The sequence below is a fragment of the Streptomyces sp. NPDC087845 genome, assembly GCF_044742755.1.
Lineage (GTDB): Bacteria > Actinomycetota > Actinomycetes > Streptomycetales > Streptomycetaceae > Streptomyces.
Genome location: NZ_JBIUVC010000015.1, coordinates 57,672 through 168,155, shown reverse-complemented (window position 1 = coordinate 168,155; position 110,484 = coordinate 57,672). Strand labels below are relative to the sequence as shown.

At 70.2% G+C, this 110,484-nt stretch carries 102 protein-coding genes and 5 pseudogenes; 54 read left to right on the top strand and 53 right to left on the bottom strand.

Annotation, left to right across the window (positions count from 1 at the left end):
• Positions 1 to 81 precede the first annotated feature (81 nt).
• Positions 82 to 855: a CbtA family protein gene (locus ACIOMQ_RS31720; RefSeq protein ID WP_401757165.1), complete on the bottom strand. Its 774-nt coding sequence runs from the start codon at positions 853 to 855 to the stop codon at positions 82 to 84.
• A 27-nt stretch (positions 856 to 882) separates the two neighbouring features.
• On the bottom strand, positions 883 to 1,101 hold the full coding sequence (locus ACIOMQ_RS31715; protein ID WP_362202938.1) for a CbtB-domain containing protein: 219 nt from the start codon (positions 1,099 to 1,101) through the stop codon (positions 883 to 885).
• Positions 1,102 to 1,360: 259 nt separating this feature from the next.
• On the opposite strand from ACIOMQ_RS31715, the gene ACIOMQ_RS31710 reads away from it, so the two are divergent.
• The 4 genes and pseudogenes from ACIOMQ_RS31710 (at position 1,361) to ACIOMQ_RS31695 (ending at position 3,826) form a co-directional block, all read left to right on the top strand.
• The gene (locus tag ACIOMQ_RS31710; RefSeq protein ID WP_402128453.1) at positions 1,361 to 1,984 is read left to right on the top strand and encodes a histidine phosphatase family protein; all 624 of its coding nucleotides are present in this window, start codon (positions 1,361 to 1,363) and stop codon (positions 1,982 to 1,984) included.
• Positions 1,985 to 2,127: 143 nt separating this feature from the next.
• Positions 2,128 to 2,472, top strand: a pseudogene (locus tag ACIOMQ_RS31705) (hypothetical protein); the annotation flags it as partial.
• A 115-nt stretch (positions 2,473 to 2,587) separates the two neighbouring features.
• Positions 2,588 to 3,448, top strand: a pseudogene (locus ACIOMQ_RS31700) (family 16 glycosylhydrolase); the annotation flags it as partial.
• A gap of 48 nt (positions 3,449 to 3,496) precedes the next feature.
• A complete protein-coding gene (locus ACIOMQ_RS31695; protein ID WP_402128452.1) occupies positions 3,497 to 3,826 on the top strand; it encodes a hypothetical protein in 330 nt (109 codons plus the stop codon).
• On the opposite strand, the gene ACIOMQ_RS31690 is transcribed toward ACIOMQ_RS31695, so the two are convergent.
• Positions 3,769 to 5,211 (bottom strand): NAD(P)/FAD-dependent oxidoreductase, encoded by a 1,443-nt coding sequence (locus ACIOMQ_RS31690; protein WP_362202946.1) that lies wholly within the window; start codon positions 5,209 to 5,211, stop codon positions 3,769 to 3,771. The genes ACIOMQ_RS31695 and ACIOMQ_RS31690 overlap by 58 nt on opposite strands.
• A gap of 115 nt (positions 5,212 to 5,326) precedes the next feature.
• Here ACIOMQ_RS31690 and trxA point away from each other — a divergent pair, with 115 nt between their 5' ends.
• Positions 5,327 to 5,698: a thioredoxin gene (trxA, locus tag ACIOMQ_RS31685; protein WP_362202949.1), complete on the top strand. Its 372-nt coding sequence runs from the start codon at positions 5,327 to 5,329 to the stop codon at positions 5,696 to 5,698.
• A gap of 256 nt (positions 5,699 to 5,954) precedes the next feature.
• Here the strand turns inward: trxA and ACIOMQ_RS31680 are convergent, their stop codons facing one another.
• Positions 5,955 to 6,236, bottom strand: a complete 282-nt coding sequence (locus ACIOMQ_RS31680; RefSeq protein WP_362202952.1) for a hypothetical protein — start codon at positions 6,234 to 6,236, stop codon at positions 5,955 to 5,957.
• Between the two features lie 71 nt (positions 6,237 to 6,307).
• Positions 6,308 to 7,330: a LacI family DNA-binding transcriptional regulator gene (locus ACIOMQ_RS31675; protein WP_362202955.1), complete on the bottom strand. Its 1,023-nt coding sequence runs from the start codon at positions 7,328 to 7,330 to the stop codon at positions 6,308 to 6,310.
• Positions 7,331 to 7,379: 49 nt separating this feature from the next.
• On the opposite strand from ACIOMQ_RS31675, the gene ACIOMQ_RS31670 reads away from it, so the two are divergent.
• Positions 7,380 to 7,598, top strand: coding sequence for a hypothetical protein (locus ACIOMQ_RS31670; protein ID WP_362202958.1), 219 nt, complete (start codon positions 7,380 to 7,382; stop codon positions 7,596 to 7,598).
• Positions 7,599 to 7,736: 138 nt separating this feature from the next.
• Positions 7,737 to 9,251: a flotillin family protein gene (locus ACIOMQ_RS31665; RefSeq protein ID WP_401757159.1), complete on the top strand. Its 1,515-nt coding sequence runs from the start codon at positions 7,737 to 7,739 to the stop codon at positions 9,249 to 9,251.
• A 35-nt stretch (positions 9,252 to 9,286) separates the two neighbouring features.
• Here the strand turns inward: ACIOMQ_RS31665 and ACIOMQ_RS31660 are convergent, their stop codons facing one another.
• Positions 9,287 to 10,453: a glycosyl hydrolase family 18 protein gene (locus tag ACIOMQ_RS31660; RefSeq protein ID WP_401939852.1), complete on the bottom strand. Its 1,167-nt coding sequence runs from the start codon at positions 10,451 to 10,453 to the stop codon at positions 9,287 to 9,289.
• Positions 10,454 to 10,523: 70 nt separating this feature from the next.
• Here ACIOMQ_RS31660 and ACIOMQ_RS31655 point away from each other — a divergent pair, with 70 nt between their 5' ends.
• On the top strand, positions 10,524 to 10,991 hold the full coding sequence (locus ACIOMQ_RS31655; protein ID WP_362202967.1) for a type II toxin-antitoxin system PemK/MazF family toxin: 468 nt from the start codon (positions 10,524 to 10,526) through the stop codon (positions 10,989 to 10,991).
• On the opposite strand, the gene ACIOMQ_RS31650 is transcribed toward ACIOMQ_RS31655, so the two are convergent.
• Positions 10,976 to 11,812 carry a TIGR02452 family protein gene (locus tag ACIOMQ_RS31650; protein WP_401757157.1) on the bottom strand — a complete coding sequence of 279 codons (837 nt, stop codon included), beginning with the start codon at positions 11,810 to 11,812 and terminating at the stop codon, positions 10,976 to 10,978. The genes ACIOMQ_RS31655 and ACIOMQ_RS31650 overlap by 16 nt on opposite strands.
• A 149-nt stretch (positions 11,813 to 11,961) precedes the next feature.
• Between ACIOMQ_RS31650 and egtA the strand changes: the two genes are divergently transcribed.
• From egtA to egtD, 4 genes are read left to right on the top strand one after another with little or no spacing between them, the layout of a single operon-like run.
• A complete protein-coding gene (egtA, locus tag ACIOMQ_RS31645) occupies positions 11,962 to 13,281 on the top strand; it encodes an ergothioneine biosynthesis glutamate--cysteine ligase EgtA (protein ID WP_362202973.1) in 1,320 nt (439 codons plus the stop codon).
• Entirely contained in the window at positions 13,278 to 14,639 is a 1,362-nt protein-coding gene (egtB, locus tag ACIOMQ_RS31640) for an ergothioneine biosynthesis protein EgtB (RefSeq protein ID WP_401988177.1), read from the top strand. Before egtA ends, egtB begins: the two co-directional genes overlap by 4 nt.
• Positions 14,639 to 15,394, top strand: coding sequence for an ergothioneine biosynthesis protein EgtC (gene egtC, locus ACIOMQ_RS31635; RefSeq protein WP_402191333.1), 756 nt, complete (start codon positions 14,639 to 14,641; stop codon positions 15,392 to 15,394). Before egtB ends, egtC begins: the two co-directional genes overlap by 1 nt.
• Positions 15,391 to 16,353: an L-histidine N(alpha)-methyltransferase gene (gene egtD, locus ACIOMQ_RS31630; protein ID WP_401267911.1), complete on the top strand. Its 963-nt coding sequence runs from the start codon at positions 15,391 to 15,393 to the stop codon at positions 16,351 to 16,353. The genes egtC and egtD overlap by 4 nt, the downstream gene beginning before the upstream one ends.
• 64 nt (positions 16,354 to 16,417) lie before the next feature.
• On the opposite strand, the gene ACIOMQ_RS31625 is transcribed toward egtD, so the two are convergent.
• Positions 16,418 to 17,230: a GNAT family N-acetyltransferase gene (locus tag ACIOMQ_RS31625; RefSeq protein WP_402191331.1), complete on the bottom strand. Its 813-nt coding sequence runs from the start codon at positions 17,228 to 17,230 to the stop codon at positions 16,418 to 16,420.
• Positions 17,231 to 17,425: 195 nt separating this feature from the next.
• Entirely contained in the window at positions 17,426 to 18,682 is a 1,257-nt protein-coding gene (locus ACIOMQ_RS31620; RefSeq protein ID WP_362202988.1) for an extracellular solute-binding protein, read from the bottom strand.
• A 203-nt stretch (positions 18,683 to 18,885) separates the two neighbouring features.
• Here ACIOMQ_RS31620 and ACIOMQ_RS31615 point away from each other — a divergent pair, with 203 nt between their 5' ends.
• A complete protein-coding gene (locus ACIOMQ_RS31615; protein WP_362202991.1) occupies positions 18,886 to 19,101 on the top strand; it encodes a dodecin in 216 nt (71 codons plus the stop codon).
• A gap of 69 nt (positions 19,102 to 19,170) precedes the next feature.
• Here ACIOMQ_RS31615 and ACIOMQ_RS31610 read toward each other — a convergent pair.
• Both ACIOMQ_RS31610 and ACIOMQ_RS31605 read right to left on the bottom strand, forming a co-directional pair.
• Positions 19,171 to 19,686 (bottom strand): annotated as a pseudogene (locus tag ACIOMQ_RS31610) (hypothetical protein).
• Positions 19,687 to 19,698: 12 nt separating this feature from the next.
• A complete protein-coding gene (locus tag ACIOMQ_RS31605; protein WP_401757149.1) occupies positions 19,699 to 20,778 on the bottom strand; it encodes a hypothetical protein in 1,080 nt (359 codons plus the stop codon).
• A 281-nt stretch (positions 20,779 to 21,059) separates the two neighbouring features.
• Between ACIOMQ_RS31605 and ACIOMQ_RS31600 the strand changes: the two genes are divergently transcribed.
• The 3 genes from ACIOMQ_RS31600 (at position 21,060) to ACIOMQ_RS31590 (ending at position 27,023) form a co-directional block, all read left to right on the top strand.
• Positions 21,060 to 22,430, top strand: coding sequence for a polysaccharide pyruvyl transferase family protein (locus tag ACIOMQ_RS31600; RefSeq protein WP_362202997.1), 1,371 nt, complete (start codon positions 21,060 to 21,062; stop codon positions 22,428 to 22,430).
• A gap of 157 nt (positions 22,431 to 22,587) precedes the next feature.
• Complete coding sequence (locus tag ACIOMQ_RS31595; protein WP_362203000.1) at positions 22,588 to 25,011, top strand: excinuclease ABC subunit UvrA; 2,424 nt, start codon at positions 22,588 to 22,590, stop codon at positions 25,009 to 25,011.
• A 248-nt stretch (positions 25,012 to 25,259) separates the two neighbouring features.
• Positions 25,260 to 27,023 carry a glycosyl hydrolase family 18 protein gene (locus ACIOMQ_RS31590; RefSeq protein ID WP_402191329.1) on the top strand — a complete coding sequence of 588 codons (1,764 nt, stop codon included), beginning with the start codon at positions 25,260 to 25,262 and terminating at the stop codon, positions 27,021 to 27,023.
• A gap of 72 nt (positions 27,024 to 27,095) precedes the next feature.
• Here ACIOMQ_RS31590 and ACIOMQ_RS31585 read toward each other — a convergent pair whose 3' ends face one another.
• The 3 genes from ACIOMQ_RS31585 to ACIOMQ_RS31575 are packed head-to-tail and all read right to left on the bottom strand — an operon-like array spanning position 27,096 to position 30,497.
• Positions 27,096 to 27,842, bottom strand: a complete 747-nt coding sequence (locus tag ACIOMQ_RS31585) for a succinate dehydrogenase/fumarate reductase iron-sulfur subunit (RefSeq protein ID WP_362203006.1) — start codon at positions 27,840 to 27,842, stop codon at positions 27,096 to 27,098.
• Positions 27,839 to 29,788 carry a fumarate reductase/succinate dehydrogenase flavoprotein subunit gene (locus ACIOMQ_RS31580; RefSeq protein WP_401939833.1) on the bottom strand — a complete coding sequence of 650 codons (1,950 nt, stop codon included), beginning with the start codon at positions 29,786 to 29,788 and terminating at the stop codon, positions 27,839 to 27,841. Before ACIOMQ_RS31580 ends, ACIOMQ_RS31585 begins: the two co-directional genes overlap by 4 nt.
• A gap of 1 nt (position 29,789) precedes the next feature.
• Entirely contained in the window at positions 29,790 to 30,497 is a 708-nt protein-coding gene (locus tag ACIOMQ_RS31575; protein ID WP_362203012.1) for a succinate dehydrogenase, read from the bottom strand.
• 95 nt (positions 30,498 to 30,592) lie between these two features.
• Between ACIOMQ_RS31575 and ACIOMQ_RS31570 the strand changes: the two genes are divergently transcribed.
• Positions 30,593 to 31,483 (top strand): LysR substrate-binding domain-containing protein, encoded by an 891-nt coding sequence (locus ACIOMQ_RS31570; RefSeq protein ID WP_362203015.1) that lies wholly within the window; start codon positions 30,593 to 30,595, stop codon positions 31,481 to 31,483.
• Between the two features lie 97 nt (positions 31,484 to 31,580).
• Here ACIOMQ_RS31570 and ACIOMQ_RS31565 read toward each other — a convergent pair whose 3' ends face one another.
• A complete protein-coding gene (locus tag ACIOMQ_RS31565; protein WP_362203018.1) occupies positions 31,581 to 33,755 on the bottom strand; it encodes an EAL domain-containing protein in 2,175 nt (724 codons plus the stop codon).
• Positions 33,752 to 34,570: an SAM-dependent methyltransferase gene (locus tag ACIOMQ_RS31560; RefSeq protein ID WP_402191327.1), complete on the bottom strand. Its 819-nt coding sequence runs from the start codon at positions 34,568 to 34,570 to the stop codon at positions 33,752 to 33,754. Before ACIOMQ_RS31560 ends, ACIOMQ_RS31565 begins: the two co-directional genes overlap by 4 nt.
• A gap of 1,115 nt (positions 34,571 to 35,685) precedes the next feature.
• On the opposite strand from ACIOMQ_RS31560, the gene ACIOMQ_RS31555 reads away from it, so the two are divergent.
• From ACIOMQ_RS31555 to ACIOMQ_RS31545, 3 genes are all read left to right on the top strand, one after another.
• Entirely contained in the window at positions 35,686 to 35,817 is a 132-nt protein-coding gene (locus ACIOMQ_RS31555; protein WP_351827172.1) for a hypothetical protein, read from the top strand.
• Between the two features lie 15 nt (positions 35,818 to 35,832).
• A complete protein-coding gene (locus tag ACIOMQ_RS31550; RefSeq protein WP_362203025.1) occupies positions 35,833 to 36,600 on the top strand; it encodes a DUF4239 domain-containing protein in 768 nt (255 codons plus the stop codon).
• 175 nt (positions 36,601 to 36,775) lie between these two features.
• Positions 36,776 to 37,309, top strand: coding sequence for a hypothetical protein (locus tag ACIOMQ_RS31545; protein WP_401757145.1), 534 nt, complete (start codon positions 36,776 to 36,778; stop codon positions 37,307 to 37,309).
• A gap of 404 nt (positions 37,310 to 37,713) precedes the next feature.
• Here the strand turns inward: ACIOMQ_RS31545 and ACIOMQ_RS31540 are convergent, their stop codons facing one another.
• Positions 37,714 to 38,556, bottom strand: a complete 843-nt coding sequence (locus ACIOMQ_RS31540) for a polysaccharide deacetylase family protein (protein ID WP_362203031.1) — start codon at positions 38,554 to 38,556, stop codon at positions 37,714 to 37,716.
• 165 nt (positions 38,557 to 38,721) lie between these two features.
• On the opposite strand from ACIOMQ_RS31540, the gene ACIOMQ_RS31535 reads away from it, so the two are divergent.
• The 3 genes from ACIOMQ_RS31535 to ACIOMQ_RS31525 all read left to right on the top strand — a co-directional run bounded on the left by ACIOMQ_RS31535 (position 38,722) and on the right by ACIOMQ_RS31525 (position 41,522).
• Entirely contained in the window at positions 38,722 to 39,183 is a 462-nt protein-coding gene (locus ACIOMQ_RS31535; RefSeq protein ID WP_362203034.1) for a universal stress protein, read from the top strand.
• 109 nt (positions 39,184 to 39,292) lie between these two features.
• Positions 39,293 to 40,741, top strand: a complete 1,449-nt coding sequence (locus ACIOMQ_RS31530) for an amino acid permease (RefSeq protein WP_402191324.1) — start codon at positions 39,293 to 39,295, stop codon at positions 40,739 to 40,741.
• A gap of 214 nt (positions 40,742 to 40,955) precedes the next feature.
• Positions 40,956 to 41,522, top strand: a complete 567-nt coding sequence (locus tag ACIOMQ_RS31525; RefSeq protein WP_362203040.1) for a sigma-70 family RNA polymerase sigma factor — start codon at positions 40,956 to 40,958, stop codon at positions 41,520 to 41,522.
• Here ACIOMQ_RS31525 and ACIOMQ_RS31520 read toward each other — a convergent pair.
• Positions 41,456 to 41,653 (bottom strand): zf-HC2 domain-containing protein, encoded by a 198-nt coding sequence (locus ACIOMQ_RS31520; protein WP_362203043.1) that lies wholly within the window; start codon positions 41,651 to 41,653, stop codon positions 41,456 to 41,458. The genes ACIOMQ_RS31525 and ACIOMQ_RS31520 overlap by 67 nt on opposite strands.
• Positions 41,654 to 41,778: 125 nt before the next feature.
• Here ACIOMQ_RS31520 and ACIOMQ_RS31515 point away from each other — a divergent pair, with 125 nt between their 5' ends.
• Positions 41,779 to 42,297, top strand: coding sequence for a hypothetical protein (locus ACIOMQ_RS31515; RefSeq protein WP_401988165.1), 519 nt, complete (start codon positions 41,779 to 41,781; stop codon positions 42,295 to 42,297).
• An 18-nt stretch (positions 42,298 to 42,315) separates the two neighbouring features.
• Here the strand turns inward: ACIOMQ_RS31515 and ACIOMQ_RS31510 are convergent, their stop codons facing one another.
• The 10 genes from ACIOMQ_RS31510 to ACIOMQ_RS31465 all read right to left on the bottom strand — a co-directional run bounded on the left by ACIOMQ_RS31510 (position 42,316) and on the right by ACIOMQ_RS31465 (position 53,142).
• Positions 42,316 to 43,506: a sensor histidine kinase gene (locus ACIOMQ_RS31510; RefSeq protein ID WP_401939820.1), complete on the bottom strand. Its 1,191-nt coding sequence runs from the start codon at positions 43,504 to 43,506 to the stop codon at positions 42,316 to 42,318.
• Entirely contained in the window at positions 43,503 to 44,984 is a 1,482-nt protein-coding gene (locus ACIOMQ_RS31505) for a cation acetate symporter (protein WP_401939817.1), read from the bottom strand. The genes ACIOMQ_RS31510 and ACIOMQ_RS31505 overlap by 4 nt, the downstream gene beginning before the upstream one ends.
• Entirely contained in the window at positions 44,981 to 45,343 is a 363-nt protein-coding gene (locus tag ACIOMQ_RS31500) for a hypothetical protein (RefSeq protein WP_362203055.1), read from the bottom strand. Before ACIOMQ_RS31500 ends, ACIOMQ_RS31505 begins: the two co-directional genes overlap by 4 nt.
• A gap of 65 nt (positions 45,344 to 45,408) precedes the next feature.
• Positions 45,409 to 46,161 carry a LytTR family DNA-binding domain-containing protein gene (locus ACIOMQ_RS31495; protein ID WP_362203058.1) on the bottom strand — a complete coding sequence of 251 codons (753 nt, stop codon included), beginning with the start codon at positions 46,159 to 46,161 and terminating at the stop codon, positions 45,409 to 45,411.
• Positions 46,162 to 46,269: 108 nt separating this feature from the next.
• A complete protein-coding gene (locus ACIOMQ_RS31490; RefSeq protein WP_401757135.1) occupies positions 46,270 to 47,130 on the bottom strand; it encodes an Fpg/Nei family DNA glycosylase in 861 nt (286 codons plus the stop codon).
• Positions 47,131 to 47,166: 36 nt separating this feature from the next.
• On the bottom strand, positions 47,167 to 48,021 hold the full coding sequence (locus ACIOMQ_RS31485; protein ID WP_362203064.1) for an amidohydrolase family protein: 855 nt from the start codon (positions 48,019 to 48,021) through the stop codon (positions 47,167 to 47,169).
• A gap of 1 nt (position 48,022) precedes the next feature.
• Complete coding sequence (locus ACIOMQ_RS31480) at positions 48,023 to 48,334, bottom strand: L-rhamnose mutarotase (RefSeq protein WP_362203067.1); 312 nt, start codon at positions 48,332 to 48,334, stop codon at positions 48,023 to 48,025.
• A 1-nt stretch (position 48,335) separates the two neighbouring features.
• Complete coding sequence (locus ACIOMQ_RS31475) at positions 48,336 to 49,331, bottom strand: aldo/keto reductase (RefSeq protein ID WP_402191369.1); 996 nt, start codon at positions 49,329 to 49,331, stop codon at positions 48,336 to 48,338.
• 146 nt (positions 49,332 to 49,477) lie between these two features.
• Complete coding sequence (locus ACIOMQ_RS31470) at positions 49,478 to 50,869, bottom strand: wax ester/triacylglycerol synthase family O-acyltransferase (protein WP_362203070.1); 1,392 nt, start codon at positions 50,867 to 50,869, stop codon at positions 49,478 to 49,480.
• 206 nt (positions 50,870 to 51,075) lie between these two features.
• Positions 51,076 to 53,142, bottom strand: a complete 2,067-nt coding sequence (locus ACIOMQ_RS31465) for a SpoIIE family protein phosphatase (RefSeq protein WP_401757129.1) — start codon at positions 53,140 to 53,142, stop codon at positions 51,076 to 51,078.
• Between the two features lie 261 nt (positions 53,143 to 53,403).
• On the opposite strand from ACIOMQ_RS31465, the gene ACIOMQ_RS31460 reads away from it, so the two are divergent.
• On the top strand, positions 53,404 to 54,771 hold the full coding sequence (locus ACIOMQ_RS31460; protein ID WP_402191321.1) for an FAD-dependent oxidoreductase: 1,368 nt from the start codon (positions 53,404 to 53,406) through the stop codon (positions 54,769 to 54,771).
• Between the two features lie 81 nt (positions 54,772 to 54,852).
• Here ACIOMQ_RS31460 and ACIOMQ_RS31455 read toward each other — a convergent pair whose 3' ends face one another.
• Positions 54,853 to 55,905 (bottom strand): chitinase, encoded by a 1,053-nt coding sequence (locus ACIOMQ_RS31455; protein WP_402191319.1) that lies wholly within the window; start codon positions 55,903 to 55,905, stop codon positions 54,853 to 54,855.
• A 159-nt stretch (positions 55,906 to 56,064) separates the two neighbouring features.
• On the opposite strand from ACIOMQ_RS31455, the pseudogene ACIOMQ_RS31450 reads away from it, so the two are divergent.
• The 4 genes and pseudogenes from ACIOMQ_RS31450 to ACIOMQ_RS31435 all read left to right on the top strand — a co-directional run.
• Positions 56,065 to 56,796 (top strand): annotated as a pseudogene (locus ACIOMQ_RS31450) (FecCD family ABC transporter permease); the annotation flags it as partial.
• A gap of 600 nt (positions 56,797 to 57,396) precedes the next feature.
• Entirely contained in the window at positions 57,397 to 58,251 is an 855-nt protein-coding gene (locus ACIOMQ_RS31445) for a YndJ family protein (protein ID WP_402191316.1), read from the top strand.
• Complete coding sequence (locus tag ACIOMQ_RS31440) at positions 58,248 to 58,772, top strand: DUF1990 domain-containing protein (RefSeq protein ID WP_362203085.1); 525 nt, start codon at positions 58,248 to 58,250, stop codon at positions 58,770 to 58,772. Before ACIOMQ_RS31445 ends, ACIOMQ_RS31440 begins: the two co-directional genes overlap by 4 nt.
• A gap of 37 nt (positions 58,773 to 58,809) precedes the next feature.
• Complete coding sequence (locus ACIOMQ_RS31435; protein WP_401939799.1) at positions 58,810 to 60,246, top strand: lipase maturation factor family protein; 1,437 nt, start codon at positions 58,810 to 58,812, stop codon at positions 60,244 to 60,246.
• Here ACIOMQ_RS31435 and ACIOMQ_RS31430 read toward each other — a convergent pair.
• The 10 genes from ACIOMQ_RS31430 to ACIOMQ_RS31385 form a co-directional block, all read right to left on the bottom strand.
• A complete protein-coding gene (locus ACIOMQ_RS31430; RefSeq protein ID WP_402191312.1) occupies positions 60,224 to 62,590 on the bottom strand; it encodes an alpha-L-fucosidase in 2,367 nt (788 codons plus the stop codon). The two genes, ACIOMQ_RS31435 and ACIOMQ_RS31430, sit on opposite strands and share 23 nt — an antisense overlap.
• Before the next feature lie 142 nt (positions 62,591 to 62,732).
• Positions 62,733 to 64,082, bottom strand: a complete 1,350-nt coding sequence (locus ACIOMQ_RS31425; RefSeq protein ID WP_401267848.1) for an ammonium transporter — start codon at positions 64,080 to 64,082, stop codon at positions 62,733 to 62,735.
• A gap of 43 nt (positions 64,083 to 64,125) precedes the next feature.
• Positions 64,126 to 65,091, bottom strand: a complete 966-nt coding sequence (locus ACIOMQ_RS31420) for an urease accessory protein UreD (RefSeq protein WP_401267845.1) — start codon at positions 65,089 to 65,091, stop codon at positions 64,126 to 64,128.
• 1 nt (position 65,092) lies between these two features.
• Positions 65,093 to 65,713 carry an urease accessory protein UreG gene (ureG, locus tag ACIOMQ_RS31415; RefSeq protein ID WP_362203100.1) on the bottom strand — a complete coding sequence of 207 codons (621 nt, stop codon included), beginning with the start codon at positions 65,711 to 65,713 and terminating at the stop codon, positions 65,093 to 65,095.
• 32 nt (positions 65,714 to 65,745) lie between these two features.
• Positions 65,746 to 66,504, bottom strand: coding sequence for an urease accessory UreF family protein (locus ACIOMQ_RS31410; protein WP_362203103.1), 759 nt, complete (start codon positions 66,502 to 66,504; stop codon positions 65,746 to 65,748).
• 5 nt (positions 66,505 to 66,509) lie between these two features.
• Positions 66,510 to 68,234, bottom strand: a complete 1,725-nt coding sequence (gene ureC / locus ACIOMQ_RS31405) for an urease subunit alpha (RefSeq protein WP_362203106.1) — start codon at positions 68,232 to 68,234, stop codon at positions 66,510 to 66,512.
• Complete coding sequence (locus tag ACIOMQ_RS31400) at positions 68,234 to 68,731, bottom strand: urease subunit beta (protein WP_401757117.1); 498 nt, start codon at positions 68,729 to 68,731, stop codon at positions 68,234 to 68,236. The genes ureC and ACIOMQ_RS31400 overlap by 1 nt, the downstream gene beginning before the upstream one ends.
• A complete protein-coding gene (locus ACIOMQ_RS31395; RefSeq protein ID WP_402191307.1) occupies positions 68,728 to 69,555 on the bottom strand; it encodes a sirohydrochlorin chelatase in 828 nt (275 codons plus the stop codon). Before ACIOMQ_RS31395 ends, ACIOMQ_RS31400 begins: the two co-directional genes overlap by 4 nt.
• A 5-nt stretch (positions 69,556 to 69,560) precedes the next feature.
• On the bottom strand, positions 69,561 to 69,866 hold the full coding sequence (locus tag ACIOMQ_RS31390; RefSeq protein ID WP_014156865.1) for an urease subunit gamma: 306 nt from the start codon (positions 69,864 to 69,866) through the stop codon (positions 69,561 to 69,563).
• A 57-nt stretch (positions 69,867 to 69,923) separates the two neighbouring features.
• Positions 69,924 to 70,886 carry an urea transporter gene (locus ACIOMQ_RS31385; RefSeq protein WP_362203116.1) on the bottom strand — a complete coding sequence of 321 codons (963 nt, stop codon included), beginning with the start codon at positions 70,884 to 70,886 and terminating at the stop codon, positions 69,924 to 69,926.
• Between the two features lie 195 nt (positions 70,887 to 71,081).
• Here ACIOMQ_RS31385 and ACIOMQ_RS31380 point away from each other — a divergent pair, with 195 nt between their 5' ends.
• On the top strand, positions 71,082 to 71,549 hold the full coding sequence (locus ACIOMQ_RS31380; protein WP_402128441.1) for a fluoride efflux transporter FluC: 468 nt from the start codon (positions 71,082 to 71,084) through the stop codon (positions 71,547 to 71,549).
• On the top strand, positions 71,549 to 71,923 hold the full coding sequence (locus tag ACIOMQ_RS31375; RefSeq protein WP_401267826.1) for a fluoride efflux transporter FluC: 375 nt from the start codon (positions 71,549 to 71,551) through the stop codon (positions 71,921 to 71,923). Before ACIOMQ_RS31380 ends, ACIOMQ_RS31375 begins: the two co-directional genes overlap by 1 nt.
• A gap of 76 nt (positions 71,924 to 71,999) precedes the next feature.
• Here the strand turns inward: ACIOMQ_RS31375 and ACIOMQ_RS31370 are convergent, their stop codons facing one another.
• Both ACIOMQ_RS31370 and ACIOMQ_RS31365 read right to left on the bottom strand, forming a co-directional pair.
• A complete protein-coding gene (locus ACIOMQ_RS31370) occupies positions 72,000 to 72,176 on the bottom strand; it encodes a hypothetical protein (RefSeq protein ID WP_362203125.1) in 177 nt (58 codons plus the stop codon).
• Positions 72,177 to 72,520: 344 nt separating this feature from the next.
• Positions 72,521 to 74,005 (bottom strand): SDR family NAD(P)-dependent oxidoreductase, encoded by a 1,485-nt coding sequence (locus ACIOMQ_RS31365; protein WP_401988154.1) that lies wholly within the window; start codon positions 74,003 to 74,005, stop codon positions 72,521 to 72,523.
• A 348-nt stretch (positions 74,006 to 74,353) separates the two neighbouring features.
• Between ACIOMQ_RS31365 and ACIOMQ_RS31360 the strand changes: the two genes are divergently transcribed.
• The 3 genes from ACIOMQ_RS31360 to ACIOMQ_RS31350 all read left to right on the top strand — a co-directional run bounded on the left by ACIOMQ_RS31360 (position 74,354) and on the right by ACIOMQ_RS31350 (position 77,715).
• Complete coding sequence (locus tag ACIOMQ_RS31360) at positions 74,354 to 75,568, top strand: fused response regulator/phosphatase (protein ID WP_362203269.1); 1,215 nt, start codon at positions 74,354 to 74,356, stop codon at positions 75,566 to 75,568.
• The gene (locus ACIOMQ_RS31355) at positions 75,565 to 77,175 is read left to right on the top strand and encodes an ATP-binding protein (protein WP_362203131.1); all 1,611 of its coding nucleotides are present in this window, start codon (positions 75,565 to 75,567) and stop codon (positions 77,173 to 77,175) included. The genes ACIOMQ_RS31360 and ACIOMQ_RS31355 overlap by 4 nt, the downstream gene beginning before the upstream one ends.
• Positions 77,176 to 77,274: 99 nt before the next feature.
• Positions 77,275 to 77,715: an ATP-binding protein gene (locus ACIOMQ_RS31350; RefSeq protein WP_362203134.1), complete on the top strand. Its 441-nt coding sequence runs from the start codon at positions 77,275 to 77,277 to the stop codon at positions 77,713 to 77,715.
• A 117-nt stretch (positions 77,716 to 77,832) separates the two neighbouring features.
• Here the strand turns inward: ACIOMQ_RS31350 and ACIOMQ_RS31345 are convergent, their stop codons facing one another.
• Entirely contained in the window at positions 77,833 to 78,543 is a 711-nt protein-coding gene (locus ACIOMQ_RS31345; protein ID WP_402191304.1) for a (2Fe-2S)-binding protein, read from the bottom strand.
• A gap of 239 nt (positions 78,544 to 78,782) precedes the next feature.
• Between ACIOMQ_RS31345 and ACIOMQ_RS31340 the strand changes: the two genes are divergently transcribed.
• Positions 78,783 to 80,024 carry a DMT family transporter gene (locus ACIOMQ_RS31340; RefSeq protein WP_401757110.1) on the top strand — a complete coding sequence of 414 codons (1,242 nt, stop codon included), beginning with the start codon at positions 78,783 to 78,785 and terminating at the stop codon, positions 80,022 to 80,024.
• On the opposite strand, the gene ACIOMQ_RS31335 is transcribed toward ACIOMQ_RS31340, so the two are convergent.
• The 3 genes from ACIOMQ_RS31335 to ACIOMQ_RS31325 all read right to left on the bottom strand — a co-directional run bounded on the left by ACIOMQ_RS31335 (position 79,994) and on the right by ACIOMQ_RS31325 (position 82,971).
• Entirely contained in the window at positions 79,994 to 81,352 is a 1,359-nt protein-coding gene (locus ACIOMQ_RS31335; RefSeq protein ID WP_402191302.1) for a transglycosylase family protein, read from the bottom strand. The genes ACIOMQ_RS31340 and ACIOMQ_RS31335 overlap by 31 nt on opposite strands.
• A 139-nt stretch (positions 81,353 to 81,491) precedes the next feature.
• A complete protein-coding gene (locus ACIOMQ_RS31330; RefSeq protein WP_402191299.1) occupies positions 81,492 to 82,358 on the bottom strand; it encodes an alpha/beta fold hydrolase in 867 nt (288 codons plus the stop codon).
• A complete protein-coding gene (locus ACIOMQ_RS31325) occupies positions 82,351 to 82,971 on the bottom strand; it encodes a TetR/AcrR family transcriptional regulator (protein ID WP_402191296.1) in 621 nt (206 codons plus the stop codon). Before ACIOMQ_RS31325 ends, ACIOMQ_RS31330 begins: the two co-directional genes overlap by 8 nt.
• A 171-nt stretch (positions 82,972 to 83,142) precedes the next feature.
• Here ACIOMQ_RS31325 and gndA point away from each other — a divergent pair, with 171 nt between their 5' ends.
• The 3 genes from gndA to ACIOMQ_RS31310 all read left to right on the top strand — a co-directional run bounded on the left by gndA (position 83,143) and on the right by ACIOMQ_RS31310 (position 87,036).
• Positions 83,143 to 84,585, top strand: coding sequence for an NADP-dependent phosphogluconate dehydrogenase (gene gndA / locus ACIOMQ_RS31320; RefSeq protein ID WP_401267812.1), 1,443 nt, complete (start codon positions 83,143 to 83,145; stop codon positions 84,583 to 84,585).
• 580 nt (positions 84,586 to 85,165) lie between these two features.
• Positions 85,166 to 86,239: a Dyp-type peroxidase gene (locus ACIOMQ_RS31315; RefSeq protein ID WP_362203155.1), complete on the top strand. Its 1,074-nt coding sequence runs from the start codon at positions 85,166 to 85,168 to the stop codon at positions 86,237 to 86,239.
• Entirely contained in the window at positions 86,239 to 87,036 is a 798-nt protein-coding gene (locus tag ACIOMQ_RS31310) for a family 1 encapsulin nanocompartment shell protein (RefSeq protein WP_362203159.1), read from the top strand. Before ACIOMQ_RS31315 ends, ACIOMQ_RS31310 begins: the two co-directional genes overlap by 1 nt.
• Positions 87,037 to 87,043: 7 nt before the next feature.
• On the opposite strand, the gene ACIOMQ_RS31305 is transcribed toward ACIOMQ_RS31310, so the two are convergent.
• Positions 87,044 to 88,459 (bottom strand): M64 family metallopeptidase, encoded by a 1,416-nt coding sequence (locus ACIOMQ_RS31305; RefSeq protein ID WP_401757106.1) that lies wholly within the window; start codon positions 88,457 to 88,459, stop codon positions 87,044 to 87,046.
• A 204-nt stretch (positions 88,460 to 88,663) separates the two neighbouring features.
• On the opposite strand from ACIOMQ_RS31305, the gene ACIOMQ_RS31300 reads away from it, so the two are divergent.
• The gene (locus tag ACIOMQ_RS31300) at positions 88,664 to 90,079 is read left to right on the top strand and encodes a tetratricopeptide repeat protein (protein ID WP_402191293.1); all 1,416 of its coding nucleotides are present in this window, start codon (positions 88,664 to 88,666) and stop codon (positions 90,077 to 90,079) included.
• A 16-nt stretch (positions 90,080 to 90,095) separates the two neighbouring features.
• On the opposite strand, the gene ACIOMQ_RS31295 is transcribed toward ACIOMQ_RS31300, so the two are convergent.
• Positions 90,096 to 90,668: an alpha/beta fold hydrolase gene (locus ACIOMQ_RS31295; protein ID WP_402191290.1), complete on the bottom strand. Its 573-nt coding sequence runs from the start codon at positions 90,666 to 90,668 to the stop codon at positions 90,096 to 90,098.
• Positions 90,669 to 90,793: 125 nt separating this feature from the next.
• Here ACIOMQ_RS31295 and ACIOMQ_RS31290 point away from each other — a divergent pair, with 125 nt between their 5' ends.
• Positions 90,794 to 91,237 carry a hypothetical protein gene (locus ACIOMQ_RS31290; RefSeq protein ID WP_402191288.1) on the top strand — a complete coding sequence of 148 codons (444 nt, stop codon included), beginning with the start codon at positions 90,794 to 90,796 and terminating at the stop codon, positions 91,235 to 91,237.
• A 371-nt stretch (positions 91,238 to 91,608) separates the two neighbouring features.
• Here ACIOMQ_RS31290 and ACIOMQ_RS31285 read toward each other — a convergent pair whose 3' ends face one another.
• The 5 genes from ACIOMQ_RS31285 to ACIOMQ_RS31265 form a co-directional block, all read right to left on the bottom strand.
• Positions 91,609 to 92,235 carry an aspartate/glutamate racemase family protein gene (locus ACIOMQ_RS31285; protein ID WP_401267800.1) on the bottom strand — a complete coding sequence of 209 codons (627 nt, stop codon included), beginning with the start codon at positions 92,233 to 92,235 and terminating at the stop codon, positions 91,609 to 91,611.
• 35 nt (positions 92,236 to 92,270) lie between these two features.
• Positions 92,271 to 92,630 carry a GNAT family N-acetyltransferase gene (locus ACIOMQ_RS31280; RefSeq protein WP_362203173.1) on the bottom strand — a complete coding sequence of 120 codons (360 nt, stop codon included), beginning with the start codon at positions 92,628 to 92,630 and terminating at the stop codon, positions 92,271 to 92,273.
• Positions 92,631 to 92,660: 30 nt separating this feature from the next.
• Entirely contained in the window at positions 92,661 to 93,086 is a 426-nt protein-coding gene (gene panD, locus ACIOMQ_RS31275; RefSeq protein ID WP_362203176.1) for an aspartate 1-decarboxylase, read from the bottom strand.
• 255 nt (positions 93,087 to 93,341) lie between these two features.
• Positions 93,342 to 93,491, bottom strand: coding sequence for a hypothetical protein (locus tag ACIOMQ_RS31270; protein WP_401757100.1), 150 nt, complete (start codon positions 93,489 to 93,491; stop codon positions 93,342 to 93,344).
• Entirely contained in the window at positions 93,488 to 93,907 is a 420-nt protein-coding gene (locus ACIOMQ_RS31265; protein WP_402191286.1) for a hypothetical protein, read from the bottom strand. Before ACIOMQ_RS31265 ends, ACIOMQ_RS31270 begins: the two co-directional genes overlap by 4 nt.
• Positions 93,908 to 94,289: 382 nt before the next feature.
• Between ACIOMQ_RS31265 and ACIOMQ_RS31260 the strand changes: the two genes are divergently transcribed.
• Positions 94,290 to 94,832 carry a DUF1707 domain-containing protein gene (locus ACIOMQ_RS31260; RefSeq protein ID WP_401757097.1) on the top strand — a complete coding sequence of 181 codons (543 nt, stop codon included), beginning with the start codon at positions 94,290 to 94,292 and terminating at the stop codon, positions 94,830 to 94,832.
• 146 nt (positions 94,833 to 94,978) lie between these two features.
• Here the strand turns inward: ACIOMQ_RS31260 and ACIOMQ_RS31255 are convergent.
• Positions 94,979 to 95,233, bottom strand: a pseudogene (locus ACIOMQ_RS31255) (helix-turn-helix domain-containing protein); the annotation flags it as partial.
• Between the two features lie 500 nt (positions 95,234 to 95,733).
• Between ACIOMQ_RS31255 and ACIOMQ_RS31250 the strand changes: the two are divergent.
• From ACIOMQ_RS31250 to ACIOMQ_RS31190, 13 genes are all read left to right on the top strand, one after another.
• Positions 95,734 to 97,668, top strand: coding sequence for an ABC transporter ATP-binding protein (locus ACIOMQ_RS31250; protein WP_401757205.1), 1,935 nt, complete (start codon positions 95,734 to 95,736; stop codon positions 97,666 to 97,668).
• Positions 97,665 to 99,446, top strand: coding sequence for an ABC transporter ATP-binding protein (locus ACIOMQ_RS31245; RefSeq protein WP_401939761.1), 1,782 nt, complete (start codon positions 97,665 to 97,667; stop codon positions 99,444 to 99,446). Before ACIOMQ_RS31250 ends, ACIOMQ_RS31245 begins: the two co-directional genes overlap by 4 nt.
• Entirely contained in the window at positions 99,425 to 100,537 is a 1,113-nt protein-coding gene (locus ACIOMQ_RS31240; protein WP_401757093.1) for a glycosyltransferase, read from the top strand. The genes ACIOMQ_RS31245 and ACIOMQ_RS31240 overlap by 22 nt, the downstream gene beginning before the upstream one ends.
• A complete protein-coding gene (locus ACIOMQ_RS31235; RefSeq protein WP_401757091.1) occupies positions 100,534 to 101,805 on the top strand; it encodes a glycosyltransferase in 1,272 nt (423 codons plus the stop codon). The genes ACIOMQ_RS31240 and ACIOMQ_RS31235 overlap by 4 nt, the downstream gene beginning before the upstream one ends.
• Complete coding sequence (locus tag ACIOMQ_RS31230; protein WP_401757089.1) at positions 101,798 to 102,529, top strand: SDR family NAD(P)-dependent oxidoreductase; 732 nt, start codon at positions 101,798 to 101,800, stop codon at positions 102,527 to 102,529. The genes ACIOMQ_RS31235 and ACIOMQ_RS31230 overlap by 8 nt, the downstream gene beginning before the upstream one ends.
• Before the next feature lie 21 nt (positions 102,530 to 102,550).
• A complete protein-coding gene (locus tag ACIOMQ_RS31225; protein ID WP_401757087.1) occupies positions 102,551 to 103,759 on the top strand; it encodes a sedoheptulose 7-phosphate cyclase in 1,209 nt (402 codons plus the stop codon).
• Positions 103,759 to 104,478, top strand: coding sequence for a cupin domain-containing protein (locus ACIOMQ_RS31220; RefSeq protein ID WP_402191283.1), 720 nt, complete (start codon positions 103,759 to 103,761; stop codon positions 104,476 to 104,478). The genes ACIOMQ_RS31225 and ACIOMQ_RS31220 overlap by 1 nt, the downstream gene beginning before the upstream one ends.
• 409 nt (positions 104,479 to 104,887) lie before the next feature.
• Positions 104,888 to 105,487 carry a VOC family protein gene (locus ACIOMQ_RS31215; protein ID WP_401757084.1) on the top strand — a complete coding sequence of 200 codons (600 nt, stop codon included), beginning with the start codon at positions 104,888 to 104,890 and terminating at the stop codon, positions 105,485 to 105,487.
• Positions 105,484 to 106,392 (top strand): TIGR03619 family F420-dependent LLM class oxidoreductase, encoded by a 909-nt coding sequence (locus tag ACIOMQ_RS31210; protein ID WP_402191281.1) that lies wholly within the window; start codon positions 105,484 to 105,486, stop codon positions 106,390 to 106,392. The genes ACIOMQ_RS31215 and ACIOMQ_RS31210 overlap by 4 nt, the downstream gene beginning before the upstream one ends.
• The gene (locus ACIOMQ_RS31205; RefSeq protein WP_401757081.1) at positions 106,389 to 107,162 is read left to right on the top strand and encodes an SDR family NAD(P)-dependent oxidoreductase; all 774 of its coding nucleotides are present in this window, start codon (positions 106,389 to 106,391) and stop codon (positions 107,160 to 107,162) included. Before ACIOMQ_RS31210 ends, ACIOMQ_RS31205 begins: the two co-directional genes overlap by 4 nt.
• Positions 107,159 to 107,725 carry an NUDIX hydrolase gene (locus tag ACIOMQ_RS31200; protein ID WP_401757079.1) on the top strand — a complete coding sequence of 189 codons (567 nt, stop codon included), beginning with the start codon at positions 107,159 to 107,161 and terminating at the stop codon, positions 107,723 to 107,725. The genes ACIOMQ_RS31205 and ACIOMQ_RS31200 overlap by 4 nt, the downstream gene beginning before the upstream one ends.
• On the top strand, positions 107,718 to 108,701 hold the full coding sequence (locus ACIOMQ_RS31195) for an NAD-dependent epimerase/dehydratase family protein (RefSeq protein WP_401757077.1): 984 nt from the start codon (positions 107,718 to 107,720) through the stop codon (positions 108,699 to 108,701). Before ACIOMQ_RS31200 ends, ACIOMQ_RS31195 begins: the two co-directional genes overlap by 8 nt.
• A 1-nt stretch (position 108,702) precedes the next feature.
• Positions 108,703 to 110,316 carry an alpha-amylase family glycosyl hydrolase gene (locus ACIOMQ_RS31190; protein ID WP_401757076.1) on the top strand — a complete coding sequence of 538 codons (1,614 nt, stop codon included), beginning with the start codon at positions 108,703 to 108,705 and terminating at the stop codon, positions 110,314 to 110,316.
• Positions 110,317 to 110,484 lie beyond the last annotated feature (168 nt).

Here is a 110,484-nt window from a genome sequence, read left to right as displayed (position 1 = left end):
TGCCCGCTGATGGTGAGATGTCCGCTGGTGGTGAGAGCTCGGCTGATTGCGGATCTCGGCCGGTGGTGAGCCGTGGGTCGGTCAGCCGGCCGCGGTGGCCGCCCGGTTCGCCGTACCCTCGCCGGTGGTGACGGTACCGGTCCCCGATACGAGGAGCCGTTCCGTCAGGTGGCCGAAGACGAGGCCGAAGGTGACCCACAGGGTGGCCTGTACGGCGAGCGTGGCCAGGCGGAACTCCCACAGCAGCCCCGCCGGGAAGTCCTTTCCGACCTCGTTGAACGAGGGCAGGAACGCGTAGGCGAGTCCGATCACGACGACGTAGGCGACGGATGCGGTGATCGTCGCGTTCCAGTTGCCCAGGCGGGGGGCCAGCCGCCTGCCGAGGATCACGGCGGCGACGGCCAGCAGCACACTGAGGGCGACCATCAGGAAGAACAGTGCGGTGCGCCGGCCGATGGTGTCGGGGTTGCCGACGGCCGGCGGGTTGGCCGGGTACTTCAGGAACGGCACGACGTACACGGTCAGCAGGGCCGCACCCGCGATCAGTGCGGCCGTGGCCCGGGGTCCGAATCTACCGATCCGGCCGAGGGCATAGCAGAAGACGAGGGCGGCGATGCCGCCGATGGCCACTCCGAAGACGAGCACACCGGTGGCGAGGCCGGCGGTGGACTGCATGGTGCGGCTGACGAGTTCCTCGCCTCCGCCGTGGTCGTGGCTGTGTGCCTCTTCGAGGGCGATGGCCGCATCGACCCGGGACTCACCGAGGAAGTAGGCGACAAACAGGGCAAGCGCGCCCGCGGCCAGCCCGGCCAGCATGCCGCGGATGAGCAGGGCTCTGACAGATATGGAGTTCATGAGGTTTCCCCTGGATCGGACGGGACGTCAGTGGCAGGGGAAGCCGAGGAGGTGGCGGCCGTCGTGGACCCACTCGTGGACACCTTCGCCGGAGATGACCGCGGTGGCGCCCTGCTCGGCGCCGACGAAGTACAGCAGTACGAGCATGAGGATGCCGAAGAAGACCGCCCACGGGGCAATGGCCTTCCCGGAGAGGGGAGTGATCGCCGGTACGGCGGTGGTGGGGGCAGTGGCAGTCTGTGCCATGGCAGAACCTCCTGAGGGAACACGCGTCCCGATCGTGGTGCTGAGCCGAAGGTGCTGGGTCTGACTTCCCGTACGGGTACGGGTTCACAGTGGCGCGACCGTGCCGGACTCTCACCGGACTTCCGTCACACCTTCGTCATGTTCCTGGGACGATACCGCCTGGGACCAGGCACGGCCACGGTGCCGACGGCAGGGCCGGAGGGCCCGAATGCCATGGTGGGCACAGGTGAGGGCCAGAGTTCAGGGGGTTGACCCGGTCATGACGGTTCAGGTGATGTTGATCTCACCGGCGCTCAACGCCGCGCTGCGCGAGGCGCGTTTCGACGGTGATGCTCCGCTCGACCCGGCCGGGGCCCGGCGTGCCCGCGCCGCCGCGCCGGCGGTACCCGCGGCCGACCGGTATCTGCGCGGGCCCTCCGCGCGGTGCGCCGCAACCGCCGACGCCTTGGGACTGCGCACCGATCCCGACCTCGCGCTCCGCGACTGGGACATGGGCCGATGGAGCGGGCAGCGGCTGGCGGAAGTGGGCGCGAGCGAACCGGACGCCGTGTCGGCCTGGCTCAACGACCCCGCGGCGGCCCCGCACGGCGGCGAGTCGCTGCTGGAATTCTGCGCACGGGTCGGCGGCTGGTTGAACTCCGTGGCGGCCTCCGACGCGGCCAAGGAGTCCGTGAAGGTCCTGGCCGGCGACGGGGGCGGGCGTGTGCTGGGGGTCGTCGAGCCCGCAGTGGTGCGGGCGGTGACCGTACGGGCCCTCGATCTGCCGGCGGAGGCGTTCTGGCGGCTGGACGTCGCCCCGCTGACACTGACCGCGCTCAGCGGCCGGTCCGGACGGTGGAACCTGCGCTGCGGGCAGCCGCTGTCCCCCGACCCGGGGAACTGACACCGCCCGTGGCCCGCACCGCAGCATGGACAAACTGATGTGCCGGAACCGCCCGTGAGTGCCCGGGGGGTGCGGCCGGTTCGCCCTGCCCGTCGGAACAGACGCGCCGCAGGAGGTAACCTGTCCGGCTCGTCGAGGACGGCGTCCACGAGGTCCCGAACGGCGAGTTCTCGTACTGCGGCCACATGCTGGACACCGGCGTGATGCCGGCGCCGTACCGCCAAGAGGCTCGCCAAGACGTCGAACTCGACGCGCCGGAACCCCATTTCGCGAGGGCCCGCGGTACCCGCGACGTGGCGCCGCTCGACATGACCACCTGGCCCGGCACGGACTACCGCTGCCCGATGCCGGAGCATGGAGCTGAACTCCGCCGCGCGCCCACGCCGTTGGCCGAGCCTGCGGTCCGAACGGGGCCCGCACGGGAGCCCCGGCCCGGGCCGCGCCACCACACGTGCATGCAAGAAGTGTGGTCCGTACCAAAGCCTTGACACGGTCTTGGTTCACTTCTTAAATCTCAGACAGAACGGAAGCCTTTCCCCCACCCCATGGTGAGCACTTGTCGCATTCATGACAGCTGCTCGATTCCGCACGGGAAGGACCCCCATGACCTCCCCCCACCTCACACGACGTCTCCTGGTGTCCGCGCTCTCCGTACTCGCCCTCGTCTCGGCCTCCTCCGGCCTCGCCGCCGGTGTGCCGGTATCCACGCCGCGGCCCGCGGTGACAGCAGGGACGTTCACCGACGACTTCGACGGGCCCGCGGGCTCCGCCGTCGACGGCGGCAAGTGGCAGATCGAGACCGGCGACAACGTCAACAACCACGAACGGCAGTACTACACGGCCGGCAACAACAATGCGGCACTCGACGGCCAGGGACATCTGGTCATCACCGCGCGCCGCGAGAATCCGAACAACTACCAGTGCTGGTACGGCACGTGCGAGTACACCTCGGCACGCCTGAACACCTCCGGCAGGTTCACTCAGACGTACGGGCACGTCGAGGCCCGGATGAAGGTGCCGCGCGGTCAGGGCATGTGGCCCGCCTTCTGGATGCTGGGCGACGACATCGGTCAGGTCGGCTGGCCCGGTTCCGGCGAGATCGACGTCATGGAGAACGTCGGCTTCGAACCCTCCACGGTCCACGGCACGTTGCACGGTCCCGGCTACTCCGGTTCCGGCGGCATCGGCGCCGCCTACACGCTGCCGGGCGGCCAGGCGTTCGCCGACGACTTCCACACCTTCGCGGTCGACTGGGCCCCCGACTCGGTGACCTGGTCGGTGGACGGCAACGTCTACCAGCGCCGCACACCCGCCGACCTCGGCGGCAACACCTGGGTGTTCAACAAGCCCTTCTTCCTGATCCTCAACCTCGCCGTCGGCGGCTACTGGCCGGGCGACCCCGACGGCAGCACCTCCTTCCCGCAGCAACTCGTCGTCGACCACGTGCGGGTCTCCACCAGCGATCTGCGGCCGCCTGCCTGACCGCCCCGGCCTCCCGCGCCGTCGGCCGCCATGCCCACCGGCGTACGCGTCACGTCGCGGCCCGGCAGCCGGAAGATCGGCTGCCGCTCCCGCGCCGCTCCCGCAGCACGCCTCGACGGGCCGCAGGAACGGCCCCGCGTGGATGTGGTGCGGGACGGCCGGATCACCGGCACCGTCGAGCTCCGACACGGAGGCAGGTACGCCGAGTTCCTCTTCTCCGGGCTGCCGGGACGGATGGCCGCCGCCGAACCCCCGGCACCGGGGAGAACAGCCCGGCGGTGTTCCGAGGGGCCGACCGGGCCCTACGCGTCGCGGTACGCCTCCAGCAGGCGCAGCCAGATCTCGCTGATCGTCGGATAGGCGGGGACGGCGTGCCACAGTCGGCCGATGGGGACCTCGCCCGCGACCGCGATCGTCGCCGAGTGCAGCAGCTCTCCGATGCCCGGTCCGACGAAGGTGACGCCGCGCAGGATCTCCCGGTCGAGGTCCACGACCATGCGGGCACGGCCGCGGTAGCCGTCCGCGTACAGCCCGGAGCCCGACACCGCGGCGAAGTCCTGGTCGATGGCGCGTACCCGGTGGCCGGCCTGTTCGGCCTCCGCGAGGGTGAGGCCGACCGAGGCGGCCTCGGGGTCGGTGAAGACGACCTGCGGGACGGCCGCGTGGTCGGCGGTGGCCGCGTGGGCGCCCCAGGGGTCGTTCTCCAGCAGCGGCACTCCCGCGGCGCGAGCGGCGATCGCGGCGCCCGCGATACGCGCCTGGTACTTGCCCTGGTGCGTGAGAAGTGCCCGGTGGTTGACGTCTCCGACGGCGTAGAGCCAGGTGGTGCCTTCGACGCGGCAGCTGTCGTCGACGGTGAGCCAGGAGCCGGGCGTCAGACCCACCGTCTCCAGGCCGAGGTCGTCGGTGCGCGGTGCGCGGCCGGTGGCGAAGAGGACTTCGTCGGCCTCGACACGCTCGCCGTTGTCCAGTTCCACGACAACCGGCCCGTCCGGGACCGCACGCCGTACAGATGTCGCCGAGACACCGGTGCGGATGTCGGCGCCCGCCTCCGTCAGCGCCCGCGCGACCAGGTCGCCCGCGAAGGCTTCCATCCTCGGCAGGAGCCCCTTGCCGCGGATCAGCATCGTCACCTGGGCGCCGAGGGCCTGCCAGACGGTGGCCATCTCCGTTCCGACCACGCCGCCTCCGACGATCACGAGGCTGCCGGGCACCTTCTTCGCGCTCGTTGCCTCACGGCTGGTCCAGGGGCGAGCCCCGTCGATACCGGGCAGAGCGGGGACGACGGCGCGGCTGCCGGTGCAGACGGCGACGGCCTGCCGGGCGGTGAGCCGGTGCACCGTGCCGTCGGGGGCGGTGACGGAGGCGGACTTCTCACCGGTGAGCCGGCCCCGGCCCCGGTAGATGTCCGCTCCGACGCCCTCCAGCCAGGCAACCTGTCCGTCGTCCTTCCAGTGGGAGGCGTAGGTGTCGCGGCGGGCGAGGACGGCCGCCGTGTCGAGCGGGCCCTGCACGGCGTCGCTGAGGCCGGGGAGGTGGCGGGCGTCGGCGCGGGCGACGACCGGGCGCAGCAGGGCCTTGCTGGGCATACAGGCCCAGTAGGAGCACTCGCCGCCGATGAGCTCCATCTCGACGACCGCCGTACTCAACCCGGCGGCACGCGCCCGGTCGGCGACGTTCTCACCCACCGGACCTGCTCCGATCACCACGACGTCGTACTCGGCGTTCAAGGAAGCATCAGTCATGGGGACAGTCTGATCGCGGGTGTGCGCGGCGGCCACATGGGCAGGCGGAATAGCGCGAGTACCGGCACCGTTGTGCCGGACAGGTCCGAGCGGGCACAGGAAGAGGTAGCAGAGCATGAGCACCGTTGAGCTCACCAAGGAAAACTTCGATCAGGTCGTCAGCGAGAACGGCTTCGTCCTGATCGACTTCTGGGCTTCCTGGTGCGGCCCGTGCCGGCAGTTCGCGCCGGTCTACGACGCGGCGTCGGAGCGCCACGGCGACCTGGTCTTCGCCAAGGTCGACACCGAGGCGCAGCAGGAGCTGGCGGCGGCCTTCGAGATCCGTTCCATTCCCACGCTGATGATCGTCCGGGACAACGTGGCGGTGTTCGCGCAGCCGGGGGCACTGCCCGAGGCGGCGTTGGAGGATGTCATCGGGCAGGCCAGGAAGCTGGACATGGACGAGGTCCGCAAGTCCATCGAGGACCAGCAGAAGGAGCAGAAGTAGGCTCCCGGCGCACATGAGCGGTGAGCGGAGCGTGTAGACCGCCTCCGGATCGATCTGGAGGCTCCCCGCGCACATGAGCGGTGAGGGGCCCGGCCGGACTGGCCGGGCCCCTTCCCCCTGGCCTTCCTCGGGTTCCTCTCGGCCTTCCGTGGCATTCCTCAGCTCTAACTCGGGCTTTCCGTGGTCCTCCCGTGGCATTCCTCAGCTTTTCCTCGGGCTTTCCGTGGCCTTCCGGCCGGAGTCCGGTGGCGCGGACTCAGCCACCGGCGTTGCTGTCGGCGTTCCTCTCCTTGATCCGGACCGAGAGGCCGTAGTCCAGCTCGGCACCGTCGACCAGCAGGGCCTCGACCGTGTGTGTCGCCGGGTCGATGTCCGCCACGACGCCTTCACCCGAATAGCGGGGATAGCCCGATGCCCCCGTCTCGCCGGTCGCCGCCACGACCGCCGAGCGGATGGCGCCGCCGGGCTCGGCGGCTTCGGCGGTGTCCTCGGCGAATCCGGGGACCAGCAGGATCTCGTAACTCTGCGGATGGCTCATGGTCATGACGCTAGGCAGGCGGCGCGCGGTGCGCACGTTGCCGCGCTGCGGCGCCGTGCGGACCCGGCGGCTCAGCTGGACTCGCGGTGGACCGCACTGGCCCGCAGCAGGTCGTGGTGCTCGGGTGCGCCGCCGGGGTGCCGCACCAGCCGGTCGACGAGGTCCGCCGGCGGCTGTGCCGTGGCCATCTCCAGACGTACGCTGCTGAGCCGGGGCCGCAGCAGTCTGCCGAGCATCAGGTCGTCGGCGCCGATCACGGCCGTCTCGCGGGGCACCTCGATGCCCGCGTCCTGAAGGGCCCGCATGAGGAGCATCGCGTATTCGTCGTTGTACGCGAACACGGCGTCGAGGCCCAACGTGCGCCAGCGTGCGGCCAGCCGGTCGGCCGAGCCCTCCTCGTAGCGCAGCGGCAGGGGTTCGACGAGGGCCCCGTGGCTCTGTGCGGCCTGCCGGGCCCCGGCCAGCCGGGGTTCGGCGAACAGGCCGAGACCGCCCTCCTCGGGCATGATCACGCCGATGCGACGCCGGCCTCGCTCCAGCAGATGTCCGATCGCGCGGCTGCCGACCTTTCGCTGGTCCATGACCAGCGCGTGGGCGCCGGCCACCGGCCGCGGGCCGAGCGTGATGACGGCCTTTGCCCCGGCCCGCCTGAGCACGGATATGCCCTGCGGGGTGAGGGCGATCGTGCCGGGTGCGATGACGGCGACGGGACGGAGTTCGGCCCAGGCGCGGGGTGCGTCATCGGCGTCGAGGCCGGTGCTGCCGTACTGGACCACGGTGTAGTCGAGGCGGCGCAGCCCGGCTTCCAGTTCGTGGAAGAAGCGGTGGTGGAGCGGGCCGGGCGGGAAGTTCACCGCGGGCAGCACCACCATGCGGGTGTGCCCGGCACGCAGACTGCGGGCCGCCGCGTGCGGTACGTAGCCCAGTTCGGTGGCCGCTTCCCTGACCCGGCGGCGGGTGGGTTCGCTGATCCGCACGGTCGCGATGTCGTTCAGTACGTAGGACACGGTGGCCCGGGAGACCCCGGCGAGCCGTGCCACATCGGCACTGGTCGGGGCGGGGCCTTCGGCGGGCTGGTTCGGTAACTGGCTCATGGCGTCGGGCAGTCTTCCAGACCCGTGCGGCATGGGTACGCTCCGGGGCATGGATGACTCCTCGATGGTGGGACTGCTCGGTCGGGTGACGGGAACGGTGGGACCGGGGCTGGTCGGCGAGGTGATCGTACGGATCCGGGGCGGCGCCGAGCACTTCCTCGCGCATCCCGCGTCGGCGAAGGACCGCATCGAGGTGGGCACGGTGGTGACGGTGATCGAGCATCTGCCGCCGCGGACGGTGTATGTGGCTCGCGCATACGGCAGTTGAGGCTCCCGTGGGAGGGTCTTGACGCCCTTCGTGGTCAAGAATGCGGCAAGGATCCGCACGCGTCTTCTCCACCGTCCCGGGCAGGAGAAGACTCCCCCTGTTCAGCGGTGCCGACGGGGCACTGCGATAAGGGGGCGCATGCCGATGGTCATCGGCGTCACGGCGGGACTCGTACTCGCCGCCATCATGGTGTTGATCGGCCTGTTCAAGCTGATGTGGCGCGTGGCCGAGCCGAACGAAGCACTGGTCATCTCCGGTTCCAAGCACAAGACCGAGGGTCTGGGGCAGGGCATGGGGTTCCGGATCGTCACCGGTCACGGCACTCTCGTCCTGCCGGGGGTCCAGGCGGTGCGGAAGATGTCCCTGGACCTCAACGAGACGGAGCTGTCGGTCGATTGCGTCACGCACCAGGGGATTCCGTTGCGGGTGCGGGGCGTGGTCATCTTCAAGGTGGGCGACGACTTCGTGTCGATCGCCAATGCGGCCCGCCGCTTCCTCGACCAGCAGAAGATGATGTCGGAGCGGGTGCACAACGTATTCGCCGGTCATCTGCGGTCCATCGTCGGCGGGTTGACGGTCGAGGACATGATCCGCGACCGGGAGAAGCTCACCGGGCAGACCCGGGCCGCGTGCGGGACCGAGATGGAGAAGCTCGGGCTGATCGTCGATTCGCTCCAGATCCATGAGATCGAGGATCCGACGGGCTACATCAAGAACCTGGCGATGCCGCACGCCGCGGCGGTGCAGCGGGATGCGCGCATCGCGCAGGCGGAGGCCAACCGCCGGGCCACCGAGGCGGAGCAGCAGGCCGCCGCCCGGATGTCGGAGGCGACGCGGGACAGCGAGATCCTGCAGGCCGGGTACCAGGCCGAGCGCGACAAGGCCGCGGCCAGCTCGCGCCAGGCGGGACCGCTGGCCGACGCGGCGGCCCGGCAGGAGGTCGTGGTCCAGGAGACCAGGGTCGCCGAACTGGAGGCCCACCGGCGCGAACAGCAGTTGCAGGCCGATGTGCGAAAGCCCGCGGACGCCCAGGCGTACGAGAAGCGCACTCTGGCGGAGGGCGAGCGCGACGCCCGGATCTCGGCCGCCGAGGCGAAGGCGCGGGAGACGGAGCTCGCCGCGGTCGCGGAGGCCGACCGGGTCAAGACGGCGGCGCTCGCCGAGGCCGAGGCGACGAAGGCGCGCGGCGCCGCCGCCGCGACGGCGACCAGGGCGACGGGTGAGGCGGAGGCCGCCGCCGCCCAGGCCAAGGGACTGGCACTGGCCGAGGCGACCCGTGCCAAGGGTCTGGCGGAGGCGGAGGCGATCAAGGCCAGGGCGGCGGCACTGGCGGAGAATCAGGAGGCGGTCGTCGCACAGCAGTTGGCCGAGAAGTGGCCGGAGATCGTCGAGGCGGGCGCGGGCGCCTTCAGCAGTGTGGACCACATGGTGCTGCTGAACGGGGCCGACGGGTTGTCGGACATGTTCGCCAAGGCGCTGACGATGGGCGGCACGGGTCTGGGACTGGCGCGGCAGCTGCTGGCGACGATGGGGCAGGACACCCCGGCGTCACCGGCACCTCGGGTCGACGGGGTCGCACCGGCCGTCACTCCCCCACCGCTCAAGCAGCACATTCCGGTGACGGGTGATCAGGAGGACGGTGCGCCTGCCTGAGCGGGTCCGGCCGGTGGTGGCCGGTTGCGCGCCCCTCAGTCCCGGGCGAGCACCGGCCACAGCTCCGGGTCCTCGAAGCCGAGGGCCCACAGGGCGGTGCCGGCCACGCCGTGCCGGCGCAGGACGGGTAGCTGTGCGGCGATGCCCCGGGCGTCCTGGTACCAGACCTCGCGCCGGTGTCCGTCACCGTCCCGATAGGTGAAGTGCGGGGTGCCCGAGACCGGGTCGAGTGTGTACGGGGCGCCCTGGGCACGGCGCAGCGCGTCGGCCTCCTTCCAGGTGACGTGCCGGGTGGCGCTCGTGCCGTCGGTGTCCCAGTTCCAGCCGTAGGCGGGGATGCCCAGCTCCAGCTTGCCGGCGGGGACGAGGGCGGTGGCGCGGGTCAGGATGTCGTCGTACCACGTCAGGTCGGAGATCGGGCCCGGTGTGCCGGAGGACCAGTGGAGGTTGTATCCCATGATGCGCATCCGGTCGGCGACCCGGCCGATGGCGGCGTAGTCCCAGATGCGTCCGGTGGTGGCCGTCTGCGGGAACACGGTGACGACACACTTCTTGCCCAGGCGGTGGAGGCGGTCGCAGAGGTCGGTGGCGAGTGCGGTGAAGCCGTCGCGGACCGCGCGGTAGGTGGAGTCACCGGTCGCGGCGATGGACTCGTAGTCGAGGTCGAGCCCGTCGTAGTCGCGGCTGGTGGCGGTCCGCATGAGCGCGTCGGCGTGCGCGGCGCGTCCGGTGGGGCTGGTGAGGATGGCGGCGAGGGCCCCGTCCTTCATCGTCTCCATGACCGTGGGCACCACTTCGGCCCCCGCCCCGTGCAGACCGTCGATGATGCGGCGCTCGCCCGCGCCGGGGTGGCCGTCGATCCGGTCGGCCGAGACGGCCCGGTACCAGAAGGGGCTGACGGTGTTCAGCTGTGCGGCATGGCGCAGGGCGTCCTGGTAGGCGCCTTCCTGGTCCCAGTACGGCAGCCAGGCCGAGACGGTGCGCGCGGGCTGCGATGCCGCCGCGGAGTGTGAACCTGAACCTCCGGTCGAGCTTGAGGCCGGGGCGGGGAGCTGCGGCGTACGGGGCGGGGTGGCGGCTGACGCCCCGGCAGCGGTGGCCGGGAGCAGGGCGGTCACGAGCAGGACGGCGAGGGTGACGGCGCGTCCGGCGCGGGCGGGCACGACGGGGCGCGCGGCGCGAGTGGGGTGTCCGGTGATCATGGCCCGAGCCTGCGGCCCGTTCACCGGACCCGCTCCGTGGACTGGGCCGTACAGGTCCTACGGTGTGGGGATGACCATCCAGCACCGTGACGACAGCACCAACGGCCCGGCCGGATTCCCCGGCCGCACCGGACCCGCCGCGACCTGCGAGGCCGACCCGCGCGACGTGGGCCCGGTCCGCACCTCGTACGCCCCGGACCGGGACGGCGATCCCGACCCCGGCGAGATCGTCTGGACCTGGGTGCCGTTCGAGGAGAACGACGGGCGCGGCAAGGACCGTCCGGTTCTGGTGGTGGCCCGGGAGGCGGCGGGCACGCTGCTGGCCGTGCGGTTGTCCAGCAAGCAGCACGACCGGGACCACGAGTGGGTGGCGCTCGGGGCCGGACCGTGGGACAGCTCCGGCCGTCCGTCGTGGGTCGATCTGGACCGGGTGCTGCGGGTGCACGAGGACGGGATGCGGCGTGAGGCGTGCGCGCTGGACCGGGGCCGGTTCGACCTGGTCGTCGGCCGGCTGCGGGAGCGCTACGGCTGGAGCTGACCGCCGAACGTCCGGGTGAAGGCGGACCGGGTGGCCGAATCGGGGCTGCGGTCGAGGATGCCGAAGACGATCTGCTCGAAGTGCCCGGCGAACCTGCCGCCGTCCAGCAGCAGCGCCCGGAACGCACCGGCCACCTGTGCCGGGTCGTTGCGGAACACACCGCAGCCCCAGGCGCCCAGCACCAGCCTGCGGTAGCCGTGTGCCGCCGCGACCTCCAGCACCCGCTCGGCACGGGACGCGAGCGCGGCGGGGATGCGGTGGGCGTCCTCGGGGGTGCGGCTGCGGATGACTCCGGCGTTGGGCGCCGGGGAGGTGAGGAAGCCCGCGGTGTACGGGGTGTCGAGCAGCCGCCCCCGGTCGTCGCGGAACACCGGCACACCGGGTGAGTGAATCACCCGGTCGGTGTAGAAGGCGCTGCTTTCCGCACGGTGGTGGGCGTAGTAGTCGGGGGCGCGCAGCAGCGTGGCGTACAGGGCGGAGCCCCGGCACAGGGCTTCCTCCTGGGCCTGCGCGCCGTTGAGGTATCCGCCGCCGGGATTGCGGGCCGAGGCGTAGTTCAGGACGGCGACCTTGCCGGGTCCTTCGCCGGTCATCCGGCGCGCCGCCCGCAGGCTGCTCTCGTCGGTGACCTCGATCGCCGGTGTGCGGCCGGAGTCGGCCGCCGTGACGGGGACCGGCTCGGGGCCGTACAGCCCGGTTCCCGAGAGCGCGGTGGTCAGCGCACGTGCGATGCTCACCTCGCGCCCTTCCGGCGTGCGGTAGCGGCCGGCCTCGACAATGGCCTCGGTCTCTCGCGCGATGCCGCGCAGCCGCGCGCTCATCGGTACTCCCCCGTGTGGTGCATACGGGGCATGCTCGCCGCTTCGGCGGCATGGGTGCAACCGAATTTCCGACGCACAGGGGCACTCTTGTGCGATCTCCCCGTACGGGTTTGGGTGGTACGGACGAACCGAGCAGAAGGAGGCCCGGCATGTCATCGGACACACCCGGCGGCCACGGTCCGCCCGGCCAGCCCCTGCCCCTCGACGAGGGCGAGGCGGAGGATTTACTGCGCTGCATCTGCTTCAAGACCGGGCCGCCCCGCAAGGTGGGCGTGGAACTCGAATGGCTCATCCACCACCGGGACCGGCCCGGCGTCCCGGTCCCGCACCACCGCCTCGACGCGGCCGCCGCCATCCTCCGGGCCCTGCCCCTGAGCGCGGCGCTCACCTTCGAACCCGGCGGTCAGCTGGAGCTCAGCTCGCGCCCCGCCGACTCCCTGATGGCGTGCATCGACGCCACCGCCGCCGATCTCACCGCCGTACGCGACGCCCTGGACCGGGTGGGTCTCGTGCCCTCGGGTCTCGGCGTCGATCCGTGGCACCCTCCCCGCCGTCTGCTGCACGAGCCCCGCTACGACGCCATGGAGGTCTCGTTCGACCGGTCGGGACCGGCGGGCCGCGCCATGATGTGCACCACCGCGTCCGTCCAGGTCTGCCTGGACGCCGGAGAGGAGGAACCCGGACCGCTCGGCTACGGGCGGCGCTGGCAGCTGTCCCATCTGCTGGGCGCGGTGCTGGTGGCGGTCTTCGCGAACTCGCCCTTCCGGTGTGGCCGCCCGACGCCGTGGCGGTCCGCCCGGCAGTCGTTCTGGGCCGACCTCGATCCCTGGCGGTCCCTGGCACCGCCCGGTCGTCTGCCACCCCGTGACGCCTGGGCCGCGCATGTCCTGGACACCCCGGTGATGTGCATCCGGGCCGACGAGGGGCCCTGGGCCGTGCCGGACGGTCTGACCTTCCGCGACTGGATCCGTACCGGCGCGCCGAGACCACCGGTGCGCGCCGATCTCGACTACCACATCAGCACTCTCTTTCCGCCCGTGCGCCCGCGCGGGCACCTTGAGCTGCGCATGATCGACGCGCAGTACGGCGCGGACGGGTGGCTGGTCCCGCTCGCCGTCACCACCGCCCTGTTCGACGACCCGGAGGCCGCCGAGACCGTGTACCGCACCGTCAAACCACTGGCCGAGACGGCCGGGCCGGGGCCCGCGCCGCGCAATCCGCTCTGGGTGGGGGCCGCCCGCGACGGCCTGACCGATCCCGAACTGCGCTCGGCGGCCGCCACCTGTTTCGCACTCGCGCTGGAGGCGCTGCCCCGGATGGGAGCGACCACGGCCGTGCAGGAGGCGGTGGCGGACTTCCACGACCGCTTCGTCGCCCGGGGCCGATGTCCGGCCGACGACCTTCCCGGACTGCTCGCACTGGACACGGCGGGCGGTTCGGGCCACCACTTCGAGGGACCCCGCTCATGACCGACTCCCCCGTACACGCCTCATCCGGTCCGGGAGATCCGGCCGGGCCCGACGAGGCGGACACCGAGGCACTCCGGCAACGCGCCCTCGACGCGCTGCTCACCGCCCGGGAACGCACCGCACTTCTCACCGGAAGTGTGGACGACCATGAACTGACCGCCCAGCACTCGCCGTTGATGTCGCCGCTGGTCTGGGACCTGGCACACATCGGCAATCAGGAGGAGTTGTGGCTGCTGCGCGGGGTGGCCGGACGGGAGGCGATGCGTCCGGAGATCGACGGGCTGTACGACGCCTTCGAGCACCCCCGGGCGGCCCGCCCCTCGCTGCCGCTGCTGGCGCCGGCCGAGGCCCGCGCCTATGCGGCGGAGGTCCGCGGCCGGGCGCTGGACGTACTCGACGGCACGCCGCTGCGTGGTGACCGTCCGCTGGTGCGGGCCGGGTTCGCCTTCGGCATGATCGCCCAGCACGAACAGCAGCACGACGAAACCATGCTGATCACCCATCAGCTGCGGTCCGGTCCTGCGGTCCTGACCGCGCCCGTGCCGCCCGGCCCCACCGACGCAGCCGCTCTGCCCGCCGAAGTCCTGGTCCCGGGCGGCCCGTTCACCATGGGTACGTCCACCGAGCCGTGGGCCCTCGACAACGAGCGCCCCGCGCACCTGCGCGAGGTACCGGGCTTCCACCTCGACACGACTCCGGTCACCTGCGGCGCCTACCAGCGGTTCATCGAGGACGGCGGCTACACCGAGCGGCGCTGGTGGGCCCCCGAGGGATGGGCGATGGTCCGTGAGCACGAACTGACCGCTCCGCTCTTCTGGCACCGGGAGGCCGGTCAGTGGCTGCGCCGCCGCTTCGGAGTGACCGAGACGGTCCCCGAGAACGAACCGGTGCTCCATGTCAGCTGGTACGAGGCGGACGCGTACGCCCGCTGGGCGGGTCGCCGGCTGCCCTCGGAGGCGGAGTGGGAGAAGGCGGCGCGCCACGACCCGGCGTCGGGCCGCTCGCTGCGCTATCCGTGGGGAGACGAGGACCCGACCCCCGAGCGGGCCAACCTGGGCCAGCGCCATCTGCGGCCCGCGCCTGCGGGGGCGTACGCCGCAGGCCGGTCACCGCTCGGTGTGCGGCAGTTGATCGGTGACGTGTGGGAGTGGACGTCGAGTGATTTCGAGCCCTATCCGGGCTTCTCGGCGTTTCCGTACCGCGAGTACTCCGAGGTGTTCTTCGGTCCGGCCCACAAGGTCCTGCGCGGCGGCTCGTTCGCCGTGGCCCCCGTGGCGTGCCGAGGGACGTTCCGCAATTGGGACCTTCCGGTGCGGCGCCAGATCTTCTCCGGATTCCGCACCGCGAGGGATATCTGATGTGCCGTCATATCGCTTATCTGGGACCGCCTGTGGCCCTCGGTGAAGTGCTGACGCGGCCGCCGCACAGCCTTGTGCGCCAGTCCTGGGCCCCGAGGCACCAGCGGCACGGGACCGTCAACGCCGACGGCTTCGGCGTCGGCTGGTACGCGGACGGCGATCCGGTGCCGGGACGCTACCGGCGCGAGGGCCCCGTCTGGGGCGACCAGACCTTCGCCGATCTGGCCCGGGTGGTGCGCAGTGCGGCGCTGCTCGCCGCGGTGCGCGACGCCACGGAGGCGGGCGCGGACGGCGAGGCGGCGGCCGCGCCCTTCGCCGCCGGACGGCTGCTGTTCAGCCACAACGGTGCGGTGCGGGGCTGGCCGGATTCCCTGGCACCGCTGGCCGCCGCGCTGCCCCCGGCCGAACTGCTGGCCCTCACCGCCCGCTGCGACTCGGCCCTGATCTGGGCCCTCGTACGCCACCGTCTCGCCGACGGTGACGAACTGCCGCAGGCCGTCGCCGACACCGTGCTCGACGTGGCGGCCGCGGCCCCTCAGTCGCGGCTGAATCTGCTGCTCCTCGACGGCACCACCATCGTGGCGACGGCCTGGGGCGACACCCTGTGGTATCTCGCCGAACCGGGCCTGCGCACGATCGCGGCCTCGGAACCGTACGACGACGATCCGCGCTGGCGCACGGTCCCCGATCGGACGCTGCTGACGGCGACCCGCGCCGAAGTCCTGCTGACCCCGCTCAAGGAGCCCACTGAGTGAGTCCCTTTCTGCTGACCCGCACCCTGCCGGTGGACGCGACGGACGCGGCGCTGCGCGCCGACGTGCTGCACGGCCTGACCCGGCAACCGAAGACGCTGCCGCCGAAGTGGTTCTACGACGCGCACGGCAGTGAACTGTTCGAGGAGATCACCCGGCTCCCCGAGTACTACCCGACCCGCGCCGAGCGCGAGATCCTGATCGACCGCGCCGGGGAGATCGCCGCGGCCTCGGGGGCGCGGACCCTGATCGAGCTGGGATCGGGGTCGTCGGAGAAGACCCGGCACCTGCTGGACGCGCTGCCCGCGCTGCACAGCTACGTACCGGTCGATGTGAGCGAGAGCGCACTGCACGGCGCCGCCGACGCCCTGCTCGCACAGCGGCCCGCTCTCTGCGTGCACGCGCTGATCGCCGACTTCACGGGCGGTCTCGCGCTGCCGGGCACCCCGGGGCCCCGACTGGTCGCGTTCCTCGGCGGCACGATCGGCAATCTCCTCCCCGACGAGCGGTCGGGGTTCTTGAAGTCGGTGCGGTCGCTGCTCTCCCCCGGCGACGCGCTGCTGCTCGGCACGGACCTGGTGAAGGACGAGGAGGTGCTGGTCGCCGCGTACGACGATGCGGCCGGAGTGACGGCGGAGTTCAACAAGAACGTACTGAGGGTCGTGGACCGGGAGTTGGGCGCGGACTTCGACCCGGCCGACTTCGATCACGTCGCACTGTGGGACCCGGAGCGGGAGTGGATCGAGATGCGGCTGCGGGCCCGTGCGGCGCTCACGGTGAAGGTCCCGGATCTCGATCTGGTGGTGGCGTTCGAGGCCGGCGAGGAACTGCGTACGGAGGTGTCGGCCAAGTTCCGCGAGGAGGGTGTCCGGGCCGAACTCAACGCGGCCGGGCTCAGGATGGACCGGTGGTGGACCGATTCCGGGGACCGGTTCGCGCTGTCGCTGGCGACGGCGATCTGAACGGGGCGGCCGGCCGCCGGGATCGGCACGAGGACGTCGGTCCCGGCGGTCGGCCGCGGTCTCGTCACCGTTCGGCGAGTGCGAGGAAGTGGCGCAGATAGCGGGGGTCGGTACGGCGCAGTGACAGGAGTACGTACAGGTCGGCGACGTTGAAGTCGGGGTCGTGCGCGGGTGCTCCGCAGACCTGGGCGCCCAGTCGCAGATAGCCGCGGAGCAGGGGCGGGAGCGTGGAGAGGCCGGTGGGCACGTCCCCCCGCCCCGCGGATCCGGCGGTGGGCTGCCAGAGGCGGTGGGGAGTGACCCAGTGGTCCTCGGGCGCCAGGTGCTTCGTCCGTACGGTCTCCCATGCCCCGGCCGCGGCGACGCCGCCGTCGGCGAGGGGTATCGAGCAGCAGCCGGCCAGCCAGTTGTGTCCGGTGCGTTCCATGTAGCGGGCGAGTCCGGCCCAGATCAGCGCGATCACGGCGCCGTCCCGGTGGGCGGGGTGGACGCAGGACCTGCCGACCTCGACCAGGTCGTCGCGGATCGGTCCGAGCCGCCCGAGGTCGAACTCGCTCTCCGCGTAGAGGCACCCGGCGGCCCTCGCCCGGTCGGGCGGCAGCAGACGGTAGGTGGCCACGATGTCGCCGGTGGCTTCCTCCCGCACCAGCAGATGGTCGCAGTAGGCGTCGAACGCGTCGCTGTCCAGGCTGGGTTCGGATCCTTCCAGCCTGGCGCCGAGCTCACCCGCGAAGACCTGGTGGCGCAGGCGCTGGGCCGCACGCACCTCCTCCTGGTCGACGGCGAGGGACACCCGGTAGCGCGGCGGGGCGGGAGGGACGGGCTGCGCGGGGACAACGGCGGCGGCGGGGAGAGAGGTGACGGGCAGCGCGTTCATGACGGTCTCCGGGGACGGATCGGCAAGGGCGGCCGCCGGACCGTCGCACTGTGGCGAAGGCCCGGCCCCCTACTTCTTCCGCGACCGGCTGGATTCGACATGACCGCATGGGAGAGCCGGGATGTGCGAAGGCTGAATCCCGGGTGCGTCCGAGCCCGGGCCGAAGCTCCTCGCAGCGGCGTGGTGCCGCGCGGTTCAGCCGCTCGCGAGCAGGTCGGTGATCTTCTCCGAGGCGGCCTTCGCCTCTTTCCTCGGGTCGCCGCCCTCAAGGACCGCCGTCATGTACGGCTTGATCGGGTTGACGGCCTCGACATTCGCCCACTGCGGCGCGTTGGGCGTCGCACGCCCCTCCGCTGCGCCCCGGGCCATCGCGGCCGTACCCTCCTGCCCCACGACGACACGCGCGAGGTCGGGCTTGTTGGGCACGTAGCTCATGGTCCTGGCGAGTTCTTCCTGCCACTTCCGGCCCGCCAGTGCCTTGATCACATCGATACCCGCGGCGCGCTCACCCGCCTTCTCCGGAACGATCAGGTCGGACCCGCCGGTGAAGACGGCGCCGGGGGTCTTCGCGGTCTTTCCCGGGATCGGGAAGTACCCCAGTTTCCCCTTGAGTTCGGGGTTCAGCTGCTCGATCTGCGCGGCGGCGCCCGGCACCGAGATGATCTGCGCGACATCGCCCTTGGCGAAGACCTTGGCCTGCGGAGGCTTTTCCTCGTCCGCGTTCTTGGGACCGTCGCCGAGCGCCTGGAGTTCCTTGTAGAAGCTCATGCCGCGAAGCGCGTCGGGGCTGTCCAGGGCGCCTTCCCAGTCGCCGCCCTTCTCGTCGGCCAGTTCGCCGCCCTCGTCCCAGATGAATCCGGCCAGGACGTACCAGTTCTGGCCCGCGAGATAGATGCCCTGATTGCCGTTCCGGTTGAGCTGCCGGCTGTCCGCGATCCATTCGTCCCGGGTCTTCGGCGGGGACTCGATACCGGCCTGCTCGAAGAGGTCCTTGTTGTAGATCACCACTCGATTGGCCGCGTACCAGGGGATTCCGTACTGGACACCGTCGATGCTGCCCGGGTCGGCGAGACCGGGCAGCCAGTCCTCGCTGCCGAGGTCGCGCACGGACTCCAGGGTGAGATCGCGCAGTCCGCCGCTCCCCGCGTACTGGGAGACCTGGGTGTTGCCGACCTCGATGACGTCCGGGGTGTCCTTGCCCTTGAGCGCGCCGGTGACCTTCGGGCCGATGCCGGTCCAGCTCTGGACCTTGAAATCGAGCTCGATGGACGGGTGCTCGTCCTCGTACGCCTTGGTGAAGCGCTTGAGGAAATCGGCGGACACGCTGTCCTTCATCAGCCAGATGGTGACCTTCTTGCTGCTGGACGCCTCCGAGCCCGAGACGATTCCGCATCCGCCCAGCGCAAAGGTGGAAACGAGCGCGACGGCTCCGACGAGTTTGCGGTTCTTCACCAGGTTCACCTTCTGCGAAACGGCACGACGAATTTCCAGAACCCGGTGTGGGGGGACTGCGGGCGGCGCTCGCACGGGCGTGGCTGGATTTTGGTATGGACCATTGCTCCGGTCAAGTCCCGTTCACCACACATTCTGCACACGGACCTCTCGCGCACCCGGGCCAGGTGGGGCACCGTGGTAGGAACGAGAGGGGACATAAGATGTCGAATCACACCTATCGGGTCACCGAAATCGTGGGGAGCTCCCATGACGGCGTCGACGACGCCATCCGCAGAGGCGTCGCAAGAGCTTCGGAAACGTTGCACAATCTCGATTGGTTCGAGATCACGCAGGTGCGCGGAGAGATCAAGGATGGCCGAATCGAGCACTTTCAAGTGGGCCTGAAAGTGGGCTTCCGCCTCGACGAGCCGAGCTGATCCGGTGCCACCGGCCGCCCACCGGAGCGCGGTCGGCCCCGCCGGATCACATCCGACCGCACACCGCGTTCAGGTACGGCCCTCGCGCCCCTGCGCGTCCTTGAGCGCGGGCGGCACCTGCGCCCGGCGGGCCCGTACCACGGCGGAGCCGGCCGGCTCCGCCGCGTCGCAGACGAGTTCGTCGTCGTCGACCAGCATCCGCACCTCACGCTCCCGGCCCAGCCGATGCAGCATTTCCAGCTCGGCGTGCCGGGCCGGCCTGCGGTCGTCGTCGCTGCGCATGTACAACCGCCCCTCGGGCAGCCCCTGTTCCACCAGCCGTGCCAGGGTGTCCCGGCGGCACCGCTCGGGACGCCCGGTGAGACGCCCGACCTCGCACTCCGCCGCGCCGCTCAGCACCAGCCGCACGCCTTCGGGAAGCGGCGGGTCGTCGACGGCGGCGGAGAAGAAACCGTTCCAGTCACGCCGCCGCCCCTCCAGTCACGCCGCCGCCCCTCCAGGCAGTGCTGCCGCTGTCCGCTGTCCGCTGTCCGCGAGCGTGCCGTCCAGGTCGAATAGGGCCAGGGGCCGGTGGTCGCTTCTCACGCCCCCAGCACATCAGACGAGTGCCACCACCAGGAGAACGAGCACCACGACCACGGCCACCACCGCCGCGACCCGCAGCGAGCGGCGCCGCGACCAGACCGGGAGAACGTCCGGGCCCTCGCGCCCGGGGAAGACGTAGAAGACATGGTCGAGATCGTCGGGGATCGTGACCGCGGCCAGTCGCAGCCAGCCGATGTCGACGCGTCGGGCCACTTCGCCCCGGCGCGGCGCGAGGGCCGATTCGACAGCCTTGAGGTGCGCCGGGTCGAGCGCGTCGGGGAGCGGGGCGCCGGCCGCGGCCAGAGTGGCTCTCTCCCACGCGCCGGCGCGCCCGGTCTGCTGCCGGACGCGCAGCGGCGGTGCCGGTTCCGGCAGCTTCAACGAGGCCCGGACGGGCGCCTGCCCGACCGATCCCCCGGTCCACAGCGTGACCAGGCCCGTGCCCTCGCACGGGGCGTGCTCCGTCGTCCGCGCGCCCTCGCAGACCGGGCAGGCCCTGAAGCCCGTGTCGTCGCACCGCGGACACTTCTCGGCACCCCGTCCCTCACATTCCGGACAAGCGGTATGGGGCTTGCGGCACTTCACGCAGGTGGTCCGCCCGGCCGGCGGCTTCTCCCGCGCCGGCTCGGCCGCCGCGCGGTCCGTGCGGCGCCTGCCGGTGCCGTCGCACCAGGCGCACGGATCGACACCCTTGCAGGCCGGGCACACGGGGCCGATGTCGCAGCGCAGCTTCCCCTTGCCCCGGCACCGCGAACACGGCTGCCGTCCGTCGTCGCAGCCGCAGGGCACCGTTCGCACCGAGTCACGGAGCACCAGTTCGACGGTCCGCGCCACCGCCGGATCCTTCGGCGGCTCGACCGGGTGGTCGCGCAGATCACCTTCGTAGGTGGGCAGCCCCGACGTGTCGAACCTGCCGGGCCTGGACTCCCGCCGCGTGGTACGGGTCTCGACGCACCGGACGACGCGCAGGTCGAGCAGCGGGAGCCGGGTGATGTCGGCACCGGCCCGCCGCAGTTGCGCCCCCTGTCCGGGCCGGCCGACGTGCCGGGCGACCGCTTCGAGGATGTCGTCCTCGGACAGTGAGTCGGCCATGACGGCTCTGCCACCTCCCCGGCACGCGCACCCGTGCGCCGGACGCAGCGTACGGGCGCGGCGGTCCGGCGCTCAAGAGGGCGTCGCGGGACATGGCGAGAGCCGTACGGGGGCGACCTCGGAAGCGGGTCCCCATCACATCCGCGCGCGCCCGCCCACGCGCGGATGTGTGATCATGTACCCGCGTTCCGCGTGGATCGTAAAAAGTTGCACAGGATCCGCATGGAACCAAAAGGGTTTGTAAAGCTATATTCAGGTTTGTGGCATCAAACGTTAACCAAGTGAAGCGAATACTCCTGCGTTCGGGGAAGAGCCCCTACGACGTCGTCCCTGTCGAGCGCGCTCTCCATCAAGACGTGTTCGCCACCAACTCGGGCAACCTGATCTTCAGCGACGCCGCTCACAAGATCCTTGAGACGCCACGTTCGGAGGTGGTGTCGAACGGCATCACCACCAGGGTCGCCGACGCCGACCGCATCAACAGCGAGTACGACGTCTTCGTCATCCCGCTCGCCAACGCCTTCCGGCCGTCCTTCGAACGCCAGCTGGAGCGCCTGACCCAGCTCATCTCGAAGCTGACGATCCCGGTCGTCGTCCCGGGAGTGGGTGCCCAGACCGGCGTCGACTACACCGCGGACCGGCTGCGGCCCATGCAGCCCACGGTCTACGCGTTCGTCTCGGCCGTGCTCGACCACAGCGCCTCCATCGGTGTGCGCGGGGAGTTCACCGAGCGGTATCTGCGGGACATGGGTTTCCGCGACGTGGACGTCATCGGCTGCCCCTCGATGTTCCTCAACGGCAGCAAGCTCGGCATCCACAAGAGCGGCCGGGCCCTCGGGCCCGAGTCACGGATCGCCATCAACGGATCGCACGACGCCGTGCGCAAGCAAGGACTCGGGCGGATCATCAACCGCACCCACGCGCGCTACCCCCACCTCCGGTTCATCGGCCAGAACCTCTCCGACGCCCGTCAGCTGCACTGGCGGGACCTGTCCCACCAGAACGCCTCGCTCACCGACATCCCCACCCACCCCGATCACCCCATGTACCGGGAGGACAAGGTCCGCGTCTACATCGACCCGGTCACCTGGATGGACGACCTGCGGGGCTTCGACTTCTCCTTTGGCTCCCGCATCCACGGCAACATCGCGGCGCTGCTGGCCGGCACGCCCGCCACCGTGCTCTGCGGCGACTCGCGGACGCTGGAGCTGTGCCGCTACTTCGACATCCCGCACCGGATGCTCGCGAAGGTCCCCTGGGACCTCGACCCCGCCGAGCTCTGCGCCGAGGCGGACTTCGGGCCCCTGACCCGCGGTCACCAGGAACGCTTCGACCGGTTCATGAACTTCCTCGACAAGAACGGCCTGGAGAACACCTTCACCCACGGCGACAGCGGCGCGGCCTTCGAGGAACGGATGAGCAAGCTGGCCTTCCCTCCGGGCGTCCGCCCCTGGGTCGGCGCCGACGCCGCCACGATGGGCGACCGGCTCAACTGGCTCCAGTCCCAGCTGACGGACCTCACCGCACAGAACGCCCAGCTCAAGCGGAAGCTCGCGAAGAGCTCCGCGGTGCCGGCCCAGCGCTCCACGTACCAGCGGGCCCGCAGTGTCGTGGGACGGCCCATCAAGCGCGCCCTGCGCCCGTCCCGCTAGCACCTCTCCGAATCCGGTCCGCGGCCGGCCCGGGGGGCCGGCCGGACTCGGGCCGTTCCCGGACCGCGCCTGCGGACCCCGCCGCTCCCGACGCCTAGAATCGGGGTGTTTGTCCCCAGGCTTTCGGCCTGCCCCGATCCGTACGGAGTCCCCGCGCATGTCCACCCCCCACGATCCGTACGTCCGGGTGCGCGGCGCCCGCGAGCACAATCTCCAGGACGTCTCGGTCGACATCCCGCGCGACACCCTCACCGTGTTCACCGGCGTCTCGGGCTCCGGGAAGTCCTCCCTCGCGTTCGGCACGATCTACGCCGAGGCGCAGCGCCGCTACTTCGAGTCCGTCGCCCCGTACGCCCGTCGGCTGATCCACCAGGTCGGCGCGCCGGCGGTCGGTGAGATCACCGGGCTGCCGCCCGCCGTCTCGCTGGAACAGCGCCGCTCGGCGCCCGGCGCCCGCTCGTCCGTGGGGACGGTCACCACACTCTCCAACTCGCTGCGCATGCTGTTCTCGCGCGCCGGGGACTACCCGGCCGGTGCCGAACGGCTGGACTCCGACGCCTTCTCGCCGAACACCGCCGCCGGGGCGTGTCCCGAGTGCCATGGCCTCGGCCGGATCCACCGCACCACCGAGGAGCTGCTCGTCCCCGACCCCTCGCTGTCGATCCGCGACGGCGCGATCGCCGCCTGGCCGGGTGCCTGGCAGGGCAAGAACCTGCGCGATGTGCTGGACGCGCTGGGCCATGACATCGACCGCCCGTGGCGCGAACTGGACGCCGGGGACCGGGAGTGGATCCTGTTCACCGATGAGCAGCCGGTCGTGACGGTCCATCCGGTGCGTGAGGCGGGGCGCATCCAACGCCCGTACCAGGGTACGTACATGAGCGCCCGCCGCTATGTGATGCACACCTTCGCAGACTCCAAGAGCCGCACCCTGCGTGCCAAGGCCGAGCGCTTCCTGACCAGTGCCCCGTGCCCGGTCTGCGACGGCAGCAGACTGCGCCCCGAGGCCATGGCGGTCACCTTCGCCGGCCGTTCGATCGCCGGACTGGCCGCGCTGCCGCTCACCTCTCTCGCCGAGGTGCTGCGCACGGCGGGCGGTGATGACACGGCCCGGGTACTGACGGCGGACCTGCTCGCCCGGATCGAGACGGTCACGGAGCTCGGGCTCGGCTATCTGAGCCTCGACCGTACGGCACCGACGCTGTCCTCCGGCGAGCTGCAACGACTGCGGCTCGCCACCCAGTTGCGGTCCGGTCTGTTCGGTGTCGTGTACGTGCTGGACGAGCCGTCGGCCGGTCTGCACCCGGCGGACACCGAGTCGCTGCTGGGGGTGCTCTGCCGGTTGAAGGAGGCCGGCAACTCGGTCTTCGTCGTGGAGCATCAGATGGACGTGGTGCGCCGGGCGGACTGGCTGGTCGATGTGGGGCCGCTGGCCGGTGAGCACGGGGGCCGGGTGCTGCACAGCGGCCCCCCGGCCGGGCTCGCCGAGGTGGCGGAGTCGGCCACCCGGCGCTTCCTCTTCGACGACGGGCCCGCTCCGGTGCGGGAGGTGCGTACGCCGTCGGGGTGGCTGAGGCTGAGCGGGGTGGACCGCCACAACGTGCGGGGCGTGGACGCCGATTTCCCGCTCGGGGTGTTCACCGCCGTCACCGGCGTCTCGGGCTCCGGGAAGTCGACGCTGGTCGGTCAGGTCCTGGCCGGTGTCCTCGCCGACCGGCAGGCCACCGCCGCCGCCGGTCTGCCCGCGGAGCGTCCCACGCCCGGGTGCGCGTCGGCGGAGGGGCTGGAGGCGGTGGACCGCCTCGTGCAGGTCGACCAGAAGCCGATCGGCCGCACCCCGCGGTCCAATCTGGCCACGTACACCGGGCTGTTCGATGTCGTGCGGAAGCTGTTCACCGAGACGGACACGGCGCGCGAGCGCGGCTACCGGGCCGGGAGGTTCTCCTTCAATGTGGCGGGCGGGCGGTGCGAGACCTGCCAGGGTGAGGGGTTCGTCTCCGTGGAACTGCTCTTCCTGCCCAGTACGTACGCCCCCTGCCCGGACTGCCACGGCGCGCGGTACAACCCGGAGACCCTGGAGGTCACCCTGCGCGGCCTCGACATCGCGCAGGTGCTGGATCTGACGGTCGAGTCGGCGGCCGGGTTCTTCGCCGGTACGCCCGCCGCCGAGCGCAGCCTGCGGACGCTTCTCGACGTCGGGCTCGGCTATCTGCGGCTCGGTCAGCCCGCCACGGAGCTGTCGGGCGGCGAGGCCCAGCGGATCAAGCTCGCCGCCGAGCTCCAGCGCACCCGCCGGGGCCACACCCTGTATCTGCTCGACGAGCCGACGACCGGGCTGCATCCCGCCGATGTCGAGGTGCTGATGAGGCAGCTGCACGGTCTGGTCGACGCGGGCAACACCGTCGTGGTCGTCGAGCACGACATGGCGGTGGTGGCGGGCGCCGACCGGGTGATCGATCTCGGGCCCGGTGGCGGCGACCGCGGTGGCCGGATCGTGGCGGCGGGAACACCCGCCGAGGTCGCCCGCGCGGAGGGCAGCCGTACGGCGGCGTACCTCAGGGCCTCCCTCCGTCTCGCCTGAGGGTTCGATCGGGTTCAACTCGCCGCTCTCCAGTGGGAGTTGCCGCTTCAGGCAAGCAATAGGAAATGAAAAGGCAAAGAACATTGACCGCGGGCTGGTCCAGACCAATTATGGGCATGCCTCACGGCCGCTCCACGCCGTGCGGCATGTGACCCCCGGCCGGGATTCACAGGAACGGGCCGCGCCCTCCACCGGGCGTGGCCGAGCCGTGCGATCCGCCCGTTGTCTCACCCCGCTGGGAGCACCCCATGAGACGTCCAAGAACACTCGGCGCAGTCCTGAGTGTCCTGGCAACCACTGTCGCGTCCGCCGGCCTGGTCCTCGGATCGGGCGCCGGCGCGCAGGCCGCCGCCACCGCCGCCACTCCCCTGCCCGCGCATGTCTTCGCCCCGTACTTCGAGGCGTACAACGGAGACAGCCCGGCCGCGCTCTCCGAGCAGTCCGGTGCCAAGTATCTGACCATGGCCTTCGTCCAGACGGAGGCCCGCGGTTCCTGCACCCCGTACTGGAACGGCGATTCGAGCCAGCCCATCTCCCCGTCCGAGTTCGGCACCGATTTCACCACCATCCGGTCGCGCGGCGGCGATGTGATCCCGTCGTTCGGCGGGTACGCGGCCGACAACGGCGGCACCGAGATCGCCGACAGCTGCACCAGCGTCGACTCGATCGCCGCCGCGTACGAGAAGGTCATCACGACCTACGACGTGTCCCGGCTCGACATGGACATCGAGGACAACTCGCTGGAGAACAGCGCCGGAATGGACCGCCGCAACAAGGCGATCAAGAAGGTGCAGGACTGGGCCGCCGCCAACGGGCGTTCGGTGCAGATCTCCTACACCCTGCCCACCACCACGAGCGGCCTCGCCGACAGCGGTCTGGCGGTGCTGGAGAACGCCGTGTCCAACGGCACGAAGGTCGACGTCGTAAACCTGATGACGTTCGACTACTACGACGGCGCCTCGCACAACATGGCGCAGGACACCCAGACGGCGATCACCGGCCTGAAGGGTCAACTGGCCGATCTGTACCCGTCGAAGACCGACGCCCAGCTGTGGGGCATGACCGGCATCATCGAGATGCCGGGCATCGACGACTACGGCCCGGCCGAGACGTTCACGACGGCCGACGCGACCGCCGTCTACAACTGGGCCGTGTCCAAGGGCGTCAGCACGCTGTCGTTCTGGGCGCTCCAGCGCGACAACGGAGGCTGCCCCGGCACCGGGGGCAGCGACACCTGCTCGGGCATCGCGCAGGACACCTGGTACTTCTCGCACACCTTCGCGCCCTTCACGAGCGGCGCCGGTCCGGTGACGGACGACTACTCGGTGGCCGTGGCGCCCGGTTCGGCCACGGTCGCCCCCGGTGGTTCCACCACGGCGACCGTGAACACCGCGGTCACCTCCGGCAACGCCAAGACCGTCGCGCTGACGACGAGCGGGGCGCCCGCCGGGGTGACGGCGGCGCTCAGCCCGACCTCGGTCACGGCAGGCGGTACGTCGAAGCTGACGGTCAGCGCGTCGGCTTCCTCGACGCCCGGCACGTACAAGATCAATGTGACCGGCACGGCGGGCACGCTCAGTCACACGGCGGCCTTCACCCTGACGGTGTCGGGTCCGGGTGGCGGCACCGGCGCGCTGGTGAACGGCGACTTCGAGACGGGTTCGCCGAGCCCCTGGACCTGTGAGCCCGGTGGCGCGGTCGTCTCCACGCCGGTGCACGGCGGCGCGCACGCGCTCGCCGCGGCGGCCACCGCGTCCCAGACGGGCGAGTGCACGCAGACGCTCACCCTGTCCCCCAACACCACGTACACGCTGAGCGGTTGGGTACAGGGCAGCTACGGATACCTCGGTGTGCGGGGCGACGCCTCGGCGAGCACCTGGGGTTCGTCGAGCGGCTACGCCAAGCAGTCGGTGACGTTCACCACCGGTTCGACCGGCACGGTGACCGTCTATCTGCACGGCTGGTACGGACAGGGCACCGTCTACGCGGACGACCTCTCCGTCACGTCCTGACCCCGCGAGACGTCGGAGACTTCCCGGCCCCGGAGGTGGGCGGCCTCCGGGACCGGGAACTCTGCCGCTCCCTCAGCGGCGCACCTTGCGGGTCGCGCGCAGCCACTCCTTGTTCATGGCCGAGATCGACGGCAGCGGGATGCCCTTGGGACAGGCCGTGGCGCACTCCCCGGTGAGGGTGCAGCCGCCGAAACCCTCGGTGTCCATCTGTCCGACCATGTCGAGAACCCGGGTCTCCCGCTCGGGGGCGCCCTGCGGCAGGACGTTGAGGTGGTTGATCTTGGCCGAGGTGAAGAGCATCGCCGAGCCGTTGGGGCAGGCCGCGACGCAGGCGCCGCAGCCGATGCACTCGGCGTGCTCGAAGGCGGAGTCGGCGTCCGGCTTGGGCACCGGTGTGGCGTGCGCCTCGGGGGCGGTGCCGGTCGGTGCGGAGATGTAGCCGCCCGCCTGGATGATCCGGTCGAAGGCCGAGCGGTCCACGACCAGGTCCTTGACGACGGGGAAGGCGGAGGCGCGCCACGGTTCGATGTCGATCGTGTCGCCGTCCTCGAAGGACCGCATGTGGAGCTGGCAGGTGGTGGTGCGCTCGGGGCCGTGGGCGTCGCCGTTGATGACGAGGCTGCAGGCCCCGCAGATGCCTTCGCGGCAGTCGTGGTCGAAGGCGACGGGATCGTCCCCGGCGAGGATGAGTTCCTCGTTGAGGGAGTCGAGCATCTCCAGGAACGACATGTCCTGCGAGATGCCGTCCACCTCGTAGGTGGACATGGCGCCGGGGGCGTCGGCGTTCTTCTGGCGCCAGACGCGCAGGGTGAGCTTCATGCGTAGCTCCGCTGAGTGGGGTGGACGTACTCGAAGACGAGGTCTTCCTTGTGCAGGACGGGGGCCTCGCCGGTGCCGGAGAATTCCCAGGCGGCGGCGTACGAGAACTCCTCGTCGCGGCGGGCGGCTTCGCCGTCCGGGGTCTGCGACTCCTCGCGGAAGTGGCCTCCGCAGGACTCGGCGCGGTGCAGGGCATCGAGGCACATGAGCTCGGCGAGTTCCAGATAGTCGACGATGCGGTTGGCCTTCTCCAGCGACTGGTTGAACTCGTCGCCGGTGCCGGGCACCTTGATGCGGCGCCAGAACTCCTCGCGGATCTGCGGGATCCGGTCGAGAGCCTTGCGCAGCCCGCCTTCGGTGCGGGCCATGCCGCAGTACTCCCACATGAGTTCACCGATCTCGCGGTGGAAGGAGTCGGGGGTGCGGTCGCCGTCGACGGAGAGCAGCAGGTTCAGCCGGTCCTCGGTGTCGGCGACGACCTCTTCGACGGCGGGGTGCGAGGCGTCGACCTCGTCGTGGTGCGGGTTGCGGGCCAGGTAGTCGTTGATGGTCGACGGCAGGACGAAGTAGCCGTCGGCGAGGCCCTGCATCAGCGCGGAGGCACCGAGCCGGTTGGCGCCGTGGTCGGAGAAGTTGGCCTCCCCGATCGCGAACAGGCCCGGGATCGTGGTCTGGAGGTCGTAGTCGACCCAGAGTCCGCCCATCGTGTAGTGCACGGCGGGGTAGATCCGCATCGGGGTCTCGTACGGGTTCTCCGCGGTGATCCGCGCGTACATGTCGAAGAGGTTGCCGTACTTCTCCTCCACCCCGGCCCGGCCCATCCGCCGGATGGCTTCGGCGAAGTCCAGGTAGACGCCCTGTCCGCCGGGGCCGACACCGCGTCCCTCGTCGCAGACGTTCTTCGCGGCGCGCGAGGCGATGTCTCGGGGTACGAGGTTGCCGAAGGCGGGGTAGATGCGCTCCAGGTAGTAGTCGCGCTCGTCCTCGGGGATCTCGTTCGCGGGGCGGTTGTCGCCCTTGGCCTTCGGTACCCAGATCCGGCCGTCGTTGCGCAGCGACTCGCTCATCAGCGTCAGCTTGGACTGGTGGTCGCCGGTGCGCGGGATGCAGGTGGGGTGGATCTGGGTGAAGCAGGGGTTGGCGAAGTAGGCGCCGCGCCGGTGGGCGCGCCAGATGGCGGTGGCGTTGGAGTTCATGGCGTTCGTCGACAGGTAGAAGACATTGCCGTAGCCGCCGCTGGCCAGGACGACCGCGTCGGCGAAGTAGGTGTCGATCTTCCCGGTGACGAGATCACGGGCGACGATGCCCCGGGCCTTGCCGTCGACGATGATCAGGTCGAGCATCTCGGTGCGGGCGTGCAGTTCGACGTTGCCGGCGGCGATCTGCCTCGACAGTGCCTGGTAGGCGCCGAGGAGAAGTTGCTGCCCCGTCTGGCCACGGGCGTAGAAGGTACGGGAGACCTGGACGCCGCCGAAGGAGCGGTTGTCGAGGAGCCCGCCGTACTCGCGGGCGAAGGGGACGCCCTGGGCCACGCACTGGTCGATGATCTCGACGGAGATCTGGGCGAGCCGGTGGACGTTGGACTCGCGGGCGCGGAAGTCGCCGCCCTTGACCGTGTCGTAGAAGAGCCGGTGGATCGAGTCGCCGTCGTTGCGGTAGTTCTTCGCGGCGTTGATGCCGCCCTGGGCGGCGACGGAGTGGGCGCGCCGGGGCGAGTCCTGGAAGCAGAACTGGACGACGTGGTAGCCCTGTTCGGCCAGCGTCGCACCGGCCGAACCGCCGGCCAGGCCGGTGCCGACGACGATGACGGTGTGCTTGCGGCGGTTGGCCGGGTTGACCAGCTTGGCCTGGAAGCGACGGGTGTCCCAGCGTTCGGCGACGGGGCCTTCGGGGGCCTTGGTGTCGACGACGGGGGCACCCGTCTCGTAGTGCGAGTAGTCGGTCATGTCAGCTCACGACTCCGGTCATGACGGCGACGGGTATGGAGGTGAAGCCCACCGTCAGCACCGCTGCGAGGACGTTGGCGATGGTCTTGAGGACACGGTCGCGGGTCGCCTTTCCCGCACCGAGCGTCTGGGCCGCGCTCCAGAAGCCGTGCCGGATGTGGAGCCCGAGGGCGAGCATGGCGACGATGTAGACGGTGTTGCCGTACCAGGTGGAGAAGGTGTCGATGACGTTCTGGTACGGCTTCCCGGACTGGAATCCGCCGGGGTGCGCGGTGCCCGTCGTCAGGTCGAGGATGTGCCAGACGATGAACAGGGCGAGGATGATCCCGCCCCAGCGCATGGTCCGGGTCGCATAGCTGGCACGCGGCTTCTTGTGGACGTACGCGGCGGGGCGGGCCCTGATGTCGCGGCGGCTCAGCTGGTACGCCGAGACGGCGTGCAGGACGACGGCGGCGACGAGCACGACACGGACGATCCACAGGGCCCACTCGTAGTGCAGGACGGGCTCGCCCATGGTCCGCAGCCAGTGCGCGTAGTGGTTGAACTCACCGGATCCGAAGAAGATCTTCAGGTTGCCGATCATGTGGGCAACCAAATAGAGGAGCATGACCAGACCGCTCACGGCCATGATCGTCTTCTTGCCGACGGACGAGTCCCAGAGCGTACGCGTCATGGACGGCCGTCGGTCCGTCCGTGTTGCCAATGCCATGGACACGACGCTAGGGCCGAACGGCCCCATCAGTCCAAGACATGAACCGGCTCATCTCCATAGCCGTTCCCTATCGAGGCCGCTACGCTGGGTGTATGCAGTTCCAGCAGCTGACGTACTTCGTGGCCGTGGCGGAAACCCGGCACTTCACCCGCGCCGCCGAGGAGGTGCATGTCTCGCAGCCCTCGCTCTCCCAGCAGATCCGGGCTCTGGAGAACGAGCTGGGGGCGGAGCTGTTCAGCCGGGCCCGCGGCAACATCACCCTCACCGACGCGGGCGAGGCCCTGCTGCCGCTGGCCCGCCGCATCCTCGCGGACGCCGACACCGCACGCCACGAGGTGCAGGAGCTGGCTCAGCTCCGCCGGGGCCGGGTCCGGCTCGGCGCGACGCCCAGCCTCTGCACGGGCCTGCTGCCCGACGTGCTGCGCGCGTTCCACGACCGGCATCCGGGGATCCAGCTGCTGCTGGAGGAGGGCGGTTCGCTGGACCTCGTACGGGAGCTGGCGCGCGGGGCACTCGATCTCGCCCTCGTCGTGCTGCCGCTGCCCGCCGCGTCTCCCGCGCTCACCACGGTCGAGCTGCTCCAGGAGGACCTGGTCGTGGTGTCGTCGGCGCGGGCGCCGCGACCCGGCCGGGGCGGCAGCGTACGGATCACCGACCTTCAGGGGGAATCCCTGGTGATGTTCCGGCACGGCTACGACCTGCGCGAACTGACGGTCGCCGCCTGCCGGGCGGAGGGCTTCGAGCCGTCGTTCACCGTGGAGGGCGGCGAGATGGACGCGGTGCTCGGCTTCGTCCGGGCGGGGCTCGGGATCGCGGTCGTGCCCAGCATGGTCGCCACCCGGGCCGGCCACGACCTGCGGACCACGCCACTGGCCCGCCCCGGCCTGCGGCGCACGATCGCGCTCGCACACCGCAGCGACGTGGCGCCGCCGCGCGCGGCCCGCGAGCTGCAGCAGGTGCTGCTCGCCGGCCGCACGGGCTGAGCCGGCCCGGGTCCGCCCGTCACGCGGCCTCGAACGCACCCCGCCCTCGAACGCCGGACGGGCCCGATTCCGTACCGATCGAGCCCGTCCGGCCCCTTCACACCGCGTCGGCCAGCAGCAGCGAGTGGATCCGGTCGGGCGCACCGGGCCGGGCGTAGTACCACCCCTGCGCCGTGTCGCACCCCAACTCCCGCAGCTGCTCCGCCTGAGCCCCCGTCTCCACGCCCTCCACCGTGACCGCGAGGTCCAGGCTGTGCGCCAGCGAGACGATTCCCTCGACGATCTTCAGATCGACCGGGTCCGCCGGATGCTGCTGCATGCCCTGGGTGAAGGAACGGTCCAGCTTGAGCACGCTCACCGGAAGCCGGCGCAGGTTCGCCAGGTTCGAGTACCCGGTGCCGAAGTCGTCGAGCGCTATGTCGACGCCCATTTCGGCCAGTTGCCGCAGCGGCTTGAGCAGATCGTCGTCCGCGCCGATGAGGGCGGACTCCGTGACCTCCAGACACAGCGCCCCGGCTTCGAGGCCCGACCGCTCCAGCACGTCGACCGTCTCGGCGACCAGCCGCGGATGGTGCAGCTGGGTGGGCGAGAGGTTGACATTGATCCGCAGCGGACCGCCGTCGCTGTGCCGCTCCTGCCAGAAGTTGGCCTGGCGCACGGACTCCTCCAGCACCCAGCGGCCGAGCGGCACGATCAGCCCGGTGTGCTCGGCGAGCGGGATGAACCGGTCGGGACCGAGCACCCCGTGCTGCGGGTGGCACCAGCGCACCAGCGCCTCCGCACCGTGCACCGTGCCGTCGCCGAGGTGCACGAGGGGTTGGTACTCGATGAAGAACTCACCGCGTTCCAGAGCGGCCGGCAGGGCCGTGGTCAGCCCGTGCCGGGTGATGGCACGGGCGTCCGCCTCGGCGTCGGCGAGCTCGAAGCGGTTGCCGCCCGCCGACTTGGCCCGGTACATGGTGATGTCGGCGCTGCGCAGCACCTCGGCGGCGCTCCGTTCACCGGCCGGCCCCTCGACGATCCCGATGGATCCGCGTACGGTCAGCTCCCGGCCTTCCAGCCGGATCGGGGTGCCGAGCACGCCGAGGATGCGGCAGGCCAGCTCGTCCACCTCCTTCTGGGTGTCGGGGCCGGTGGTCAGGGCCACGAACTCGTCGCCGCCGAGCCGCGCGACCATCTCGCCGGGCGCGGTCGCACAGCTCTGCAGCCGGTCGGCCACCTCGACCAGCAGCCGGTCTCCCGACGCGTGGCCGAGGCTGTCGTTGATCGCCTTGAAGCCGTCGAGGTCGAGGTAGCAGAGACCGAAGCGGCTGCCGTCGTCGGCGGAGAGTGCCTTCTCCAGCCGTTCGAAGAACAGCGTCCGGTTGGGCAGGCCGGTGAGCGCGTCATGGGTGGCCTCGTACCGCAGCCGCAGGTTGAGCAGTCTGCGCTCCGTGGTGTCCTCCATCAGCGCCAGCTGATATTCCGGCCGCCCCTCGGAGTCGCGCAGCAGGGACACCGTCAGGTTGGTCCACAACACCGTGCCGTCGTTGCGGTAGTACGGCTTCTCGACCCGGTAGTGCTCGCGTTCGCCGCGTACCAGCTCGCTGTAGTACTTCCACACCTGCGGCGAGTCCTCGGGGTGGACCCACTCGTTGAGCCGGTGGCTGCGCACATGGTGTTCGAGCCCGCCGAACATCCGGGTGAGGGTGTCGTTGACCTCCAGCACACGGCCGTCCAGGTCGGCGATCCCGATGCCGACGGCCGCGTCCTTGAAGACGGCGCGGAAGCGCGCCTCGGTGGCGTGCAGTGCCTGCTCGGCGTCCGAGCGGGCGGTGAGCGCCGAGCGGGCGATGGCCTCCTGTTCCGCGAGGGTCCGCTCGCGCAGGGCCTGGGTGAACCCGCCCGCGAGGGCGTGTTGTATCCGGGCGCAGCGGGCCCTGCTGTCCTCGGTCGACAGCGCCGTGGCGCCGTTGCTGCCGCAATAGAGCACGAGGTACGAGTCGATGACGCCGAGCGTGCTGCTGAGCGCGTCGGGATCCATGCAGTGCGCGGCGACGAGGGCGGCGCCCACCTCGCTCGCGGGCGCCGCGTCGAAGGGCCGCGCGTGCAGGATCTCACTGAGCCCGCGGGCCAGCGGCAGCAGGTGCTGTTCGAACTCCGTGCGCGTCATGGAGGTGGCCGTCGAGGGGAAGGTGGCCCTGCTCCAGATCGTGGCGAATCTCCGGAGCCGGTCCTCGGGGCCGTCGGGCTCCGTGTCGGGCCCTCCGGACGACTGGGCGGGAATGCTCACGCCTTGCGTCCCACTCCCGCGAAGCCCGAGAAGGCGAATGGGTCCTCCTGCTCCGGCGCCAGGGGGGTGTCGGGACGCCAGTCCGGCATCGACACGAGTCCGGGCTCGACCATCTCGTATCCCTCGAAGAACCGGGCAACCTCGTCGCGCGACCGCATGACCAGGGGGCTGCGGATGTCCTTGTAGACGCCGACCGCGCCGCCGGCCTCCTCCTGGGAAAGCGGAATGCCCTCGTACGAGGCGTGGGTGATGACGACGAGGCTGCCGGGGGCGAGGGCCTCGCGCAGCTCCGCGACCGCGGTCTGCGGGTCGTCGGCGTCCTCGATGAAATGGAGTACGGCGACGAGCAGCAGGGCCACCGGACGGTCCAGGTCGAGCAGTCCGGAGATCTCCGGGCTCTTCACGATCTCCTGCGGGCGACGGAGATCGGCGGCGGCGATCATCGCCCGCTCGTTCCCTTCGAGTACGGCCCGGCTGTGCGCGACCGCGACGGGATCGTGATCGACATAGGCGACCCGGGCCTCGGGGTCGGCCGTCTGTGCGACTTCGTGCACATTGCCGAAAGTCGGTATTCCGGAGCCGATGTCCAGAAACTGGGTGATGCCCTCGCTCACCGCATAGCGCACGGCCCTGCGCATAAAGGCGCGATTCGCCTGCATGATCTTGGGGAGCCCCGGCATGAACTCCATGGCCTTGCGAGCCGCTTCCCGGTCCACCTCGAAATTGTGCGATCCGCCCAGATAGAAGTCGTACATGCGAGACACGCTCGGCACCGAAATGTCTATGCCTTGCTGTGCCCAGGCGGGACGCTCCATCGATGTCTCCAACAAGTCGCCACGGCGATCCGGCCATGTTCATGGTCAGTGTTGACCAGAGGCTACTGATCGCCCGCCAGGAGAGCGAGCGGAAACGGAAATTAGCCGTCCGTTATTGGTCACACACCAGTGGCATGTGCAACCGCCCCGTCGCTGCCTGTGACAGGTGGCCACGGAGCGACCCGGAGAGGCACTTCTGCGTTACATGGGGCGCCCACCGGTTCGACACCCGGGGGCACCGCGTACCATGTGGCCCCGATAGCACGGCGGTTGATGTCTCCGGGCTTCACATCACCGGAGGAGATCCGGAAGGAGTCCGGAGAACACCCCCCAAAAGGTATGGACCTACCGGCAGTCAATGACTTGTCACTTGAGTTTCCTCGGGCCGGCCGAAGGCGACAAAGCCCTGGACGGCGACGCCTTTGACGTCATTCCTTGCCAATGGGGCAACAGCCGCCAGCGCGGACGCCTACCAAGTGCCGCCCACATCCCGCACATTGGCGTGCTGCACAGCGACCAGTGGCATAGCGGTGCGCCGGCGGATCCGCATTGGTGAGTTGCCGGGCCGTCGAAGCGGCAGTGCGTGAATCCCCTGCCGCTCGGGTCAGTTGTGGCGCGCGGAATTTCTCGGGGCCGCAAACACCCGGCGCCCCAGGTCCCCACCATCAGGGGAATCCGGGCCGTTCCGGGCGTGTCCCGCGAGCGGCCGGAACATGCTCCCCGTCGTGTACGGATCACTCATAGGACGGCTCACGACAGCCGTCGCACTCCTCTGGCTGCTGTCCGCCCCAGCCCCTGCCGCGGCGGACAGCTGCGCGTACGCCTCCATCGGTGAGGGCGGCGGGAATTCGGCGTTCGCCGTGTCGGGCAGCGGTCACTGCCACGCGGGCCCGTCGCCCGAGCCGACCCCACGACCCGCGCCGCCACCCCCGTCCCCGACTCCTCCTGCCCCTCCTGCCCCTCCTGCCCCTCCGCCTCCTCCACCGCCTCCACCGCCTCCACCGCCTCCGCCCCCGCCGCCGTCTCCCGCACCGCCGCGACCGGAACCGGTCCTCGCGCCACCGCCCCCCTCACCCTCGCCATCCGTACGCCCCACGCCTCCCGCACCCCGGCCCGTGGCGCTGCCCACCTACCGCAAGCCGCCGCGCAAGGTCCCGCGGCGCGGCACCTCCCTGGTCACCCTCACCCTGCTGATCACGGCGCCCGCGGTGTTCGCCGTCGCCGTACTGCGTCCCCGCTCCCGATGACCTCCGGAGAAACCCATGTCGGAATGGCTTGTTCTCACCCTCGCGATGATCGCGGCCAGCGCCGTCGTCCTGACCATCGCCGTACTCAACAACCGCCGGGTCCGAGAGGATGACGACCCGTCCGAGACCCCTGACGTCATCGAGTACATGACAATGATGATCGGCGTCGTCTACGCGATCGTGCTGGGCCTCGCCATCGCGGGCGTCTGGGAGGGCCGCAGCTCCGCCCAGGAGTACGTACGCCAGGAGGCCCAGGCCCTGCACGAGGTGAGCGTCCGCTCCGCCGTCTACCCTGCCGAGGTGCGCAAGCGCATCCGCGCCGATGTCGACGCCTACGTGCACTTCGTCGTCCACGACGAGTGGCGGTCGATGACCGAGCACGGCTCACTCGACGACGAGGGGTCCCGGCTCCTCGCCCGGGTGCGCGCCGATGTCACCGGCTACCAGCCGAAGAACGACCACGAAGGGCAGGCATATCAGCCACTGGTCGACGCGGTCGCCGCGGTCGACGACGCGCGCAGCGCGCGCGGGCAGAGTGCCGGTGCGACGATGCCGGGCGTGGTCTGGTTCGGCCTGATCACCGGGGCGCTGGTGACCATCGGGCTGATCTTCACGCTGCAGATCCGCAGAACGTTCCGCGAACTGCTGCTGGCCGGGCTCTTCAGCGTCCTGATCGCTTTTCTCCTCTTTCTGATCTGGGACTTCGACTCCCCCTTCGGCCGGGGCATCTCGGCCACCGCGGCACCGTTCCTCGACCTGTTCCCCGGCGCGGCAGGCGGATAGCGGTCCCACGAGGTGCGGGCGGTGCGCCGCTCGGGGGAAACCGGTGCCCCGGGCGGCGCACTCCGATCGCCGGTGAAATGTACGACTTCTAGCGTGTGGCCCGTCGAGGCGCATTTCTGACGCTTTGTGGAAAACCGTTCCGCAACTGCTCCTCGGGGAACCGGAGGATTCACCCATGCGTGCCATAGGCGCCGCACCCGTCGCCCTGCTCGGCGCCGCCGTTCTCACCCTGACCGCTCCGGCCGCGACCGCATCGGCCGAGACGTCGGGAGGCGCGTCCTCCGCGACCGGATACACCGTCACTCCGTCGGTGATCGCGCCGGGGAGCCAGGTCACCCTGGCCGCCCGGGGGTGCTCCACAACCGCAACGGCCGGCTCCGGAGTATTCGACACGGTCACCATCCCCAGGGGCGGCACCGCCGCGGCCACGGTCGACCGGGACGCGAGACCCGGCGCCGCCTACGAGGTGACATTCATCTGCAACACGTCGCCCGGCGCCACGGCGAAGGCCGGTCTCACGGTCGGCACGCCCTCCGCCGCCCCCACCGCGAGCGCCCCGGTCGCTCCGGCCGGTGCGCGGGGCGGAATCGGCGGTGGCATCGACCGGATGAACACCGCGCAGGTCGCCGCAGGAACGGCGCTGGCGGTGGTCACGGCCACCGTCACCATCTACGTGGTGCGCCTGCGCAAGGAGAGCCGCCCGCACTGAGAGCAGGGCAGTGCGGTCCGATACGCCCGTCGCCCCGGGTCCTGTCGCAGGACTCGGGGCGACGGGCGTATCGGGCCGGTGCCACCCGTTCGCCCTTCCCCGATCGCCGCCCGTCCGCCCGTCCGCCCGGCGCCCAACGTTCCACACGTCGCGGCGAAGGGAGCGCCCTGGGCCGGGACAGCCGGCGCGCCGAGCGGATCGGGACGCGCCGCGGGGCGCCCCCGCCCTGGCGGTGCCGGGCCGGCCCGGCTCCGGCGCGCAACGGCGCGGACTTCTCCCTGGGCCCTCCCCGGCCGGTCGCCGCCCCGGCCGCCGCCCGACAGGCAGCCGCCGGACCGGGCGTCCCGGACCCGGCGGTCCGGCCGCACCGGCCGCGCCGCGGCCGCTGAGTGCCGACCGCCCGCTCACCGCCGCCGCGGCACCGTGATCCGATAGCCCTCGTCGAGCAGTTCGGGCAGATACCGCCGCAGCGCGGACACGCTCTGCGAACGGTTGCCTCCCGCGTCGTGCGACAGCACCACGACGCCGGGCGCCGCCCCCTTCCGGACCCTGCGGACGATCGTCCCGGCACCGGGTTCGGTCCAGTCCAGCGTGTCGAGGGTCCAGGCCATCGGCTCCATGCCCAGCTCGGCGCCGATCTCGAAGGAGTTCCGGTTCCATGCTCCGTAGGGCGCCCGGTACCAGAACGGCGGAGTGCCGGTGATCTTCTCGATCACCTCGCTGGTGGTGCCCAGCTCGTCGCGGACACCGGCCCGGGAGAGCCGGGTGACCAGGGGATGGGTCCAGGAGTGGTTGCCGATGGTGTGACCGTCGCCGGCGATCGCGCGTACCAGGTCCGGGTTCTCGTCGGCCATCCCTCCGCAGACGAAGAACATCGCGCGGACGTCGTACTTGCGCAGCGTGGCGAGGATGCGGGGGGTGTAGAGCGGGTCGGGCCCGTCGTCGAAGGTGAGCACCATGGCGTGCCCGATCTCGGACAGTTTCTCGAAGGGCCTGGTGCGGACGGGTGGCGCCGCGGGCCGGAAGCGGGGCGGAGAGCCCGCGGTCATGGGCTGGAGCCGGTGGGCGGAGGGCAGCTCCCGGCGGACGGCCGGGGGCCCGGCAGCCCCCTCCGGGAGCTCTGCGGCGGGCCGGAACGGCGCCCCGGCCGGATCCGCGGCGATCACGCGTACGGCACCGGCGGTGCCGAGTCCGGCGGCCAGTCGCAGCAGCGCCCTGCGCCCCGGCAGCCTCTGGTCGTTTTTCATGACCAACTGCTCGCACGCCGTCCGGCCCGATCCGGTCAACGACACCGGCCACGGGGGGTTTTGCACCCGATGGGAGGACCGCGTCCGTGGCAACCGGCAGCTCCGTCCCGGACCGTGCCGCAGCCCGGGACGGAGCCCGCGCCGGGAGCGGATAGCCTCACTGCCGTGACAGACCAGCACCCCCACCAGTTCGAGCGTGGCACAGACGGCCCAAAAGTGATCGTCTCCGGCCTCGACGGCTCCGATTCCTCCATGCGTGCCGCCGCGTACGCGGCGGGCCTCGCCCGTCGGCAGGGGGCCGTGCTCGCCCTCGTCTACGTCCAGCCCGTGCTGCCCGCGGGGGCCGCGCTCGGCGCACCCGTCGCCGATGCGACCGGCGAGATCGCGGAGGAGCTGGTGAACGAGATCCGGCAGGCGACGGAGCGGATGAAGGACATATGGGATGTGCGCTGGGAGTTCCACACCTTCCGCGGTGACCCCTACAACGGACTCGTGACAGCGGCGGACGAGCTGAAGGCCGACGCCGTCGTGGTGGGAGCGTCGGAGTCCGCCGGGCACCGGTTCATCGGTTCGGTGGCGATCCGGCTGGTGAAGGCGGGCCGCTGGCCCGTCACGGTGGTCCCGTAACCGTCGCGGAATCCTCACCTCCGCCCGACGGCACGCCGTCTTCCGCACCGGCCCGGGCTGGGCCATCATGAGCGCCCGTCAGGGACAGCCGTCAGCGGAGAGGTGACTCATGGCCAGGCTTCGAGTGGGCGAGGGTGTACTGCGCCGCAAGCCGATCGAGCAGATCGACGAGAAGAGGCCGGCAGGGGACGTCACCACCCAGCTCACCAGAACGCTCGGGTTGTGGCAGCTCACGGCGATCGGCGTGGGCGGGATCATCGGCGCGGGTATCTTCACCCTCGCCGGCACGGTGGCGAACGGCACCGCCGGGCCCGCGGTGCTCGTCTCCTTCCTGATCGCGGGTGTGGCGAGCGCGGCGGCCGCCTTCAGTTACGCGGAGTTCGCGGGTCTGATTCCGAAGGCCGGTTCCGCGTACACCTACGGATACGCGGTGCTCGGCGAGCTGGTGGGCTGGTTCATCGGCTGGGACCTGCTGCTGGAGTACACGGCGATCGTCGCCGTGGTCGCGATCGGTATCTCCGGCTACTTCAGCTTCCTGCTCGGGGAGATGGGGCTGGACGTGCCGAAGTGGATGCTGGGCGCGCCCGGCACCGGGGACGGCCATCGGGTGGACCTGTTCGCCGCGCTGCTCTGCCTGCTCGTGGCGTACCTGCTGACCCTCGGCATCAAGAACGCGGCCCGCTTCGAAACGGTCGTGGTCGTCCTGAAGGTGCTGGTCGTGCTGCTCGTCATCGGCGTCGGCATGTTCCACATCAACACCGCCAACTACAACCCCTTCTTCCCGTTCGGGGTGAGCGGCGCGTTCACCGGTGCGGCCACCGTGTTCTTCGCGGTGTTCGGGTACGACGCCATGTCGACGGCGGCCGAGGAGTCCAAGGACGCCCAGCGGCACATGCCGAAGGCGATCCTGTACTCCCTCGGCATCTCCATGGTGCTCTATGTGGCGGCTTGTCTCGTGCTGACGGGGATGCAGAACTACAAGGAGATCGATCCGGAGTCCGGTTTCTCCACGGCCTTCAAGTCGGTGGGGCTCAGCCGGCTCGCCGATGTGATCGCGGTGGGTGCGATCATCGGCATCCTCACCGTGATGTTCACCTTCATGCTCGGCGTGACCCGGGTGTGGTTCTCGATGAGCCGCGACGGGCTGCTGCCGAAGTGGTTCGCCAAGACCCACCCGACCCGCCACGTGCCGACCCGGGTGACCTGGATCGTCGGCGCGGCATCGGCCGTGATCGCCGGGTTCCTCCCGATCGGTGAGGCCGCCGAGCTGACGAACATCGGCATTCTGCTGGCGTTCGTGGTGGTGTGCATCGCGGTGATCGTGCTGCGCTACAAGCAGCCCGATCTGCCGCGTACGTTCCGCACCCCCGGCATGCCGTTCGTGCCGGCTCTGGGTGTGGTGTTCTCGATCTGGCTGATCACCTTCCTCCAGTGGCAGACGTGGGTGCGGTTCGTGGTGTGGTTCCTGGTCGGTCTCGTGATCTATTTCGGCTACTCGTACCGGAAGTCGGAGATGGCGAAGACACCGGAGGCGGGTACCGGAACGGGAACGGGCTGACCCGGCGCCCGCACCGGCACCGCACCGCCCGCTGCCCGCCGCGCGCGGGCGACCGCCCCGGCGACCGCCCGACCGTTCACCGCACCATTCGCCGCACCGTGCGACCGCTCGTCGCACGGAGCCGCCCCCCGCCTGTTCCCCGGCTCCGCGATGCGTTCGGATACGGCAGTCGGCAGCGAAGCGGCACGGGCCTCCGCGGAGAAGGGCGTTCACGATGACCACGACGACCGATGAGCGGACCCTCGCGGATCTCCAGCGGGAGCACGGCCCCGCACTGTTCCACTTCTTGCTCGGACTGACCTTCGGCGACCGGCAGCGGGCCGAGGACCTCCTCCAGGAGACGCTGGTGCGGGCCTGGCAGCATCCGGAGGCCTTCGACGCCCCGTACGAGTCGATGCGGCCCTGGCTCTTCACCGTCGCGCGGCGTCTCGCGATCGATGCGCGCCGGTCGCGGCAGGCCCGGCCGGCCGAGGTCGGCGATGCCGTGCTGGAGGCCGCCGCGGCCGAGGAGGACACCGCCGAGGCCGCGGTCTCGGCCCTCGACGTGCGCGATGCGATACGCACCCTCAGCCCGGAACACCGCGCGGTCCTCGTCCAGATGTATTTCCGCGGGCTGAGCGTGGGCGAGACGGCTCGGGCTCTCGGTATTCCGGCGGGCACGGTCAAGTCCCGGTCCTACTACGCGCTGCGTCAGCTCTCCCGCAGCCTGCCGGGCTACTCCAGCAGGTCCTGCTCGCCCAGCAGGGCGAGGAGCGAAACGGCCTCCGCGACCTCTACGTAATCGGCGGCGCAGCGGTCGCAGCCCAGCAGGTGGCGGGAGACCGCGCGGGTCTCGCCGACCGTGAGCGCATCGAGCACATAGGCGCCGAGCAACTGCCGCACGTGTGGGCCCTCCTCGGGATCGGCCGTCATCGCATCCTCACGTCGTGGACGGATCCGGTCGTGACGGATCCTGTCCTTCTGGCCACGCGGAGCGCGCTCCCCCGGTTCAATGCTCCGTGAAGCCCGGTGCCGAGAAGAGGAAGGGGCGGGACGGGATGCGCCCGGAACGTCAGGACGGAACCAGTGGGGGCGGGCAGCTGCTGGTCCCGATGGCCTGGATGTACGCCGAGTACCTCGCCGACGAGCTGCTGCGGACGGGCGATCTGATGGAGCCCTCCACGCTGGAGTACCGCGCGGGCCGCGACGCGCTCGCGCTCACCATCTTCCTCTCCGACGGCGGGGTGGACGCCGCGCTGCCCGCGGCCCGGATGGACGAGCTGCGGCTGCTGACGGCATACGGGGCGGCCTGGCGCGGCTGGATCTGCGAGCGGCTCGATGCGCCGGAGGCGGCGGGGCCCGCGCCCCGCGGCACGGATCCCGACCTGGCGCTGGCCCGCGCCGCCTGGCGGTGGCTGGAGGAGACCGAGCTGCTCGCGGCCGACCTCGATGCGCTGGGTCCGCCGCGCAGGGAGCCTATGGGCGAGGGAGCGGAGGCGGAGGAGGCGGCCCAGGTGTGGACGCCGGCCTGGCAGCTGGGGCTGCCGCTCGGGCATCTGGCGGTCCATCTCCACTGAGCGCCCCGGGCCGTCCGGTCAGGAACCGTGCACTCCCGCACGGTACTTCGGCAGCCGTACGGTGATCTTCGTCCCGGCGCCGATGCCGGTCTCGATGACGAGCCCGTAGTCGTCCCCGTACACCTGGCGCAGCCGTTCGTCGACGTTCAGCAGCCCGATTCCGGTGGAGTGGCCGCCCTCTCCGCGCAGGATGTGGCGCAGGCGTTCCGGGTCCATCCCGGTGCCGTCGTCCTCGATGACGACCTCGGCCTCGGAACCGGCGTCGAGAGCGCTGATGGTGATGCGGCTGCGGGTCACGGCCCCTTCGAGGCCGTGTTTGACGGCGTTCTCGACGAGGGGCTGGAGGCAGAGGAACGGCAGGGCGACGGGCAGCACCTCGGGGGCGACCTGGAGGGTGACGGCGAGCCGTTCGCCGAAGCGGGCCCGTACCAGTGCCAGGTACTGGTCGATGGAGTGGAGTTCGTCGGCGAGGGTGGTGAAGTCGCCGTGGCTGCGGAACGAGTAGCGGGTGAAGTCGGCGAATTCCAGCAGGAGTTCGCGGGCCTGCTCGGGGTCGGTGCGGACGAACGAGGCGATGGCGGCGAGTGAGTTGAAGATGAAGTGCGGGGAGATCTGGGCCCGCAGGGCCCTGATCTCGGCCTCGATGAGCTGCGTGCGGGAGCGGTCGAGTTCGGCGAGTTCCAACTGGACGCAGACCCAGCGGGCCACCTCTCCGGCCGCTCTGGCCAGTACGGCCGATTCGCGCGGGGCGTAGGCGATGAGGGTGCCGAGGACCCGGTGGTCGACGGTGAGGGGTACGGCCACGGCCCAGCGCAGCGGGCAGTCGAGGTCGTCGCAGTCGCTGGAGAAGGCGGTGTCACGGCCGCTGGCGAGGAGGCCCCGCACCTGGTCCATGACATGACGGCCGTGGTGTTCGCCCGTGCCGTCCCAGACGAGCACCCGGTCGCGGTCGGTGAGGCAGAGGGCGTCGGTACCGAGCAGGGAGCGGAGCCCGCGGGCTGATTTGCGGGCACTTTCCCCGGTGAGTCCGGCGCGCAGCGGGGGCGCCGCGAGCGAGGCCGTGTGCAGCGTCTCGAAGGTGGCGTGCTCGACGGGTGTTCCGACGTCGCTGGTGCGGACCGGGCGGACGGTGCGGCGGCCGAGCAGGAGTCCCGCGGCGAACAGCAGGACGGCGAGCAGGACGAGTACGGCGCACCCGGCTCCGGTCATCGGTACCTCCCGGAGGTCAGGGCTTCCGGCAGGTGGAAGCGGGTCATCGCGGCGTTCGTGCCGGGCGGTATCCGGCCGGGCGTGGCGAGGGACACCAGGACCATGGCGAGGAAGCCGACCGGCACCGACCACACGGCGGGCCAGGCGAGCAGGGCGTGCGGCCAGCCGGGCGGTCGGACCGCGCCGCTGACGGTGATGGCGACGGACAGGAATGCGGAGCCGCCGCCGAGCAGCAGTCCGGCGATCGCACCGGGCGGGGTGAGCCGCCGCCACCAGATGCCGAGGACCAGCAGCGGGCAGAAGGAGGACGCGGAGACGGCGAACGCCATCCCCACCGAGTCGGCCACCGGCACCCTGCTGACCACCAGTGAACCGGCCAGCGGTACGCACATGGCGAGGACGGTGGCGAGCCGGAAGTGCCGCACCCCGCGCGACGGGAGCACGTCCTGGGTGATGACGCCGGCGACGGCCATCGTGAGGCCGGAGGCGGTCGACAGGAACGCGGCGAAGGCGCCGCCCGCGATGAGCGCGCCGAGCAGATCCCCGCCGAGCCCGCCGATCACCCGGCCGGGCAGCAGCAGCACGGCGGCGTCGGCTTCTCCGCCGTGGATGAGTTCCGGGGCGTACAGCCTGCCCAGTGCGCCGTAGACCGGCGGCAGCAGGTAGAAGACGCCGACGAGGGCGAGGACGGCGACCGTCGTGCGGCGGGCGTCGCGGCCGTTGGGGCTGGTGTAGAAGCGGACGACGACATGGGGCAGGCCCATGGTGCCGAGGAACGTCGCGACGATCAGTCCGTAGGTGGCGTAGAGCGGATGGTCGGCGCGGAAGACGGAGAGCTGTTCGTCGAAGGTGACACGGGGCTGCCCGTCGCCGTGCCAGGCGAGCACCAGGAAGATCGCGGGGACGAGGAGTGCGGTCAGTTTCAGCCAGTACTGGAAGACCTGCACAAAGGTGATGGACCGCATGCCGCCGGCGGCGACGGCGATGACGACGACGGCCGCGACGAGCACATCGCCGAGCCGGCCGGGCGCCCCGGTGAGGATCTTGAGCGTCAGTCCCGCGCCCTGGAGTTGCGGGACGAGGTAGAGCCAGCCCGCCGCGACGACGAACACGCTCACCAGTCTGCGCACCTGCCGCGATTCCAGTCGCCCCTCGGCGAAGTCGGGCAGGGTGTACGCCCCCGAGCGGCGCAGCGGTGCGGCGACGAAGACCAGCAGCACCAGGTAGCCCGCGGTGTATCCGACCGGGTACCAGAGCATGTCCGGGCCGTGCACGAGGACCAGGCCCGCGATGCCGAGGAAGGAGGCTGCGGAGAGGTATTCGCCGCTGATGGCCGCGGCGTTGAGCCGGGGCCGTACGGTGCGCGAGGCGACGTAGAAGTCGGAGGTGGTGCGGGAGATGCGCAGCCCGAAGCCACCGACGAGGACGGTCGCGACCACGACGGCGGCGACGGCCGCCACCGCGTACGTACGGCTCACGGTGCGGGGCGGCCTTCCACGAGCCGGGCGAAGTCGCGCTCGTTGCGCTCGGCTCTTCGCACGTACCACCAGGCGGTCAGGGTCAGTGGCGGATAGGCGGCGAACCCGAGGACCGCCCAGACGAGCGCGGCGCTGTGCAGGGCCTCGAAGACCAGCGGCAGCGTGCCGACGACCACGGCGAGGACGGTGAACGCGGTCAGTCCGGCCCGCAACTGACTGCGCATCAGTGAACGGACGTACGCACCGCCCAGTGCGGTCTGCTCGTCGATCTCCGACTGGGTGCGGTAGCGCGGCAGCGGGCGCACCCGCCGGGGCTCCCCCGTCACCACTTCGCGCCGGGGCGCTGGCTCTGCGGACATGGGCCCGGAGTGTACGCAGCACCGGACCGCCCTGGGAAGAGGTTTCGAGCGCGGGTAGTCCCTGGTCAGCGGCCGGTCCGGCGCATCAGCAGATCGCGCAGCGCACGGGCGTGGCGACGGCTCACGGCGAGCTCGGCGGTGCCGACGCACACGCTCATGCTGCCCGCGTCGAGGCGGAGTTCGTCGATCCGGCCCAGGGCGACGAGATGGCGCCGGTGGATGCGTACGAAACCGCGCGAGCGCCAGCGTTCCTCCAGGGTCGTGAGGGGGACGCGGACGAGGTGGCTGCCGGTGGCGGTGTGCAGCCGGGCGTAGTCGCCCTGGGCCTCGGCGTAGGCGATGTCGTCGATCGGGATGAACCGGATCACCCCGCCGAGCTCCACCGGTATCTGGTCGTTCGCGGTGTCGAGTACGGGTGCGGAGCGGTCGCCGACCTGTTCGGCGACCCGGCGGACCGCTTCGGCGAGGCGTTCCCGGCGGACCGGTTTGAGGACGTAGTCCACGGCTTTGAGGTCGAAGGCCTGGACGGCGAAGCCCTCGTGCGCGGTGACGAAGACGATGAGCGGGGGTGCGGCGAATCCGGCCAGCAACTGGGCGACGTCGAGGCCGGTGAGGCCCGCCATGTGGATGTCGAGGAAGACGACGTCGATGGCCGACGGGTCGTCGGGGCCTGCCTCGACGGCGCTGCCGATGCGGCGCAGCGCCTCGGTGGCCCCGGTGGCGCCCTCGGCACTGCGGATGCGGGGATCGGCGCGCAGGAGGTAGAGGAGTTCCTCCAGGGCGGGTTCTTCGTCGTCGACGGCGAGTACGCGCAGCATGGGCCGGAGTTTAAGGTCTGCCGGGGGTGGCGGGCGGCGGTTCGCGCGGCCGGCGACCGCGCTGCCCGCGGTGGGCGGCGGCCACTGGGGCCGACCCACCGGACCGGGCTACTTGAGCAGTCGGGACAGGCGCCGGTCGGCCAGCAATCTGCCACCGGTCTGGCAGGTGGGGCAGTACTGGAGCGAGGAGTCGCTGAAGGACACCTCCCGGATGGTGTCCCCGCAGACCGGGCACGCCTCGCCGGTGCGTCCGTGGACCCGCATCCCGCTCTTCTTCTCCGCCTTGAGCCTTCCGGCCGCCAGTCCGCCGGAGCGTGCGACCGCGTCGCGGAGTGTGGTGCGCAGTGCGGTGTGGAGCCGGGTGATCTCGTCGTCGGTGAGGTTCGCGGTGAGCAGGTACGGCGACATCTTCGCGGCGTGCAGGATCTCGTCGCTGTAGGCGTTGCCGATGCCCGCGATCAGGGACTGGTCGCGCAGGGCTCCCTTGATCCGGCGGCGTTCCCCGGAGAGCAGTGCGGCGAGGGCGTCCCGGTCGAAGGAGTCGTCGAGGGGGTCGGGGCCGAGGCGGGCGATGCCGGGCACCTCGGCCGGGTCGTGCACCAGGTGCACGGCGAGGCGTTTGGTGGTGCCCGCCTCGGTGAGGTCGAAACCGTCGCCGCCGGTGAGGACGGTACGCAGCGCCAGGGGGCCCTTGCCGGGACGCGGCGGCGCGGCGGGGAAGCTGTCCTTCCACCGCAGCCAGCCGGCCCGGGCGAGATGGGTGATCAGGCGCAGCGGGCCGACGCCGATGTCCAGGAACTTGCCGTGCCGGGCGATGTCCGTGACCGTTCCGCCGTGCAGGGCGGTCAGCGGTGGGTCGTACGTCTTGAGGACGCTGACGGTGAGCGGCAGGACGCGGTCGATCTCCCTGCCGACGAGATGGTCGTCGAGGAAGACCCGCAGGGCTTCTACTTCCGGCAGTTCGGGCATGGTTCCAGACTGCCGGATGCGTCGGCGGGGCGCCTGTCAGAGGCCGTACACCCGCTCGGCGGTGGCGGCGAGGACGCGGTGCCGCTCGTCCTCGGTGAGGCTGTCGGTCAGGGTGCGTGCCGTGTCGACGACCTCCGCGTACGTCGCGGCGAGCCGGCACACCGGCCAGTCCGAGCCGAACATCAGCCGGTCGGGCCCGAAGACGTCCAGGACGGTGTCCGCGTACGGGCGCAGATCGCTCACCGTCCAGGACCGCACGTCGGCCTCGGTGACCAGACCGGAGAGCTTGCACACGGTGTTGGGGCGGGCGGCAAGGGCCCGCAGGTCGTCGGCCCAGGGGTGCAGTTCACCGGAGGCGACGGGTGGCTTGCCGGCGTGGTCGAGCACGAAGGTCAGTCCGGGCAGCAGGGCGGCGGCCTCGACGGCGGCGGGCAGCTGGTGGGCCCGGACGACGAGGTCGTAGACGAGCCCCGCGTCGGCGACGGCGCGCAGTCCGCGCCGGACGTCGGGGCGCAGCAGCCATGCCGGGTCGGGTTCGCCCTGGACCTGGTGGCGGATGCCGACGAGCCGGTCACCGCCCGGGAGTTCGCGCAGCGCCGCGAGGGTCTCGCCGACGTCCGGCGCCGTCAGGTCGCACCAGCCGACGACGCCTGCGACGAGATCGCTGCCGTGGGCGAGGGCCAGGAATTCGGGGGTTTCGCCGGGGACGGTGACGGTCTGGACGAGGACGGTGGCGCAGACCCCCGCGGCGCGGGCCTCGGGCTCCAGGTCGGCGAGGGTGAAGGTGCGCCGGAGCGGGGCGAGTTCGTCGCCGGTGATCCAGTCCTGGTCGCGTACCGACAGGTCCCACACATGGTGGTGGGCGTCGACGATCCGTTGCCGACCGGTCATGTCACAGCTCCCAGGCGACCGGGAGACCGGCTTCGGTACCGTCCGGCGAGTAGTCGTGCGCGACGTCGAGGAGCTCGGCCATCCTGGCCTGCCAGGCGACGTTGACCGGGAGTTTCTCCAGTTCGGCGAGGAGTGCGGCGTAGTCCTCGCAGTCGATGACGTGGAAGAGGTCGGTGCCGCTGCGCCAGATCGTCCAGGAGGTGGCGCCCGCCGCGCGGATCGCGGTGGTGAGCTCGTCGGGGACCTCGCGGTGCGCGGCCTCGTACTCCGCGACGCGGTCGGCGCGGACCTTGGTGTGCAGGGCGATTCTCATGTCAGTGTCCGTCCTCGGTCAGCAGGCCCTCGGCGCGCAGTTCGTCCCAGAGTTCGTCCGGGATCCCGCGGCGCAGCAGGGCGGCGGCGTCGCGCACCTCGTCCGGCGAGCGGGTGCCGACGAGCACTCCGGCGACGGCCGGGTGCGCGAGCGGGTAGTGGAGGGCGGCGGCCCGGAGCGGGACGCCGTGGCTCTCGGTGACGGCCCTGATCCGCAGCGCCCGGTCCAGCAGGGTGAGCGGCGCGGCCGTGTAGTCGTACGTGGCACCGGGGCGCGGGTCGGCGAGCAGTCCGGAGTTGAAGACGCCGCCGACGACGACGCTGCGGCCGCGGGCGGCCGCCTCGGGCAGCAGCTCGGCGAGGGCGGACTGGTCGAGGAGGGTGTAGCGGCCCGCGCAGAGCACGACGTCGACGTCGGTGTCGCGCAGGAAGCGGGTGAGCATCGCGGTCTGGTTCATACCGGCGCCGATGGCGCCGATCACCCCTTGTGCGCGCAGCTTCTCCAGCTCCGGGTAGGCGTCGCGGAACGCGGCCTCCGCATGGTCGTCCGGATCGTGCAGATAGGCGATGTCGATGCGGTCGAGACCCAGCCGTCGCAGGCTGTCCTCGATGCTGCGGCGTACGCCGTCGGCGCTGAAGTCCCAGCGGCGGCGGTGGGTGGCCGGTACGGCGAAGCCCTCGGAGAGCCCCTCGGACACGCTCTCCGCGGCGGTGGCGGGGTCGGCGGTCAACGGGTCCAGCACCCGTCCCACCTTGGTGGACAGGACATACGCGTCGCGGGGTCTGCCGCGCAGAGCCTCGCCCAGCCGCCGTTCGGAGAGGCCGAGTCCGTAGTGCGGCGCGGTGTCGAAGTAGCGGATGCCCTCGTCCCAGGCGGCGTCCACGGCGGCCGCCGCCTGCGCGGGGTCGACGGCGCTGAAGAGATTGCCGATGGCGGCCGCCCCGAAGGACAGCTCGGTGACCTCGACCGCGCTGCTTCCCAGCCTGTTGCGCCGCATGCTTCCGCCGCCCTCCCCGGTGATCACTTCCTGCACACAGCGAATATTCATCGGATCACTTGGGCGCGTCAACACCTCGGGCACCAAGAACTGCGGCAATATTCCGGAGATCTGTCCGATCTATGGCCGATCAGGGCGTGGACCGCTCAGCGGGTCGGCAGCAGTGCGAGCAGGTCCGCCACCTCGTCACCGGCACAGTTCGCCAGCCGCTCCAGATCGGGCAGCGCCTTGCCGTCGGCCACCAGCCCGACCTGGACCCGGCCGCCGTACGTGGACAGGGCGACGGCCAGGGACTGGCCGCGGGCCAGCGGCGCCATCGGGTAGACGGCGCGCAGCGGGCAGCCGCCGAGCGAGAGCGCCGAGCGCGGCAGGGGCACGCTCGTGACCAGGACGTCGAAGAGCATCCTGGCCGCGCTCCCGGCGATGGGCGCGCCGAAGCGGTGGGCCAGCGAGGGCAGTTGATCGGCGAGCACGGCCACCGCCCCGGCGCCCCGGAAGGGTCCCGCGGACTTGTTGCGGTCCATGGCGGTGCGGACGGCGCGGAGCCGATTCCAGGCATCGGGTTCGGAGACGGGGAGCCCGAGCAGGTAGGCGGAGAGCTTGTTCCCGGTCGCGGCGGCCTGGCCCGGTCTGCGACGGGAGACCGGCACCAGGGCGCGCGGGTCCTCGGCCGGCAGCGATTCTCCGCGCTCCAGCATCCAGCGGCGGAGCGCCCCGGCGACGACCGCGAGCAGGACGTCGTTGGTCGTCCCCCCGGCGACGCGGCGGATCCGCTGGATCGCGTCGAGATCCAGGTCGGCGGTGGCCAGCCGCCGGGTACCGCTGGAGCTCGCGGTGAGCGCGGGCGCGCCGCGCAGATCGAGACGGCTGGCCCGCACCATGGAGGCACCGACGCCGAACGCCCGCCCGAGATCCTCAAGCCGGCCCAGCGCGAGCCCGGCGACCTGGCGCGGGCCCGGCATCCAGGAGCGGGGCGGGACCGCGCGCGCCCGGCGGGTGGGCATGCCGCTGCGGGCGCGTCCGGCGACGGAGGCGATCTCGTCGAAGATCCCGGCGCCGATGGCGACCGCGCGCATTCCGTCGGCGAGAGCGTGGTGGAGCTTGACGAGTACGGCGAAGGGGCCGCCGCCGGCGTCGCCGATCACGTACATCTGCCAGGGCGGCAGCCCTCGTTCGAGAGGCCGCTCCATCAGCTCGCCCGCAAGCCGGGTGGCCCCCGCCATGAATCCGTCGTCCCCGCCGCCCGACTCCGCCCCGGTCGGCCGCGCCCACGCGATGTGCCGCCGCACATCGAAGTCCTTGTCCGCGAACCAGCCCGCGCCGCCGACCGGCAGCAGGACGTCCCTGACCCGCATCCGCAGCCGCGGAATCGCGGCGGCGCGGCTGCCCAGCAGTTCCAGCACCGCCTCCGGGCCGACGCGGTGCGCCGGGTCGGACGCCGGGGAGAACACGGCGAGCGCACCGAGGTGCATGGGATGGGCATCGGATTCGAGGTGCCAGAAGGCCAGGTCGAGGGGGGTCAGCAGCTCAGTGCCCAACGGATCCTCATGTCATCGAAAGACAGAACTGACGGAGTCGCAGTCAATCGCTTGCGGTCGGTTACGGTCAAGCACAGACATGTTACGTTCTGTTACTGTCGAGTAGTGCTCAGCGTCCGCCGGGCAGCGCTCGGCATCCCGTCATCCGGGCTCGCCATCCCGTCATTCGCGCTCGGCATCCCACGCCATTCACGTTCGGCATCCCGTCATTCGTGTTCGGGAATGACGAATTCGCACCACACGCACTTGCCGCCGCCCCGCGACTCCACACCCCAGAGATCCGCCAGCCGGTCGACCAGCATCAGCCCCCGCCCGGAGACCCCGGCCTCCCCCGCGTCCCGGCGCCGGGGCAGCGCGCTGGAGCGGTCCTCGACGTCGACCCGCAGGCGCCGCTCGGGCCCGGTGAGCGCCCGGATCGTGACGATCGCCCCGCCGTCGGTATGCATCAGCGCATTGGTGATCAGCTCATCGGCGGCCAGCTCGACCTCGTCGGCCCTCGTCCTGGCGCCCCAGGCCCGTACCGCCGCCCGGATCATGTGCCGCGCGGCGCTCAGCGCCTCAGGATCCCCCTGGGCCACATGCTGCTGGAGCCTGCCGCCCGGCTGGGGTGCGTGAGCGACGTTGCGGCCCAGCAGGAGGACCGCCACGTCGTCCTCCCCGCCGCGCTCGTCGACCTCTTCGCAGAGCCGGTCGGCCAGCTTCTGGAGGTCCCGCGGGCCGTTGCGCACCATGGACGTCAGCAGTTGGATCCCCTCGTCGAGATCCGCGCCGGGCAGCTCCACCAGCCCGTCGGTGAACAGCACCAGCGTCTGACCGGGGTCCAGCTCGATCGTGCCGACCGGGTACTCCAGCCGCCCGAACTCGGCGGAGAGCCCCAGCGGCAGCCCGCCCTCCGCGAACAGCCTGCGGCAGCCGCCGTCCGCGTCGCGCATCAGCGGATCGACATGACCGGCCCGGACCAGCTGCACCACTCCGGTCGTCAGGTCCACCTCGGCATAGGTGCAGGTGGCGAAGCGGTCGGTGTCCAGCTCGTGGAGGAAGACGGAGGCGCGGGCCATCACGGTGGCGGGACTGTGTCCCTCGGCCGCGTACGCCCGCAGCACGATGCGCAGCTGTCCCATGACGGCCGCGGCATGCGTGTCATGTCCCTGCACGTCCCCGATGACGGCCCCGACCCGGCCGCCGGGCAGCGGGATGACGTCGTACCAGTCGCCCCCGATGTCCCGGCCCAGCCGGGCCGACCGGTACCGGACGGCGACCCGGGCCCCCGGCACCTCGGGGATCCGGCGCGGCAGCATGGCCTGCTGGAGGCCCTCGGCGAGATCGTGCTCCTGCTCGTACAGCATGGCCCGCTGCAGGCTCTGGGCGATGGAGCTGCCGAGCGCGACGAGCAGATTGCGTTCGTCGCCGGTGAAGCCGTCCTTGTCGCTGTAGAGCAGCCCGAGCGCGCCTATGGGCCGGGCCTGGGCGATCAGCGGCAGATACGCGGCGGACGTGATGCCGAGATGGCTGATGTGCGGCCAGAGGATCGGGTACGAGGCGGCGAAATCCGTGGCGGACTCGATGAAGCGGGGCGCGAGCGTGCGCACCACCTCGCTCATCGGGTACTGCTCGTCCGTCCGGGTGTACCGGGTGCCGGGGACGAACGAGCCCTCCGGCCCGTCCGCGACCAGGTGGATGCGCCCGGCCTCGATCAGCCCCACGACCAGGCTGGTCGCACCGAGATGCGCCAGGCCCCGGGAGTCCTTCAGCACCTCGATGACGTCCCCGACGGTCCGGGCGTGGGCGAGTGCGGCCGTGGTGCCCTCCACCAGGCTGGTACGGCGCTGCCGCTCCATGTCCAGTTCCCGGCGGGCCGTCGAGTCGGCCAGCTCCTGGGTGGCGTCGCGGACGATCCCGATGATGCGATGGGGGCGGCCGTTCCCGTCGCGCCGGATGAAGCCCTGGGTGTGGGTCCAGCGCAGAGTGCCGTCGCGCCTCAGGATCCTGAAGTACGCTCCGTAGTTCCGCTGCCCGCTCTTGAGCGCCTGCGCGACCATGGCATCGAGCCGGACGCCCTCGTCCGGCGGCACCCGCGGCGCGATCGACTCCGGCCGGTCGTCGTACTCCTCGGCCCGCAGGTCGAACACCTCGAGCGCGGGACGGTCCATGTGCATCAGGCCACTGTCGAGGTCCCAGTCGAAGCTGCCCATACGGTTCAGGGCGAGACTGAGATCCGGGTGGGCGGGCCAGTCGTCCGGGAGTGACAGGGCACCCGCTACCCGATCATCCATGTGGGTCACTCTGCCATCATCTGTCCGATTCTTCGAGCGAATCCGGCGCCGTCGGGAGATTCCGGAACCACGCGTTCGGGGACGTTCCACGCCCCGTGCCGGGCACCGGGCGGCGCCGCTCGGGAGCGCCCGGAGGGGCGCCCGCCCGGAGGGCGCAGGTCAGCAACGGTTACCGTGTCTCGTGGAGCACGGTAAGCCCATCCTTACTTTTACCCTGCGCCGCACTGCCCGCGTCAGCCCGTTCTAAGGACCTGCAACTCCATGACCCGCCCCGTCCGCGTCGCCATAGTCGGAGCCGGCCCCGCCGGAATCTACGCTGCGGACGCGCTGCTGAAATCCGAGGCCGCACAGGACCCGGGTGTTTCGATCGACCTGTTCGAGCGGATGCCCGCCCCCTTCGGCCTGATCCGCTACGGGGTGGCCCCCGACCACCCGCGGATCAAGGGCATCGTCCAGGCGCTGCACCAGGTGCTGGACAAGCCGCAGCTCCGGCTGTTCGGCAACGTCGACTACCCCGCAGACATCGGCCTGGACGACCTGCGGTCCTTCTACGACGCGGTGATCTTCTCCACCGGCGCCGACGCGGACCGCGCGCTCGACATCCCCGGCAGCGGCCTGGACGGCTCCCACGGCGCGGCCGACTTCGTCTCCTGGTACGACGGACACCCGGATGTGGCACGCACCTGGCCCCTGGAGGCGGAGAAGGTCGCCGTGCTCGGGGTGGGCAATGTGGCCCTGGACGTGGCACGCATACTCGCCAAGACGGCGGACGAACTGCTGCCGACCGAGATACCCGCGAACGTCTACGAGGGCCTGAAGGCCAACAAGGCCCTGGAGGTGCACGTCTTCGGGCGCCGCGGTCCCGCGCAGGCCAAGTTCAGCCCGATGGAGCTGCGCGAGCTGGACCACTCGCCGAACATCGAGGTCATCGTCAACCCCGAGGACATCGAGTACGACGAGGGTTCGATCCAGACCCGGCGCGGCAACAAGCAGGCCAACATGGTCGCCTCCACGCTGGAGAACTGGGCCATCCGCGACGTGGGCGACCGGCCGCACAAGCTGTTCCTGCACTTCTTCGAGTCCCCGGCGGAGATCCTCGGCGAGGACGGCCGGGTCGTCGGTCTGCGCACCGAGCGGACCGAGCTGGACGGCACCGGGAACGTCAAGGGCACCGGGCGCTTCACCGACTGGGACGTCCAGAGCGTCTACCGCGCGGTCGGCTACTACTCGCAGGAGCTCCCGAAGCTCCCCTTCGACGTGGCCTCCGGCACCGTCCCGCACGCCGCGGGGCGCGTCGTCGACGGCGCGGAGCACCTGCCGTCGGTGTACGTCACGGGGTGGATCAAGCGCGGCCCGATCGGCCTGATCGGCCACACCAAGGGCGACGCCAACGAGACCGTCGCCTGCCTTCTGGAGGACCACGCCGCGGGCCGGCTCGCCGCCCCGGAGCGGCCCGAGCCGGAGGCTGTCACCGCATTCCTGGAGGAGCGCGGCGTCCGCTACACCACCCGCGACGGCTGGTACCGCCTGGACGCGCACGAGCGGGCGCTGGGCGCGGAGCAGGGGCGCGAACGGATCAAGGTCGTCGAGCGCGACGCCATGCTGGACGCTTCCGAGCCGCGCTCCTGACGGGACGGACCGACGGACCGACCGTCCCGCCGCCGGGGCGGCTCCGCCCGCCCCGGCGGAGCCGCCCGGCTCGCGATGCGTTCAACGACCCTGCAACGCCTTGACGTTGTCCCCGAACGTCCACCCCTTCGACCCGTCCCAGTTGAGGGACCAGGTCATCAGGCCCTTGAGGCTGCCGTTGTAGTGGTTCCACGCCTGCGACACCTGACCCGGCGCCAGGTAGCCGCCTCCGGCTCCCGGTTGGGCCGGAAGTCCCGGCACCTGCTTGTCGTAGGGGACCTTGATGGTGGTGCCCTGGACGACGAGTCCCTTGTTGAGGCAATCCGTCTGCGCGGTGAACCCTTCGACCGTGCCGGCGGAGTACGAGTCACCCGCGCACCCGTACATGCTGCCGTTGTAGTACTGCATGTTCAGCCACCACAGGCGGCCGTTGTCCGCGTACTTCTTCACGATCGGCAGGTAGGCGCCCCAGATCGAGCCGTACGTGATGCTCCCGCCGGTGACATAGGCCGTCTCGGGCGCCATCGTCAGACCGAAGTTCGAGGGCATCCGTGCGAGTACACCGTCGATGATGCGGATGAGGTTGGCCTGTGAGGTGGACAGCTGGTTGATGTTGCCGCTGCCGGTCAGCCCGGTCTCGATGTCGATGTCGATGCCGTCGAAGTTGTACTTCTTCAGGATCGGGACCACCGTCTCGACGAACCGGTCGGCGACGGCGCTGGAGCCGAGATCGATGCCGGCGGTCGCGCCGCCGATGGACATCAGGGTGGTGAGTCCGGCGCCCTTCGCCGCGCACATCTCGGCCGGGGTCGGAACCTTCACCGTCGAGTCCATCCCGTCCTCCCACAGGATGGTGCCGTCCGAGAGGATGACGGGGAAGGCCGCGTTGATCACGTTGTAGCCGTGGCCCGCGATGCGGCTGTCGGTGACAGGGATCCAACCGAGCGGCGGGTGCACACCGTTGGACGCGCCGTCCCAGTTCTCCCAGTACCCCTGGAGCACCTTCCCCGAGGGCTTCGACTTGACCGCGCAGGTGTCCTCCTGGGCGGCGCTCGATGTCGCGCCGACCAGCATCTGCACGACACATGCCGCCGCGAGGCCGAGCCCCAGCAGGCGCGATGTCCGACCGATCATGTTCCGTTCCCTTCCCGGACGAAGCGAGTAATTAATGTCATGATCCTGACAAAGCTGCACGAGAACGCGAGGCCGCGAACGTCCGCATGCCGCGATGCGCCCAACGTAGGTTGGTCCAGACCTTTCGTCAATGGGTCTGGACCAAAGGCCGACACCGCGCTCGGCGGCCCCGATGTGATCGGCCTGGGGGCCGGTGCGGGGGCGGGCGCCGCGATCGCCGCCCCGATGTTCCCGGACACCGTGCCGGTGGGGCTCGGCGCGCTGCTCGGCGCCCTCCTCGCCATGGTGCTGGTCCACGTGTCGACCGGCACCGGATTCCGCAACCCCGCCCGGCTCGTCATCGCCGGGATCGGTGTCGCGGCGATCGGCGCGGCGGTCACCCAGCACGTCGTCTACGCCATGGAACGCGACCGGGCCGCCGTGCTCAGCGCCTACGTCAACGGCAGTCTGTCGGCGCGGTCCTGGGACGACGCCACCACGATCTGGCTCGTGCTGCTGGTCGCGGCCCCGCTCACCGCCCCGATCGCCAGGCGGCTGGAGATCGGCGAGATGGGCGACGACATCGCGGGCGCGCTCGGGTCCGGGCCCCGCGGCACGAAGACGGTCGCCGTCGTGCTCGCGATCGTGCTGTCGGCGGGCGCCGTCGGTGTCGCCGGACCCATCGCGTTCATCTCGCTGACGGCCCCGCAGATCGCCAAGCGGATCACCCGGGTCTCCGGCCCGCACCCGCTGCTGTCGACGCTGACCGGCGCGCTGCTGCTGGTCCTCGCGGATCTCTGCGCCCAGCAACTGCCGCTGTTCGACAGTCTGCCCGTCGGCATCTGCACGATGGCCATCGGGGGTGTCCACCTCGGTTGTCCGCTGATCCGGGAGTGGCGCCGGGGAGTCCTGCGAGGCGCCCGGCGCCGGACTCCACTACGCGCCGCCGAAATAGCTGTACGGCGCCACGGACACGCCCTCGACGACGCATCGCGGGTCGTCCTCCCCGGCCGTCGGGTCCACCTCGCCCGCCCACAGCACGCGCATGGACCAGACGGAGAACCCGGCGTGGAAGTCGTGGCCGACGTCGCACGGTGTGCTCGTGTATCCCCTGGCGTTCAGTTCGGCGACGACGTCGTCGATCAGCCGGTGGGTCAGCTGGACCCCGTCGTAGCTCGCCTCGGCTTCGCCGCCCTGCGCGCTGTAGCCGATCCCGACGAGTTCCACGGTGCCGTCCGGCGCGTAGCTGATCACCAGCGGCGGTGTGGTGGCGTACACGGCGGGGTCGCGGTCGGGGTCTCCCCGCGGCGGTCCCAGGCGCTCCTCGACCTGGGCGCGGCGGTCACCGATGACGACGAGTTCGACGCCGCGTCCGGGGATGATCTCCATGCCGGGCATACTCCCATCGGTGCCGGACCTCGCAGCGCCCACTCCCCTCCTTGAACACGTTCAAGAAGGACCGTAGAGTCACCACCGAACGCACTTGAACACGTTCAAGTCGAGGGGGTCGTGATGTCGGTGCTGGTCGGTCTGATCGTGATGCTGGGCATGCTGGTGGTGGTCCCGGCGGGGCTGCGGCTGGCCGGTGCCCCCGAGCTGGACCGGATACGCCGTCTGTGGCCGCTCTTCGCCGTGCCCGGCGCCGTCGCCCTCTGGCTGCCGCGCGGCGGCCCGGCCACCGCCCTGGCGGTCTGCTACGCGCTCGGGGCCGTGCTCCTCGCCCTGCACTCTCCGCCCCGGCTGCTCCGCACCCTCATGACGTCCGGAGTCCGCGCCGCGGCACCTGCCGAGATCGCCCTGCTCACCGCCCTGGTCACCCCCTCGATCGCCGCCACCGCGCTGGTCGCGGAACGCTCGGGGCACACGCTCTTCGGCTTCGGGCTCGGCATCCTCGCGCTGACCGTGCCCCACTTCCACTTCGCCGGATTCGCCGCCGCGCTGGTCTCCGGGCTGGTCTGCCGGATCGCCGACAGCCCGGCGGGGAGGTTCGCCGCGCTGAGCGTGCCGCTGGGCACGCTCCTCGTCCTGATCGGCTACTTCGTCGGGGACTGGGCCGAACTGGCCGGAGCGGTCGTCCTGACCGCGGGAATGTGGACCGTCGCCCTCCTCACCTGGCGATCGATCCGCGGCGGACGACAGGACCGGATCACCCGGCTGCTGCTCGCCACCTCGTCCGCCGTTCTCGTGGCCACGATGGCGCTCGCACTGAGCTGGGCCCTCGGCGAGGCCACCGGGCTCCCGCACCCCACACCGACCTGGATGGCCGCCACCCACGGCCTCGGCAACGCCCTGGGCTTCGCACTCTGCTCGGTGCTCGCCTGGCAGCGGCTCCAGAACCGTACCGATCACGAAGGCAGGACCGCATGAGCGCCCTCACCTATCCCGAGGTCGGAGCCACCCGCCTCGGCCCGCTCCCCGACGGATACCACCACCTCCACCACCGGGCCCGGGTCGGGCGCGGCCGCGCCGACTTCGAGGCGGCGGGCGCGGCGGTCACCGGCTGGCGCATGCACCGGACCAGCGGGGCCGCCGTCCGCGCGTCGGCGGCGCGCGCCGAGGCCGGGGTCCGCGTCCGGGTGTCGCTGGGCATCGGCCCGTTCCGGTTCGCCGCGCCCTGCCGGGTCGTCTGGGCGGCGTACGAACAGGACCGCATCGGTTTCGCCTACGGGACCGAGGTCCGGCACCCGGAACGCGGCGAGGAGTCCTTCGTGGTGGAGCTGGCGGACGACGGGACGGTGTGGTTCACCGTCATGGCGTTCAGCCGCCCGGCCGCGTGGTACTCCCGGCTCGCGGGGCCCCTCGTTCCGGTGGCTCAGCGGTGGTACGCCCGGCGGCTCGGCACCACGCTGCGCCGCATCGTCGGCGAAGGCCGCAACGAGCGCGTCTGAAGGGCCGGGCCGGGCCGCCGGGCCGATACTGGAAGCGATGGAGTGGTTCACCGCAGACGGGTACTGGCTCAGCCGGCTGATCTTCCAGCGGGCTCTCGCCGGCGTCTACCTGTTCGCCTTCCTCACCGCCGTGCTCCAGTTCCGGGCGCTGATCGGTGAACGCGGGATGCTGCCCGTACCCGACTTCCTGCGGCGTACCGACTGGCGCAGTGCGCCCGGCCTCTTCCGGCTCCACTACTCCGACCGTTTCTTCGCGCTCGTCTCCTGGACCGGCTGCGCGCTCGCGGTCGCCCTGCTCGCGGGGTTGGACTCATACGTTCCGCTCTGGGCCGCGATGCTGCTCTGGGCGCTGCCCTGGGCGCTCTACCTCTCGATCGTCCAGGTCGGCCAGACCTGGTACAGCTTCGGCTGGGAGTCGTTGCTGCTGGAGACCGGCTTCCTCGCCGTGTTCCTCGGCAACGCGCGCACGGCTCCGCCCGTCCTGGTGCTCTGGCTGCTGCGCTGGGTGCTGTTCCGGGTGGAGTTCGGCGCCGGGATGATCAAGATCCGCGGCGACGAGTGCTGGCGCAGGCTGACGTGCCTGTACTACCACCACGAGACCCAGCCGATGCCGGGACCGCTGAGCTGGTTCTTCCACCGGCTGCCGGGGCCCGTCCACCGGGTCGAGGTGGCGGCGAACCACGTCACCCAACTCCTGGTGCCGGTGCTCCTCTTCACTCCGCAGCCGGTGGCGAGCGCGGCCGCGGGGCTGATGATCGCCACCCAGCTGTGGCTGGTCCTCTCGGGGAACTTCGCCTGGCTGAACTGGGTGACGATCACCCTCGCGCTGTCCGCCGTCGACTGGTCCCTGTTCACCCGGCCGCCGGCGCAGTCCGCACCGCCCCTCTGGTACGAGATCGTCGTCCTCGCGGTCACCGCGCTGGTGGTGTTCCTCAGCTACCGCCCGGCACGCAACCTGGTCTCCCGCCACCAGGTGATGAACCGCTCGTTCGACCCGCTGCACCTGGTCAACACCTACGGCGCGTTCGGCAGCATCAGCCGGGTCCGGCTGGAGGTCGTGGTCGAGGGCACGGACGAGCGGGTGCTCCACGACGGCACGGTGTGGCAGGAGTACGGCTTCCGCGGCAAGCCGGGCGATCCGCGCCGGCTGCCCCGTCAGTTCGCCCCGTACCATCTGCGGCTCGACTGGCTGATGTGGTTCGCGGCGCTCTCCCCCGCGTACGCGGCCCCCTGGTTCGGCCAGTTCGTGGAACGGCTGCTGGAGAACGACCGGGACACCCTGCGGCTGCTGCGGCACAACCCGTTCCCCGACGCCCCGCCCGCGCATGTCCGCGCCAGGGTGTACCGCTACCGGTACACGACCTGGCGCGAACTGCGGGCCACCGGATGCTGGTGGCACCGCACCCGTGTGCGGGACTTCATGCCCCCCGTCTCACTCGGCCCGTCCCGGCTCAGCCCGACCGGGCGACCTTGAACACCCAGGCGTGCTGTCCTGTCCTGCGGGCCGCCGCCGGTACGTCGATCACCAGCGAGCCGCCCGTGGTGCGCCAGCGGAGCGGCCGGTCGTGACCGAGCAGGGTGACCCGGTCACCGCTGCGGATCGGCACCGGGGCCTCGACGGTGAGGGTCGCGCCCGGTCGCGCCAGCGAGTGGATGTAGAACGCCTTGCCGGGCCGTACGGTGAACCGCAGGTCCTCGCCGAGCTGCGGCATCCGCGCCCAGTACGTGGTGTCGTAGACGGCCTCCCCGTTGGTCCTCAGCCACTCCCCCGTCTCGCGCAGCCTGCGCTGCATGATGCCGGGGATCGTGCCGTCGGCCTTCGGGCCGATGTCGAGCAGGAGGTTGCCGTTCTTGGAGACGATGTCGACGAGCGAGTGCACGATCTCCTCGGCCGTCATGTACTTCTCGTCCGGCGTCTGGGCGTTGTAGCCGTAGCTGAACGGGTCGAGGCCGCGGCTGGACTCCCACTTCGCGGTGACGATCCGGTCGTACGTCGTGTACTCGGGCGTGGTGAAGTCGTGCGGCCCGATCCCGGAACGGTTGTTGACGGTGACCTCGATCGGGCGGGCCCGGTTCTTGGCGTGGTTGAAGTACTCGGCCAGTACCCGGTGGCTGTCGTTGTCGCCGCCGATGTCGCACCAGAGGATCTCGGGGTCGTAGCCGTGGACCAGCTCCAGCATCTGCGGGCCCTGGAACTCGGTCACATAGTCCTTGCCCGCGGTGTGTCCGGTGTACGGAACCGGCTCCAGGGTGTACGGGTTGCGCGGGGCGTGGCCCATCCACGGGTGGTCGGGGTTGAACCACTCGGGCATCGAGAAGTACAGCCCCCGGTGGAGTTCGGGGGTGTAGCGGCGCGAGGCGTCGAAGAGTTCCCTGACGAGGTCGCGCTTCGGTCCCATCTTCACCGCGTTGCGGTCGGAGAGCTTGGTGTCCCAGAGCGCGAAGCCCTCGTGGTGCTTCGAGGTGAGGACGTGGTACTGGGCGCCGGCGTCCCGGAACAGCTCCACCCAGGAGCGCGGGTCGAAGCGCTCGGCGCGGAACCGCGGAATGAAGTCGTCGTAGGCGAAGGACTCGCCGTAGGTGTCGCGGTGATGGGTGTACGCGGGGTTGTTGGGATCCTGCATCTGGTTCCAGTACCACTCGGCGTACTGTGTGCCGACGGGTGCCCAGGCGGGTACGGAGTAGACCCCCCAGTGGATGAAGATCCCGAACTTCGCGTCCTGGAACCAGTACGGCGCCTGGTGGGTGGAGAGAGAGCCGTCCGTCGGTGCGTAGTCGGGGACGCCGAGGGTGAGCGAGCGCCGGACGGTGGCGGCCTGCTGTCCGCGTCCGCGTGCGACAACGTTGCCGTCCCGGGCGGTGCCGGGTGCGGTGCCGGGCCTGTTGCGGATGCCGATGCGGACGCGGGCCTGGTCGCCGGGGGCGAGCCGGGTGATACGGGCGGGTGCGACGGTCCGCGCTCCGGGCACGTCCACGGCGAGGGTGAGGCCGTCGGCGGCGAGGATGCCGACCGTGCCCGCGTTGACGACGGTGGCCTCGACGCTCTGGGCTCCGGAGTCCAACAGTGACGTGGTGGAGTGGGCGTCCCGCAGTGTCAGGGCCCGTCCCTGGGCGGCCGGTTGGAGGGAGAGCGCGAAGACGTGCAGGGACGGCTTGCCGGCCTCGGCGGGCTGGGTGGCGGGAAGGGTGAGCGCGACGGCTTCCCTGGACGGGTCGAGCGCGATCTCGCTGACGGCGATGGAGACCTGGTGCTGGTCCTTGCCGCCGTCGGCCGTGTAGCGGTACGCGGCGGTGACGGCGCCGCTTCCGGCGTACCAGTCGGGGCCGCCGAGGACCGGGGTCGAGGTGGTGCCGTCGGCGTAGTGGACCGTGGCCCTGCCGGACGCGTCCCCGTAGCTGCACGCGGTGAGGAAGAGTCCGGAGAGATACCGCCCCGGCGGAAGGCCGATGCGCTGGCCGAGGGCGACGATGTTGTTCTTGGCACCCGCTCCCGAGGCGGGGAAGAGGAACGCGGTGCCGTTGATCTCCCGTTCGCCGGCCGGGAGTTCCTCACCGGGAAAGGTGTAGCCGGAGCCGTCGAAGTCGCCGCCGCGGGCGTCGGCGGTGTCGATGCCGTCGTTGTCGAACCACTCGTCGAGGGGCACGGGGACGGCGGCGGGGACGGTGCCCCAGTCGCCGTCGGGAGCACCGGCCTCTGCGTGCGCTTGTACGGCTCCGGTTCGCGGAGCCGCATCGGCGGTGGCGGGGGTGAGCAGGGCGGCGCCGACTGCCGCCCCTGCCGTCATTCCGAGTACATGGCGTCTGGGAAGTTCGGTCATGACATCCGATGATTGGATCGCGTCGCGAACCTGTCAATGGAATCTTCCAGACGGAACGAAACTCCTTTCCCTCAACCATCCGATGACTGGGCGGAGTTACTGTAGGGAACGAACGATCGGCCCGAAGCCCCGGACCGTGGCCTCACTTGGATTCCTCGCGGGCCCTCAGCAGTTTGGTGATCTGTCTGACGAGCTCGTCGTCGCTGGTCACGGCCTTGCCGGGAACCAGGGCACCGAGACGCTCCGCGGTCTGGAAGTCGTAGGCGCGCTCCACCTCCGAGCCGGGAACACTGCCGTACTCCTCCTCGGCGCGGAATCCGACGACCAGATCGACCGCCTTCGCGATGAGCCAGGTGAGAAGGAAGGAGAAGGCGATCACGGCGGCGATCGCGATGAGCTGCTTGCCCAGCAGTCCCCAGCCGCCGCCGTAGAAGAGCCCTTTCCTGCCGCTGATCCGTGCGGTGGCGAACAGGCCGACCATGATCAGTCCGATCAGTCCGCCGACGCCGTGCACGCCCACCACGTCGAGGGTGTCGTCGACGTCGAAGCGGAACTTGAGGGTGATCGCGTAGGCGCAGACCGCGCCCACGACCAGGCCGGTGATGACGGCACCGAGGGTGTTGATCTCGCCGCAGGCCGGGGTGATGGCGACCATGCCCGCGACGGCCGAGGAGACGACGCCCATGGTGGTGACCCTGCCGGTGCGCCACTTCTCGACCAGCGGCCAGGTGATCATCGCGCCCGCGGCACCGAGCTGGGTGTTGATGAACGCGGCGGCCGCCGTGCCCTGGTCGGTCAGCGCGGAGCCGGAGTTGAAGCCGAACCAGCCGAACCAGAGCAGACCGACACCGATCACGACGAGCGGGATGTTGTTGGGCCGTTCCTCGCGGCGGGCGAAGTCGCGCGGTGCCCGCAGCACGAGCGCGACGGCGAGTCCGGCGACGCCGGAGTTGAGTTCCACCGGCAGGCCGCCCGCGAAGTCGAGCGCGCCGAGGTGCTTCACGATCCAGCCGTCCTGGTCGAACACCCAGTGCGCCAGCGGGATGTACACGATGAGCAGCCACAGCACGACGAAGACGAGCCAGCCCTTCATCGTGGCGCGGTCGGCGATCGATCCGCTGATCAGCGCGACGGTGATGATCGCGAAGCCCATCTGGAACGTGCTGTAGACGTAGGTGGGGATGTGACCGGACAGGGTGGTCAGCTCGATGTCGTGCATGAACACGTGGTCGAGGTTGCCGATGAGTCCGGCTCCGCCGACATCGGGGCCGAACGCCAGGCTGTATCCGATCACCCACCAGACGAGCGTGCCGAAGGCGAGCGCGGCGAAGCTCATCTTGATCATCATCAGGATGTGCTGGGTGCGCACCATACCGCCGTAGAAGAACGCCAGCCCCGGCGTCATCAGCAGCACCATGGCGGTGGAGGCGAGCAACCAGGCGGTGTCACCGGAGTCGTAGGCGGGTGGCATCGGCGCGGGAGCGGTGTTCATCGGCGGATACCTCGTGGGTGTGTGGGGGCGGGTCGGGAACGGACTACGGTTTGCGCAGATCGGGTGCCGGATGACCGGTGAGCAGCAGGTGTACGGAGTGCCGGATGGCGGCATGCGCGGCCGCGACCCGGACGGGGCTGTCGTCCAGGAGCCGGACCCAGGCGCCGCAGTCGCGGGGCAGCACGCTGACTCCGTACAGGACACCGAGCCCGGCCAGCGCCTCGTGCAGGGTGTCGGCCACCTCGTCGGCCGGGGCGCGGTCGGTGACGACGAAGAGCGAGGCGACGTGATCGTGCCCGGCGAACACGCCGGGCCCCAGGACACCGTGGCCGGGCCCCGTCGCGCCCGGGTTCAGCCGCAGGGTGTCGACGGCGAGGAGTGTTCCGTCGGGCCGCGCGATGCGCAGATCCGCGGCGAGGATCCGGTAGTCGTGGCGCTCGCCCCGGGCGAGCCGCCCGGCGGTGACGGTGTCACCGACGACGACGGTGGCGTCGCTCGCCACCGTGACCTCGGTGCGCTGGTAGAACCGCGAGTCCTTGAACGGGATCAGCGGATCGGGCAGGTACTCGACGTAGGCGCCGGCCTCCGCCGTCAGATGGACCCGCTGGCTCGCGTAGTCGTGTTCCATCCGAAAGATCTTGGTGGCCGCCTGGGTGGTCAGATGCACCTCGGCGCCGGGGCCGCAGCGGAAGTCCATCCGGTAGCGGTCGGCCTGGGCGATGCCCCCACCGGTCGCCATCAGGTAGACGTAGCTCATTGCGGGCATGGCGGGGTCGATCCACAGCGGCCGCATGATCTGCAGCGGCGTCTTCTGGTAGCGCTCGACGAGTTCGGTGCGCCCGCCCCGCACCGCGAAGGCCAGATCGAGGATGCCGACCTTGGCCGGGGAGCCGGCGGCGAGCGTGTCGGGTACGGATGCCAGGGCCGCCACGTCCGGCGGGACACGGACCGCGGTGTAGTACTCGGGCGCGAGCCGGTCGGATGCGGGCCGGGGCGGGGTGAGCCGCATGTCAGATCAGCACCTTGCGGCGCGATTCGAGATAGACCGCGATGTCCTCGATGCCGACGCCGGTGAGGCAGTCGGTGAGGACGACCGGTCGGTTGTCGCGGACCCGGTGGGCGTCGGACTCCATGACGCCGATGTCGGTGCGCACGTACTGCGCGATATCGATCTTGTTGATGACGAGCAGGTCGGACTCGGTGATGCCCGGCCCTCGCTTGCGGGGCATCTTCTCGCCCTCGGCGGTGTCCAGGACGAAGAGGAAGAGATCGACGAGGGCGGGGCTGAAGGTGAGGGTGAGGTTGTCGCCGCCGGACTCGTAGAACAGCGTGTCGGTGTCGGGGAAGCGTTCCAGCATCTCGGCGCCCGCCGCCAGATTCATCGTGGGGTCGTCCCGTACGGCGGTGTGCGGGCAGGCGCCCGTCTCGACGCCGACGACGCGTTCCGGTGCGAGGACTCCGTCGAGGGTGCGGCGGATGTGCTGGGCGTCCTCCTGCGTGTAGATGTCGTTGGTGATGACGCAGGGTCGGTGACCGCGCGCGATCAGTACCGGTACCAGCGCCTCGATGAGCGCGGTCTTGCCGGATCCGACCGGTCCGCCGATGCCGACCCGCAGTACCTTGTCGTCCATGGTGCTCCCTGACTCGTGTGGGGGTGGGTGGATCAGCTGGCGAAGAGCCGGGCCTCGGCTCGTTCATGGCGGCCCGACATGATGTCCGAGGCGAAGACGGTGGCTCCGACGTCGTCGAGTTCGCGCCGCAGTGCGTCCTCGACGGCCGCCTCGATGACGGGGGCGGCGCCCCGCAGCAGGACCTGCGCCCCTCGGTGGTCGGTCAGCCGCAGCCGCAGGGCCGCGCCCGCGAAGCTCGCGCAGAACGCGAACAGGTCCGAGGCGACGGCCTGACGGACCGGCACGCCGGCCGCCGCGTGGATGACCCCCGCGGCCACCGCCTGGGTGCCGGGTGCCTCCCCGCGTACGACCCGCTCGAAGTAGTCGGCGATCTCCGGGCAGTGGAAGACCTCCCGGGCGAGGTCGAGGAGTTGCCGGCCGGTGCGGGTGGCGGCTCGGCGCATCTCCCGGCCCAGCTTGGTGGCGAACAGGTGCTCGTCGATTCCGACGACGGTCTCCGGTTCGCCCGCCCGGGTCGCCCGGTGGGCGAGCGCGAGCGCGGTGGCGTCGGCCGGGCCGACGCCGTGCAGCAGCAGGTCTTCGAGCAGCAGCGGCAGGCTGTCGGGGCCGACCGCCCCGGCCTGGGCGAAGCCTTCGAGACTGTGCGACAGCGTGTAGAAACCGCTGGGGAACGCCGAGTCGGTCAGCTGGAGGCCGACCAGCAGCGGCCCGAGCCCGGCCTCGGGGGCTCCGGCGGCGGCCCGCGTCGCTGCCGGCCCCTCGCCCGGATGGTCGCTCTCGTCTCGGTACATCGGCGCTAGACCAGGAAGTACAGGTGGTTGAGGGGCAGTTCCTCGGCCGGGTCGATGGTGGCGACCTTGCCGTCGAGTGTGACCTTGAACGTCTCCGGGTCGACCTTGATGTCCGGCAGCGCGTTGTTGCGGATCATGTTGTGCTTGCCGATGGTCCGGGTGCGGCCGACCGGCAGGACCCTGCGTTCCAGGCCCAGTTCGGCCGGTACCCCGGCGGCGATGCCGGCCTGGGACATGAAGGTGGCGTGCGTCGCCGCCAGGGCCTTGCCGTACTGCCCGAACATCGGGCGGTAGATCACCGGCTGCGGGGTCGGCAGCGAGGCGTTGGGATCGCCCATCTGCGCCCAGGAGATGATGCCGCCCTTGATCACCATCTTCGGCTTGGCGGCGAAGGAGTGGATGGGCCAGAGCACGATGTCGGCGAGCTTGCCCTTCTCGATCGACCCCACATGGTCGGAGATGCCGGTGGCGATGGCCGGGTTGATGGTGACCTTCGCGAGGTAGCGCAGCACCCGCTGGTTGTCGTTGCGTGCGGAGTCGCCCTCCAGGATGCCGAGCTTGTCCTTGCAGTGGTGGGCGGTCTGGAAGGCCCGGGTGACGGACTCACCGACGCGTCCCATGGCCTGCGAGTCGGAGGAGAACATGCTGATCACACCGAGGTCGTGCAGGACCGACTCGGCGGCGATCGTCTCGGCGCGGACCCGGCTGTCGGCGAAGGAGACGTCCTCGGGGATGTCATGGCTGAGGTGGTGGCAGACCATGACCATGTCGAGCAGTTCGTCCACCGAGTTCTTGGTGTACGGCAGTGTCGGGTTGGTGGACGACGGCAGCACGTTGGGCTCGCCCGCGACCCGCAGGATGTCCGGGGCGTGGCCGCCGCCCGCGCCCTCGCTGTGGAAGGTGTGGATGGTGCGGCCGTCGATCGCCGACCGGGTGTCCTCGAAGAAGCCGCTCTCGTTGAGGCTGTCCGTGTGGATGGCGATCTGGATGTCGTGCCGGTCCGCCACGCTCAGCGCGTTGTCGATCACGGCGGGGGTGGCTCCCCAGTCCTCGTGGACCTTCAGGGCGCAGGCTCCGGCGGCGATCTGCTCGTCGAGCGCCTCCGGCAGGCTGCCGTTCCCCTTGCCCATGATGCCGAGGTTGACCGGGAAGGTCTCGGCCGCCTGGAGGAACCGGGCGATGTTGTACGGGCCGGGCGTACAGGTGGTGCCGTTCGTGCCGTCGGACGGGCCGGTGCCCCCGCCGATGAGGGTGGTGATGCCGTTGGTGAGGGCCTGCTCGGCCTGTTGCGGCGAGATCAAGTGCACGTGGGCGTCGATGGCGCCCGCGGTCGCGATGAGGTGCTCACCGGCGATGGCCTCCGTGCCGGGCCCGATGACCAGGTCCGGGTGGACGCTGTTCTGGGTCTGCGGATTGCCGGACTTGCCGATCCCCGCGATGAAGCCGTCCTTGATGCCGATGTCGCACTTGACGACGCCGACGACCGGGTCGATGACCACGACATTGGTGATGACGGTGTCGAGTGCGCCCTGGGCGCAGGTGGCCTGCGGGTCGGAGGCCATACCGTCCCGCATGGTCTTGCCGCCGCCGTAGAGGACCTCGTCCCCGTACTGGCCCTCGCTGAAGTCCTTCTCGACCTCGACGACGAGGTTGGTGTCGGCGAGGTGGAAGCGGTCGCCGACCGTCGGGCCGAACATGTCGGTGTACTGCTTGCGCGGCAGGATGGGCATCAGCGCGACCCCTTCTTCTTTGCCTTGGAGTCCTTGGAGTTCTTGGATTCTTTGGCGTCTTTGGCCGAATCCTTGGTGTTCCTGGCACTCTTCGCCGGTGCGCCGGAGCCGGCTTCAGCGGCGTTCCTGGCGCCCTGGAAGCCCTGCTCGATCGCCTTGCGCACGGCCTCGACCCGGGCCGGGCGCGAGGCGAGGCTGCCGTTGAGCAGTCCGCTGAAACCGACGAGGCGGCCCGTGCCGGCGTACGCGCACAGCTCCACCTCGCGCGATCCGCCGGGCTCGATGCGTACGGAGGTGCCGGCGGGAATGTTCAGGTGCATGCCGAGCGCCTTCTGGCGGTCGAACGACAGCGCCGAGTTGACCTCGAAGAAGTGGTAGTGCGACCCGACCTGGACCGCGCGGTCGCCGGTGTTGCTGACGGTGAGCCTGACCGTGCGGCGACCGGCGTTGATCTCGATCGGGTCCTTGCCGTAGAGGTACTTCTGACGGAACGTCATACGGTGCTCCTGATGACTCGGCCCGCACCATGCACGTGCGGGTGCTGATGCGGGTGCGGATGTCCGTGCCCGCGCACATGGTCGTGCTCCTCGCCCGGCGGATGGGTGTGGGAGTGACCGTGGCCGTCGGCCGCGGCCAGTCCGGTCGCGATGCCGTCGTCACCGCGCTCGCTCCACCGCCGCCCGGCGTCGGCCACGCGCTCGGCGAGGACCCGGGCCAGCGCGGCGGGCGGCACCGGCGGACCGGCGCATGCGACGTGTGCGCCCGATCCGTCGGGTACCTGCGGCAGTGCGAAGGCGGCGGGGACCAGCACCACGCGGGTGGCGCCGAGCAGCCGGCATCGCCGGACGCCTTCGGCCGGATCGGGATCGCCGCCGCTGAACGCGACCTCGACCGAGGAGTGCCTGCCGTGGCGGCGGACCAGACTCGCGACCCGGTACAGCTCGGCGTCGTCGAAGGGGTCGCCGGACGGGGCGGTGACGAGCAGCGCCGACGTGGCGGGAACGCGGCTGGCCGCCGCCCGCAGCCAGCCGATCAGGTGCTGGGAGGTGCCGAAGGGCCGGGCGAGTACGGTCCCGGAGCGTTCGGCGGTGGGCAGCGCGCCCAGCGTACGGGCGGTGTCCGCGACGAGTTCCGGATCGCGGCCGAGTGTCATCGGGACGACGCAGCCCCGTTCCCCTCTTCGCGTCAGCCCGGCGACGCTCCGGTAGAGCTCCCGCCCGCTCGGCACGACGATCACCGCGGGGTCCACCAGGCCGCGCAGCGCTTCCCCGTGCGCGGCTTCGTGGCCGCACACGGCGATGACCCGGCAGTGGTCGGACACGGGACTCAGCCGCCGATGGGATCGTGGCAGGACACCAGCTTGGTGCCGTCCACGAAGGATGCCTCGACCTGGAGCAGCCCGAGCATCTCCCGTACGCCGGGCATGGTGTCGTCCTCGCCGACGATCTGACGGCCGAGTTCCATGCAGTCGGCGACGCTCCTGCCGTCCCGGGCGGCCTCCAGGATCGCCTCGGTGATCAGAGCCACGGACTCGCTGTAGTTGAGCTTGAGACCGCGGCCCTGGCGTTTGCGGGCCAGGTCGGCCACTACGTACACGAGCAGTTTGTCGATCTCGCGAGGTGCGAGGTTCATCGGCGGTACCTTCCTCGGGATGTACGGGAGAGGGGGCGATTTGGTGGGCGGGCGGGGTCAGCCGCTCCGGCGGAACCGTGGCAACAGGGGCACGGCCGCCATGAACACCCAGGTCGTGAGGATGAACGGCCAGGTGAAGGTGTGTCCGCCGAACGGCTGGAAGAACGACGTCAGCGAGGCCGTCAGGCCGGTGGTGACCGCGGCGCCGAAGAGCGCGTACGCCCCGTTCCACACCGTGCCGGTGAGGAAGACCGCGCCGACGGCGATCGCGACGAGAACGGCGTTGTATCCGTAGATGCCCTCGGCGATCAGTGCCGTCGGGGCGCCGAGCGCCCAGGCCGCGACGATTCCCACGACACTGCCCGCCGCCGCGTGGAGCACCACGCGGACTCCGGCGAAGGCCAGCCCGACGAGCATGATCAGCCCGACGTACCAGTCACCGACCAGGAAGATCTGCGACACATTGGTGAAGAAGCCGTGCCACAGGTCGTTCCAGGAGATTCCGGTGCCCCCGCGGGTGGTGCTGGAAACGGCCTTCGGAGCGCCGTGCCAGATCCGGCCGAAGGACGGCGCACCGACCACCATGACGCCGGAGACCAGGCAGAACGGCGCGGTGAGCGCCGTCAGTCCATAGGGGGCGAGCAGCGTGGTGAGCGCCGCCATCAGCAGGGTGCACATGACGCTGCCGACGACGGCGAGCACATAGGTGGCGGGATGGTGTCCGAGCGAGACGACCAGCGCGATGCCGGTGAGGCAGCCGCTGTAACCATGGAGTCCGAGGGCGATGCCCGACCGGTCAACTCCCAGTACGTAGGCGGTCGCGGTGGAGATCAGGGTCCCGAGCGTGGCGAAGAGGCCGATCTGCCAGCCCGCCGCCCACAGCCCGGCGAGGATGAACGCACCTGTCCAGATGCCGGGTTGGAGGTCGACCTGCCCGACTCCGCGCACCGATGCCAGGAGGTAGGCGATCGGCTGCCGGCTTTCGAGTCTTCGGACGGCATCCGGCTCGGCGACGGGCAAGACGGACTCCAACGGTCGGCGGAGGGCCGCTCTCACGCATACGGAGAGGGGGCGGAGGGTCACTTACTGCCATGAAGACACACCAGGAGCGTCTTTTCCCGTTGTGGGGCGTCCCACTGCCCCATTGAGGTTCCGCTGGGGGTGGATCAGCGCGCTGCGCGCCCCGCCTCCGCCGCCGCTCGTTACCGTCGCCGGATGCCCCCGAAGATGCGGTTGCACCGCCTCACCCATCCCGATCACCACCCCGGGGTGCAGCTCGGCGTCGTGGCGGTCGTCGCGATCGGCGGCGCCGCCGGAGCCTCGGCACGCCATGGCGCCGAACTCCTCTGGCCGACCGGCCCCTCGGCATTCCCCTGGACGATCCTGCTGGTCAACGTGGTGGGCTGTCTCCTGATGGGGAGCCTGATGGTCACCGTGAAGCTGCGCTTTCCCGGCGCGCCGCGTCTGATCAGCCCGCTCCTGGGCACCGGCCTGCTCGGCGGGTTCACCTCGTTCTCGCACTACACGGACGACGTGCGGCAGCTCTTCGAGCACGGCCGGCCGGGCTATGCGGTCGGCTGCCTGCTGCTGACGGTCGTGGCGGCGCTGGCCGCGGTGACGGCCGGAGCCTTCCTCACGCACATCGCGTTCGGGCGCGGCCACCGGGCGCAGGACGGTACGTGATGCCGGACTGGCTGCTCGTGGTCGCCGGCGGGCTGGTCGGCGCGCCCCTCCGGTACCTGCTCGGTGTGGACGCCAAGTACCGCCTGCACACCGCCTTCCCGTGGGGCACCTTCGCGGCGAACACCGGTGCGGCGCTGCTCCTCGGGTTCCTCTCCGAGGCGGTGACCGGCGGAGGCATCGGCCACCGCCTCCACCTGCTGCTCGCCACCGGTTTCTGCGGCGCCCTGTCGACCTGGTCGACGTTCTCGTACGAGCTGCTGACCCTGACATCGGCCCGCCGGCTGGGCACCGCGGCCGGCTATCTACTGCTCAGCGTCGGCGCGGGGGTCGGGCTCTCGTTCGCCGGGGCCGCTGTGGCGAAGGCGGTGTTCTGAGCGGCGGATGCCCAAGAACGGCCGGACTCCGGCCCGCCCCTTGCGGGAGGCGGGCCGGAGTCCGTGGGTGAAGCGCTCAGTCGATGCCGGGCAGGATGTGCGGCTCGGCGAGGTCGTCCTCGTAGCCGGCCAGCCGGATCGGTGCGGACCTGGCCCAGACTTCGATGTTCCGGAGCTTCTCGGGACCGCGGGCCCGCTCTCCGTGGCGTTCGGCCGGTGGTTTCTCGTGCTTCGTCAGTTCTGGTGTCGTCACCGCGCACTCCTTTGTGTCGCGTAACCCCGGGCGTCACCGACGCCCGGCCTCACAACCGGGAGTCGACCACCCGCGAGGGCAGGGGCAAGATCAGTTCGGTCGCGGTGGCGCCGGATACGGGGCGGGACGGCGACTCGGTTGACAAGCCTGTCCCAGGACGGCCGAGGAGGGTTTGTGGACTCCCCGGTGACGTCCGTTCGCATCAGAGTAACCAAATGAGCGCGTTCCTGCTCGATGGAACGTATGCCGTAGGTCACTTTCAGCCATCTCATGCGGAAAAGACCTGGCCAGGAGCGATGCTCCGGCCAGGTCCACGGCGCCGCACGCACGGTTCGACCGGTCGACTACCAGTTCGCGGGCGCGTAATCCTTGAGGAAGCAGCCGTACAGGTCCTCGCCCTCCTCGCCGCGCACGATCGGGTCGTAGACGCGGGCGGCGCCGTCGACCAGGTCGAGCGGGGCGTGGAAGCCCTCCTCCGCGAGACGGATCTTGTCGGGGTGCGGGCGTTCGTCGGTGATCCAGCCGGTGTCCACGGCCGTCATCAGGATGCCGTCCTTCTCGAACATCTCCTGTGCGCTGGTGCGGGTGAGCATGTTCAGCGCGGCCTTGGCCATGTTGGTGTGCGGGTGGCCCGCGCCCTTGTAGCCGCGGCTGAACACCCCTTCCATCGCGGACACGTTGACCACGTAGGCGCGCTTGGCGGTGGTTGCCGCCATCGCCGGGCGGAGCCGGCTGATCAGGATGAACGGCGCGGTGGAGTTGCAGAGCTGGACTTCCAGCAGCTCGATCGGTTCGACCTCCTCGACCGTCTGGATCCAGCTGTTGGTGTCGTGCAGGTCGGGCACGAGGCCGCCCGCGTCGATCGCCGTTCCGGCGGCGATCCGCTCCAGCGAGGCCGACCCGGTGACCAGGGCGAGCTCGGTGACGTCCTGCGCGGTCAAGCCTTCCTTCCGGGCGGCCGGGAGAGCCGCGACGCGCTCGACGGTGCCGCTGCCGAAGGTGCCGATGACCTCGGCGGCGGGCAGCTCCCCCGCCGGAAGCGGAGCCGACTCGGCGTTGACCAGTTCGCTGTACGCGTTCGCGGAGCGCCGCACCGTCTGCGCCGCGTTGTTGATCAGGATGTCCAGCGGGCCCTCGGCCGCGACCGAGTCGGCGAGCGCGACGACCTGCGCGGGGTCGCGCAGATCGATGCCGACGATCTTCAGCCGGTGGATCCACTCGTCGCTGTCCGGCATCGCCTTGAAGCGGCGGATGGCGTCGTTGGGGAACCGGGTGGTGATGGTGGTGTGCGCACCGTCGCGCAGCAGCCGCAGCGCGATGTACATGCCGATCTTCGCGCGGCCGCCGGTGAGGAGCGCGCGCCGGCCGGTGAGGTCGGTCCGCGCGTCGCGGCGCGAGCGGTTCTCCTTCGCGCACTGCTGGCAGAGCTGGTGGTAGAACGCGTCCACCTCGACGTACCGGGTCTTGCAGATGTAGCAGGACCGGGGGCGCTGGAGGACCCCGGCGATCTCGGCACGCGCCGAGGACGACGGCAGGACCCCCTGGGTCTCGTCGTCGATGCGGTCGGCCGAACCGGTCGCGGTGGCCTCGGTGACGGCCTTGTCGTGCGCGGTCTTGGCGGCGCGGCGCTCCTGACGGCGGCGCTGCTTCACGGTCCGGTAGATCCCGGCCGTGGCGCGGCGCACGGCGATGGCGTCGGGGTGGTCGATCTCGATGGTGTCGAGTTCGTCGAGCACGCTCAGGCAGACGGCCAGCCGCTCCGGGTCGATACCGGGACCGAACTCCTCAGTACCGGAAGCGAACTCCGGGCTGTCCTCTGTCACCGTCATTGCCGTTCCTCTGTCGCTTGTCCCTCGTGGCGCCGACCGCCGTACCTGCTCTGCCGGGCCGAACGCCCCGGTCAAGTCTGCCATGCACGGGATGCTGCTCCGTTCGTGTGACGCCACTCGCCGGACGAGCGCGGAACGAAGCCGTTCGCCGCGCGCGGACGGCACGGGAGACCTCGCGGGGAGCGGGGCCGCTCCGCCCCGACGGCCCCGCCACCGGCCGGTCACATATGCTTCCCTGCGATACGGCCGGGGCTGAGCCGTACCGTCCGTACGAGGGGGTGGAGAGTGGCCGAGCTCCCGGCGGGCGGCTCTCCTACCAGACCATCCGAGCGCCCGGCCGCCGTCCCCGTGCAGAACGGGCTTCCCCCGGCCGGCTCCGGCGACGGTTCGGTGTGGAAGGTCGACGCCGTGGTCCTGCTGGTCGAGGACGACGCCGGCGATGCCCTCCTCGTCGAGGAGATGCTCACGGACGGCGAGCTGGACTCGGCACTGACCTGGTGCAGGACACTCGCGGAGGCACGCCGGTTCCTGGCCGGCTGCCGGACCCCGTGCTGCGTACTGCTCGATCTGCACCTGCCCGACGTCCACGGTCTGGACGCGGTGACCCAGATCGTCGAGTCGGCACCCGACGCGGCCATTGTGGTGCTGACCGGCAGGGCCGAGTCCGATACGGGCCTGTCGGCCGTGGCGACCGGCGCCCAGGACTACCTCGTCAAGGGCCGGCTCGATCCGGAGGCGCTGGGCCGCTCGGTCCGTTACGCCCTCCAGCGCAAACAGGTCGAGCGGGCCGCCGCGGCGCTGCGCGCCAACCGGCTGATGGCGCAGGAGAACGCCCGCCTCGAACGCGGGCTGCTGCCCGTGCCCCTGCTGCACGACGATTCCTTCGAAGCGGTGGCACGGTACGCGCCGGGCCGGGCGCACGCCCTGCTCAGCGGTGACTTCTACGACGTGGTGCAGACCTCGGACGGCACGGTGCACGCGGTGATCGGCGATGTGTCGGGGCACGGGGCCGCGGAGGCGGCCCTGGGTGTCTGCCTGCGGGTGGCCTGGCGCACGGCGGTGCTGTGCGCCACCGACCTGCTCGAACAGGTCCGGCTGCTGGAGGAGATCCTGGTCGCCGAACGCTCCGACCCGCATGTCTTCGCCACCGTCACCTCGCTGGCCTTCGCACCGGACCGGCGCCGGGTGCAGGTGGTGCGGGCCGGTCACCCCGGACTGCTGCTGCGCAGCGGTGCCCGGGTGAGCTGGGTCGAGCCCGAGCCGGGAATGGCCCTGGGGCTGCTGCCGGGGGCGGGACGGTGGAGCGTCTCGGAACTGTCCCTGCCCGGGGACGGCCGGCTCGTCCTCTTCACGGACGGCCTCTTCGAAGGGCGTACGGGGCCGGGCTCCCGGTTGGGCGAGGACGGGCTGCTCGCCATGGCCCGCAGCCACGGGGCGCTGGCCGCCCGCCCCTTCGTGGACACCCTGGTGGACGAGGCCGCGGAGGCGGCGTCCCCGTACGGCGGTCTCGCCGACGACGTGGCCGTGCTCCATCTGGGCTGGGGACGGGGGACGCCGCGATGAGCGGCCGGGACACGCCGCCGGGGCCCCGGCGCGGCCTGGCCTCGCGACTGTCGGTGCAGAACTGGGTCCACCTGATTCTCGCCGTGTTCGTGCTGGTCGTCTGCGTGGGCCTGACCGTCGGCGGTCTGGTCCTGTCCCGGATGTCCGACCGCACCACCGAGTTGGTGGACCGCATCCAGCCCGCCCGCTCCTCGTCCTTCCAGTTGCAGAACGCACTGCTGGACCAGGAGACCGGGGTCCGCGGATTCGCGCTCACCGGCGACTCGGCCTTCCTGCGGCCCTACGAAGCGGGGATGCGGGACGAGCAGCTGCGGATGGCCAGGGTGCGTGCGCTCGTCGGGGACGAGCAGCCCTTCGCCCGCGATCTCGACCGGATCGCCGCGGCCGCCCGGGAATGGCGCAGCCGCCATGCCGAGCCGCTGGTCGCCGCGGTCCGCCGGGACGGCCCGGCGTCCGAGTCGTCCGCCCCGATCCGGCGGAGCAAGAACGAATTCGACACCCTGCGGCGGCTGTACACGGCGCAGCAGGCGCACCTCGACGTGGCGCGCGACCGGGCCCGCGCCGATCTGGGTACCGCCCGCGCCACCCGCGACAAGATGCTCATTTCGCTGGTCGTGGGCTTTCTGCTCGCGGTCGGCTCGCTGAGTCTGCTGCTGCACCGGATGGTGGGCCGGCCGCTCGGCCGGCTGACCGCCGCATCGGAGACGGTCAGCTCGGGGGCGTTCGGCAACCGGATCGCGGTCGACGGGCCGTCCGACGTGCGGGCGGTGGCGACGGCCGTCGAGGACATGCGCCGCCGCATCGTCGAGGAGCTCGCCGAGTCCCGGGACCGCGAGGTACTGCTGGCGGAACAGGCGCAGGAGCTGCGCCGGTCCAATGCCGAACTGGAGCAGTTCGCCTACGTCGCCTCGCACGATCTGCAGGAGCCGCTGCGCAAGGTCGCCTCGTTCTGCGGTCTTCTGGAGAAGCGGTACGGCGCACAGCTCGACGACCGGGCGCGGCAGTACATCGACTACGCGGTCGACGGCGCCGGGCGGATGCAGGTGCTGATCGACGATCTGCTCACCCTCTCCCGCATGGGACGGGTGCACGACCGGTGGAAGCAGGTCGATCTCGACCGCTCTCTCGACCGGGCGCTGGCCAATCTCGCGCTGGTCGTCGAGGAGTCCGGTGCCACGGTCGTACGGGAGGGTCCGCTGCCCGCGCTGAACGGGGACCCGACGGCGCTCTCCATGGTCTGGCAGAACCTGATCGGCAACGCGCTGAAGTTCCGCCGGCCCGACGTGCCGTGCCGGATCACGGTCGGCTGCGTCCGGGAGGGCGACGACTGGCACTTCCGGGTGGCGGACAACGGCATCGGCATCGCGCCGGAGTTCTCGCAGAAGGTGTTCGTCATCTTCCAGCGCCTGCACGGCAGGGACGAGTACGAGGGCACGGGCATCGGTCTGGCTCTCTGCCGGAAGATCGTGGAGCTGCACGGGGGCGGCATCTGGCTGGACCCGGAGACCGCCGAGGGCACCTGCATCCGCTTCACGCTGCCGGCCGCCCGCACCGAGGCGCGGCAGCTCGCCGCGGACCCCGCAGCCGGGAGTCCCGTCCATGGCTGAGATCTGCCGGGTTCTCCCCGGAGTGGGACCGTTCGTCGCGGGTAGGCGAACGTCGAGAAGTTGTCATCGAACACCCCTGCGTCGCCCTGGCTGGAGCACATGAACGAACAGGTCACCTCGCGACCGGCCGACCGGCCCACGGAGGTTCTGCACAGCGCCGAGGTGTTCGACGGCGAACCCGGCTGCATCGCGCGCGCCCGGGCCCTGGCCGACCGCTTCCTGGTCCGGCTGGCCGCCGAGTGGCTCGCCGTGTTCGGCGAGCACACCCGCGGCGATCTGATGCTGGCCGTGAGCGAACTGGTCACCAATGCGGACCGCTACAGCCAGGGCCCGTATCTGCTGGAGCTGGAGGGCACCGCGGAGCGTGTCAGCGTCACGGTCTACGACAGCAGCACGGCCCTGCCGCTGTTCTACTCACCCGACCCGACGCGCCCCGGCGGCCACGGCATGGAGATCGTCGTGGCGCTGTGCGACCGGCTGACCGCCGAGCGCGTGCCGGTGGGCAAGCGCATCCGGGCCGAGTTCGAGCTGAGCAGCTGAGCTGTGGGGCGGGCGGGACGCCGCCCGCCCCACGACCACGGTCGGCCCGGCGCGGGCGGGGCCGGGTGGAACGCTCGTCCGGGCCGACCGCGGCGACGGCTCGGAGAGATCCTGGACTCACGACGGCCGGCGGCTCGCGGAAGGGTCCGGTGCGCGGTCGAAGACGCAGTCACCGCACAGGCCGCCGGCCGGGCAGCGGTAGTACAGGCAGCAGCTGCGGCGGCGGAACGCCGGGTCGTGCGGGGCGCCGGTGTTCCGGAGGTCGGGGTGGTCGAACAGTTCGGCGGCCAGTGCGCGGGCCCGTCCGGACACGTCGGGGCGGCGGTTGCTCCGCGCCCAGGCGACCAGTTCGCGCAGGGCTCCCGCCAGCGCCGACCCGGCGTTGCCCCACAGCAGCCGGTCCGACAGGGGGCCGTCCCGGTGGATCGCCTCGGCGAGGGGCACGAGGTGGCCGAACTGGACGGCCTCCCGGATCCGTCCCGCGGTGGCGGGCAGCGTTTCGGAGGTGCTCAGCCACAGGTCGTCCGGGCTGCTGCGCCTCGGGTCCCAGTGCAGGGCATCGGGCGGGAGAGCGGGGAACCGGCCGGTCAGTGCCGCCGGGCCGAGCGCGGTCGACCAGAGACGGGCGGCCAGCCCCAGATGTGCGATGGAGGCGGCGACTCTGCGCTCGGGGGCACGGAGCCGGGCGGCGACCGTGTCGATCCGGGCCGTGAGCGGTCCTGTCTCCCCCGCGTACAACAGGGCCAGCGGGCGGTGCGCCCCCTCGGGCGGCGCGGTGGTGCGCAGTGCGAAGAACCCGCCCACCGAGGCCGCTGCGGGCTCCTCCATCGCACTGCTCCTTCTCGGCTCCGGGGCCGCCACCGGTGGCTCGCGGGCACCCGGAGTGCCGCGGGCCCCGACCCGGCGTTCACCGTACCCCGTCGGAGTGATCGCTCCGCAGTCCTCCGGAGGGAGGACTACCGTCGATAGGAGGACACCCTGACCGTTCCCGTACTACCAAGGCAGTACGGGAGATCGCCACCCCAAGGACGACGACGCGGCCGCCCGAAAGGGACATGGTGGTGTACATGAGTTCCCTTGCGCTGTCCGTGCTTCTGTCGCTGGTCTCCGCGGTCGCCTATGCGGCTGGGGCGATAGTCCAGGAGCGCGTGGCCGCGGCTGGAGACGGCCGCTCGCTCGCCCCCTTGCGCAACCGTGTCTGGTGGGGTGCCGTGGCGCTGAACGGGCTGGGCGCGGTGTTGCATGTCGTGGCGCTGGCCTACGGCCCGCTCAGCCTCGTCCAGCCGCTCGGTGCGCTGACCATCGTCTTCGCCCTGCCGATGGCGGCGCTCTTCGTACGCCGCCGGGCGGGGGCCACCGCGTGGCGTGGCGCGATGATGGCGAGCGTCGGTCTGGCGGGCCTGCTGGCGCTCACCGGGGGCGGCGACTCGCGGGCGCTGAGCGGCCCGGACCAGCTGGTGCTGGCCGGTGTGACGCTCGGCGGGGTCGCGGTGCTCTTCCTGATCTCCCGGGGTGTGCACCGGCCGGTGGTGAGGAGCGTGGTCCTGGCCGGGGCGGCGGGGGTGGCTTTCGGTATCGCCTCGGTGTTCACGAAGACGGTGGCGATGCAGTGGGCGTCCGGTGCGGCGTGGGCCGGCCTGCCGGCGCTGCCGGCGATCGTCGCTTTCGCGGCAGCCGGGCTGCTGCTGTCCCAGGTCGCGTACCGGGGTGCCGGGCTGACCGCGCCGCTGGCCACGGTGACCGTGGTGAACCCGGTGGTGGCCGCGGCCGTCGGTATCACCATGTTCGACGAGAGCTTCCGGCACGGTACGTCGGGCGCCGTGCTCGCGCTGGCGTGCGCAGTGGTCGCCGCGGGCGGGCTGATCCTGCTGACGACGGAACGGCTGGGTGCGGAACACCGCGCCGGGCAGCGCGCGGGGAGCGGGCGCGCGGTCGTTCCGGGGGACGGGACGGACGGCGAGGGCCTGGACGGGGTGTCCGGCACCGAGGGAATTTCCGGACCCGCGTTCGCCCTGCCTCAGTCGGCACGGACGGGTGCCGCTCTTCCCGAACCCGCCGTGTCGATGCCCGCCCCGCCGGCGCCCGCGGCCTCGGCGCCCGCCGCGGCCGTCGGAGCCGACGCGGGGGTCTTCCCGGGAGCTCCACTGCTGCCTCTGCTGAAGCCGCTGGAGTGCCGGCTCGGGCAGGCGGAGTTCGGGCCCGGCGGGTCGTCGTACACCCGCGCCGCACGGCGGGGCGGCGCGTCGTCCGCGGCCGCTGACGACGCCGGACCGGCCGTTCAGACGCTGACGCCACCCGCCCTGAGGTAGGCCAGCGGGTCGACGTCCGAGCCGTAGCCGGGGCCGGTACGGATCTCGAAGTGCAGATGCGGACCGGTGACGTTCCCGGTGGAGCCCGAGCGGCCGATCCGCTGGCCCGCCGAGACCTGCCGGCCCTCGCGCACATGGAGCGCGGACAGATGCGCGTACTGGCTGTACTTGCCGTCGCTGTGCCGGATGACGATCTGGTACCCGTACGCCCCGCCCCAGCCGGCCGAGACGACCGTGCCGGAACCGACCGCCTTCACCGAAGTGCCGGTCGGGACGGGGAAGTCGACACCGGTGTGGTAGCCGCTGGCCCAGGACCCGGACTGGTGGTACGGGGTGCCTGTACCGGCCGCCACCGGCGCGACGAGACCGGAGTGCTTCTCCACCCGATCCGGCTTGCGGCTCTCGGTCTTCTTCGGGTGCGGCTTCGGCTTCGCGGTCTGGTGGTGAGGGTTCGCGGCCTGGCGCTGCGACGCGGCCTGCTGCTGCTTCGGCTCGGCCGCCCGGCGCTGCGGCGTGTCCTTCCGATGCGGTGCGGTCGCCGCTTTCGCCTCTGCTTTCGGCTCTGCTTTCGGCTGCGGTTTCGGCTCTGCTTTCGGCTGCGGTTTCGGCTTCGCTGCCTCGGCCGGGCCCGCGCCGGAACCCGTCCGCGCCGCCTGAGCCGCGTCGAGGCTCAGCCGCTGTCCGGGAAAGATGAGATCCGGGTCGTCTCCCACGACCTTGCGGTTCGCCGCGTACAAGTGCTGCCAGCCGCCCCGCACCTGCTTGCTCTGCGCGATCGCGGAGAGCGAGTCACCACGGGCCACGACGTACGCCTCGCGCTTGCCGGGCACGGTGGTCGGCGTGGCGGGCGTGGACGTCCGCTTCGCCCCGGGCTTCCCGGCGGCGGCCTTCCCGGGCGCCTTCACCTGACGGGTGTGCTCCGACTGGGTGCTGACGTCGTGGGCGTCCCCACCACTCGTCAGCCCCGCCCGTGTCGAGCAGCCCGGCCAGGCACCGGGCCCCTGTCCTTCGAGCACCTTCTCCGCAACGGCGATCTGCTCGTCCCTGGTGGCCAGATCGGCGCGCGGGGCGTAGACCGTGCCGCCGTACGCCGCCCAGGTCGACCGGGTGAACTGCAGGCCGCCGAAGTAGCCGTTGCCACTGTTGATGTGCCAGTTGCCGGTGGACTCGCAGGCGGCGACCTTCTCCCAGACATCGGCCGACGCGGCGCCCGCCGACGCCGCCGCGATGAGGGGGAGCGCGATGCCCGCGCCTCCGGCGGTGACCGTGAGCGAGGCGCGGTTGAGCCGACTGGGCTGATATCTGCGGTGCCGTCCGTTCGCGGCCATGACTTGGCTCCCCCACAGGCTGTAGGACATGTCGCAAGCGCCCAACTTATGGGCAGGCAAAGGCCGCTGACAAGAGAGCAGAGGCAGCCCGTCCGTCACGGCCGGCCTGCGTCGGTGACCGCGCCGGCCTCCTGCCCGTTCAGTCGAGCAGCACCTCCCGCAGTCGCGCGGCGAACGCGTCAGGATCCTCGGTGGAACCGGTGTGCCCACCGGGGAACTCCACGAGCCCGGCACCGGTCCTGTCCGCCAGCCGGACTCCCGGAATCGCCGTGAGCAGGATACGGGAGTCCTGCCCGACTCCGACGACCAGCTTCTGCGCGCCACGCCCGAGGGCCTCCAGATCCGGTGCGTAACCGGTGAAGGCGCACAGCACATGCTCCAGGAAGACCGGGAGGTTGGCCCGCATCCGCCGGAACGCCTCCGCCTCCCGCGGAGACGGTTCGGCCGCCGCCGCGCGCGGGGCGCCCCCGGCCGGACGGTCCGCTTCGGGCCCCATGAGCCCCTCGGTCATGGTGGCCAGCGCCGCCTCCACCCCGCCGCCGCGGTACGACTCGCGTACGGCGGCGAAGAGCTTGCGCCCCTGCTCCGGATCGGGCAGCAGTTCCACCGACGGCGGCTCGTGCGCGACCACCCGGTGCAGCCGCTCCGGATGGCGGGTGAGCAGATCCAGGGCGACGACGGCGCTCGAACTGGAGCCGAGGACGGCCGCGGGCGCGCCGTCCGGCGCCAGCAGTTCGATGAGCCGGTACGCGTCCTCGCTCTGCACCTCCACCCGCTGGTCGCCGGTCCCACCGTCGAGGACACTGCGCGAGTACCCGCGCGGGTCGTAGGCGGCGACGGTCCACCGGTCGGCCAGCAGCGCCGCCATCCGGTCGTAGATCCCCGCGTCGGCGCTCCCGCCGGGCATCAGCAGCAGCAACGGCCCCTCGCCGCGCACCTCGTAGTACAGCGTCGCCCCGGGCACCTTCAGGCGGCCCGTGCGGGTGGGTGCCGTGCGGTCAGTCATCGTTCTCCCCCTTGCTCGTACTTGCTCGTCGCTCGCTCCTGCCCGTCGCGGACGGCCAGTGCTCCAGCAGGAAGTGCAGGGCTTCGACGGACCGCTCCCAGGACGTCTGTACGTCGCGGGGCGCTCCGAAGCCGCCGTTCGCCTCCAGCGCGCAGTAGCCGTGGAAGGTGCTGCGCAGCAGCCGTACCGCGTCCGTGAGATCGGGCTCGGCCAGGCCGTAGGCGCGCAGCATCGCGCCGGTGGTCTCGATGGTGCGGTGGTACGCGGACGACCGCACGACGACCTCGGGGTCGATCCGCATCTGCGTCGCCTCGTACCGGCCGGGCCGTTCCAGCGCGAAGGCCCGATAGGCGTCGGCGAACGCGGTCAGGGCACCCTTCCCGGCCCGGCCCGCCACCGCGGCGTTGATCCGGTCGATGAACTCGCCCGCGGCCAGCAGTGCAACCCGGGTCCGCAGATCGTGCAGATTCCTGACGTGGGAATACAGGCTGGCGTCCTTGACTCCGAAGCCGCGGGCCAGCGCGGAGATCGTGACCTTGTCGAAGCCGACGGAGTCGGCCAGATCGGCCGCCGCTTCCACCACACGTTCGGCGGTGAGACCCGCGCGCACCATCCGCCACCTCCGCAGGAGCGATACGTCACCTAGGGGTCCTAGGCGATTTCCTAATATACACAGGCGGCGTTCGCCGGCGGATCCATACGGCCCATGCCGAACAGCCGTCCCCGCGCCCCGTATCCATACTGAAGATCCCGGCATCCCCGACACAGATTGCAGAGCACACAGATGAGCGGCACCGCGCAGATCGGCATCACAGGACTCGCGGTCATGGGCCGCAATCTCGCTCGCAACTTCGCCCGCAACGGCTTCACGGTCGCCGTGCACAACCGGACGACCGCGAAGACGGACGCCCTGGTCGAGGAATTCGGCGGCGAGGGTTCCTTCGTGGCCGCACGGACGCCGGAGGAGTTCGTCGCGGCGCTGGAACGTCCGCGCCGGCTCGTCATCATGGTCAAGGCGGGCGGTCCGACGGACGCCGTGATCGAGGAGTTCGCGCCGCTCCTGGAGGAGGGCGACGTCATCATCGACGGCGGCAACGCCCACTTCGAGGACACCCGCCGCCGCGAGAAGGACCTGCGCGAGCGCGGCATCCACTTCGTGGGCGTCGGCATCTCGGGCGGCGAGGAGGGCGCGCTGAACGGGCCGAGCATCATGCCGGGCGGCTCGTCCCGGTCGTACGAGTCCCTGGGGCCGCTGCTGGAGAAGATCGCGGCCAAGGCGAAGGACGGCACCCCGTGCACCACTCACATCGGCCCCGACGGGGCCGGGCACTTCGTGAAGATGGTCCACAACGGCATCGAGTACGCGGACATGCAGCTGATCGCGGAGGCGTACGACCTGCTGCGCAAGGTGGCGGGCTACTCCCCCGCGAAGATCGCCGAGACGTTCCGCGGCTGGAACACCGGCCGCCTCGATTCCTATCTGATCGAGATCACGGCGGAGGTGCTCGCCCACACCGACGCGGCCACGGGAAAGCCCTTCGTCGACATCGTGCAGGACCGGGCGGAGCAGAAGGGCACGGGCCGCTGGACGGTGCAGATCGCACTGGATCTCGGGGTGCCCGTCTCCGGCATCGCGGAGGCCGTCTTCGCCCGCTCGCTGTCCGGCCACACCGATCTGCGCGAGGCGGCCAAGGATCTGGCGGGCCCCTCGGCCACTGCGCTCGACGAGCCGGCCGCCGCCGCCTTCGCCGGCCGGGTGGAGCAGGCGCTGTACGCGTCCAAGATCGTCTCGTACACCCAGGGGTTCCATCAGATCCGGGCGGGCAGCGAGGCGTACGACTGGAACATCGACCTCGGCGCGGTGGCGGCGATCTGGCGGGCCGGGTGCATCATCCGGGCCGCGTTCCTGGACCGGATCCGGGCGGCCTACGACACCCGCCCCGACCTGCTGAGCCTGCTCTCGGACGAGCAGTTCGCCACCGAGATCGGCGCGGCCCAGGACGACTGGCGGACGGTGGTCGCCGAGGCGGTACGGCAGGGGGTGCCCACGCCCGGGTTCGCGGCCGCCCTCTCGTACTACGACGGGCTGCGCGCGGACCGGCTGCCCGCGGCGCTCACCCAGGGGCAACGCGACTTCTTCGGCGCGCACACGTACCGGCGTACGGACCGCGAGGGCTCCTTCCACACGCTCTGGGGCGGCGACCGGTCGGAGATCGAGGCCGGCTGATCGACGGAGCACCGGGGTCGCCGACGGGCACCGGTGCTCCGTCTTGGGCACGGGTACGGGTCCCGGGGCATCGAAGCGGCCCTGTCCTCGACGGCGCTCCCGCCCGGCGGCCACGGCCCGCCTGGCGGGCGGGCGGCGGACCGGCGGGCCAGGCGGCGCCGTCCGGGGCGGCGGCTTCGCGGTCCGATGGGCCTCCGGGGCGAGGAGGCCGTCGGGCGGTACGAGGCGTGCGCGGATCCTCCTGCACGCCCCCTGGGAACCTGCCGACCGACACGGCGTTCCCTCGTCCGCCGACCGGGCTCCGCACGCCGCTCCGGCCGCGACCGCCTCCTGCGAGCCGGTCGAGGCCGGCAGATGCCCCGGTTGCCGCCCCGGCCGTTCGTCACCCCGTGCGACGTCCGCGGGTGCGCCGAGGACCCGATGGATGACAGGCCCCGGCCCCCGGTCGCCCGGCCGGGTGACTCGGGGTGCGGCCCCGCCGTAGGTGTGCGTAAGTGGCAGCGGGCCCTCGTGTCGCCCCGCCCCGCGAGCCCACCGACGTTCCGTACCGCTGATGCCCCATGCCCCATGGAGTCCCCGTATGCCCGACGCCACGCCGGAACCGGTCGCGGCCCAGGCCGTCGTCGCACCGCTGACCAGTGCCGCCCTGATCCTCGTCGCCACGATCGAACCCGGTGGTGAGCCCGTGGTCCGCGAGGTGCTGCCGGAACTGGCGCCGACGGCCCGCGCCATCGAATTCCGGTTCCCCGGCACCGGTCTGGTCTCCGTCACCGGCTTCGGTTCCGACGCCTGGGACCGGCTGTTCGCGGGACCGCGGCCGGCGGGCCTTCACCCGTTCCGGGAACTGCGCGGTGCACGCCACCACGCCCCCGCCACCCCGGGGGATCTGCTCTTCCACATCCGGGCCGAACGGATGGACGTGTGCTACGAGTGGGCGTCCCGGCTCCTCGACCGGCTCGGCGGGGCGGTGAAGGTCGTCGACGAGACACAGGGGTTCCGCTACTTCGACCGCCGGGACCTGCTCGGCTTCGTCGACGGCACCGAGAACCCCGTGGGGGCCGACGCGCGGTCGGCGGCCCTGGTCGGCGCCGAGGATCCGGAGTTCGCGGGTGGCAGCTATGTCGTCGTGCAGAAGTACCTGCACGACCTGGCGTCCTGGAACGCGCTGAGTACCGAGGAGCAGGAGCGCGTCATCGGCCGCACGAAGTTCGCCGACGTCGAGTTCCCCGACGACGTCAAGCCCGCCGATTCCCATGTCGCCCTCAACACGATCACCGAACCGGACGGCACCTCGCGCGAGATCCTGCGGGCCAACATGCCGTTCGGCAGCTTCGAGCAGGGCGAGTTCGGCACGTACTTCATCGGTTACGCCGCCGACCCGGGCGTGACCGAGCAGATGCTCCGCAACATGTTCCTCGGCGATCCGCCCGGCACGCACGACCGCATCCTCGACTTCTCGACGGCGGTCACCGGCACGCTCTTCCACGCCCCCCGCGCCGACTTCTTCGACGCCCCGCCGCCGTCGCCCGCCGTGACCGCGGCCGAGGCCCTGCCGGAGCCGGTGTCCGCGCCTGCGGTGGCGCAGGCCCCGGCCCAGGTCCGGTCGGACGACGGTTCGCTGCACATCGGCAGCCTGCGAGAAAGTGCCCAGTGATGAACAACCTCCACCGCGAACTCGCCCCCGTCACGGAAGCCGCCTGGGCCCAGATCGAAGAAGAGGCCCGGCGCACCTTCAGCCGTCATCTGGCGGGCCGCCGGGTCGTCGATGTCACCGGGCCGGACGGCCCCGGGCTCGCGGCCATCGGCGACGGCCATCTGCGCGGAATCGACCCGCCCACGCCGGACGTGATCGCCCGGGCCCGTACATCGGTTCCCGTCATCGACTGGCGGGTGCCGTTCACGGTGACCCGGTCGGCGGTGGACGACGTCGAGCGCGGTTCCGACGACAGCGACTGGCAGCCCGTCAAGGACGCCGCCCGCACCTGTGCGTTCGCCGAGGACATGGCGATCATCGACGGGTACGCGTCGGCCGGCATCACCGGTCTCCGCGACGGCTCCTCGCACACACCGCTGCCGCTTCCGGCCGACGCCCGCGACTATCCGACCACCGTCAGCCAGGCACTGACCCAGCTGCGGCTGGCCGGGGTCGACGGCCCGTACCGCCTGCTGCTCGGCGCGGACGCCTACACCGAGGCGACGGAGACCTCCGACCACGGATACCCGGTGGCCACCCATCTGGCCCGACTGCTCGACGACCAGATCCTCTGGGCGCCCGCCGTCGCGGGTGGCGTACTGCTGTCCACCCGTGGCGGTGACTTCGAACTGTGCCTGGGCCAGGATCTGTCGATCGGCTATCAGGACCACGACGCGACCAGCATCCGGCTCTACTTCCACCAGGCGTTCACCTTCCGGATGCTGACGCCCGAGGCCGTCGTCCCGATCATCGCCTGAGAAACCGCTACCGGTGCCCGGTCGGCCTGACGCTCCAGGTGAGGGTGTCGGTGGCCAGGGCACGGACGGCGGGGTCGCGGATGGCGTCCGTACGGTCCACGGCCTCGGCGGTCACCTTGTGGCCGCGGCCGTCCGCGTGGACTCCGAGCGAGGCCGGGGTCACGGCGGTACGTCCCCGGGCCCAGACCTTCTCGACGCCGTCGACGTACCAGCGCAGATCGGTCCTGGCGAGACCGGTGGCGGCGCCGGGCCGCCCGTGCGTACGGGGCTTGGCGCCGACGGTGCCGAGGCCCGCCGTGGTAACCGCGATACGGCGGCCGCGTCCGACGGCGGCATCCCTGTCGACGGTGCTGCTCAGTGCGTTGCCCGCGCGGTAGAACCCGGCGATCATCGCCTCGCGTCCCGGCAGGTTGAACTCGGTGTTGCTCAGCTCGCGCATGATCGATGAGGCGGTCGGGCGGTAGATGCCGAACGGGTAGTAGGCGCTGCCCTCGTATGTGCCGACCGTGCCGCCCGCCGGGTCGCTCTGCCCCAGCCAGCGGTACCACTTGGCCCGCTTCTCGGTGAGTTGCGCGGGCGTGTAGGTGGTGGCGTTGATTCCGCCCGGCTCGCCTCCGGTCCAGGTGCCGTACGCATCGTATGTGTACTCGTCGTCGAGCAGGCCCACCGAGTGCCCGATCTCATGGGCGGCGATCAGGCTGGACGAGGCGTGGTCGGAGGAGAGCGTGGAGACTCCGTTGAAGGGGTAGCCCTCGGCCTGGAGTCCGGAGTAGCCCGCGCCGCCGTACTTGGTGGAGTTGGCGATGACGACCACGAGGTCCGCGGCCGGGGCCTTGGCGGCGTAGGCGGCCACCTTGTCGGTGTCGGTGCAGATCAGCCGCTCGGTGTCCGAGCACCAGAAGTAGCTGCCGAGTGCGGTGTCCTTGACGGTGTCCGCTCCGGGGTCTCCGCTGATGCCGGACTCGTTGGAGACGGCATCGACGGTCCAGACATTGAACAGACCCTGGTAGCTCTTGTACGGCTCCAGGCGGGTGATGTCGGCCCACTTGGCGGTGGCGTCCGCGTGGAAGTCGTCCTGCTGGCCGGCCGTGTAGCCGTCGCCGATGATCACGACGTCCAGGCGGTCGTCGGTGGGACCGGTCACCGCCTGCTCGCCCACCGTGCCGTCGACTGCGGCCTCGGCAGCGCTCAGCCGGGCGGCGGCGCTTCTGCCCCGCTGCGCGGGGGAGGCGACGGGGACCTCCACGGTCCTGCCCGGGCCGCCGGGGTCGGGGAAGTACTCGGCCTCGACGCGCCGGCCGCCATCGGTGTCCGCGGGGGCAGCTGACGCGGGGGCGGGGGCGGCGGTCGCCGCCAGGAGACCGGCGAGAGCGAGTCCCGCCACCGATACTGCTGTTCGGCGCGTGTGGGGGCGTATGCGCATGGACAACTCCTTCAGGTTCCGGGGCACTTCCCGGGCACGACCATCACGTAACTCACGAGTTAAGTGGATTTAACTTGCCGCTTAACCTAGAAGGATGCGGGTCTCCGAACAAGACCCAGGGACCGCTTGGTTGAGGATTGCAATCGGGCATTGACGATGCATGGGCCGCATTTCGAGGCCGTGCGAGGCAGAAGGGACGGCGCGATGAACGAGAAGCGCACAACGGGACGAGCTACCGGAGCGGGTTCCGGACACGGGCCGGACGACGCGCACGGCCCGGGCGACGACGATCCCGGAGCCGTCGGGCGGCGCGTACAACGGCTGCGCACCGCACGAGGACTGACCCAGCGACAGCTCGCCGAGCCCTCCTACACCCCCGCCTATGTCTCCACCCTGGAGGCGGGCCGGGTCCGCCCGTCGGAGGCGGCCGTGCGCCATCTCGCGGACCGGCTCGGCGTGACGTACGAGGAACTGGCGACCGGACGCCCCGCCCATCTCGCCACCGATCTGCGGCTGAAGCTCGTCGAGGCCCAACGGACACTGGCCACCGGCGCCGCCGAGGACGCCGCCGCCACCTACACCCGACTGCTCGCCGAGGCCGAAAGGCACGGACTCGACGGCGAACGCGCCGCAGCCCTGCTCGGGCTCGGCCAGTGCGCACTGGAGACGGGCGATCTGCCCATGGCCCGCGGCCACTTCGAGGCCGCGGAGAGACTGCTCGCCGACGCCCCGCTCCCCCGGCGCGCCCCGGCCGTCCGCGGCCGGGCCGTCGCACATCTCCTGGCAGGCGAACTCCGATACGCCTGCTACCTGCTGGAAAGCGCCATCGACGAGCTCAACGCCTCCGGCCTGCAGGACCCCGGCGCACTCCTGCTGCTGTACACGGCCGCGATCGCACCGTACATGGACATGGGCGCCCACGCACGCGCCGCCCAGGCGGGCGAGCTGGCGCTGACTCTCGCACCGCAGGTGTCCGATCCGGAGCTGGTCGCCGGACTGCACCGGAGCGTCGCGCGAACGCTCATCGCAGCGGGCCGCACCACGGAGGCGGACGCCTCCCTCGCCAAGGCGGCCGAGATCTACCAACATCTCCAGATCCGTACGGAGTTGGCGCACTGCCACTGGATGCGCGGCTACGTACACGCACAGGACGGCGACCTGTCCGGCGCCGAGACCGAGCTGCGCGCCGCCCGCGACATGCTGGCGTCGAAACGGGCCGCCCTGTACACGGCACAGGTCGAGGTGGAGCTGGCGGATGTGCTGCGCCGGCGTGGCAAGGCGGACCAGGCCCGGGAGTTGCTGCATCGGCTCCTGGGCGAACTGCACCCCGAGCGGGGCTCGGTGCACGCCGCCGGCGCGCACCGGCTGCTCGGCCTCATCCACGAGGATCAGGGCGATCCCGATTCCGCCGAGGAGCACTACGTCATCGCGCTGGCCCTGCTGGAGCGGGCGGGCGCCGCAGGTGATCTCGCGGACATCTGCCGACTCCTGGGCGATCTGCTGCGACGCCTGGGCCGGACAGAGGCGGCGATGGACGCGTACCGGACCGGGCTCGGGCATCGGGCCTCTCCCGGCAGCACCACGCTGGGACCGGCGCCGGTACGGCCGCCCACCGCCTGAGTTCCGTCCGGTCGAGTCAGATCGTCGGCCCGCCTCGCCCCTGGGTGAGGAACGCCTCGACGGTCCGGGTGAATCCGCGGGGGTCGCCGAGCCAGGGGTAATGGCCCGCGTCCGGCTGGACGGCCAGTTCGGCCCGGGGGAACAACTCCGCGATGTCGGCGGCGACACGGGGAAGCGGGCCGCCGTCCACTTCGCCCGCAAGCACGAGGACCGGTACGTCCCACGCGGTCAGGGCGGTGCGGGCCGCCTCGGGGTGGAAAGCGCCGCGGGACGCATAGATGTCCGCGGCCTCCTCGTTGGTCTGTTCCCTCTCGGATGCAGCGTGCTCCTCGGCACCCACGTCCCAACGGCCGTAGAAGAAAGGGGCACTGGCGTCGAAGTCGGCGTCGGTGGCGGCACCGGTCCAGACTCTTCCGTAGGCGTCGTGCGCGGCCCCGAACCACGGCTCGGCCTTCCGCAGGACGGCCGCCTCCCGGCGCTGCTCGTGGGTGAAGTCGACACCCGGGCCGTCCAGCTCGCGCTGACCGACGAGGGCCGCGCGGTCACGCTCCACGCGGTCGATGTCGTACGAGAACTCCTCGATCAGCAACTGGCCCCGCTGGGCGGCCTCGACGGCGCGGACACCGAGGCATTCACCCGCACGTTGACAGCGCTTCTCGAAACACCGATTCCCGCAGTTCCGGGTTCATCGACCGAATCGGCCAAGGAGTAACCATGTCTGCCACACCGACCGTCAACGGCCAGGTCATCGGCCAGGCCCACTACGCCACCCGGGCCGTTCTCGAACGGCTGCTGGCCACCACCGGAACCACGTTCCACCAGTCGGTGGCACTGAACGTCGTCGCGGACAGCGGCGATGCGATGGAGGCCGGCCGACTCGTCGACCGTATGACCGGCACGCTGAAGATCGACGCAGAGGCCGCCGAAGCGGCGGTGGCCGAACTGACCACCGCGGGGCTGCTGGAGGAGGTCCCGGGCAGCACGGCCGGTATCGGCCTCACACCCGCATGTCGTGACCGCCGGCATGCGAACAGGGCCGGCATCGCGGAGATCACGGCCCGGCTGTACGCGGGTCTGCCGGCCGAGGACCTGGCAGCGGCAGGCCGCGTGCTCACCGAGGTCACCGCGCGGGCGAACGCCGTCTTGGCCAGGGCCTGAGGCGTACTGTCCGAGAGAACAGAGCCCGCGAGGTGCACCGGTCAGCGGTTGTCCGGCCGACCGGGGTGACGGCTCCGGTGCCGGTACCGGCTCGGGTGTGGGCGGCTGCGGAATCGGATCCGGTGACGGGCCGGGCGGGACGGGGCCCGGCGGCGGAGGCGGCGGCTCCGGCAGCGGCGCCGGAGGCCCCGGCATCGGTCCCGGAGTGGGCGCCGGTGGCACGGGGTCGGGGTACGGATCGGTCATCGGGGCCTCCGAGCGGTTCGGGGTGGATCTCCTTCCACCGTCCCCCGGGGGGGCTGCCCTCGCCTGGTGAGTCCACCCGTGCAGGTTCCGAATGTTCCGCGCGGACCCGGAACCCGAACGGCAGGTCAGCGCGTGGCCGCGGCCGCGGCGGCGAGACCCGGCCGAGGGCTGGAGAGCACCGGGATCCCGGTGGCCGTACGGGTGACCGCATCGGCCATGGACGCCTGCGCCAGCACGATCACATCGGCGTCCGTCACCGCATCGGCCGCGGCCGCGATCCGGTCCAGATAGCCGTCACGGTCACCGGCCTCGAAGCACGCCCAGGCTCCGTCGACCATGACGGTACGGAGCTCGACGGGCCGGTCCCCCGCCTCTTCGGCGAGCAGCGCGAGGGTCGGCTCCAGGGTGCCGGTGACCGTCGCGAGGACCACCACGCGTTTCCGTTCCGCGGCAGCGGCCGCCATCGGGCGGTCGACACGCAGCACGGGGACGCCGAGCGTCGCCGCGGCCGACTCCGCGACCCCGCCGATCGTGGAACAGGTACAGAGCACTGCGGAGGCGCCCTCGGCGACGGCGCCCGCGAGCAGCGCCCGGATCTCGCCGGACACCGATTCCGGGCCGGATTCCCTTGCCCGGGTGAGCAGGTCCTCGTACACGAGGTGACGCAGGGCGAGTCCGGGATGGTCCGTGTCCCGGAGCGCGTCGAAGACCGGAACATGGACCGGGGAGGTGTGCAGCAGGACGAGTGTCATCGGCCAAACGGTACAACCCCCGGCCGATGGGATCCCTACAGCTCGGGGTGGGACTTGAGCTGGACCTTCGCCTGCTCCACCAGTTCGGCCGGGGCTTCGGGAGCCCGGTCGGGGTGGCGCTGCGCCCACTTCGCGGCGTACGGGCAGAGCGGGACGACGGGGACGCCCTCACGGCCCGCCATGGCGTAGAACTCCTGGACGAGGGCGCCGGCGATGCCCTTGCCCTCGTGGCCGGGTTCGACGACGGTGTGCACGGCCACGAGCGCGGCGGGCTCGCCGTCCATCACGAAGTACGCGATGACTCCGGCGGCCTTGCCGTTCTCGTACGCGAGCAGATTGCCGCTCGCGCGGTCGTCGCGGATGTCGAGTTCGATCCGGTCGGTCTGTTCTGCCATGACGGGTACTCCCTCGGTGGTCGAGCCGGGTCAGCGCGCCACGGGGACGGCGTGCGGGCTCCGTTCGGTAGCGGTGCCGGGTACGGGCTCGGAGGCATCGGCGCCGAGCGCGACGATACGGTTGCCGGCGTCGACGTGCACGATGCGCGGCGTCAGTCCGCGGGCCTCGGCGTCGTCGACCTGGGCGTAGCTGATCAGGATGACCAGGTCACCGGGGTGGACGAGATGGGCTGCGGCACCGTTGATACCGATGACACCGGAGCCGCGTTCCCCCTCGATGACGTACGTCTCCAGGCGTGCGCCATTGTCGATATCGACGATGTGCACCAGCTCGCCGGGCAGCAGATCCGCCGCTTCCATCAGCTCGGCATCGACGGTCACGGAACCTACGTAATGCAGGTCGGCCTGGGTCACGGTGGCCCGGTGGATCTTCGACTTGAATACTGTACGAAACATGAAGAAACTCCCGATTCGTCTGCTCCCTGCCTGCTGTGCAGGTCAAGGGCGGTGCCCGCAGCGTACAACCATTCGCATATTCGGTCAGCTGTCGCCGGGCGTCTCAGGACTCGCACTGACCCTTTGCCGACTTTTCTGATGACCAATCATGCCGAGATCGAACCGACCCATGCCCTCGGTTCCGATCACAAGAAGGGTCGCAAGGCAAGCGCCTGCTTGCCATGCAGTCGCACTTCTGCCTGTCAAGCCTCACTCTCAGTGAAGGGCGCGGAATCCCGCGCGGTGCCGGGATTCCGGGCGGGCGTGCGCGGAACGCATGGTCTCGGCGAGCTGGCGGACCAAGGCCATCCGTCCGAGGATGTCGAGCTTCTCCCCGTACTGGACCAGGTACTCGTCCAGCTTCATGGTGCGGTCGTCGAAGACGAGGGCGGGGCCGGAGGGGTGCCCGGTCGGGAAGTACTGCCGGTAGGAGACGGCCCCGGGGTGACGGCCGCCTCGCGGCGGGCGGCATTCTCCACGGACTGGCGCAGGGAGGCGTCCGAGCCGCGCTCGCTGAGGTAGACGCGGGCGCGCTCGGGCAGCTCGGTGCGGGCCACCTTGCAGTCGGCCCGCGTCTGGCCGGAGTCGAAGGGGGTGCGCTCCAGCTCGTAGGGGCCGACCTTGTACTGTGCCTCGCTGCGGCGGACGCCGATGCGGTCCAACGCGGTCTTGATCTCGCGGGAGTGGAGGAGACTCTCGGCGCCGCCGCCGAAACCGCTGCGGCCCTGCCGCACCAGACCGCAGAGGCTCTGCGCTGGGTGGCCTTCGACGCCTTCAGTCACGAGATGCGGATCGCTGCGGTGGCCAGCGTGGTGGTAACAATGGGCGGAGCGATCCTGATCGTCACCCTGCTCCGGGGCGCAGACAAGCGGTCCGGACCCGCGGCTGCCCCAGCAGCGGATGCGGAGCACACGGCAGGAGACGACCGCTTGGACGAGGCCGACGAACTGCCGCCAGGACGCCCACGCCGTAAACTCTCAGGCCGGAGTCATCCCGCTCCCCCGCGTGATCCAAACGAAAGGCTCCAGGTGCTTTGACCGCACAGGTTCGCCGGGGTTGGACGATCAAGGCCATGATGACGAGCGGTCGGACTCCCCATCAAATGCCTTGCTCACCACGGACCTTGGCGCGTTCTCAGCGCAGGCACGGCAGTAGGGTGAAACGGTGACCCCGATACCGGAAGACTCGCAGCCGCTGATCGGCGAAGACGACCGTGATACGGCCGTACAGCGCCTGCAGGACGCTTACATCGAAGGGCTCATCTCACACGAGGAGTTGGACGAACGCCTCCACCATGTGCTTACCGCCAAGGCGCAGAGCGAGCTCGTGTCGGTTCTGGCCTCACTCCCGGAGGGGCACCCGGGCACCACGTCAACGATCGCCGCCGCCGGCGGACGGATCCAGCGGCGCGGCGTGTGGCGGGTACCTCGGATTCTCAAGGTTGAGTCCGCGTTCGGAAGGGTGCACCTGGATCTGTCCCGGGCGGTCATCGAGCATCCGATCATCGACATCAAGTTGCAGCTCGGCACCGGCAGGGCCAAGATCACGGTGCCTCGTGACGCGGTCGTTGACGTCGAGGGTTTGCACACGGGGTGGAAGGACCTGCGTTACAAGGCCCGGTGGCGCTCCCGGCCCGGCGGGCCGAAGATCCGAATCTCTGGGACCATGGGATTCGGACGATTGAAGATCCGCCACGCCCGGCGTTGAGGCTTCATCCGGCACTGGGACCACACGTCCGGAACTGCGTCCCCGCCGATTGTCGGTGCCGTGCCGGCACAGGTTCGCCAGGCTGGTCAGGCGACGGATCCGAAAGGGAGTCCGCCCCCAGCTGATGCCTTTCTCGCTGCGGATGCGGGCGCGTTCCTTGCGTTCGGCGGCCAGGACGTCGCGGTGGCGATCTCGCTGAAGCGGTGGATCACATCGCGCACGGTGTCCTCGTCGGCCTGGACCAGCTGGGCGATCACCGGCACCCGGTTCCCGCCGGCCGAGGCCAGCAGCATCATCGCGCGCCGATAGCGCACCGAGTTGGTGCCGCCCCGGCGCACGATTGCTTGCAGCTTTCGCCCCTCCTGGTCAGTCAGTCTGCGCACACGGACACGCTCAGCCACCGCGTCTCCAGCGGTCGGATCGGATGTCACCGCACATCCAACCGCCATGCACGCGGCCGACGGCCGAGCTGCGACGGGAGCTGATCCGCCGCCGCGCGCAGGGCTATGGGGTACAGACGCAAGAGGGGTCCGGATCCGGACCCCTTTCGCACCTGTCTGTCCATCCATTCCCGGGATGTCGGGCGGGTGTCATCGCGTCCCGCGCACCGCGGCGCAGTGCCGCCTGGAAGTCCATCCACTCCCGCTCCGACACCACCGCGCCGGAGGTCCAGGCGATCGCGGCCCAACCCCTCGAACAAATACACCAAAGTACCTCAAACATGACATCTCAGAGTCAGACATTTTCACCAATCTTTCAACAAAATCAAACATTCTCCATGACGCCTGTCATGTCATTAGCAAGCGCCAACATTTCCAATGAATGCCACGATTCACGCAATCACATTCCCACTCTCACCGGCGAGCGAGCACCCCCTTGACGGACAGCCTCACGCCAGGTGATGATCATGGAGTTCAAAGAAAGCGCTTACCAGATTTATGACCGAATCTCCTGGCGTGTGCCCTTAGCCATCCCGTCGAAATTCGGAATGAGGGAGTGTCGACAGGGAAAGGAAAGTCCCTTGCAGCCCAATGGTAATCTTCTACGTCGAGGGATCACGGTCCTTTTCACCTCGATCCGGTCCGAGCCCCGAGTCTTCACGGCTGCGGCTATTGCAAGTGGCATATATGCGCTCCTCACCGTAGCGACTGCGCGGGTACTGGGACAGGTCACGGACGACGTGGTAATACCCGCCCTTCGTAAGGGTTCCGTTCCGGGGCCGCAGCTGGCTGAGGCATGCTTCACGCTCGCAGCGATAGCCGTTGTGTCAACGTTGGCGTTTCTCGTCAGGCGGCTCCTCGGCGGACAACTACAGTTTCGCCTGCAGGCCACTTACCGTCGACGTGTGGCCCGCCGCTACATCGATGCGCCTTACCCGTGGCTCCAGCGGCGACCGGTCGGTGAAATGTTGGCCGTGGCTAATTCCGATGTTGAGGCTGCATGGTTGCCTGTCGCCAGGCTCCCGCTATTGTTCAGCGTGGTCGTTCTGCTGGTGGCATCCACCGCGGACATGGTCCTCACTGATCTTGCACTGGCGGGAGTTGGAGTTCTTCTCTTTCCCGCGATTCTATGGCTGAACCGCACGTACCAAAACCTCTCCGCCCAACACGCAATCACGTCACAGCAATACCGAGGAGAAGTAAGCGCTATTGCCCATGAGAGTTTTGACGGATCTCTCGCGGTCAAGGTGCTCAGAATGGAGGATCGAGAGGCGGAAAGGTTTCGAGAAGCAGTTCACCGACTCCGCAGGTCCAATATTGCTTTCGGTCGCGCCCGGTCGTTCTTTGAACCGGCACTGGAATTGCTGCCCAGCCTCGCTGTTCTTGGTGTGATCTTGGTCGGCGCAGCACGGATCCAGAGTGGGCATATTGCTGCAGGTGACGTAGTTCATGTCGCCTACCTCGTCACAGTGATCACCTTCCCTCTGCGGATCATCGGGAACGTCTTCAAGGACCTTCCGCGCTCCGTCGCCGGATTCGACCGCGTTCAAGAGGTTCTCGCTCATGAATTTTCTCCTGAACCGGACAGAAATATTCCTGATCACGCGAAGGACATGAATTCGGAAACGCTTGAGCTGGACTCCGTCTCATTCGCGTACCCCGGCAGTCGTTCAAGGGCGGTGGACAGGCTCGGGCTAACAGTGGCCTCCGGGGAGGTCGTCGCACTTGTAGGGCCAACGGGGTCCGGGAAGAGCACCGTGGCTCACCTTGTGGCCGGCCTCATGGATCCGACCGGCGGAGCGGTGCGGTGGCGTGGTGCGGACCTGCGCTCCTTGCCCAGAGAGGAAGCCTGTGGCCGTATCTCTCTCGCCGCGCAGCAGAGCTTCCTCTTCGACGACACCGTGCGAGCAAATATCGCACTGCGGGGAGAGGAAGATGACGAATTGGTGCGGCAAGCGCTGAGAGCAGCCGATGCCGAGGACTTTGTCCGGGCATTGTCTGGTGGTTTGGACGCCTCGGTGGGCGAACGAGGGGGAAGGTTGTCCGGTGGGCAACGACAGCGCCTCAGTCTCGCTCGTGCATTGCTGAGAAAACCGGAACTTCTGATTCTTGACGACGCGACGTCTGCAGTGGATGCGGAGACAGAAGCGAGAATTCTGCGAAAACTGCAGGAGTCCGGCCTTGCGTCGGCGGTTCTCGTGGTCAGTTCCCGCCGATCGGCCATTGATATAGCTGATCGCGTCGCATATATGGAGAACGGGCGAATCCTGGACCAGGGCAGTCCGCTCGAACTCTATCAGCGGTGCTCCCCCTACCGCACACTCATCGACTCCTACGCTGTCTCAAAATCTCCGGGTTCGCAGCAGCAGAACACGCACACAGCAGGTGACCTATGAGTTCCGATTTTTCCATTGGAGAAGCCGAGGGGAGCGGGCGGTCGATATTGGTCCGCGGCCTCATGGCTTCACGGCACTTCACTGACGGCATCTTCGTCACGCTGATCCTGGGTGCAATCGGGGCGGCCGGACGAGTCGTCATCCCCATGGCAATCCAAGTGGCAACTGACGACGGAATAGAGAACCCGGATGGTGTTGATGTGCAGATCGTCGCCATGTATGCCACGCTGGCCGGTATGGCGGCCCTCATTGGCGCGCTTAGTTCTGCGGCGATGAATTGGCGCCTTTCACGGCGCAGCGAGGAAGGGCTGGCCGAACTGCGTGTCGAGGCTTTCCAGAAGGTTCATCGCCTGTCTCACCTACGGCTCCAGGGTGACCAGCGTGGGGCTCTGGTTTCGCGCGTCACTGCAGACATTGATGCGGTAGCAAATTTCCTCCAGGATATGGGCCTGGCAGTGATCACCAGCGTCATGCAGATGCTGTTCGCGATCATCGTCATATCCACTTACTCGTGGAAGCTCGCCGCACTCGTACTGGTTGGCTTTGTCCCGCTCTTCATTCTGGTTCAATCGGTTCAGCAGTTGACGAAGAAACGATTCGATGCCGTACGGAAGAGCTTCGGGACGATGACATCGGTGATCTCGGAAACTCTCGCCGGTGCGGGCATCATCCGCACCTACGGTATACAAGGGTCAGCCCATGATCGAATCGACCACGCAGTAGAGAACTTGAAGCATCGGCAGTGGAAGGGACAGCTCACAACAACTCGTTCTCTTATCGCTGGAGAATTGACCCCCGGCCTTACGACAGCTGGAATCATCGCGGTGGGGGTAGTTCTCGGAACACGCGGGCAGATAACCGTCGGCGCGTTGATCTCGGTGCTCTTCCTTATCCCGCTGTTCGTGACTCCGGTGCAGCTGGGAGTGGAGATCATCAACCAGACCCAAGATGCCATCGCCGGCTGGCGGCGCGTGCTGGGCCTTCTCGACACACCCATCGACGTCACAGGGCCCGAGGCGTCTGCCCGCGACACTCCCCGCAAGGCAGGAGCGCTCGAGTTCCAAGGTGTCACCTTCCGCTACCCGGACGGGACACCGGCGCTGCGGGACATCTCGGTGGCCATCGCGGGAGCGACCAAAGTAGCCGTCGTCGGACACACCGGATCCGGCAAGAGCACATTCGGCAACCTGATCGTTCGGCTCGCGGACCCCAGCTCCGGCGTCGTGACGCTCGACGGCGAGCCACTCGGGGCTATTCCTCTGCAGGAGCTCCGACGTCGCGTGGCCCTGGTTCCCCAAGATCCGTTCCTGTTCGACAGGACGATCGCCGAGAACGTGCGCTGTGGCAGCCCGGGGGCGGCGGACGACGACATTCGGGCAGCGTTCGCAGAGTTGGGTCTCACCGACTGGCTCGCGACCTTGCCGGCCGGGCTGGGCACGGCGGTCGGTGAGCGAGGCGCCGGGCTTTCCGCGGGAGAGCGTCAGTTGGTGTCACTGGCCCGAGCGCACATCAGTGATCCGGATGTCCTGGTCCTGGATGAGGCGACGTCTTCGGTAGACCCTGCGACCGAGGAGCGTATCCGACGTGCCATGACGCGACTGGTCGATGGACGCACCGCCCTTCACATCGCCCACCGGCTGTCGAGCGCGGAGGACGCCGACCACGTCCTCGTCTTTCACTCAGGGCGCATCGTCGAGCAAGGGTCGCATCACTCGCTGATCCAGCAGGGCGGTATCTACCAGGGACTGCACGACTCGTGGGTCAAGAACACCGCGTAGTAGCGCTTCTGATCGAGAAGTACCTCAACCCACCCGCCCATACGAAGGTCTTCAGCATGCCCATTTCTACTGAGCAGCCAAGTGTCGCCGTGATCATCCCCGTGCGCAACGGAGCGGCATTTGTCGATGCGGCACTCGCGTCCTTGGCCGCGCAGACCACACCGCCGACCGAGGTCATCGTCGTGGACGACGCCTCCGAAGACGACACCAACGCCCGGGTTCGCCGGTGGCAACAGCTGCTGCCGCTTCGCCTGATCACGTTCGCGGAACGGTCCGGGACGTGGCGGGCGCGGGACACCGCCATCTCCGAGGCGACATCGGAGTTGATCATCCAGCTCGACGCGGACGACATCCTGTTGCCGCAGCATGTAGCTGTCATGACCGAGGCGTACGGACGCGCCCCGGGCCTGATCGCCCCGAACCGAATGCTCCTCTCAAGCTCCTCTGGAGGCGTCCCGGAAGCCATCACCGAACGGCTTCCCGGCCCCGACGAGCAGCTTGCCCAGATGCTGATCCTGAGTTTTCTCGGTGTGGGGACGCTCTTCAGCAAGGAGCTGTACGAGGCTGTGGGCGGCTACCGTCCCTGCAGCTGCGCCGAGGATTGGGATCTGTGGATCAGAATGTCCGCAGCGGGCGCCATCATCTCCAGGCCGGAACAGTCCACCTATATCTATCGAATGCACCCGTCGAACATCTCGAGCAATGTGCGTCGCAGGGAGACGGATCCCGAGATAATCCAGCGTTTCCTGGACACCTGTGACGACCCGGCCTACCGACAGGTTGCCCAGCTCTCCCTGCTGGTGCGGGGCGGCACAAAGCACCTGACAGGCTTCGTAAGGAAAGCAGCCCCGGCCGGCAACTCCTTCTGGGACCCCGACCTGGGCACTGTGCATGTCAGCGAGGAACGCGGGAGCACGCCGCGGCTCCTGCGGATCACTTCCTCTGAGGGGCAGGAGCCCTTCTTCACCGCGGAGCTGGACAGCCACGGGTACCTGACACACTGCCAGATCGGCGATGCCTCACCACTGCTGACCACCTGGCCCGATTTCGGTGAACACTTCCAACGAGGCCGTTCGCAGGGCGCCCGATGAAGCTGTGGCACGTCAACACGACGGCTCGTGGCGGCGGCGTGGCCGAGATCCTCGACGCGCTGTGCGGGTTCACACAGCCGGTGTCGCCGCTGGCGCACTGCCGCTTCGTGACCAGCCAGAGCGCCGAGGTATTCGCTGCGACGAAGCGGATCCATCACCGCCTGCACGGAGTGGACCGAGGGGATCTGCCCGACGAGCGGGAGCATGCTGTCTTCCTCGCGTTCGCCGAAGAGAATGCGTCGCGACTGCTGCAACGCCTCACAGCACAGGACGTCGTACTGCTGCACGATCCGCAGACGCTCCCTCTGGCGTCGATCCTTGCGGAGGCAGGGGTGCCTGTGGCATGGCGCTGCCATATCGGCACGTCCGCCATCAACGCCGTCGCCGACGAAACCTGGCAGTACCTCAGCCAGTTCTGGCCCCCGGGTATCACGCTGATCTTCAGTCACCAGTCGCTCGTGCCCGCCCAGGCAGCAGGACATCGCGTCGAGATCGTCCCACCTTCCATAGACCCGACATCAGCGAAGAACAGGCCAATGAGCACCGCCGAGATCAGTGATGTTCTGGCATCGGCGGGGCTGATTGGGCCCCGATCAGCCCCGGAGCAGCACCGCCACGAGCTCATTTCCGAGGGTCAGTTGGACTCTGACCCGGTGATTCTTCAGGTGTCGCGCTGGGATCCGCTGAAGGACATGGATGGGGTGCTACGGGCCTTCGCCGACTCCGCGTTGCACCGCTCCGCCCAACTGGTCCTGTGCGGGCCGTCCCCGCAGAGTGTCGCCGACGATCCCGAGGCCAAGTCGGTGCTCGAAGGTGTCATCGGGCGGTGGAGAAGCCTCCCCACCGCGATCAGACGCCGGGCCCACCTGATGTGCACCGCGCTGGACGACTCCGAGGGCAACGCGCGCATCGTCAACGCCCTGCAGCGACGGGCAACCGTGGTCACCCAGCGCTCCATACAGGAAGGCTTCGGACTCACCGTGACGGAGGCGATGCTCAAGGCCCGTCCCGTCGTGGCGACGCACGTCGGCGGAATCCCGAGCCAGATCACACACAACGAGACGGGTCTCCTGCTCAACGGGTCAGCAGGAGACAGCCAGTTCTCCAAGGCGGTGGCCTGCCTGCTCACCGACAAGGTCAGGGCGTCCACGCTCGGCAGAGCGGCTGCTGCCCATGCGACCCAGCACTTCACCACCACTCGCGAAGCATCCGACCACTGGCGGATCTTCGCCCCTTCCGTCCACGGAAACGAGGAGCGCATTGACTGACGCCGGCACCCCCCGCCCAGCCCGCAGCGGGCCCGTCCTGGTTCTCGGAGCAAGCTCCGGATTCGGATTCGCGCTCGCCGAGCGCCTGCACAGCAGCGGTACGCCGGTCATCGGCGCTGCTCGTTCGCCGGTCCCGACCGGCACCACCTTTGACTACCGGCAGGTTGACGTCACCGACGACGACCAGATGACGAAGCTCGTGGACAGCATCGTCCAGGACTACGGCATCCCGTACGGAATGGTGTACTGCCCTTCGAACACCGCCGCCGTCGGCCGTTCCTGGGAACTCGAAACGGAAGCCCTGTCCGCGCTGTTCGATGTCACCCTCCTCGGGTTCGTCCGTGCCGTGAACCGCTGTCTCCCGCTCATGGCCCAGAACGGCGACGGCAGCATCGTGCTGGTCGGCTCCCGAGCCGCACGGGTGCCCGTGGAGACCCTCGCCGGCTACGCCTCGGCCAAGGCCGCTGCGGAACAGTACGCGCGTTGTCTGGCCCACGAGGCCGAGCCCCTGGGCGTACGTGCCAACGTCATCGGCATCTCGGCGGACACTCCGCTCGCTCGCAGGCATCTCGACCTGCGAGCGGTCACGCTCGGCCGCACCGAGGCATTCCCCGGTCTCCCGGCGGTAGAGGACAACCTCGCACTCGCTGAATTCCTGCTCACCCCTCAGGCCCGGTTCGTGACGGGACAGACGATCGAAGCCCGCCAGCCGCTGTGGACCTGACCGCCCTGTAAGGAGCTTCCCATGACGCATTCCCCCTCCCTTCTCAGCCCCCTGCGCCCGCTCGAGGAACCGACGCTGACGGGCTCACCCACCGGTTCCAGCTGGCGCGTCTCCTCGGCTCTGCCGGTCTCATACAGCGTCCGCACGTGCCAAGACCTGCTCGATCCCGATAACGACGACCTCGAGCGCGAGGCATTCGGCGGACCTTCACGCCGACGTCTGATCATCGTGGAACAGAAGGTCTTCGACCTGTACGGAACACGGCTCCAGGCCTATCTGAACCACCGAGACCTTCCCGGGCACGTGGTGTCCCTGGCAGCTGATGAGTCGGTCAAGAACCAACATCTGGCCAACCGGGTCGTCGACGCCATCGATGGCTTCGGAATCGACCGCAAGCGCGAGCCGATCGTGGTGATCGGCGGCGGTGTCCTGCTCGACGTCGTGGGCTGGGTGGCCAGCTCCTACCGACGCGGTACCCCCTACATCCGCATTCCGACCACCCTGATCGGACTGGTGGATGCGGGTGTAGGCATCAAGACTGCCGTCAACCACAACGGGCACAAGAACATCATCGGCTCGTACCACCCGCCTGTCAGCGCACTGCTCGACTCGCACTTCCTCGTCACCCTGCCCTCTCGGCACGTCAGCAACGGCATGGCGGAGATAGCGAAGATGGGGTTGATGTGCGATGTGGCCTTGTGGAAACTCATCGCCGCGCAGCCCGATGAACTCATCCGCACGGGTCTCGGGTCCACGGATCCCTCGATGAGGCCCGGCGGTCAGGAGATTCTCAGCCGCGCCATTCACAGCATGCTGGCCGAACTTCAGCCGAACCTCTGGGAGAAGGACCTGCACCGTCTGGTGGACTTCGGTCACACCTTCTCTCCCGTCCTGGAGATGGCGGTGCTCCCGGAACTCCTGCATGGCGAGGCCGTCGCTCTCGACATGGCGATCTGCAGCGCGCTGTCCAACCGGCGTGGCCTGCTCGCCGACGGCTCCCTCGAAGAAATCATGGCCACTCTGTCCAGGCTGGGCCTGCCCGTGGACCATCCGGCAACCACCCCGGAACTCCTCGACCGCGGTCTGGCCCAGGCCACGGCGCACCGTGGTGGGATGCAGCGCATTCCGGTACCGGTGGAGCCCGGTTCCGCGGAGTTCCTCGAAGGCGTGACGAGCAGCGAACTCGTCGACGCGCTGGACCGGGTCCGGCGGATCGCGAGGGACCTCTGATGTACATCGTCGACGGCATCAACGGCACCTGGGCCACGGTGACAGGAGTCCATGGCGCGGCCGGCAAGAGTGGTTGGCGCCAGCTCGTACCAGGACGCCCCCTGCGAGGCCCGTGGGAGGGAGTGGAACTCGCTCGCCTGGCGCCCGGTGGAGTCAGCGGACTGCACCGGCACACGAGAACGAACGAGATCTATCTGGTGATCGGCGGCGAGGGTGAGCTGTCGCTCGACGGCGCCACCTACCCCATGCCCGTTGGCCACATGGCACTGACGACCTTGTCGAGCACCCACGGCATCCGCAATACCGGCTCGGGCGACTTCCACTGGCTCGTGATCGAGGTGCCGGCGGCGGCCGCTCTCCACCTGGTGACCAACCCGAAGGAAACAGCAGACGTGACTTCTCCAGCCGCTCGTATGCACCCCGTCGACCTCGCGGCCCTCCGGCACATCGACCTGAGCCCCTTCGGCGCGGCTCCACTCCTCGACGCTCACTACGAGCAGCTGGACGAGGGCGCCGTGGTGGACCTGCAGGCAGAGGACTGCGAGATATTCGGCTACCTCGTCAGCGGAGCGGCCACCATCTCCGACGCCGACGGCAGCCACGCGCTCACGGCCGGAGTCGGCGTCACCCTGACGCTGGGTGAGAAGGCCGAACTCCGACCGTCCGGCGAAGCCACCTTCTTCTGGGCCCGCTCCAAGGTCGAGGGTGCGGGCCGGTGATCATCACTCCGGTACCCCATTCGTTCCCCGAGCCGGCCGGAACGCACTGGGCCTCCCTGGCACGCCGAGGGATGCTCTGGTCGGAGGTCCAGGTCATGGACGTCACGACGGCCGCCCCGGGAGAACCAGGTCCCTTCCTCGACCCGGACTGCCTGGAACTCGTCTACTGCAGCCAGGGCAGCGCAACGTTTCGCGCCGGAGGCGCCTGCGAAGTCACCCTGCTCGCAGGGCAGCTGATGCTCGTCGCTCCTGGGGACGAGCCCGCCCGCGCAACAGCCGGGGAAATCGGCACTGAACTGGTCCGCATTCGGCTTCTACCGGACGCCATTCGCGCGCGGATTCCCGCACGATGGCCAGGACTTGACCGGCCATCGCCTGCGCCTGCCCCCGGGCCCGACGAGGTCGTCGCGTGAACATCGACGAGATCAATTCCCTCAAGGGCGACGGAATCCCGTCGGCGCGCAACGTCGACCATGTCGCCTTCACCGTACCGGACCTGGAGAGTGCCTGCAGGTTCTTCGTCTCTCATCTGGGCGCCTGCCTGCTGTATGTCGAGGGACCGATCCGCCGGGGAAAGTGGATGCGGGAGCACTTGAACGTGCATGCCGCCGCAAGCTGCCGTGTGGCTCTGCTCAGGATGGGGCCCACCTTCAATCTCGAACTCTTCGAATACCAAAGCCCCGACCAGAACACCGGCATGCCCCGCAACAGCGACATCGGCGGGCACCATCTGGCGCTTCACGTCGATGACATCGACGCGGCTTTCGCCCACCTCCAGACGGTGGACGGGGTCACCTGCCAAGGCACCCCGGATCTCATCGAGGAGGGACCGATCGCGGGAAGCCGATGGCTGTACTTCACCACCCCCTGGGGGCTGCAGATGGAACTGTGCTGCCCCGCGTCGCGCATGCCGTACGAGGACGACGTCGCGGCGCGCCGCTACGGTCCCCATCGCGGATCCTGGTCCGGCGGCGACCTGGACACGCCTCTCCAGGAGACGGCCGGATGAGCCGCCCGGATGCCGGCGGGCAGCTCGAGCTCGGCGTCGCCCTGCCCACCAACCGGAAACGACTCACCGGCCGGGAACTGCGGGACATCGTAGGGAAGTTGGAGGACGCCGGCTGTACCGCGCTCTGGGTGAACGACCACCTGGCAGCGTTCCCCGTAGGGGCGGAGACCTACCCCTACTCCCCGACTGGCGAGATCACCTGGGATCCGAAGCTGCCGCAGTACGAAGCGCTCACCACCTGCGGCTACCTCGCCTGTGTCAACGACCGGATGAAGATCGGCACATCAGTACTCGTGCTGCCTCAGCGACACCCTGTTGAGGTGTCCAAGGCAGCCGCCTCACTCGCCGACCTCAGTGAGGGAAGGTTTCGCCTCGGCGTGGGTGCGGGCTGGTCCCGCAGGGAGATGGCTTTGCTCGGCTGGGACCCGGCCACGCGCGGCCGGCGTATGGACGAAGAGTTGGACATCATCCGTGCGAGCTGGGGGCAAGGACGCCGGGCGACCCGGTGGGAGCACTACGACATTCCTGACGACGTCATTCACGAGCCCCAGCCCTCGCCCGAGACCTCGCCTCCCATCCTGGTGGGCGGGATGTCCGAAGCGGCAACCCAGCGAGTCCTGAACTACGGCGACGGCTGGCTGGCGGTTGCCCCCGGCGATGACCCCACCGCCGTCGCGCGGGCAGGAGCGAAGCTCGCCAGGCTTCGCAGCCGTTGCCCGCGCCCCTTGCAAGGCGTACTCAAGATCGCGCTCAGCCGCCCCGGCGGCCAGAACGTGGCGCACATCGTCGAGCAGGCGGCCCACGACGGCTGGGACGAGATCTCCTTCGAATTCGACGAGTGGGCGCTCGACGAAACCTGCTCCCTTCTGTCCACCTGCCGCTCCCGAGGAGGGACCGCGTCATGACCTACCCCGAGCCGTCATCGGAACACACCCCCAGATGCCTGGTCATCGGGGCAACGGGAGCTATCGGAGGAGCCGTCGCCCAACGCCTTCGCAACGCAGGCGCTCGCGTGACGGCGACCGGCCGTACGGTGCCGAACGTCGCTGCAGACGAAGCCGCTGCATTCCGCGGTGTCGCACTCGACGTACGCGACCCGGAGGCCATCGCACGCACGGTGGGCGAGGCAGCCGCCTGGATGGGCGGGTTGGACGCGTTGGTGTACTGCCCGGGCGTCGCTCACGTCGGCCCTCTCGAAGATCTCGCACCCGGCCAGTGGGACGAGATCTTCGAAGTCAACGTACGCGGCTTCGGCCTGGCCGTCGCCGCGGCACTCCCACACTGGCGGGCCGGCAAGGGCGGCGTCGCAGTGGCGATCTCCAGTCAGGCCGGGCAGCGAGGACAGTCCCTGATCAGTGCATACTCGGCCTCCAAGGCGGCACTCGACGGCATGGTCCGGGCCCTGGCAGTCGAACTGGGGCCGACGGTACGGGTGAACGCGGTGGCACCGGGGATCGTCGCCAGCGACATGATCGCGGACGACTTCCGCCGGCAGGCGGACCGCGAGTCCTGCTCCGAGGACGAGATCGAGGCACGCACGCTTCGACGCATTCCGGTGGGCCGGTTCCAGACGCGCGAATCAATCGCTGCTGTGGTCGCCATGCTGGTGAACGGAGAGGCGGCCGCAGACATCACCGGACAGACCCTGGTCGTCGACGGGGGCATGACCGCGTGATCGAGACACTGAGCAGCGCCACCGCGTACACCAACCCCTGGATGACGGTGCTGGAAGACCGCATCGTGCACGCATCAGGGCACGAAGGCATCTACGGCTACGTCGACAAGCCGGACTTCGCCCTGATCATCCCGCGTACCGACACCGGCTTCTGGCTGATCGAGGAGTTCCGGTACCCCGTGCGGGCGCGCCGATGGGCCTTCCCGCAAGGATCTTGGCCCTCCGGAACCTCCGGTGACAAAGCTGACCTCGCACGGGCCGAACTGGTCGAGGAAACCGGCCTGCACGCCGAACACCTCTGCTGGCTGGGGCGCTTGGACACGGCGCACGGGATGACCAGTCAAGGCATGCACGTGTTCGTCGCCGAGGGATTGCGCAGTGGAACACCGCGGCGTGAGGTCACTGAGACGGACATGATCCACGAGCACGTCACCGACGAGCAGCTCGCCGAGATGATCACCCAGGGGCGTTTCGTCGACAGCGGCAGTCTGGCCGCTTACCTCCTGTACCTGCACTGGCGGGGGAACCGCCACACCACCTCGGAAGGACCCCGACATGACTGACGTCCAAGAATGGCCCACTCGCGATCTGCATCGAGCCGCGGTCACCGGTGGAGCCGGCTTCGTCGGCCAGAACCTGATCCGTACGCTCCTCGCCGACGGGCTGAGTGTTCGCAGTATCGACAACCGTCCCGCACCGCCGATGCCGGGTGTCGAGGCGATCACGGCCGACTTGCAGGACCCGGCCGCGGCCCGTGACGCCCTGGCGGATGTGGACGTTGTCTTCCACCTGGCGGGCAATCCCAGCGGAACCGTCTCCGTGCAGGACCCCCTGTTCGACTTCGCGTCGAACGCCACCGTGGGCATCAACGTCCTGGAAGCCGTCCGCCACCACGTCGGCACACGGCTGCTCTACCTGTCTTCGGCCATGGTCTATGGCCGGCCCGAGACCTCACCCTGCGAGGAGAGCGACCGCTGTCAACCCTTCTATCCGTACGGCGCCAGCAAGCTGTCCGTCGAGCACTGGCTCAACTCGTACGTGGCCACGTACAGCATCGATGCCAGCTCGGCCCGCGCCTTCGTCGTCTACGGACCGGGTGAGGACCCGCGCCGCGCCGGAGCGGAGGTCGGCCAGTTTCTGAGGTGGCAGCTCAACGGCATGCAGATTCAGGTCGTCGGTGATCCGGAGACCAAGGTCCGCGACTTCGTTCACGTCGATGACCTCTCCCGCGGCCTGCTGGTCGCCGCCCGCGCGGGGCGACCAGGGCTCGTCTACAACGTCGGCTCGGGTACCCGGCACTCGTTGCGCGAACTGGTAGCGCTGATCGAGGCAGCCACCGGCACCACCGCAGACGTCGCCGTGGACCGCACCGACCTGACGGACAGCTACGCACTCGTCGCCGACATCACCCGGCTGCGGGAGCTGGGCTATGAAGCGCAGGTGCCCCTGGCGGACGGGATCAAGCAGCTGGCCGACGAACTCGGCCCGGCACCCGCTCCGCCGCAGCTGGCCACCGTCCTGACCGCTGAGGGGCGCTGACGTGGACGCCGCGGCTGCCGCCGACTGGTGGCGAAACGCCGTGATCTATCAGGTGTATCTCCGCAGTTTCCGCGACTCCGACGGCGACGGCGTCGGGGACCTGCGGGGCGTGCGAAGCCGACTGGACTACCTGGTCGACCTCGGCATCGACGCGCTGTGGATCACGCCGTTCTACACATCGCCGATGGCCGATGCGGGATACGACGTCGCCGACTACCGCGACGTGGACCCTTCGTACGGGACTCTGGCGGACTTCCGAGATTTGCTCGCCGATGCTCATCGACGAGGGCTTCGTGTGATCGTCGACATGGTACCCAACCACACCTCCTCCCAGCATCCCTGGTTCGTCGAAGCACTGGCCGACAAGCCCGGCGGCGAGGCCCGCGGCCGATTTCACTTCTGTGAGGGCAAGGGCGAGCACGGGGAACTGCCCCCGAACAATTGGCCCTCAATCTTCGGAGGGCCGGCCTGGACCCGGGTCACCGAGGAGGACGGACGGCCCGGCCAGTGGTACCTCCATCTGTTCACGCCGCAGCAGCCCGACTTGAACTGGGAGAATCCCCAGGTACGTACAGAGTTCGAGGACATCCTGCGGTTCTGGCTCGACCTGGGTGTGGACGGCTTCCGTATCGATGTCGCGAACGGATTGGCCAAGGCTCCCGGGTACCCGGACCGCATCGAGGGACGCCTTCCCGAGGACCGGTCCCTCTACCTGGACCGCGACGACGTCCATGACATTCACCGCGCGTGGCGGCGCGTACTCGACACCTACGGCGACGACCGCATCGCGGTCGCCGAAGCCTGGGTCCCCATAAACCGTCTCGCCCTGTACCTACGGCCGGACGAACTGCACCAAGCATTCAACTTTCCTTATATCAAGGCGGGTTGGTCCGAATGCGACGTACGTCGGGTCATCGAGGAGTCACTCGGAGGACTCGGTGCCTCGGCGAGCTGGGTGCTGTCCAACCATGACGAGGTGCGCCCCGTGACCCGGTTCGGTGGGGGCGCTCCGGGCCTGCGCCGCGCGCGGGCCGCGGCCCTGCTCATGCTCGCGCTGCCGGGCTCCGCCTACATCTACCAAGGCGACGAACTCGGGCTTCCGGAGGTCGTGGACCTTCCGGATGAGGCGCTACGGGATCCGAAGTGGGAGCGCTCGGGGCACACCGACCGAGGGCGCGATGGCTGCCGAGTCCCCCTGCCCTGGTCAGGGGCCACCGCTCCGTTCGGATTCGGACCCGATGGTTCTGCGGCCACCTGGCTCCCGCAACCGGCCGAGTGGGCGTCGCTGGGGGCACAGCTCCAGGCCGCAGATCACGAATCGCCCCTGAACCTGTATCGCAGGGCACTGGAGCTGCGGCGCGTCCTGAACCGTCACGGAGACGGGTTCGAATGGCGGGACAGCAGGGACACACCACCAGGGCTACTGAGCTTCCGCCGTGGCGGAGGGTTTGTGTGCACCGTCAACTTCGGCCCCCATGACATCACGATGGAACGTCCGGGCGAGCTGCTCTTGGCCAGCGCGCCGCTCCAACTCGAAGGCAGCCTCTTCGTCATGCCGGCAGACACGGCGGCGTGGTGGCGGACGGACAGCAAGAGTTGGGGGACGGGACCGTGATCAGGAAAGCGGTCGTCCCGGTAGCGGGCATCGGCAGCAGAATGCTGCCGCCTACCCGCGCCCTGCCCATCGATGCTCCGCTGTTTCAAAGCCCAGCCGACCCGCATGACGAACCACCCAGCCTACGGAAAAGAAGTCCGCGACCTGGCCCTACGCCTGTGCACGTCG

What these genes read in the sequence shown, in the direction of transcription:
- ACIOMQ_RS31455 (WP_402191319.1), bottom strand. Translation starts at nt 55,905, where the DNA reads ATGATCGGTCGGACATCGCGCCTGCTGGGGCTCGGCCTCGCGGCGGCA.
- ACIOMQ_RS31665 (WP_401757159.1), top strand. Translation starts at nt 7,737, where the DNA reads ATGCCGATGGTCATCGGCGTCACGGCGGGACTCGTACTCGCCGCCATC.
- ureC (WP_362203106.1), bottom strand. Translation starts at nt 68,234, where the DNA reads ATGCCCATCCTGCCGCGCAAGCAGTACACCGACATGTTCGGCCCGACG.
- ACIOMQ_RS31380 (WP_402128441.1), top strand. Translation starts at nt 71,082, where the DNA reads ATGCCCCCGAAGATGCGGTTGCACCGCCTCACCCATCCCGATCACCAC.
- ACIOMQ_RS31310 (WP_362203159.1), top strand. Translation starts at nt 86,239, where the DNA reads ATGAACAACCTCCACCGCGAACTCGCCCCCGTCACGGAAGCCGCCTGG.
- ACIOMQ_RS31435 (WP_401939799.1), top strand. Translation starts at nt 58,810, where the DNA reads ATGGAGTGGTTCACCGCAGACGGGTACTGGCTCAGCCGGCTGATCTTC.
- ACIOMQ_RS31710 (WP_402128453.1), top strand. Translation starts at nt 1,361, where the DNA reads ATGACGGTTCAGGTGATGTTGATCTCACCGGCGCTCAACGCCGCGCTG.
- ACIOMQ_RS31225 (WP_401757087.1), top strand. Translation starts at nt 102,551, where the DNA reads ATGACGCATTCCCCCTCCCTTCTCAGCCCCCTGCGCCCGCTCGAGGAA.
- ACIOMQ_RS31525 (WP_362203040.1), top strand. Translation starts at nt 40,956, where the DNA reads ATGACCACGACGACCGATGAGCGGACCCTCGCGGATCTCCAGCGGGAG.
- ACIOMQ_RS31305 (WP_401757106.1), bottom strand. Translation starts at nt 88,459, where the DNA reads ATGCGCATACGCCCCCACACGCGCCGAACAGCAGTATCGGTGGCGGGA.
- ACIOMQ_RS31500 (WP_362203055.1), bottom strand. Translation starts at nt 45,343, where the DNA reads ATGTCCGCAGAGCCAGCGCCCCGGCGCGAAGTGGTGACGGGGGAGCCC.
- ACIOMQ_RS31530 (WP_402191324.1), top strand. Translation starts at nt 39,293, where the DNA reads ATGGCCAGGCTTCGAGTGGGCGAGGGTGTACTGCGCCGCAAGCCGATC.
- ACIOMQ_RS31675 (WP_362202955.1), bottom strand. Translation starts at nt 7,330, where the DNA reads ATGAGCCAGTTACCGAACCAGCCCGCCGAAGGCCCCGCCCCGACCAGT.
- ACIOMQ_RS31570 (WP_362203015.1), top strand. Translation starts at nt 30,593, where the DNA reads ATGCAGTTCCAGCAGCTGACGTACTTCGTGGCCGTGGCGGAAACCCGG.
- ACIOMQ_RS31350 (WP_362203134.1), top strand. Translation starts at nt 77,275, where the DNA reads ATGAACGAACAGGTCACCTCGCGACCGGCCGACCGGCCCACGGAGGTT.
- ACIOMQ_RS31660 (WP_401939852.1), bottom strand. Translation starts at nt 10,453, where the DNA reads ATGATCACCGGACACCCCACTCGCGCCGCGCGCCCCGTCGTGCCCGCC.
- ACIOMQ_RS31440 (WP_362203085.1), top strand. Translation starts at nt 58,248, where the DNA reads ATGAGCGCCCTCACCTATCCCGAGGTCGGAGCCACCCGCCTCGGCCCG.
- ACIOMQ_RS31590 (WP_402191329.1), top strand. Translation starts at nt 25,260, where the DNA reads ATGAGACGTCCAAGAACACTCGGCGCAGTCCTGAGTGTCCTGGCAACC.
- ACIOMQ_RS31375 (WP_401267826.1), top strand. Translation starts at nt 71,549, where the DNA reads ATGCCGGACTGGCTGCTCGTGGTCGCCGGCGGGCTGGTCGGCGCGCCC.
- ACIOMQ_RS31650 (WP_401757157.1), bottom strand. Translation starts at nt 11,812, where the DNA reads ATGAGCGCGCGGCTGCGCGGCATCGCGCGAGAGACCGAGGCCATTGTC.
- egtA (WP_362202973.1), top strand. Translation starts at nt 11,962, where the DNA reads ATGTCATCGGACACACCCGGCGGCCACGGTCCGCCCGGCCAGCCCCTG.
- ACIOMQ_RS31595 (WP_362203000.1), top strand. Translation starts at nt 22,588, where the DNA reads ATGTCCACCCCCCACGATCCGTACGTCCGGGTGCGCGGCGCCCGCGAG.
- ACIOMQ_RS31325 (WP_402191296.1), bottom strand. Translation starts at nt 82,971, where the DNA reads ATGGTGCGCGCGGGTCTCACCGCCGAACGTGTGGTGGAAGCGGCGGCC.
- ACIOMQ_RS31495 (WP_362203058.1), bottom strand. Translation starts at nt 46,161, where the DNA reads ATGCTGCGCGTACTCGCCGTCGACGACGAAGAACCCGCCCTGGAGGAA.
- ACIOMQ_RS31285 (WP_401267800.1), bottom strand. Translation starts at nt 92,235, where the DNA reads ATGACACTCGTCCTGCTGCACACCTCCCCGGTCCATGTTCCGGTCTTC.
- ACIOMQ_RS31460 (WP_402191321.1), top strand. Translation starts at nt 53,404, where the DNA reads ATGACCCGCCCCGTCCGCGTCGCCATAGTCGGAGCCGGCCCCGCCGGA.
- ACIOMQ_RS31420 (WP_401267845.1), bottom strand. Translation starts at nt 65,091, where the DNA reads ATGCGGCTCACCCCGCCCCGGCCCGCATCCGACCGGCTCGCGCCCGAG.
- ACIOMQ_RS31655 (WP_362202967.1), top strand. Translation starts at nt 10,524, where the DNA reads ATGACCATCCAGCACCGTGACGACAGCACCAACGGCCCGGCCGGATTC.
- ACIOMQ_RS31715 (WP_362202938.1), bottom strand. Translation starts at nt 1,101, where the DNA reads ATGGCACAGACTGCCACTGCCCCCACCACCGCCGTACCGGCGATCACT.
- ACIOMQ_RS31290 (WP_402191288.1), top strand. Translation starts at nt 90,794, where the DNA reads ATGTCTGCCACACCGACCGTCAACGGCCAGGTCATCGGCCAGGCCCAC.
- ACIOMQ_RS31245 (WP_401939761.1), top strand. Translation starts at nt 97,665, where the DNA reads ATGAGTTCCGATTTTTCCATTGGAGAAGCCGAGGGGAGCGGGCGGTCG.
- ACIOMQ_RS31475 (WP_402191369.1), bottom strand. Translation starts at nt 49,331, where the DNA reads ATGCGGCGCAACAGGCTGGGAAGCAGCGCGGTCGAGGTCACCGAGCTG.
- ACIOMQ_RS31490 (WP_401757135.1), bottom strand. Translation starts at nt 47,130, where the DNA reads ATGCCCGAACTGCCGGAAGTAGAAGCCCTGCGGGTCTTCCTCGACGAC.
- ACIOMQ_RS31205 (WP_401757081.1), top strand. Translation starts at nt 106,389, where the DNA reads ATGACCTACCCCGAGCCGTCATCGGAACACACCCCCAGATGCCTGGTC.
- ACIOMQ_RS31670 (WP_362202958.1), top strand. Translation starts at nt 7,380, where the DNA reads ATGGATGACTCCTCGATGGTGGGACTGCTCGGTCGGGTGACGGGAACG.
- egtB (WP_401988177.1), top strand. Translation starts at nt 13,278, where the DNA reads ATGACCGACTCCCCCGTACACGCCTCATCCGGTCCGGGAGATCCGGCC.
- ACIOMQ_RS31280 (WP_362203173.1), bottom strand. Translation starts at nt 92,630, where the DNA reads ATGGCAGAACAGACCGACCGGATCGAACTCGACATCCGCGACGACCGC.
- ACIOMQ_RS31615 (WP_362202991.1), top strand. Translation starts at nt 18,886, where the DNA reads ATGTCGAATCACACCTATCGGGTCACCGAAATCGTGGGGAGCTCCCAT.
- ACIOMQ_RS31695 (WP_402128452.1), top strand. Translation starts at nt 3,497, where the DNA reads ATGCCCACCGGCGTACGCGTCACGTCGCGGCCCGGCAGCCGGAAGATC.
- ACIOMQ_RS31510 (WP_401939820.1), bottom strand. Translation starts at nt 43,506, where the DNA reads ATGACCGGAGCCGGGTGCGCCGTACTCGTCCTGCTCGCCGTCCTGCTG.
- ACIOMQ_RS31625 (WP_402191331.1), bottom strand. Translation starts at nt 17,230, where the DNA reads ATGAACGCGCTGCCCGTCACCTCTCTCCCCGCCGCCGCCGTTGTCCCC.
- ACIOMQ_RS31300 (WP_402191293.1), top strand. Translation starts at nt 88,664, where the DNA reads ATGAACGAGAAGCGCACAACGGGACGAGCTACCGGAGCGGGTTCCGGA.
- ACIOMQ_RS31690 (WP_362202946.1), bottom strand. Translation starts at nt 5,211, where the DNA reads ATGACTGATGCTTCCTTGAACGCCGAGTACGACGTCGTGGTGATCGGA.
- ACIOMQ_RS31485 (WP_362203064.1), bottom strand. Translation starts at nt 48,021, where the DNA reads ATGACCGGTCGGCAACGGATCGTCGACGCCCACCACCATGTGTGGGAC.
- ACIOMQ_RS31585 (WP_362203006.1), bottom strand. Translation starts at nt 27,842, where the DNA reads ATGAAGCTCACCCTGCGCGTCTGGCGCCAGAAGAACGCCGACGCCCCC.
- ACIOMQ_RS31580 (WP_401939833.1), bottom strand. Translation starts at nt 29,788, where the DNA reads ATGACCGACTACTCGCACTACGAGACGGGTGCCCCCGTCGTCGACACC.
- ACIOMQ_RS31605 (WP_401757149.1), bottom strand. Translation starts at nt 20,778, where the DNA reads ATGGCCGACTCACTGTCCGAGGACGACATCCTCGAAGCGGTCGCCCGG.
- ACIOMQ_RS31410 (WP_362203103.1), bottom strand. Translation starts at nt 66,504, where the DNA reads ATGTACCGAGACGAGAGCGACCATCCGGGCGAGGGGCCGGCAGCGACG.
- ACIOMQ_RS31235 (WP_401757091.1), top strand. Translation starts at nt 100,534, where the DNA reads ATGAAGCTGTGGCACGTCAACACGACGGCTCGTGGCGGCGGCGTGGCC.
- ACIOMQ_RS31465 (WP_401757129.1), bottom strand. Translation starts at nt 53,142, where the DNA reads ATGGATGATCGGGTAGCGGGTGCCCTGTCACTCCCGGACGACTGGCCC.
- ACIOMQ_RS31340 (WP_401757110.1), top strand. Translation starts at nt 78,783, where the DNA reads ATGAGTTCCCTTGCGCTGTCCGTGCTTCTGTCGCTGGTCTCCGCGGTC.
- gndA (WP_401267812.1), top strand. Translation starts at nt 83,143, where the DNA reads ATGAGCGGCACCGCGCAGATCGGCATCACAGGACTCGCGGTCATGGGC.
- ACIOMQ_RS31550 (WP_362203025.1), top strand. Translation starts at nt 35,833, where the DNA reads ATGTCGGAATGGCTTGTTCTCACCCTCGCGATGATCGCGGCCAGCGCC.
- ACIOMQ_RS31195 (WP_401757077.1), top strand. Translation starts at nt 107,718, where the DNA reads ATGACTGACGTCCAAGAATGGCCCACTCGCGATCTGCATCGAGCCGCG.
- ACIOMQ_RS31560 (WP_402191327.1), bottom strand. Translation starts at nt 34,570, where the DNA reads ATGGAGCGTCCCGCCTGGGCACAGCAAGGCATAGACATTTCGGTGCCG.
- ACIOMQ_RS31480 (WP_362203067.1), bottom strand. Translation starts at nt 48,334, where the DNA reads ATGAGAATCGCCCTGCACACCAAGGTCCGCGCCGACCGCGTCGCGGAG.
- ACIOMQ_RS31445 (WP_402191316.1), top strand. Translation starts at nt 57,397, where the DNA reads ATGTCGGTGCTGGTCGGTCTGATCGTGATGCTGGGCATGCTGGTGGTG.
- ACIOMQ_RS31270 (WP_401757100.1), bottom strand. Translation starts at nt 93,491, where the DNA reads ATGAAGCTGGACGAGTACCTGGTCCAGTACGGGGAGAAGCTCGACATC.
- ACIOMQ_RS31540 (WP_362203031.1), bottom strand. Translation starts at nt 38,556, where the DNA reads ATGAAAAACGACCAGAGGCTGCCGGGGCGCAGGGCGCTGCTGCGACTG.
- ACIOMQ_RS31515 (WP_401988165.1), top strand. Translation starts at nt 41,779, where the DNA reads ATGCGCCCGGAACGTCAGGACGGAACCAGTGGGGGCGGGCAGCTGCTG.
- ACIOMQ_RS31425 (WP_401267848.1), bottom strand. Translation starts at nt 64,082, where the DNA reads ATGAACACCGCTCCCGCGCCGATGCCACCCGCCTACGACTCCGGTGAC.
- ACIOMQ_RS31400 (WP_401757117.1), bottom strand. Translation starts at nt 68,731, where the DNA reads ATGACGTTCCGTCAGAAGTACCTCTACGGCAAGGACCCGATCGAGATC.
- panD (WP_362203176.1), bottom strand. Translation starts at nt 93,086, where the DNA reads ATGTTTCGTACAGTATTCAAGTCGAAGATCCACCGGGCCACCGTGACC.
- ACIOMQ_RS31575 (WP_362203012.1), bottom strand. Translation starts at nt 30,497, where the DNA reads ATGGCATTGGCAACACGGACGGACCGACGGCCGTCCATGACGCGTACG.
- ACIOMQ_RS31720 (WP_401757165.1), bottom strand. Translation starts at nt 855, where the DNA reads ATGAACTCCATATCTGTCAGAGCCCTGCTCATCCGCGGCATGCTGGCC.
- ACIOMQ_RS31345 (WP_402191304.1), bottom strand. Translation starts at nt 78,543, where the DNA reads ATGGAGGAGCCCGCAGCGGCCTCGGTGGGCGGGTTCTTCGCACTGCGC.
- ACIOMQ_RS31335 (WP_402191302.1), bottom strand. Translation starts at nt 81,352, where the DNA reads ATGGCCGCGAACGGACGGCACCGCAGATATCAGCCCAGTCGGCTCAAC.
- ACIOMQ_RS31250 (WP_401757205.1), top strand. Translation starts at nt 95,734, where the DNA reads ATGATCATGGAGTTCAAAGAAAGCGCTTACCAGATTTATGACCGAATC.
- ACIOMQ_RS31520 (WP_362203043.1), bottom strand. Translation starts at nt 41,653, where the DNA reads ATGACGGCCGATCCCGAGGAGGGCCCACACGTGCGGCAGTTGCTCGGC.
- ACIOMQ_RS31330 (WP_402191299.1), bottom strand. Translation starts at nt 82,358, where the DNA reads ATGACTGACCGCACGGCACCCACCCGCACGGGCCGCCTGAAGGTGCCC.
- trxA (WP_362202949.1), top strand. Translation starts at nt 5,327, where the DNA reads ATGAGCACCGTTGAGCTCACCAAGGAAAACTTCGATCAGGTCGTCAGC.
- ACIOMQ_RS31680 (WP_362202952.1), bottom strand. Translation starts at nt 6,236, where the DNA reads ATGAGCCATCCGCAGAGTTACGAGATCCTGCTGGTCCCCGGATTCGCC.
- ureG (WP_362203100.1), bottom strand. Translation starts at nt 65,713, where the DNA reads ATGGACGACAAGGTACTGCGGGTCGGCATCGGCGGACCGGTCGGATCC.
- ACIOMQ_RS31430 (WP_402191312.1), bottom strand. Translation starts at nt 62,590, where the DNA reads ATGACCGAACTTCCCAGACGCCATGTACTCGGAATGACGGCAGGGGCG.
- ACIOMQ_RS31390 (WP_014156865.1), bottom strand. Translation starts at nt 69,866, where the DNA reads ATGAACCTCGCACCTCGCGAGATCGACAAACTGCTCGTGTACGTAGTG.
- egtC (WP_402191333.1), top strand. Translation starts at nt 14,639, where the DNA reads ATGTGCCGTCATATCGCTTATCTGGGACCGCCTGTGGCCCTCGGTGAA.
- ACIOMQ_RS31210 (WP_402191281.1), top strand. Translation starts at nt 105,484, where the DNA reads ATGAGCCGCCCGGATGCCGGCGGGCAGCTCGAGCTCGGCGTCGCCCTG.
- ACIOMQ_RS31355 (WP_362203131.1), top strand. Translation starts at nt 75,565, where the DNA reads ATGAGCGGCCGGGACACGCCGCCGGGGCCCCGGCGCGGCCTGGCCTCG.
- ACIOMQ_RS31220 (WP_402191283.1), top strand. Translation starts at nt 103,759, where the DNA reads ATGTACATCGTCGACGGCATCAACGGCACCTGGGCCACGGTGACAGGA.
- ACIOMQ_RS31545 (WP_401757145.1), top strand. Translation starts at nt 36,776, where the DNA reads ATGCGTGCCATAGGCGCCGCACCCGTCGCCCTGCTCGGCGCCGCCGTT.
- ACIOMQ_RS31365 (WP_401988154.1), bottom strand. Translation starts at nt 74,005, where the DNA reads ATGACGGTGACAGAGGACAGCCCGGAGTTCGCTTCCGGTACTGAGGAG.
- ACIOMQ_RS31315 (WP_362203155.1), top strand. Translation starts at nt 85,166, where the DNA reads ATGCCCGACGCCACGCCGGAACCGGTCGCGGCCCAGGCCGTCGTCGCA.